General features: G+C 48.4%; 100 protein-coding genes, 3 tRNA genes and 1 riboswitch (1 of these 104 only partly in view). Of the genes, 25 read left to right on the forward strand and 78 right to left on the reverse strand.

Going from position 1 to position 115,343, the window contains the following annotated elements:
• The 11 genes from HI950_RS08090 to HI950_RS08140 form a co-directional block, all read right to left on the reverse strand.
• A protein-coding gene (locus HI950_RS08090; protein ID WP_169083341.1) for a cysteine desulfurase family protein crosses the window boundary here: on the reverse strand, positions 1 to 529 show its 5' portion. It extends 620 nt beyond the left edge of the window; 529 of the gene's 1,149 nt are visible here — the first part of the coding sequence; its start codon is at positions 527 to 529; its stop codon lies beyond the left edge, outside the window.
• A 93-nt stretch (positions 530 to 622) separates the two neighbouring features.
• Positions 623 to 1,300, reverse strand: a complete 678-nt coding sequence (locus HI950_RS08095) for a lytic transglycosylase domain-containing protein (protein WP_169083342.1) — start codon at positions 1,298 to 1,300, stop codon at positions 623 to 625.
• 77 nt (positions 1,301 to 1,377) lie between these two features.
• Positions 1,378 to 2,118 (reverse strand): HAD family hydrolase, encoded by a 741-nt coding sequence (locus tag HI950_RS08100; protein WP_169083343.1) that lies wholly within the window; start codon positions 2,116 to 2,118, stop codon positions 1,378 to 1,380.
• A gap of 191 nt (positions 2,119 to 2,309) precedes the next feature.
• A complete protein-coding gene (locus HI950_RS08105) occupies positions 2,310 to 2,912 on the reverse strand; it encodes a nitroreductase family protein (RefSeq protein ID WP_169083344.1) in 603 nt (200 codons plus the stop codon).
• A gap of 198 nt (positions 2,913 to 3,110) precedes the next feature.
• The gene (locus HI950_RS08110) at positions 3,111 to 3,857 is read right to left on the reverse strand and encodes a YwaF family protein (protein WP_169083345.1); all 747 of its coding nucleotides are present in this window, start codon (positions 3,855 to 3,857) and stop codon (positions 3,111 to 3,113) included.
• A gap of 58 nt (positions 3,858 to 3,915) precedes the next feature.
• The gene (locus HI950_RS08115) at positions 3,916 to 4,614 is read right to left on the reverse strand and encodes a response regulator transcription factor (protein ID WP_169083346.1); all 699 of its coding nucleotides are present in this window, start codon (positions 4,612 to 4,614) and stop codon (positions 3,916 to 3,918) included.
• Complete coding sequence (locus HI950_RS08120; protein ID WP_169083347.1) at positions 4,607 to 6,010, reverse strand: sensor histidine kinase; 1,404 nt, start codon at positions 6,008 to 6,010, stop codon at positions 4,607 to 4,609. The genes HI950_RS08115 and HI950_RS08120 overlap by 8 nt, the downstream gene beginning before the upstream one ends.
• Positions 6,011 to 6,032: 22 nt before the next feature.
• Positions 6,033 to 6,761: a DUF6081 family protein gene (locus HI950_RS08125; RefSeq protein ID WP_169083348.1), complete on the reverse strand. Its 729-nt coding sequence runs from the start codon at positions 6,759 to 6,761 to the stop codon at positions 6,033 to 6,035.
• Between the two features lie 28 nt (positions 6,762 to 6,789).
• The gene (locus HI950_RS08130; protein WP_169083349.1) at positions 6,790 to 7,701 is read right to left on the reverse strand and encodes a prenyltransferase; all 912 of its coding nucleotides are present in this window, start codon (positions 7,699 to 7,701) and stop codon (positions 6,790 to 6,792) included.
• 357 nt (positions 7,702 to 8,058) lie between these two features.
• The gene (locus HI950_RS08135) at positions 8,059 to 9,816 is read right to left on the reverse strand and encodes a methyl-accepting chemotaxis protein (RefSeq protein ID WP_169083350.1); all 1,758 of its coding nucleotides are present in this window, start codon (positions 9,814 to 9,816) and stop codon (positions 8,059 to 8,061) included.
• Between the two features lie 88 nt (positions 9,817 to 9,904).
• A riboswitch (cyclic di-GMP riboswitch) is annotated at positions 9,905 to 9,989 on the reverse strand.
• A 73-nt stretch (positions 9,990 to 10,062) separates the two neighbouring features.
• Entirely contained in the window at positions 10,063 to 10,833 is a 771-nt protein-coding gene (locus HI950_RS08140) for a DUF1836 domain-containing protein (protein ID WP_169083351.1), read from the reverse strand.
• Between the two features lie 255 nt (positions 10,834 to 11,088).
• Here HI950_RS08140 and HI950_RS08145 point away from each other — a divergent pair, with 255 nt between their 5' ends.
• A complete protein-coding gene (locus tag HI950_RS08145; protein ID WP_169083352.1) occupies positions 11,089 to 12,408 on the forward strand; it encodes a hemolysin family protein in 1,320 nt (439 codons plus the stop codon).
• Positions 12,409 to 12,495: 87 nt separating this feature from the next.
• Here the strand turns inward: HI950_RS08145 and HI950_RS08150 are convergent, their stop codons facing one another.
• Complete coding sequence (locus HI950_RS08150; RefSeq protein WP_169083353.1) at positions 12,496 to 13,632, reverse strand: glycerate kinase; 1,137 nt, start codon at positions 13,630 to 13,632, stop codon at positions 12,496 to 12,498.
• A gap of 93 nt (positions 13,633 to 13,725) precedes the next feature.
• Here HI950_RS08150 and HI950_RS08155 point away from each other — a divergent pair.
• Together HI950_RS08155 and HI950_RS08160 are read left to right on the forward strand one after the other, a co-directional pair.
• Positions 13,726 to 13,801 (forward strand) — tRNA-Thr (locus HI950_RS08155).
• A 7-nt stretch (positions 13,802 to 13,808) separates the two neighbouring features.
• A tRNA-Pro gene (locus HI950_RS08160) sits at positions 13,809 to 13,885 on the forward strand.
• Positions 13,886 to 13,952: 67 nt separating this feature from the next.
• On the opposite strand, the gene HI950_RS08165 is transcribed toward HI950_RS08160, so the two are convergent.
• The 4 genes from HI950_RS08165 to HI950_RS08180 all read right to left on the reverse strand — a co-directional run bounded on the left by HI950_RS08165 (position 13,953) and on the right by HI950_RS08180 (position 20,649).
• Positions 13,953 to 15,332 (reverse strand): M48 family metallopeptidase, encoded by a 1,380-nt coding sequence (locus HI950_RS08165; protein ID WP_169083354.1) that lies wholly within the window; start codon positions 15,330 to 15,332, stop codon positions 13,953 to 13,955.
• Between the two features lie 484 nt (positions 15,333 to 15,816).
• Positions 15,817 to 18,579, reverse strand: a complete 2,763-nt coding sequence (locus HI950_RS08170; protein ID WP_169083355.1) for a glycoside hydrolase family 2 protein — start codon at positions 18,577 to 18,579, stop codon at positions 15,817 to 15,819.
• Positions 18,580 to 18,925: 346 nt separating this feature from the next.
• Positions 18,926 to 19,690 carry an SDR family oxidoreductase gene (locus tag HI950_RS08175; RefSeq protein WP_169083356.1) on the reverse strand — a complete coding sequence of 255 codons (765 nt, stop codon included), beginning with the start codon at positions 19,688 to 19,690 and terminating at the stop codon, positions 18,926 to 18,928.
• Between the two features lie 143 nt (positions 19,691 to 19,833).
• Entirely contained in the window at positions 19,834 to 20,649 is an 816-nt protein-coding gene (locus HI950_RS08180; protein WP_169083357.1) for a MerR family transcriptional regulator, read from the reverse strand.
• A gap of 199 nt (positions 20,650 to 20,848) precedes the next feature.
• On the opposite strand from HI950_RS08180, the gene HI950_RS08185 reads away from it, so the two are divergent.
• The 5 genes from HI950_RS08185 (at position 20,849) to HI950_RS08205 (ending at position 26,486) form a co-directional block, all read left to right on the forward strand.
• Positions 20,849 to 21,844 carry a substrate-binding domain-containing protein gene (locus HI950_RS08185; RefSeq protein ID WP_169083358.1) on the forward strand — a complete coding sequence of 332 codons (996 nt, stop codon included), beginning with the start codon at positions 20,849 to 20,851 and terminating at the stop codon, positions 21,842 to 21,844.
• Positions 21,841 to 23,304 (forward strand): sensor histidine kinase, encoded by a 1,464-nt coding sequence (locus HI950_RS08190; RefSeq protein WP_169083359.1) that lies wholly within the window; start codon positions 21,841 to 21,843, stop codon positions 23,302 to 23,304. The genes HI950_RS08185 and HI950_RS08190 overlap by 4 nt, the downstream gene beginning before the upstream one ends.
• Positions 23,279 to 24,622 carry a response regulator gene (locus tag HI950_RS08195; protein ID WP_169083360.1) on the forward strand — a complete coding sequence of 448 codons (1,344 nt, stop codon included), beginning with the start codon at positions 23,279 to 23,281 and terminating at the stop codon, positions 24,620 to 24,622. The genes HI950_RS08190 and HI950_RS08195 overlap by 26 nt, the downstream gene beginning before the upstream one ends.
• A 198-nt stretch (positions 24,623 to 24,820) precedes the next feature.
• Positions 24,821 to 26,224 (forward strand): sugar porter family MFS transporter, encoded by a 1,404-nt coding sequence (locus HI950_RS08200; protein WP_169083361.1) that lies wholly within the window; start codon positions 24,821 to 24,823, stop codon positions 26,222 to 26,224.
• Between the two features lie 52 nt (positions 26,225 to 26,276).
• Positions 26,277 to 26,486: a YrzA family protein gene (locus HI950_RS08205; RefSeq protein ID WP_169083362.1), complete on the forward strand. Its 210-nt coding sequence runs from the start codon at positions 26,277 to 26,279 to the stop codon at positions 26,484 to 26,486.
• Between the two features lie 65 nt (positions 26,487 to 26,551).
• Here HI950_RS08205 and HI950_RS08210 read toward each other — a convergent pair whose 3' ends face one another.
• Complete coding sequence (locus HI950_RS08210; RefSeq protein WP_187768051.1) at positions 26,552 to 28,009, reverse strand: amidase family protein; 1,458 nt, start codon at positions 28,007 to 28,009, stop codon at positions 26,552 to 26,554.
• A 178-nt stretch (positions 28,010 to 28,187) separates the two neighbouring features.
• Between HI950_RS08210 and HI950_RS08215 the strand changes: the two genes are divergently transcribed.
• The 4 genes from HI950_RS08215 (at position 28,188) to HI950_RS36950 (ending at position 32,428) form a co-directional block, all read left to right on the forward strand.
• A complete protein-coding gene (locus HI950_RS08215) occupies positions 28,188 to 29,621 on the forward strand; it encodes a stalk domain-containing protein (RefSeq protein WP_169083364.1) in 1,434 nt (477 codons plus the stop codon).
• A 369-nt stretch (positions 29,622 to 29,990) separates the two neighbouring features.
• The gene (locus HI950_RS08220; RefSeq protein WP_223285163.1) at positions 29,991 to 31,007 is read left to right on the forward strand and encodes an alpha/beta hydrolase; all 1,017 of its coding nucleotides are present in this window, start codon (positions 29,991 to 29,993) and stop codon (positions 31,005 to 31,007) included.
• Positions 31,008 to 31,143: 136 nt separating this feature from the next.
• Positions 31,144 to 32,001 (forward strand): SDR family oxidoreductase, encoded by an 858-nt coding sequence (locus HI950_RS08225; protein WP_169083365.1) that lies wholly within the window; start codon positions 31,144 to 31,146, stop codon positions 31,999 to 32,001.
• A gap of 313 nt (positions 32,002 to 32,314) precedes the next feature.
• Entirely contained in the window at positions 32,315 to 32,428 is a 114-nt protein-coding gene (locus HI950_RS36950; protein ID WP_411268080.1) for a hypothetical protein, read from the forward strand.
• Between the two features lie 563 nt (positions 32,429 to 32,991).
• Here the strand turns inward: HI950_RS36950 and HI950_RS08235 are convergent.
• The 7 genes from HI950_RS08235 to HI950_RS08265 form a co-directional block, all read right to left on the reverse strand.
• Entirely contained in the window at positions 32,992 to 33,753 is a 762-nt protein-coding gene (locus tag HI950_RS08235; protein ID WP_169083366.1) for an anti-sigma factor, read from the reverse strand.
• Positions 33,754 to 34,323 carry an RNA polymerase sigma factor gene (locus tag HI950_RS08240; protein ID WP_169083367.1) on the reverse strand — a complete coding sequence of 190 codons (570 nt, stop codon included), beginning with the start codon at positions 34,321 to 34,323 and terminating at the stop codon, positions 33,754 to 33,756.
• 95 nt (positions 34,324 to 34,418) lie between these two features.
• Entirely contained in the window at positions 34,419 to 35,060 is a 642-nt protein-coding gene (locus HI950_RS08245) for a cupredoxin domain-containing protein (protein ID WP_169083368.1), read from the reverse strand.
• Positions 35,061 to 35,097: 37 nt separating this feature from the next.
• Positions 35,098 to 36,717, reverse strand: a complete 1,620-nt coding sequence (locus HI950_RS08250) for a plastocyanin/azurin family copper-binding protein (protein ID WP_169083369.1) — start codon at positions 36,715 to 36,717, stop codon at positions 35,098 to 35,100.
• Between the two features lie 246 nt (positions 36,718 to 36,963).
• Entirely contained in the window at positions 36,964 to 37,941 is a 978-nt protein-coding gene (locus HI950_RS08255; RefSeq protein WP_169083370.1) for an NAD(P)-dependent alcohol dehydrogenase, read from the reverse strand.
• Between the two features lie 120 nt (positions 37,942 to 38,061).
• On the reverse strand, positions 38,062 to 40,662 hold the full coding sequence (locus HI950_RS08260; protein WP_486187803.1) for a winged helix-turn-helix domain-containing protein: 2,601 nt from the start codon (positions 40,660 to 40,662) through the stop codon (positions 38,062 to 38,064).
• Positions 40,663 to 40,842: 180 nt separating this feature from the next.
• A complete protein-coding gene (locus tag HI950_RS08265; RefSeq protein ID WP_169083372.1) occupies positions 40,843 to 41,343 on the reverse strand; it encodes a cysteine hydrolase family protein in 501 nt (166 codons plus the stop codon).
• A 493-nt stretch (positions 41,344 to 41,836) separates the two neighbouring features.
• Between HI950_RS08265 and HI950_RS08270 the strand changes: the two genes are divergently transcribed.
• Positions 41,837 to 42,637 carry a class I SAM-dependent methyltransferase gene (locus tag HI950_RS08270; RefSeq protein ID WP_169083373.1) on the forward strand — a complete coding sequence of 267 codons (801 nt, stop codon included), beginning with the start codon at positions 41,837 to 41,839 and terminating at the stop codon, positions 42,635 to 42,637.
• Between the two features lie 179 nt (positions 42,638 to 42,816).
• On the forward strand, positions 42,817 to 42,957 hold the full coding sequence (locus HI950_RS08275; protein WP_169083374.1) for a hypothetical protein: 141 nt from the start codon (positions 42,817 to 42,819) through the stop codon (positions 42,955 to 42,957).
• A 350-nt stretch (positions 42,958 to 43,307) separates the two neighbouring features.
• On the opposite strand, the gene HI950_RS08280 is transcribed toward HI950_RS08275, so the two are convergent.
• Positions 43,308 to 43,754, reverse strand: a complete 447-nt coding sequence (locus HI950_RS08280) for a hypothetical protein (RefSeq protein ID WP_169083375.1) — start codon at positions 43,752 to 43,754, stop codon at positions 43,308 to 43,310.
• A 181-nt stretch (positions 43,755 to 43,935) separates the two neighbouring features.
• On the opposite strand from HI950_RS08280, the gene HI950_RS08285 reads away from it, so the two are divergent.
• The gene (locus tag HI950_RS08285; protein WP_169083376.1) at positions 43,936 to 44,625 is read left to right on the forward strand and encodes a response regulator transcription factor; all 690 of its coding nucleotides are present in this window, start codon (positions 43,936 to 43,938) and stop codon (positions 44,623 to 44,625) included.
• Positions 44,622 to 46,034 (forward strand): sensor histidine kinase, encoded by a 1,413-nt coding sequence (locus HI950_RS08290; protein WP_169083377.1) that lies wholly within the window; start codon positions 44,622 to 44,624, stop codon positions 46,032 to 46,034. The genes HI950_RS08285 and HI950_RS08290 overlap by 4 nt, the downstream gene beginning before the upstream one ends.
• A gap of 218 nt (positions 46,035 to 46,252) precedes the next feature.
• Here HI950_RS08290 and HI950_RS08295 read toward each other — a convergent pair whose 3' ends face one another.
• Together HI950_RS08295 and HI950_RS08300 are read right to left on the reverse strand one after the other, a co-directional pair.
• Complete coding sequence (locus tag HI950_RS08295) at positions 46,253 to 47,533, reverse strand: serine hydrolase domain-containing protein (RefSeq protein ID WP_169083378.1); 1,281 nt, start codon at positions 47,531 to 47,533, stop codon at positions 46,253 to 46,255.
• A 190-nt stretch (positions 47,534 to 47,723) separates the two neighbouring features.
• A complete protein-coding gene (locus tag HI950_RS08300; RefSeq protein WP_169083379.1) occupies positions 47,724 to 50,348 on the reverse strand; it encodes an adenosylcobalamin-dependent ribonucleoside-diphosphate reductase in 2,625 nt (874 codons plus the stop codon).
• Between the two features lie 277 nt (positions 50,349 to 50,625).
• Between HI950_RS08300 and HI950_RS08305 the strand changes: the two genes are divergently transcribed.
• The 3 genes from HI950_RS08305 (at position 50,626) to HI950_RS08315 (ending at position 54,425) form a co-directional block, all read left to right on the forward strand.
• On the forward strand, positions 50,626 to 52,449 hold the full coding sequence (locus HI950_RS08305; protein WP_169083380.1) for a DEAD/DEAH box helicase: 1,824 nt from the start codon (positions 50,626 to 50,628) through the stop codon (positions 52,447 to 52,449).
• On the forward strand, positions 52,446 to 53,405 hold the full coding sequence (locus HI950_RS08310) for a YqhG family protein (RefSeq protein WP_169083381.1): 960 nt from the start codon (positions 52,446 to 52,448) through the stop codon (positions 53,403 to 53,405). The genes HI950_RS08305 and HI950_RS08310 overlap by 4 nt, the downstream gene beginning before the upstream one ends.
• Positions 53,406 to 53,531: 126 nt before the next feature.
• Entirely contained in the window at positions 53,532 to 54,425 is an 894-nt protein-coding gene (locus HI950_RS08315; RefSeq protein ID WP_169083382.1) for a hypothetical protein, read from the forward strand.
• Here the strand turns inward: HI950_RS08315 and HI950_RS08320 are convergent.
• Positions 54,416 to 54,610 (reverse strand): YqzE family protein, encoded by a 195-nt coding sequence (locus HI950_RS08320; protein WP_169083383.1) that lies wholly within the window; start codon positions 54,608 to 54,610, stop codon positions 54,416 to 54,418. The genes HI950_RS08315 and HI950_RS08320 overlap by 10 nt on opposite strands.
• A gap of 141 nt (positions 54,611 to 54,751) precedes the next feature.
• On the opposite strand from HI950_RS08320, the gene HI950_RS08325 reads away from it, so the two are divergent.
• Complete coding sequence (locus HI950_RS08325; protein WP_169083384.1) at positions 54,752 to 55,453, forward strand: N-acetylmuramoyl-L-alanine amidase family protein; 702 nt, start codon at positions 54,752 to 54,754, stop codon at positions 55,451 to 55,453.
• Here HI950_RS08325 and HI950_RS08330 read toward each other — a convergent pair.
• The 3 genes from HI950_RS08330 to HI950_RS08340 form a co-directional block, all read right to left on the reverse strand.
• Entirely contained in the window at positions 55,418 to 56,320 is a 903-nt protein-coding gene (locus tag HI950_RS08330) for a divergent polysaccharide deacetylase family protein (protein WP_223285164.1), read from the reverse strand. The genes HI950_RS08325 and HI950_RS08330 overlap by 36 nt on opposite strands.
• 129 nt (positions 56,321 to 56,449) lie before the next feature.
• The gene (locus tag HI950_RS08335) at positions 56,450 to 56,872 is read right to left on the reverse strand and encodes an Rrf2 family transcriptional regulator (protein WP_169083385.1); all 423 of its coding nucleotides are present in this window, start codon (positions 56,870 to 56,872) and stop codon (positions 56,450 to 56,452) included.
• Positions 56,873 to 56,977: 105 nt separating this feature from the next.
• Positions 56,978 to 57,580, reverse strand: coding sequence for a xanthine phosphoribosyltransferase (locus HI950_RS08340; RefSeq protein ID WP_169083386.1), 603 nt, complete (start codon positions 57,578 to 57,580; stop codon positions 56,978 to 56,980).
• Positions 57,581 to 57,662: 82 nt separating this feature from the next.
• Between HI950_RS08340 and HI950_RS08345 the strand changes: the two genes are divergently transcribed.
• A tRNA-Leu gene (locus HI950_RS08345) sits at positions 57,663 to 57,746 on the forward strand.
• 743 nt (positions 57,747 to 58,489) lie between these two features.
• Here the strand turns inward: HI950_RS08345 and HI950_RS08350 are convergent.
• The 3 genes from HI950_RS08350 to HI950_RS08360 form a co-directional block, all read right to left on the reverse strand.
• Complete coding sequence (locus tag HI950_RS08350; protein ID WP_169083387.1) at positions 58,490 to 58,714, reverse strand: hypothetical protein; 225 nt, start codon at positions 58,712 to 58,714, stop codon at positions 58,490 to 58,492.
• 122 nt (positions 58,715 to 58,836) lie between these two features.
• Positions 58,837 to 59,157: a hypothetical protein gene (locus HI950_RS08355; RefSeq protein WP_053375411.1), complete on the reverse strand. Its 321-nt coding sequence runs from the start codon at positions 59,155 to 59,157 to the stop codon at positions 58,837 to 58,839.
• A gap of 82 nt (positions 59,158 to 59,239) precedes the next feature.
• Positions 59,240 to 59,809 carry a xanthine phosphoribosyltransferase gene (locus HI950_RS08360; protein WP_169083388.1) on the reverse strand — a complete coding sequence of 190 codons (570 nt, stop codon included), beginning with the start codon at positions 59,807 to 59,809 and terminating at the stop codon, positions 59,240 to 59,242.
• A gap of 269 nt (positions 59,810 to 60,078) precedes the next feature.
• On the opposite strand from HI950_RS08360, the gene HI950_RS08365 reads away from it, so the two are divergent.
• Positions 60,079 to 60,789: a hypothetical protein gene (locus HI950_RS08365; RefSeq protein WP_169083389.1), complete on the forward strand. Its 711-nt coding sequence runs from the start codon at positions 60,079 to 60,081 to the stop codon at positions 60,787 to 60,789.
• A 3-nt stretch (positions 60,790 to 60,792) separates the two neighbouring features.
• On the opposite strand, the gene HI950_RS08370 is transcribed toward HI950_RS08365, so the two are convergent.
• Entirely contained in the window at positions 60,793 to 62,082 is a 1,290-nt protein-coding gene (locus tag HI950_RS08370) for an ArsB/NhaD family transporter (RefSeq protein ID WP_169083390.1), read from the reverse strand.
• A gap of 115 nt (positions 62,083 to 62,197) precedes the next feature.
• Between HI950_RS08370 and HI950_RS08375 the strand changes: the two genes are divergently transcribed.
• Positions 62,198 to 63,238, forward strand: coding sequence for a YkvI family membrane protein (locus HI950_RS08375; protein WP_169083391.1), 1,041 nt, complete (start codon positions 62,198 to 62,200; stop codon positions 63,236 to 63,238).
• A gap of 28 nt (positions 63,239 to 63,266) precedes the next feature.
• On the opposite strand, the gene HI950_RS08380 is transcribed toward HI950_RS08375, so the two are convergent.
• From HI950_RS08380 to HI950_RS08390, 3 genes are read right to left on the reverse strand one after another with little or no spacing between them, the layout of a single operon-like run.
• Positions 63,267 to 66,584, reverse strand: coding sequence for an AAA family ATPase (locus HI950_RS08380; protein WP_169083392.1), 3,318 nt, complete (start codon positions 66,582 to 66,584; stop codon positions 63,267 to 63,269).
• Positions 66,585 to 66,631: 47 nt separating this feature from the next.
• Positions 66,632 to 67,918, reverse strand: a complete 1,287-nt coding sequence (locus HI950_RS08385; RefSeq protein ID WP_169083393.1) for a metallophosphoesterase family protein — start codon at positions 67,916 to 67,918, stop codon at positions 66,632 to 66,634.
• Between the two features lie 32 nt (positions 67,919 to 67,950).
• The gene (locus tag HI950_RS08390) at positions 67,951 to 69,078 is read right to left on the reverse strand and encodes a glycosyltransferase family 4 protein (protein ID WP_169083394.1); all 1,128 of its coding nucleotides are present in this window, start codon (positions 69,076 to 69,078) and stop codon (positions 67,951 to 67,953) included.
• Positions 69,079 to 69,202: 124 nt separating this feature from the next.
• Here HI950_RS08390 and HI950_RS08395 point away from each other — a divergent pair, with 124 nt between their 5' ends.
• Positions 69,203 to 70,375, forward strand: a complete 1,173-nt coding sequence (locus tag HI950_RS08395) for a GGDEF domain-containing protein (RefSeq protein ID WP_169083395.1) — start codon at positions 69,203 to 69,205, stop codon at positions 70,373 to 70,375.
• A gap of 46 nt (positions 70,376 to 70,421) precedes the next feature.
• Here HI950_RS08395 and HI950_RS08400 read toward each other — a convergent pair whose 3' ends face one another.
• The 21 genes from HI950_RS08400 to nrdI form a co-directional block, all read right to left on the reverse strand.
• A complete protein-coding gene (locus tag HI950_RS08400) occupies positions 70,422 to 71,249 on the reverse strand; it encodes a helix-turn-helix domain-containing protein (protein WP_169083396.1) in 828 nt (275 codons plus the stop codon).
• 195 nt (positions 71,250 to 71,444) lie between these two features.
• Positions 71,445 to 73,655 carry a glycoside hydrolase family 88/105 protein gene (locus tag HI950_RS08405; protein WP_169083397.1) on the reverse strand — a complete coding sequence of 737 codons (2,211 nt, stop codon included), beginning with the start codon at positions 73,653 to 73,655 and terminating at the stop codon, positions 71,445 to 71,447.
• Positions 73,656 to 73,671: 16 nt separating this feature from the next.
• Positions 73,672 to 74,937 (reverse strand): rhamnogalacturonan lyase family protein, encoded by a 1,266-nt coding sequence (locus HI950_RS08410; protein WP_169083398.1) that lies wholly within the window; start codon positions 74,935 to 74,937, stop codon positions 73,672 to 73,674.
• A gap of 11 nt (positions 74,938 to 74,948) precedes the next feature.
• Entirely contained in the window at positions 74,949 to 75,770 is an 822-nt protein-coding gene (locus HI950_RS08415) for a polysaccharide deacetylase family protein (protein ID WP_169083399.1), read from the reverse strand.
• Between the two features lie 45 nt (positions 75,771 to 75,815).
• Entirely contained in the window at positions 75,816 to 76,499 is a 684-nt protein-coding gene (locus HI950_RS08420) for a DUF1961 family protein (RefSeq protein ID WP_169083400.1), read from the reverse strand.
• Positions 76,496 to 79,084 (reverse strand): exo-rhamnogalacturonan lyase family protein, encoded by a 2,589-nt coding sequence (locus tag HI950_RS08425; protein WP_169083401.1) that lies wholly within the window; start codon positions 79,082 to 79,084, stop codon positions 76,496 to 76,498. Before HI950_RS08425 ends, HI950_RS08420 begins: the two co-directional genes overlap by 4 nt.
• A 151-nt stretch (positions 79,085 to 79,235) precedes the next feature.
• The gene (locus HI950_RS08430) at positions 79,236 to 81,644 is read right to left on the reverse strand and encodes a helix-turn-helix domain-containing protein (protein WP_223285165.1); all 2,409 of its coding nucleotides are present in this window, start codon (positions 81,642 to 81,644) and stop codon (positions 79,236 to 79,238) included.
• A 139-nt stretch (positions 81,645 to 81,783) separates the two neighbouring features.
• Positions 81,784 to 83,379 (reverse strand): extracellular solute-binding protein, encoded by a 1,596-nt coding sequence (locus HI950_RS08435; RefSeq protein ID WP_169083402.1) that lies wholly within the window; start codon positions 83,377 to 83,379, stop codon positions 81,784 to 81,786.
• 88 nt (positions 83,380 to 83,467) lie between these two features.
• Positions 83,468 to 84,352 carry a carbohydrate ABC transporter permease gene (locus tag HI950_RS08440; RefSeq protein ID WP_169083403.1) on the reverse strand — a complete coding sequence of 295 codons (885 nt, stop codon included), beginning with the start codon at positions 84,350 to 84,352 and terminating at the stop codon, positions 83,468 to 83,470.
• 29 nt (positions 84,353 to 84,381) lie between these two features.
• Complete coding sequence (locus HI950_RS08445; protein ID WP_169083404.1) at positions 84,382 to 85,332, reverse strand: ABC transporter permease; 951 nt, start codon at positions 85,330 to 85,332, stop codon at positions 84,382 to 84,384.
• A 729-nt stretch (positions 85,333 to 86,061) separates the two neighbouring features.
• Positions 86,062 to 86,316, reverse strand: a complete 255-nt coding sequence (locus tag HI950_RS08450; RefSeq protein ID WP_169083405.1) for a DUF2164 domain-containing protein — start codon at positions 86,314 to 86,316, stop codon at positions 86,062 to 86,064.
• 4 nt (positions 86,317 to 86,320) lie between these two features.
• The gene (locus HI950_RS08455; protein ID WP_169083406.1) at positions 86,321 to 87,112 is read right to left on the reverse strand and encodes a PhzF family phenazine biosynthesis protein; all 792 of its coding nucleotides are present in this window, start codon (positions 87,110 to 87,112) and stop codon (positions 86,321 to 86,323) included.
• Positions 87,109 to 87,609 (reverse strand): hypothetical protein, encoded by a 501-nt coding sequence (locus HI950_RS08460; protein WP_169083407.1) that lies wholly within the window; start codon positions 87,607 to 87,609, stop codon positions 87,109 to 87,111. The genes HI950_RS08455 and HI950_RS08460 overlap by 4 nt, the downstream gene beginning before the upstream one ends.
• Before the next feature lie 107 nt (positions 87,610 to 87,716).
• A complete protein-coding gene (locus HI950_RS08465) occupies positions 87,717 to 88,169 on the reverse strand; it encodes a GyrI-like domain-containing protein (RefSeq protein WP_169083408.1) in 453 nt (150 codons plus the stop codon).
• Between the two features lie 145 nt (positions 88,170 to 88,314).
• Positions 88,315 to 89,223, reverse strand: a complete 909-nt coding sequence (gene hprK, locus HI950_RS08470) for an HPr(Ser) kinase/phosphatase (protein WP_169083409.1) — start codon at positions 89,221 to 89,223, stop codon at positions 88,315 to 88,317.
• Positions 89,224 to 89,285: 62 nt separating this feature from the next.
• Positions 89,286 to 90,068 carry an ABC transporter permease gene (locus HI950_RS08475; RefSeq protein ID WP_169083410.1) on the reverse strand — a complete coding sequence of 261 codons (783 nt, stop codon included), beginning with the start codon at positions 90,066 to 90,068 and terminating at the stop codon, positions 89,286 to 89,288.
• A gap of 5 nt (positions 90,069 to 90,073) precedes the next feature.
• Positions 90,074 to 90,877, reverse strand: coding sequence for an ABC transporter permease (locus tag HI950_RS08480; protein WP_169083411.1), 804 nt, complete (start codon positions 90,875 to 90,877; stop codon positions 90,074 to 90,076).
• Positions 90,877 to 91,854 (reverse strand): ABC transporter ATP-binding protein, encoded by a 978-nt coding sequence (locus HI950_RS08485; RefSeq protein WP_169083412.1) that lies wholly within the window; start codon positions 91,852 to 91,854, stop codon positions 90,877 to 90,879. Before HI950_RS08485 ends, HI950_RS08480 begins: the two co-directional genes overlap by 1 nt.
• A gap of 155 nt (positions 91,855 to 92,009) precedes the next feature.
• Positions 92,010 to 92,966, reverse strand: coding sequence for a class 1b ribonucleoside-diphosphate reductase subunit beta (nrdF, locus tag HI950_RS08490; protein WP_169083413.1), 957 nt, complete (start codon positions 92,964 to 92,966; stop codon positions 92,010 to 92,012).
• A gap of 49 nt (positions 92,967 to 93,015) precedes the next feature.
• Positions 93,016 to 95,100 carry a class 1b ribonucleoside-diphosphate reductase subunit alpha gene (nrdE, locus tag HI950_RS08495; protein WP_169083414.1) on the reverse strand — a complete coding sequence of 695 codons (2,085 nt, stop codon included), beginning with the start codon at positions 95,098 to 95,100 and terminating at the stop codon, positions 93,016 to 93,018.
• Entirely contained in the window at positions 95,087 to 95,446 is a 360-nt protein-coding gene (nrdI, locus tag HI950_RS08500) for a class Ib ribonucleoside-diphosphate reductase assembly flavoprotein NrdI (RefSeq protein WP_169083415.1), read from the reverse strand. Before nrdI ends, nrdE begins: the two co-directional genes overlap by 14 nt.
• Before the next feature lie 278 nt (positions 95,447 to 95,724).
• Between nrdI and HI950_RS08505 the strand changes: the two genes are divergently transcribed.
• Entirely contained in the window at positions 95,725 to 95,946 is a 222-nt protein-coding gene (locus HI950_RS08505; protein WP_169083416.1) for a hypothetical protein, read from the forward strand.
• 376 nt (positions 95,947 to 96,322) lie between these two features.
• Here the strand turns inward: HI950_RS08505 and HI950_RS08510 are convergent, their stop codons facing one another.
• From HI950_RS08510 to HI950_RS08600, 19 genes are all read right to left on the reverse strand, one after another.
• Entirely contained in the window at positions 96,323 to 97,090 is a 768-nt protein-coding gene (locus HI950_RS08510; protein ID WP_169083417.1) for a class I SAM-dependent DNA methyltransferase, read from the reverse strand.
• Complete coding sequence (locus HI950_RS08515; RefSeq protein WP_169083418.1) at positions 97,087 to 98,043, reverse strand: CvfB family protein; 957 nt, start codon at positions 98,041 to 98,043, stop codon at positions 97,087 to 97,089. Before HI950_RS08515 ends, HI950_RS08510 begins: the two co-directional genes overlap by 4 nt.
• Positions 98,040 to 98,387 (reverse strand): ribosome silencing factor, encoded by a 348-nt coding sequence (gene rsfS / locus HI950_RS08520; protein ID WP_169083419.1) that lies wholly within the window; start codon positions 98,385 to 98,387, stop codon positions 98,040 to 98,042. The genes HI950_RS08515 and rsfS overlap by 4 nt, the downstream gene beginning before the upstream one ends.
• A 26-nt stretch (positions 98,388 to 98,413) precedes the next feature.
• On the reverse strand, positions 98,414 to 98,968 hold the full coding sequence (gene yqeK, locus HI950_RS08525) for a bis(5'-nucleosyl)-tetraphosphatase (symmetrical) YqeK (RefSeq protein ID WP_169083420.1): 555 nt from the start codon (positions 98,966 to 98,968) through the stop codon (positions 98,414 to 98,416).
• On the reverse strand, positions 98,958 to 99,530 hold the full coding sequence (gene nadD / locus HI950_RS08530; protein ID WP_169083510.1) for a nicotinate-nucleotide adenylyltransferase: 573 nt from the start codon (positions 99,528 to 99,530) through the stop codon (positions 98,958 to 98,960). The genes yqeK and nadD overlap by 11 nt, the downstream gene beginning before the upstream one ends.
• 114 nt (positions 99,531 to 99,644) lie before the next feature.
• Complete coding sequence (gene yhbY / locus HI950_RS08535) at positions 99,645 to 99,950, reverse strand: ribosome assembly RNA-binding protein YhbY (protein WP_169083421.1); 306 nt, start codon at positions 99,948 to 99,950, stop codon at positions 99,645 to 99,647.
• A gap of 63 nt (positions 99,951 to 100,013) precedes the next feature.
• Positions 100,014 to 100,874 (reverse strand): shikimate dehydrogenase, encoded by an 861-nt coding sequence (gene aroE / locus HI950_RS08540; protein ID WP_169083511.1) that lies wholly within the window; start codon positions 100,872 to 100,874, stop codon positions 100,014 to 100,016.
• A gap of 37 nt (positions 100,875 to 100,911) precedes the next feature.
• Positions 100,912 to 102,036 (reverse strand): ribosome biogenesis GTPase YqeH, encoded by a 1,125-nt coding sequence (yqeH, locus tag HI950_RS08545; protein WP_169083422.1) that lies wholly within the window; start codon positions 102,034 to 102,036, stop codon positions 100,912 to 100,914.
• On the reverse strand, positions 102,036 to 102,560 hold the full coding sequence (locus HI950_RS08550; protein ID WP_169083423.1) for a YqeG family HAD IIIA-type phosphatase: 525 nt from the start codon (positions 102,558 to 102,560) through the stop codon (positions 102,036 to 102,038). The genes yqeH and HI950_RS08550 overlap by 1 nt, the downstream gene beginning before the upstream one ends.
• Before the next feature lie 134 nt (positions 102,561 to 102,694).
• Entirely contained in the window at positions 102,695 to 104,947 is a 2,253-nt protein-coding gene (locus HI950_RS08555) for a transglutaminase TgpA family protein (protein WP_169083424.1), read from the reverse strand.
• Positions 104,944 to 106,191 (reverse strand): DUF58 domain-containing protein, encoded by a 1,248-nt coding sequence (locus HI950_RS08560; RefSeq protein WP_169083425.1) that lies wholly within the window; start codon positions 106,189 to 106,191, stop codon positions 104,944 to 104,946. The genes HI950_RS08555 and HI950_RS08560 overlap by 4 nt, the downstream gene beginning before the upstream one ends.
• Positions 106,192 to 106,195: 4 nt before the next feature.
• On the reverse strand, positions 106,196 to 107,152 hold the full coding sequence (locus HI950_RS08565; protein WP_169083426.1) for an AAA family ATPase: 957 nt from the start codon (positions 107,150 to 107,152) through the stop codon (positions 106,196 to 106,198).
• A gap of 139 nt (positions 107,153 to 107,291) precedes the next feature.
• A complete protein-coding gene (spoVAE, locus tag HI950_RS08570; protein WP_169083427.1) occupies positions 107,292 to 107,642 on the reverse strand; it encodes a stage V sporulation protein AE in 351 nt (116 codons plus the stop codon).
• 6 nt (positions 107,643 to 107,648) lie between these two features.
• A complete protein-coding gene (gene spoVAD / locus HI950_RS08575; protein ID WP_169083428.1) occupies positions 107,649 to 108,662 on the reverse strand; it encodes a stage V sporulation protein AD in 1,014 nt (337 codons plus the stop codon).
• 1 nt (position 108,663) lies between these two features.
• On the reverse strand, positions 108,664 to 109,116 hold the full coding sequence (spoVAC, locus tag HI950_RS08580; protein WP_169083512.1) for a stage V sporulation protein AC: 453 nt from the start codon (positions 109,114 to 109,116) through the stop codon (positions 108,664 to 108,666).
• Between the two features lie 392 nt (positions 109,117 to 109,508).
• Positions 109,509 to 111,533 (reverse strand): beta-galactosidase, encoded by a 2,025-nt coding sequence (locus HI950_RS08585; RefSeq protein WP_169083429.1) that lies wholly within the window; start codon positions 111,531 to 111,533, stop codon positions 109,509 to 109,511.
• Between the two features lie 92 nt (positions 111,534 to 111,625).
• A complete protein-coding gene (locus HI950_RS08590) occupies positions 111,626 to 113,335 on the reverse strand; it encodes an ABC transporter substrate-binding protein (RefSeq protein WP_169083430.1) in 1,710 nt (569 codons plus the stop codon).
• 71 nt (positions 113,336 to 113,406) lie between these two features.
• Positions 113,407 to 114,300, reverse strand: a complete 894-nt coding sequence (locus HI950_RS08595; protein ID WP_169083431.1) for a carbohydrate ABC transporter permease — start codon at positions 114,298 to 114,300, stop codon at positions 113,407 to 113,409.
• A gap of 12 nt (positions 114,301 to 114,312) precedes the next feature.
• Positions 114,313 to 115,272 carry an ABC transporter permease gene (locus HI950_RS08600; RefSeq protein WP_169083432.1) on the reverse strand — a complete coding sequence of 320 codons (960 nt, stop codon included), beginning with the start codon at positions 115,270 to 115,272 and terminating at the stop codon, positions 114,313 to 114,315.
• Positions 115,273 to 115,343: the final 71 nt, after the last annotated feature.

Genomic DNA, 115,343 nt, shown 5'->3' on the forward strand with positions numbered 1-115,343 from the left:
CGGCATCGACATGGAACAAGGTTTTCGGATATCGCTTGAGCAGCCGTCCGATTTCTTCTATGGGCTGAATCGATCCGATTTCATTGTTGGTATGCATAACGCTAACCAAAATAGTCTCGTCAGTCAGCGCCTCTTCCAATTGTTCTAGACGAATATGTCCTGACTCACTAACAGGCAAATAAGTCACTCGGTATCCCTCTTGCTCCAGCTGCGCAAAAGACTCATACACAGAAGCGTGCTCAATCTGCGTCGTAATCAAATGCTTGCCTCGGCCAGCATATTGGCGCGCAGCGCCTTTTATCGCTAAATTGTTGGATTCGGTTCCGCCTGATGTAAATACCCAATTGCCTCTTGTCGTTCGCAGCTGCTCTGCAAGGAGAGCGCGCGAGCGTTCAATTAATTTATCAGCATCAGTGCCGGCGCGGTGAAGGGATGAAGGGTTTGCAAATTGCGACTTCATGACCTCCATCATCGTCTGCACGACTTCATCATAAGGCGGCGTTGAAGCGCAATGATCAAAGTATAGCATCGTACTACTGTCTCCTTTCCAAAAAAGAAAAAGATCAGCGATCGCTCCCGCCTGTTTGGCAGAAAACCAAATCGTGATCTTATTGCTGCCGATTTACTTGGCTTGAAGCACCTTCGCAACATAGCGCTGCGTCTCTTCAGGCAGCGCCTCGAGATTTTCTATAAGCTGCTCGTTCGTTCGTATGCCTGTCCGATCAACGCGGCCAGGACCCGCATTGTAGGCTGCCAAGGCAACCTGCTCATTTCCGTTATACTTCTTCAGCAGCATTGATAAATATTTGGTTCCGCCCTCAATATTCTGTGCGGGATCAAATGAATCGGTGACGCCAAGCCCTCTTGCCGTTCCATCCATCAGCTGCATTAAGCCCTTTGCTCCGGCACCGGACTGCGCATCCGATCGGAAGCCGGATTCGGTCTTGATAACCGCTTGGATCAAGGCTGGATCTACGCCATACTTGGCGGATGCTTGCTCAATGAGCTCGTCATATTCGCTTGGCGAGCTGCTTGCTTCGCCTTGGCTGCTAAAGGAAACGTTCGGAAGACTGCTAAGCGTGGAAAGCTGAGCAAGCGCATCTGCAGGCAGTATGGGGGCAGAACGACCGCCTTTTTCAGCCGAGCTGTCAGACATATATTGTGATAATAACGTATCAAATAAGGAAGCAGAGCCATCGCCCGTCGTTGCTTGCAATGGATTGGATGCTGCTTGCAAATTCAAGCTTGGAGAAAGCTGCAGCTGCAATAATGTCTTGATAATACGAGGGTCAATACTCATGATTTCCTCCTAGCTGTACCTAATCGTGTATGCGTGCATGTTTACTTTATGTATATCGGTTTTTATTGTACATGTTTTTAGAGCAAACAGCCAGTGTCCCTATTTTTCAGCTGCGTAATCATTGGCAATACCTCATGAATGGATTGGCATTCCATATATTTTACGTCGATGTCCTCCGCATGAGGCTGCTGTTTCCTGGGGTTTAGCCATATAGGTAACCACCCGGCCCGGAAGGAAGGTGTAATATCATTATGCCATGCGTCCCCCACATACGCCATTTGATCAGGCAGATACGCTGTGCGCTGCTGAACATGATGAAATACGTGGGGGTCTGGCTTCGCGATGCCGATTCCGTCCGAAATGTATACGGCATGCTCATCAAACACGTTTAAAAGCCCAAGTGTTTTTATTTTATTCCATTGATGCAGAACGGGACCATTCGTAAGCAAACCAATATCGATGCCGCTATCCCTCAATTGCTCGAACAACTTAAGCACGCCAACTCTAAGCGTAAGACGATTTTGCTCAAGCTCGTAATTTTGTTGCAGCAGCAAAGCGTCTTCAGCCGATATTTCAATTGCCAGATCATGAAAGGCCGCGACAGCCCGCTCGACTCGCAGCTCCTCAAGCGTCATTTGACCGCTACTATGTTTCTCCCATAAGCGATCACTATGTCGCCTAATTCGTCTATATAAGTCTTCTATGGTTAAACGCTCATTGATATAATGAACCAAATTAGTGCTTTGAACCGCCAGTTGGAACGGTTGAAGCTGGTCATACAACGTATCGTCCAAGTCAAAATATACCGCTTTAATCAATTGTTTTCTCCTATCTCCACTAAGCGCGGCACTATATGTGTAAAAACCACCTCCATTATAGGCTTTGCAGCAGCATTTAACCAGCTTAATAGCAATGTCAGCACTGAATAATCCATAATGCAAAAAAAACAGCCGTCAGGACTGGAATCTCCTGTTCGACTGTTTTTGCGTATTAATCATTTTTCATGCTTTTACTTAAATACCTTCACGCGCTCATCGATCGGCTGGAATGTTTTCTCTCCAGGCTCCGCTGTCGGTTTGCCGAAAGGCATTTGTGCAATCAATTGCCAAGAATCAGGCAAAGACCATGTTGATTTAACCTCTTCGTCTATAAGCGGATTATAGTGCTGAAGCGAAGCGCCAAAGCCTTCTTTCTCAAGCGCAGTCCATACAACCAATTGATGCATGCCTGAGGATTGCTGGGACCAGATCGGGAAGTTTTGCGCGTATGACGGGTAATTTGCCATAAGGCCATCAACTACTTTTTTATCTTCGAAAAATAAGACCGTGCCGTATCCGCTTTTGAAGGAACTCATTTTTTGCTCCGTGGCCTCGAATTGATCGGCAGGAACGATCGCGCGAAGCGTATTCGTTGCAATATCCCAGAGCTTATTATGATTTTCGCCAAGCAAAACAGCTACTCGCGCGCTTTGTGAGTTAAAGGAAGACGGGGTGTGCTTTACTGCCTCATGCACCAATTCTACAATTTTTTCATCGGAGATTACTGCCTCGTTGCTAATGCCGTAATACGAGCGTCTTGCTTTGATTGCATCCAAAAATGCTTCTGATGTCATGATTTCTCCTACCTCTCAAATGTCTTGTGTCAGCCGATTTTTCGAATTAATCTAAACGTTATTATTAATTACTTTACAATAGTTACTTTATTAAATATCGTCCAAGTTGTCAAGCTAGACGATTTCATTATCTCCATCGCAAAAAGAATTATGTCCCGCTGCATGTCTGTTCCCCTATTTCCACAAAGCCCTCGTCTTTCATTCACCATTTTCATTATTTTCGAGACTCCTGTTCCTTCTATCGATATCTGTATTGCTTTTAAACCATCGGTCGAGAAGCCGTACGATGGCGTAAAGCATCGAGCAAATGGCGAAAACGATGACTTCCAGCTGCAGCAAATACCAAGGCCACGGCCCCAGCAAATCGAGCAAGGACGCTGTACCGGGCTTATGTGCCAAAAACATAAAGTTAGTCGTCCCCGTGACGGTATTCGTAATGGCTGCGGGTACTGCGAGCACATGGAGCCAAACAATGGCTTTCAGCACAGAACGAATGGTCGGACGATACCGCTCCACTGCCATAATAAACAAAGCAGCGCCAATGATTCCGATATGCGCAATAAAGAAATGAAAATAACGGAAATGTGGAAACGTTTCATCTAAATTAGGGGTCAAAAGCGCTTGAAGAGCTCCCATGCTTCCGAGAAAGAACACGACGTCATAAAGATTTTTTTTATTCGAAAATAACAATAGCGCACTAACCAGCACCATCAGGCTGCACAGCTGAAAGGGCAATGACCCAACGCCCCAACTATGATCCAGGAAGTAGGATAGCTGAAGGGAGGCTTCGCATACGATTAACAGACTCGCCAGCCCATAACGCACCTTTCGGTTCACCGCCGGCTTCCTCATAGGCTTGCGAAAAACGATAATACCGACAAATACGACAATCGCCGCGGCCAATCCGACAAAATGAGCGGCTGAAAACATCTCAAAAACCATCATTTAACCCTCCTTTCTCTTTCTATTATGTAAAAAATGGCACAAAAAAATAGTACCAACATTATCTGGTACTATCTTCGTCATTCTTCTTATGGAATAAGCCCATTTCCTTGGCTTTATTAGCCGCTTCACGTGAACCGGTCAAATTCAGCTTCTTTAGAATATGATTAACATGGTTTTTGACCGTACGGATCGATACAACCAGCTTATCGGCAATTTGCGGCTGCGTATAGCCTTGATCAATCAGGTCGAGCAGCTGCAGCTCCGATGGCGTAATCAGATCGCCCAGCTTCTTCACTTCGAATTCGCGCTCTAGCTGCTTCAATCTTCGGAATTCCTCGCGCATCCGATCTGCAACGGCTGCGTTGATCGGTGATTGGCTTCGGAAGGCTGACCTTACGGCATCAGGCAGGCTTTCAAAATCCGATTTGATCTGATAATCGATAGCTCCCGCTTGAAAGGAACGGAAGATGAGCTCCTTCTCCTCCATAGAGGTCAGCATAATGACTTTCGCCCCAGAAGATACGGCTGCCTCCTCGGCGAGCAGCACGCCCTCCGGCCTGCCATCCAGCATAATGTCCATCAATACAACATCCGCCGGTATCGATTGCTGCTTGCCTGCAAGGAATGCTTCCCTAACATCCTCCGCCCTGCTCGCTGTCCAAACGACGCTGATATCCGGCTCCTTGTTTAAATACGCAACAAGACCGCGAAGCCAATCGGCATCATCCTCAACGATCCATACCCGAATATTATCCATGAACCTCTCTCCTCTCGGCTTCTTTCACTGCTGCTCGTTCTGCTAGCACGCTTCGTTTAGGAAACGTCATATAGATGGATGTGCCTAAACCCGGCTTGCTTCGCAGCTCCAGCATACCCTTATGCTTGCGCATAACGTGGTACGCATAAGGCAGGCCTAGCCCAAAATTGGTGTCGCTTCCGCTTTTTGTCGTATAAAAAGGTTCCAGCACCTTTGTTAATTCGCTTTTGAACATGCCGGGACCCGTATCACGCACCTCGACTACGAGCTCCCGCTTCGTCTCGCTTAAATGGATGTGCAGCTCACCCTTATCCTTCATCGCCTCCAAAGCATTAGCAATGATATTGCCAAGTGCCTCGCCTACCTGCGCCGGATCAATGCGGCAGCTCCATCCTTCGATTAGCGAAGCATGAAGCTTGATATTGCCAAGAACGGGTTTGTATCCATTCATCGTTTGCTCGATTAGCGCTGCCAAATCCGTTGCTTCAACGCGCAGCACCAAATCCTCTGTTCGGCGATGAACGCGCTGGAGCATCTCTTGCATATGCCTGGAGGCGTGAAGCACCGTCTCAATATCAGCTAGCAGCTCTTTCTGATCTGTAGCGATCGCATAAGCCTTCATTTTCTCCGAAAATAGCCGCATTTTGCCCGCGTCGTTCTTAATGGCATGATTAAGGATAGCCGTACCCGACGTTACCGCTCTGAGCGTAGAATCATATCTCCGCCGATCGATGTTGACCCGCACGCCCATAAAGCCGTATGTGAATAAACCAATGACGAATACCGTTACGCCTAAACCTACAATCCACGTATTATAAACCCACATGCGCAGCATGCCAAAGCTTGGCAGCACATAATTCATCACCATGCAGAACATAACCGGGGGCAGCACGGCTGAACAGATGATCCAGTGCGTGCGCGAGAAGGATGCATGCAGCTGGCGCTTAAGCAGAATTTGTACCGCGCCATAAAGAATGTAAGGCACTGCCCACCAGGCTACTATTTTGAATGAAATGGGATACATTTCTGTGTAGAAGGGCGTAAATACAATACACAATAAGATGGGTAAAAGCAGTAAAAAGGGCAGAAGCTGCTGCAGCCGCTTAGACAGGCGAACAGGCCGATAAGCGACGGCGAACAGCGCGAAGGAATAAGGCAATCCATAATATGATGTTAATGAAGAGACCGCTTGCAAGCGGTAGAGAAGCTGCTGCGCTACCTCATTCATCCCCGATTCCGCTGCAGCAGGAAGCCATTGCAGATCCAGAACGGCAGCAAGCGCTCCCGCCCCTCCGCTAAATGCTACGGCGCCTAACCAATGATTAATGGAAGCTTGCCGATCTGAGAGCCATATAATGGCCGCAATACCCCACAATGCAACAAGAACGAATAACATAATGCAGCTCCTTCACAACAGCTTACTCATTTATTTCAATCGTAATGGGCGACCACTCTGCAATTACCGTCTGGCCATGCACCGACACGCTGCCCTCTGGCGTCAAATCCTTTTCCGTCATAATGCCAAGCGCAACTGTAAATTGATTGAACTTCACCGGTACGTTCTGCTCTCTCCGCACCTCACGTCCATTCACATAAAAAACGACGACATCAGCAGCACGGTTATACGTTATCTTATACGTATTAAACGCTCTTGCTTCAAAGTCCGTATCCTCCTTGAACACGCAAAAATAACGGGTTTTGTCCGTTTCAGGCACCTTTACTCCAGGAAAAGGAAGTACGGCGTATACGCTGGCGTATTTATCGTTGCCTGCAAAGAAATCTAGCGCACCGCCTGTAGAGAAATCAAGCAGGTTTAAAGAAACAAAACCGTCATATAAATCATCGGGTGCCGTGTTTTGGGACCTCGCGCGAATTTGAAGCTCAAAGCTGATTTCGCCTGCCTCAGGTACGGCAACCGGCTCGGCGGAATAATACATATGCTTAGCATTATCCAGAATTTGAATGTGATCATTCGATCGGCTGAGCGGCGCGCGAACATACAGCATTCCGTTGCGGACGATTACGACTGCATTCGGCTCGCGATACTGCCAGAAGGAGCCGTCCTGCAGCGGAAACCCGCCGATTTTCCACACCTCTCCTTCATTTAATATCGTATGAAAATCTCCTAATGTCCATTGTTTGCCCATCGTGATGACCTCTCTCTTTGTTGAATTATTAGACGAGTCCTTGGATAATTAAAGAAGCGATTAAGATAGCGCCGCAACGGACGGTTGCTTGCAGCGAAGCGCCCATTAGCGGCAAATACGCTGGTGATTCGTTATGTGAGCTAAGCCTTCCGTAAACGAGGTACAGCGGGATCGCCGTAGGCAGCGCAAGCAGTGCATAAATCGGCAAAGCGTCTGCCATTACGCCGATCACAAGCGTGAAATAAGCCAGTACAAGCAATACCCTTGAGAATAACAAAGCCCGTCTCTCGCCCCATACCACCACTAACGTCCGCTTGCCAGCCTGCCTATCAGCCTGCCAGTGCAAGAAATGATGATTGAACAAAATAAGCGTCGTTAAAAGCCCGATCGGGAGCGACAGCAGCAATGCCCGGTAATCAAGCTGCGACGTTTGCACAAAATAAGCACCCACAACAGGGAGCACGCCGAAGGAAAGTAAAATGGCCACTTCGCTGTATCCCTTCCCGCGGTAGCCAAACTGAATGGGCGGCGCCACGTAGAAATAGGCAATCAATGCCCCAAGAACGCCAAATACGAGCACAAGCCAGCCGCTTAACAGGCTGAGAATAACGCCGCATATCGCCGCGATGCCAAACAGCCCCCATGTGACGGCTGCAAAAGTGCGGATACTCCACGTCCCTTTGGTCAAATAACCAGAGTTCGTCGCAATCGCTCCTTCCGTCGATTGAGCAGCAGAATCGGTGCCATTATAATAATCCCACAGGTCGTTGATCATATTGGAGAACAAATGAGCCGTTCCCGCGCCCACTAGCGTTATGACAAATAATAAAGGATTGAATAAGCCATCCCAAACATAAGCCCCAAGCGCACCAAGCGCCACCGGGATAAGCATAACCGGAATGACCCTCACCCTTGCGGCTTTCATAAATTGTTTAAACATAATTGAGCACTGCCTCTCTGATGTCATAAAAGATGTTAGTTCAATTGAACCACTTCCATTTGCTTTCCGTCAACCGTATTCCGATTTAGCTGCGTCAATGTTGGAGCATCAGAAAGAATATTTATAATATCGTTGAAAACCTTGCTGGATGTGTCCCTATTGTAACATTTCACCTTTAAATCATTTAAAAGGGCTTAGATCAAGCAGCTTCAAATAACGGAAATGAGTATTCGAAACAGGCGAGCCTTGGTACGAGATTTTTTTTTTCGAAAGTAAAAAACCCAAAAGATTAACACTATTCCTAAAGTGTTTTTCTTTCGGGTTCTTCCAATTATTCAACTCACGAAATGAGCTTAATTACACAACAAATACAGAAGCCTTTTCCTTCAAATCCTGAGAAGAATGAGTTAGCTTCTCAGCAAGCGTGCGCAATTCATCGGAAATATCATTTTGCTTAACGGAGAGCTCGCTCATATGCTCCATTTTCCCATTAACGTCCGAGGAAGTAGTCAACAGCTTATCAACCGCCGTTACAATGTGGGTGATACCAGCCGTAATCTCGTTGATCGCCGTAGAGATTTCGCTCATTTGATCTGACAGCACACTGCTCTGCGATTCAAGCGCTTGGAACGTGCCGCTCGCCGTTTCCGATGCTTGGCGCGTTGAATGAATAACATTTGAGAAGCTTCCGATCGTTTTGCTGCTAAGCGCCACGTCGCTTTGAATGAGCGTTAATTCCTTTGTGATCTGCTTGGAAATTGTATCCGTCTGGCTGGACAGCTTCCGAATTTCCTCCGCGACAACTGCAAAGCCTCTTCCATGCTCACCCGCTCTTGCGGATTCAATCGACGCATTCAGAGAAAGCAGGTTAGTTTGCGTATTTAAATCCTGAATGCCATTCAAAAACTTAGACACATTGTTGTAACGGTCATTCATCGTCTCAAAAGCTTCTGTCAGCTTAGCGAATTGATCCACCGTTTCGTTCACCATCACGACAACTCCCGCCATTTGCTTCGAGCCGTTCTGGGAGGATTGCTTCATTTGGCGCATATCATTATTTATGTATTCGCTTGATGCTGCGATTTGCTGGGAGCTTGCAGAGATTTCCTCCGTTACTGCTGAAATAGAGGATGCGTCATCATATTGCGATAATAAGACCTCTCTTCCAAGATCGACCTGACCTTTCACATCCTCCGATGCCTTACGGTTGCTTCCGATCATCGTATCCATGTTGCGCGATACGTGAAGCACTGATTCACTTACCTGCAGCGTCGCTTTAATCGTTTCGCGCAAGTTATCGCCCATTTCAGCCAATGCTTGATCGATTTGTCCGAATTCATCCGTCCGCACAAGCTTTTCATGGATTGTAAAATCATTATTTGCATATGCGCGGATGCGCCTTGTAATTCCCAAAAGTCCTGTCTTGATCGATTGCGTAACGCCAAAGATCATAATAGCCGGAAGCACAGCAAGCAAAATAACGTTGATGAGCACGATAATGTTTGCGCTAGAAACATCATCATTTAAACGGCCTTGAGTTGAAGCGGTATCGGTGGTCAGCCTCTCATTCATGATATCGTTGGAGAAGCTTAAAATAACCGTGTAGACGCTAATCAAGCTGCCGATCCGAAGCGATCTTTCCTCCGCAGTCAGTCCGGAAACATCTGTATTTGTTTTCATCAAGTTGTCATAGGCAAGACGGATGACACCGACTTGATTGGCATATTTCGCACCGTTATCTGTAAGCGTCGGATATTTTTTATCCATTTCGATGAGCTGCTTCTCTAAATCATCAATTTTTGGAGGCAAAGATTCCAAGTCCTTTATGACAGCATCCAAGTCGCTATCGCCATTTTCAATGACATCGACTAGGAGCAGCATCCCGTTCAGCAATCGGTTCGAAATGTTTTGGTAATTGCGCTCGACCTTTGTCAATTCCTCTGTATCCTCAATTGAACGGGCCACGGAAAGGTTTTGAACATAAATAAAAATGCCTGATCCTAAATTAAAAATGGTAATGATTGCGGAAATAAGCAACAGTCTGCTTGTAATTTTTTTCGTATTCAACCTCTTTGTTAATTTCCCGGCTCTCTCCAGCCATTTCTTAAAAAACATTTGTTTCTCTCTCCTCTTTGTTCTGAAAAACACAAAAAAAAAGCTATCCAGCCTCAGGAGGCGGACAGCTTAAATAGCTATATATCCTTCTGACGGTCTGGCAGCCTTAGTGCATGCACCTTAGGCCCATAACTTTGCGTCCTTGCCTTTCAACAAGTTTGCCTTTTTCAGTTTCTAGTATATTGTAACTATGAAATGATAATTATAAGGCATTAATTGGAATCTGTATATCCCTTTTGAACTATTTTATTCCGGATTTAGAAATAAAGTCGCATTGCAATATCGCCTTGATAAAGAATGAAAATAGGACGTTTGTATTGAAATAACTGCGATTAGCAAAATATTCCTAATCGCTTCCCGCTGATTATCCGTTAAATTAGGCAATCTGCTTGCAAATTGATTCGCTGACGAACGTATAACATGCTCCGTCAACGAATCCTGATGGGGATGTTCCTTCAAATGACCGGAAATATCTAGCAATTGATCGTTATTTGCGTCCAGCTCCTCAAACATACTGGTGTAGGATGCATATAATTCAATAGGTCCAACTAAATCATCCGATTCATCCTCAGGCTTCTTAAATACGATCTCAAACAGCTTGCGAATCGATTCAAAATCGAGATTTGATTTTAAATCATCGATTATAAACAATAACGCCGCTTGGTTTAGAGAATATTTTTTGCCCGCTTTCGGACAATTAAAATAAGGCTTAAAATCTCGCTTTACCCAATTTTGCATGGAGGTAATCGACAGATTTGAATACTCGATCAGCTGGCCGAGAGCAGCAATTTCGTGAAGCGAAAAGCCTTTCAGCTCATTTCCCTTAATTAGCTTCTCTATGATCGGCGGCAGCAGCGTGGATAGAAATGCGGGCAGCCCCGTCCCCTTTTCCAAATCATATTGATGCGTCTTCGTCCATGCGGCCTGCAGCACCTGCAGCGGCTTCAGATTATACTTTCCATCTAAAGCAAGCAGCAGGCAAGCCATCTCTTTTCGAGTAAGCGTAAAGGACTCCATATCGCTTCCTCCTCGCGCTTTCGTCAAACATTTTGAATTTCAAGTTCATATGAACTCATCATATGCCGGAGAATGACACTTGTAAAGGCTCGAAAATCAATGAGAATAAGCTTTTCCACCTCGTAAAATCGCTCTAAAAGCGCATTTAAGGCTGTTACCGTTGCATATGGCGTTTGTCATAACCTGTAATCATTCGTTATAGTAGATCATAAGAATAAAAAAAATATAAATATAAAAGGGTAGTGAGAAACGAAAATGGGTATAGGATTCAATTTATTCATGATTGCTCTTCTTATTTTATTAACTGCTTTTTTCGTCGCAACGGAGTTCGCCATCATCAGACTTCGCTCCAGTCGGATCGATCAGTTAGTGCTTGAGGGCCGGAAGAACGCGCTTGCCGTTCAACGGGTTACGAGTAATCTGGATGCCTACTTGTCAGCCTGCCAATTAGGTATTACCATCACAGCACTCGGGCTTGGCTGGCTGGGAGAACCAACAGTTGAAAAAATGCTTTTACCCTTGTTTGAACGCTTTGCTTTAAATGATGACATCAGTCATATTCTATCCTTTTTGATTGCATTTATTTCGGTAACGTTCCTGCACGTTGTAGTCGGGGAGCTTGCACCAAAAACATGGGCGATTCAAAAAGCCGAGTTTATTAGTTTTTTAACAGCAAAACCGATTATTTTATTCCACAAAATCTTATATCCTTTCATTTGGCTGCTTAACGGCTCGGCTAACGCACTGGTTCGCCTGTTCGGTTTGAAGCCTGCCACGGAGCATGAAGAAGCGCATTCGGAAGAAGAAATTCAAATCATTCTTAATGAAAGCTACCAAAGCGGAAAGATTAACAATACAGAGTACGGATATGTGAGCCGCATCTTTGCCTTTGATGAATTGCTTGCCAAAGAAATTATGGTGCCGCGCACCGATATGATTTGCTTGTACACAAACAAATCGTTAGCCGATAACATGGAAATTATTCGTAAAGAACAATATACGCGTTTCCCGGTCGCGCTTGAAAGCAAGGACAACATCGTGGGCATGATTAATACGAAGCAGCTTTTCCTGGAATATGAAACCGATCGTGATTTAGATTTCAAGAAGCTCGTTCATCCGGTACTCAGCGTGTCCGAGGTTACGCCAGTTAAAATGCTGCTGAAACGGATGCAGCTGGAACGCGTTCATATCGCCATATTGGTCGATGAATACGGGGGCACTTCTGGCCTGATTACGATTGAAGATATTTTGGAAGAAATCGTTGGGGAAATTCGAGATGAGTTCGATGCCGACGAGCGCAAGGAAATCGAGCAGCTTGCAGATAATTGCTACCTGCTGGATGGTAAAGTATCACTCAGCGAGCTTAGCGATCTAACTGGAATGAACTTCGAGGAAGAGGATGTTGATACGGTTGGCGGCTGGTTATACAGCCAGGTTGCTGATCCGAAGCCAGGCAAGGAGCATTTCTTCGAAAATTATAAATTCATCATTCGCGAAACTAGCAAAAACCGTATTCGCAAGGTCGAAATGCTTATTCATCAAAATGAAGAGGCAGTCGAAGGCGAGACGGCATAATCTAATTGCACATCATGAACAATGAACAAGCAGCCCTTGCTAGACGCAAGGGCTGTTTTTTTGTATGAAGCTATCTGCACTCCATCCCTATCCTTTATTCGTTCTTAATAGGCTGAAAATATGGATCATTCTCTCGCGCATCCACTCATCCGTTCGGGCAATCGCCTCTTCAACAGAGCAGGGACCCGGCACGAGTGAGAAGCAGGCGCACAGGCCAAGCTTCGCCGTGTACGCCGCATTTGCTTCTACCGACCCGCATACTGCGATGACCGGGATGTGCTGCCGGGCTGCCGCCACACACACAGCCTCTACCACTTTGCCTGATCCGGTCTGCCCATCTAGCCTACCCTCGCCTGTTATAATCCAATCAGCATCACGGATATGCTCGTCAAATGAGATAGTATCCATAACAAGACGCGCGCCAGCTTGCATCGTAGCATCAAAAAAAGCCAACAAGGAAGCACCTGTTCCGCCAGCAGCGCCGCTGCCAGGAAGGCATGATACGTCAACGCCCGTATGCTTGCAAACCAAATCAGCATAATGAAGCAATGCATGGTCCAGCAGCTTTACTTCATCTTGTTTCGCTCCCTTCTGCGGTCCGTAAACGGCTGAAGCGCCATTTTCTCCGCATAAGGGGTTGCGCACATCGCTTGCTATAATAAATGTACTTTCCCGAATCCCGCTTTCAAATTCAGAGTCATCTATGTACACGAGCTTCGATAAATGGACTCCGCCTCGCTGCAGTTCGGCCCCGCCCTCATCCATCAGACTCATGCCGAGCGCTTGCAGCATACCGGCGCCGCCGTCATTGGTCGCACTTCCTCCCAGGCAAACGATAAATTGGCGATAGCCTGCTCGAATGGCATGCCGAATCAACTCGCCAGTGCCATAAGTTGAAGCAATAAGCGGCGCCTTCTCATCGCCTTGCAGCAATGCAAGACCCGATGCTTCCGCAAGCTCAATAACTGCCGTACGTCCGTCTCCAGTAATGCCATATCTGGCTTGAATGATCCGGCCTAAAGGGTCATGAACCGGTACGGTTATGAACTCGCCGCAAGTAGCCTGCACGATAATTTCCATTGTGCCTTCGCCGCCGTCTGCCATCGGAAGCTTTACGATATCGGCATCCGGATATACGATACGGATGCCCTCTTCCATCCGATTTGCGATTTGAACCGCGCTTCTGGAGCCTTTGAAGGAATCGGGAGCAAGTACAACCTTCATCGCAATCACCCTCTTCAAAAAAAATTAAAAAAACAGTTGCAATTAGTATAAGTTATGTGCAATAATACATCTTGTGTTTAACGAATTCGACGTGCCGTTGTAGCTCAACTGGTAGAGCAACTGACTTGTAATCAGTAGGTTGGGGGTTCAAGTCCTCTCGACGGCACCATTTTTTTCGGGACGTAGCTCAGCTTGGTAGAGCACCTGGTTTGGGACCAGGGGGTCGCATGTTCAAATCGTGTCGTCCCGACCATCAAGCAAATTCATAACGAATCGATATACATAGAATAAAGAAGCTTGAGCAATCAAGCTTCTTTTTTTTATATTTGATTACCTTGTTGAAGCATCAAAGCGATATCCTCAAAGCCATTCTCTAGCGCGTAATCCTCTGCCGTATATCCCATTTCATCCACCTTCATCGGATTGGCCCCGGCTTCCAGCAATAGTCTCGTCGCCTCTACGTCACCATTTGATGCAGCTGTCATTAATGGTGTCCAGCCTTCACTATCCTGCAAATCAGGGTTTGCGCCCTCTTCAAGCAGCAGCGCAACCATTTCCAGACTGCTATTGTATAAGGCAACGGTCAATGCTGTTTCTTCATAGCTCATCTCCGCCATATCCAGATCTGCTCCGGCATCTATTAATGCAGCGCCGATCGCTGTTTCATTCAATTGAGAAGCCCACATCAGCGCTGTCCAGCCCTCTTCGTCTGTTGCGTTTGGATCAACCCCAGCAGCCAGCAAAGACTGTACACGCTGAAGATCTGACTCTGAGGCCGCTCCAAGCAGCTCCTCATCCGTAGGCGTATCAGCAACAGCCGAGCTTATAAAGGTATCAATCGATTTTGAGAATGTGACCCCAATGCCAATCGATCCAGCCAACACCAGTACTGCGATTACAGCGATAATTGCGCCAAAACGCGTTGACTTAAACACAATTTCAGTTGGAATGCCGGCAAACTGCTGGATTGCATGTATCCGCTTCGGCAAGGGCGGATGCGTCGAAAGCTTCTCAGCAAGCCAAACAAAAAAACCTTTTTCATAACTGCTTTGCATCAAATATTGTTCACGGTCGACTCTCTTGTAAAGCGTTTTGCCAATGGCAAGAATCGTTAGACCGTTCATCGCGGATTCTGCATCATCGGTGAAATGGGCTGCCATGCGATCGCATGTATATTCGCAAGCGCGGGAGTACGCTTCACCGATAAACGGAAACCACAATGCGGGAATAATCAGCAGCTGCTTCGTTAAATGATTGCGTTTGATGTGAGCCAGCTCATGTGAAATGATAAACGCAAGCTCCTTCTCGCCCCCAGTCTGAAGGATTTCGCACAAGTCCGAATAAAGGACAACCATATTTCGCCCAAAGAAACGCGAGGCGAAAGCATTTAATACGCCGCTTGATTCCATGATGTATATGTCCGGAACGGTTGCAAAGCCCATTTTAGCACACTGCTCCTGCGCGATTTCAAATACCTCTGGAAATTGCCTTGGCGTAATTCGTACCCCATTTGTCCGAATGGTTGCCAGCATGATCGCCTGAGCGAAAAGCGGCAAAAGAATAAGAATAGGAATGATGGCAATAAAAATAATCGTAACAAATAGTGCCAGATAAACCGCAATACTAAAAATAAGCGCCAATACATAATAGCGTTTCTCTTTCTTATGTATGAGCGACTGAGCCTGGTCATAGGGAATCAATCAACAGCATCTCCTTCATCATTAACTTTGTCCATATTATACACGCTTTTCCAAGTTTATTAAATTACGAAAAACACATACAAAAAAACTCCTTGGCCGGTCAAGGAGCCTCATGTACAGTCGATTCAAAACGATTGATCATTCATCAGCGGCTTGCTATGTATCTGATTCATCCCATTTTTTGGAATAAGCCTTCTTTGTGATCCATAACGTCAGCCAAGTGAGCAACACGACGATAATGCCTGCAAAAATCCAAACGCCAGCAGGAACTCCCATCTATATGTACCCCCCTTCATTTTCTCCCTTTCATTTATATCATAAATCCGTTTTATTTTCATGTTAACCGTTGAATTGAGGAAATCATATCTTTTTGCCATAAAAAAAAAGCATGCTGCCTTCGCAGGACGAAAAACTTTTTTTCGAGCATAACAGAAAAGAGAGACAGCTTGCCGAAGCTGTCTCTCCTTTAACTGCAAAATTTGAATTAACCTTTATTATGAACGATAATGTCGATCGGATAACGTCCTGCATTGCGTCCGTATAGCGCCAATCCGCCATGCTCAGCTGCGAGTTGAAGCTTAAAGCAGCGACTTGCGTTTAGCTTTGCAGTCAGCGTGCTCGGCAAAACAACTTTACATAGATAGCCATATGAGCCTGCTTCCTCCAGCTTGTTCGCAGCTGCTTGATAATGCCAGGACAATACACCGCGGCTGTCAGCAGGGTTATCCGTGAGCAAAATCGACTCGATAAGCTCACCATCAATCAGCACGTTCAGCATCGATTCATGGCGATCCGTATCTGTCATGTAATAAGTGTTCATATTGAACTCTGGGTCAGCTAAAGCGCCATGCATGAAGGAGATGTCCGGCTTCTTCCATACACTTTTCTCTAAATTGCGCTTCAACAGCCGCTTCGAGCTTGCTTCAAAGAAAAGCTCAATGTCATAAATAACGGGTTGCTCCGATTCAGAAGGAAGCTGAATATCGTAAGTAAAATAACCCGAATCACCGCCATTTGCCTTCTGATCCCCAATCGCCTGCCAGCTGTAAGGCCATTCGCTTTCCGAGTAGCTCGCGACCGGAACGCTAACGATTTGCCCATCAGCTTCATATTTCCCATTTGCCTCGCTGCTGCGAACATCAAAGGTTACAAAGTTTCGCGTAATCGTTGTGCCCTGTTCGGTCAACAGACGAACCGCAAGCACAGCAACTGCGTCCTGCTTAGGCATCTGCGAGTGCAGAGAAGCAAGCGGACTAACGCCGTATCCATCCCATTCGATGGCTTCATTGCCTGAATCCAATACGACGCGCGAGCCTAAATTATCGTACCACAGCTCCCAAGCAAGCTGAAGCGATTGACCATGGTACCGATCCGCAAAGCTCGAACGGAGAAGCTCTATATTCACAAAAGCGCCTGCATCCACCGTCTGACACGGCGGAGCATCAATGACGATAAAGTCAGGCGAATGCAAATCAGCCACGCTCATGCCGGGCACAAACCATTCGTATCCAAAATGCTTATCCGTGCCGTCCAAACGGTAATAGCCGTTAAATTCATTAACGACATCGCGGAATTCGGTAAACACGAAGCCGCACATTTTATCATGACGACGGAATTCATTCATCATATAACGGTAGTGCCATGCTAGATCACTGTCGCCTGCGCCGCCTTCGATTCCCCAAACATTGCCGCACTCGCTGTTCATTAAAGGAGCATCGGTTTGCGTGTTGCCGCCTATATAGTTAAAGGCAGAGCCTACGTGGGTCTTCTCCACCACTTCCGTCACATGGCTGCGAAGCTCGTTATACCCATTAATATAGAAATGCCATGTGTTGATATCGGATTCCACGTGATCGTAATTGCATGGCGAATTGTCTTCCACAATGCGGGTTGGATCTGCCTGTTTAGCCCAGCGGTACATGGCGCGTACCCACTCCTGCGTTTGCGTCAAGTAGTTATTCGGCTGCGCAGTATCTGTCGTAAGTGACGCTGACTCGCTATTCGTCTTCAAGCCCCATGTCTCATTAAACATCACCCATGAGAATATGGACGGATGATTGTAATCCCTATCAAGGATCTCGCGCGCTTCGCTCTCATAAGAGCTCCTTGCTTGTTCGTCCGGGTCCCCCCAGAAGCAAGGCATGTCTTCCATGACGAGGATGCCCAGCTTATCAGCCCAATACAGCTTTCGCGGCTCCTCAGGCTTAATATGAATGCGGACGAAGTTTAAGCCTAACCGCTTCATGAGGAAAATTTCTTCCTGCATCTCTTGATCAGAAGGATAAGTGAAATAGCCAGTTGGATGGAACGATTGATCCAGCGTTCCGTTTAAGTAGACGGGCTTGCCGTTTAACGTGATCCAGCGATAGCTTCGATCGCCAACGATCGCCGTTCCGATCTCGCGCACGCCAAAATAGGTGCTGATCGCATCCGTCTGTCCCTCGCTAGTCAAGCTCACTTCGCCTTCATATAAATATGGATTTTCCGGGCTCCATAGCTCTGGGTCGGAAATAACGAACATCGTATGGATGGAGTTGCTGCCTTCCGTCAGTTCCGCTTCGATCTCATGCGACACCGCGCCTTGCGCAAATGAGAAGGAAAGCTGCGCCTTTCCTGCGCTATGAGCCATTACGGTTGTAATCACATCAACTGTTCCATCTATTTTCGTAGTAAACTTGGAATCACGAACATAGCTCTGCGGACGGCCTTCCAGCCATACCGGCTGCCAAATGCCGCGAATTTCACCATAGCCCTGCTTCCCGCGAGCTTGATAATTATGATCAAAATCTTCGACACGAACCGTAATCGAGTTGCACTTATCCAAGGACCATACTTCTGTTACGTCAAATTCAAATTGGCCATAGCCGCCCGAATGTGAACCGATCGAGTTGCCGTTTACCCAAATATCAGCTTTATAATCTACAGCGCCGAAGCGAAGAAATATTTTTGAATTTTCAGTTGCAGGCGCCCATTCCATCTCCCTATAATACCAAGCGATCCCTTTATCATCGCTTCCAATGCCAGACAATGGGCTTGACCATGAGAAAGGAACCGTAATTTGTGATTGAAAGTGCTGCCCCTTCGACTTATGCCAGTCCGCTTGAAGTCCTGCATTCTCGTGGTCAAACTCGAAAGACCAAATTCCGTTTAAATTCATCCATTCTGCACGCTGCCAATCGGGACGCGGATATTCGGAACGGGGAATGCTGACCTGCTCAGCTTTTACGGTATTCAAAGCCATTTTCATCACACAACCTCTCTTCTTCTCGTTTCAGCATTTTTCATTCATTGAATTAATATATAAGTTAATCATAAATCCAAAAAACAACTATTTCGTAACAAGAATACGCCTTCATCATCTTAATTGTCAATAAATACTTTAATAAAAGGATATATTCTTCATTATTCATAACTTAAAAGTTAATTTATTTATCTCCTTCTTCGATCAACCCGCTGTCGCACCGCGACAAGCTTCTTCTTTTTATGCCGTTAGACCCGTTAAGCTAACCTTATCTAAAGGATCGGCAAGTTTTTATGACGATTAAACATAAAAACAGCCCATCCTTTTTGCCTGGAAGGGCTGTTGATTGAACTTATAAATGTGATCCGCCCGTGGCATCGACCATCTGGCCGGTAATCCAACGGCCGTCCGATGACGAGAGAAAAGCTACGATGTCCGCGATATCCGATGGTTCGCCGACCCTGCCAAGGGCAGACATTTCGCCCGCATGTCGTTGGCCTTCCGGCGTATGCAGCCATTCCGCATTTACGTCCGTATCCACTATGCCAGGGAGCACGGCATTAACTGTAATCCTGCGATGCCCTAATAGTTTCGCAAGATGCAGAGTAAACGTATTTATGGCACCTTTCGTCAAGTTGTACGCCATAATATGGGGATACGCAATTCTCGTAACGCCTGAGGAGATGTTGATAATTCGCCCACCGTCACGCAGCAGCAGCAAGGTCTGCTGGACGAGGAAAAACGGCGCTTTTACATTTACTGCAAATACCGCGTCGAAATCCTCCTCCGTAGTATCCTCCAATGTTTTGGAAGTTCCTATACCGGCATTATTAACGAGAATATCGATCTGCTTCTGGCCGGTTTGGCGAAGGAGCGTTTCCTCCATCGTTTGGACCAAATCCGTTACCCCGGCAACGGTTTCGAGATTTGCTCCTATAGCCAGAGCCTGTCCTCCCTGTGCTTCAATGGCCCGGACGACTTCTTCTCCAGCAGCACGGCGGCATCCATAGTGTACGACAATTAGAGCGCCCTCTTGCGCCAGTCGCAGCGCAATTCCTTTTCCGATACCGCGGCTTCCGCCTGTGACCAATGCAATTTTACCTTCCAATCGTTTCATAGATCTCACTCCCTTATGATGTGTAAGGCTACTGTACACCTTCCCGTAAAGGGGAGAGTCAAGAGAGGGAGATGAAAATATTTTTCAGAGTAAAACTGAACTCCGGAAGGAGGAACGGAGATGAAATAGATCTTAACCAAACTCTACTCTAGGGGAATAAGCAATTCAGCCAAGCGCATTTTTCCGTAAATATCTTTGTCCGAAGTTAAATAGGTTTCGCGGATCGGCTCTTTGTAGGAACGAACATAGCCTTGAGACGAGATCCATGATTCTAACTGATCAGCAGCAAGGCATGAGTCATCGTAAGGATTGCAGAGGTGTACGAGCGAAGCGGCCGTTTTTAACTCAGGCAGAAGGCTGACGTTTACTCTATCGTTGCTTGGAATTGCTTGAGTCAGCGGTACTGAAACCTCTAGATTGGCTTGTTCCTTGTCCATGCCGCCATGTTCATGCCATAGAATCGTCAGCTCTCGTCCTTCGTCCGCCCCATACGAATTGACGTATTTTGTGAGTTCATCAAGCAGCAGACAAAGGTGCTTTCGCGGAACGATATCACGAATCGAAGCCGAAAGCTGAGGCTGTACATTACGGACGGTTATCGGTGTTTCTTGTTGGCGGTTATCCGCTTCCTCGACGCGGGCAATCCTATTATCGATCTCTCTCAACTGCTGCTGCGCTTCCAAGATGGAACGCTCAAGCTCTTTCTTCTTATCGGTTAACTTTAGTTTTACGTCGGGTATAGCATGCTTTTCTAGAAAGGGTTTAATTTGATCCAGCGTGAAGCCATGTTCCTTAAAGGCGGTAATGCGCTTAACGGTTAAAAGCTGCTCTTGGCTATAGAACCTATAGCCATTATTAGGATCTATAAAGGCGGGCTCAAGCAGCTTCACGCTATCGTAAAATCTTAACGTCTTAACGGAAACACCGCTCAGCTTGGAAAAAGCACTGATTTTTAGCACTACTTATCTGACTCCTTTTATCAAATGCCTATAATCAAAAACTATACAATGGCGTGAAAAATAAAGAAATAGCAGTCTTACCTATTTTTGTTGGCCATGTCCTTTTTTCATTTGCTTTCAGGATTCGGTCCAGCTTTTGATTGTAGGATGGTTCTTGTATAATAATCCAATAGATATGGACGTCATAAGGAGCTGTATTATGTCCAACCGAAAATGGAATATTGGAATCGCCATATTATTTATTGTGTTTTCCAGCCTTCTGCTTAGCTTTTTGTTCTCGACGCTGCGAATACGCGAGCTGCTGCAGCCTATTCTCTCTAATGAAGCCAGCGACAAAGAGCCCTACCATGTTGTTCTCCTATCTCAAGAGCTCGATAATCCTTATTGGCGGTCGATCGAACAAGGAGCAAGGGAAGCTTCAACTAAATACGGGATGCAGCTTGCTTACACAGGACCGCTTCGCATTAATCCGAATGAGCAAATCAAGCTGCTGGAGAAAGCGATAGCAGCCAAAGCAGATGCGCTGCTCGTGCAAGGGATAAACGACCCTCAATTTGTGGATCTCATTAATCAAGCTGTAAGCGAGCGTATTCCCGTCATTACAATAGATACGGATGAACCGAGCAGCCGAAGGCTTACTTATGTAGGAACGAACAATCTCGATGCCGGAAAAATAATGGGCGGGCTCGTTGCCACAGCTGCCGGACATAAGGGGCAGGTTGCCGTTCTGATAGGGAATGAGCAATCGCCTAATCAACAGCTGAGACTCGAAGGCTTCCTCTCGGTTATCGCCCAGTATCCAGAGCTGTCCCTTGTCGCTGTTCGATCCTCCAATATTTCTCGTCTTCAGGCGGCCGGGGAAGCTGAAGAGCTGCTGCTCCAATATCCGCAGCTGGATTATATGGTCGGGCTTAGCGCCTTGGATGGGATCGGCATTGCGGAGGCTGCCGAACGATCGAAGCAAAGCGGCTTGCACATTTTTGCGTTTGACGCCTTGGAAGAAACGCTAGAGCGGATCACCAGCGGTAAAATCAAAGCAACTATCGTCCAGCAGCCGTACAACATGGGCTATGACGCCATTTCGCTTCTGAATGATTATTTGCATGGCGAGACGCTTCCCGAGCGGCATTTTACGAAGATTACGGTTCAGGACGGACAAGCCTTAAATGATAAAATTGGAGCAACGAGCCCATGACCATTCGTACGAAGCTGCTTATTTTTATCCCATTGCTCGTTCTGCTAGTCAATCTTATTACCTTCTTCTTGTTTCAAAGTGGAAAAATGGTGGAGCAAGGCTATAATCAAATGATGGATCGCCTCCTCTTATACAACCAAACTTCACAGATCGCCGAGAGCGGCCTAGGAGCGCTTCACAGTTATTTACTAAATCCTGACGAGCTTAATCATGAACGGTACACAAAAAATGCAAATAAACTGATGGAGCTCCGCGCCCAGCTTCACGCTGAGTCAAAAACCTCCGTCCACTCGTCTACTATAAGAAGCTATATAAATTTGCTGGATACTTTTTTGGAGCAGCAGCAAGCTGCCTTCGCGGCCGTGTCAGCCGAAAGCGCAATTGCTTCCCTCGCCCCCTACGAAAAAGCGGAGAAAACGGCAAGCTTTATTCGGGAGGATGGACAGCAGCTTGTCGAAATGGAATTAAGCGTCTATCAACCGATATACGAGCAAATTCAAGCGGAAAATAAGCGCATGTACCTGCTCGGAGCAGCGGTATTCATCACCAACACGCTGCTGAGCATTTTGCTTGCCATATGGATATCGCGCAGCATTACCGCTCCCGTAAGCAGGCTTGTCACACGTGCAAAACAAATTTCAAAAGGTGAGCTTCAGCAAACCGCAAGCCAGAGATTGCATAACTCCAATGACGAGCTTGGCTTATTGACGGGTGCATTTGAGCAAATGTCGAGCGACCTGCTCATCTTGATCGAGAAGGACAAAGAAAGCCTTAAGAAAGACCGGCTCGTTAAGGAATTGGAGCTTCAGGCGCTGCAAAGCCAGATCAATCCGCATTTTCTGTTCAATACGCTCAATGTGCTGTCCAAGCTCGCGCTCCTCGAAGGAGCCGAGAGAACAAGCGATCTCATCGTATCGATGTCTAATTTATTAAGATACAATTTGCGCAATCTCGATCAGCCGGTTACCCTGCAGGACGAGGTGGCACATGTAAAGGAATATTTCATCATTCAGCAGGCCCGCTTTCGCGACCGCATACAGCTTGTGATGGATATCGAGCCGTCTGCGCTGCAGCAGCCCATTCCTGCGCTAACGCTCCAGCCAATCGTAGAAAATGCTTTTATGCACGGCATTGAGCATATGGAGAGCGGCGCGATCATTCGGCTTGAAATCGTACGGGACTCGGATGGCGTGCTCATCTCGGTATCAGATAATGGAAGCGGGATGACCGAAGAGATTCGCCAATCGTTGCTGCGGCTTGAATCAGAGCCTCATCACAAGCAATCAACTGGACTTGGCACAAAAAATGTGTTTAGACGACTGCAATTGTTTTATGGCGTACATGAGCTGATCGAGATACATAGCGAGCTTGGCAAAGGAACCACGGTTGCGATTCGGATACCAAACGTTAAGGAAAACGGAGGTGAACCTATTTATGTACCGACTGTTGATCGCGGATGATGAGGCGCTTGAGCGTGAAGGCTTGGAATGGATCATTGAGCGAATGCTGCCAAATACGTTTCAGATTCTCCATGCCGAAAACGGACGTATCGCGATAGAGCGGGCAGAGGAGCATCGTCCGCATATCGTATTAATGGATATCAATATGCCAGGCATTCAAGGATTAGAGGCTATACGCGAAATAAAAAATAAATTGCCGGATACCAAATTTGTCATGGTGACGGCTTATGATTATTTTGCATATGCCAAAGAGGCACTTTCTCTTGGTGTAAAGGAGTACCTTATCAAGCCAGCCAAGCGGGAGCAGGTCGTAGAAACCCTTCAGCAGCTTATAGAAGAGCTCGAGCAAGAAAAAAAGAAGCGTTCGGATGAGCTGGAGCTGCGGCAAAAGCTGTCTCAATTACTGCCCTTAGCAGAAAATGAGCTGGCGATGATGTTTATGCTTGATCATATTACGTACACCGACATTGAGCAATTGTCCGAATGGCTTAGCTTTCCTCTATCGCAAGGCTGTGCTATCGTAATCGCCTTTCCCGAGCCAATTAAAATAGACAATAAGCATAAAATTTACGATACGATCAGAGGGTTTGCCAAAACCAACGCGGCGACAAGCATTGTCAGCTCCTTAATCGAACGCCATATGGCGATCTTCATAAACAAAGCCAGCTCGCTGACAGATGCGGAATGGAAAGAGACGACTACGGCATTCGGAGAAAAATTATGTGCGATAGCAGCAAGGCAGCTGGAGTTCGAAATCTTGATCGGCATCGGACAAGCTCACGCTGGCGCGGAAGGTCTGCGCAAATCTTATTTTGAAGCGGTATTTGCCTCCAATTACTTTGAGCAATGCGGCAACGTATGTCACTTCGATGAATTGAAGCAAGGAATCGGGCAAGCCGCATCCGATCAGCCGCGCCTGCCTGCGAGTGCTGAAACGATCCCTGAGGCATACGTTCTCTCCGCTATGCAGCGTATTCGCGAGCAGCGCGAGCAGCAAACCCAAACGGTTCTTGACCGTGCCAAAGCATACATCCAGGGGAGATTTTCAGAAGACCTGTCACTTGAGGAGGCGGCGGACTTTGTGCATCTTAATCCCCACTATTTCAGCAAAATTTTCAAGCAGCAGGTAGGCACCACTTTTATCGACTACGTCACAGCCCTTCGAATCGATAAAGCGAAAGCGCTTATGGCCTCTGGAGAGCTAAGCCTGAAGGAGGTTTGCTTCGAGGTCGGCTACAACGATCCGAATTACTTCAGCCGTGTTTTCAAAAAAGTGACCGGCGTCACACCTTCCGATTATCGCGGTCAAACGAAATAAGCACGGCCATCTAGCTCCATGTCGCTAAGACATGGACTTTTTTGTGTTTGGCAGGACAATAAAATGCTAGTTTCCCTAAATAAGGGCACCTTACATCTATAGTCCAAAATTAATACAGCAACAACACTGATTTGTGAAGGTGTTTGCACGCGGAGACGTGCATTTTGCGTGATATAATGAAATTCGTTTTAACGCAGGATGGGATTGTCAGAGAGGAGAAAAACGATTGTGGGAATGGCGATGACGAGCAAAAAAGAACAAGTGAGCATGAAATTTGTAACCCTTGTTTCTATTGTATCCGCTCTTGGCGGATTATTATTTGGCTTCGATACAGCGGTCGTATCGGGTGCAGTAGGATTTATGGAGGATCGATTCGACTTAACGAAGCTCCAAGTTGGATGGGCCGTTTCAAGCTTGATCATTGGCTGTATCGTAGGAGCGGCAATGTCGGGCGTTTTAGGAGATCGCTTCGGCCGCAAAAAAGTACTGATCTCAGCGGCGATCTTGTTTATTATCAGCTCGATCGGCACTGCGATTCCGGACAGCTTCTCCGGTTTTATAATCGCGCGGATTATCGGCGGAATCGGGATAGGCATTACCTCTACCCTATGCCCGCTTTACAATGCTGAGATTGCTCCAGCAAAATATCGGGGCAGGCTTGTTGCACTCAACCAGCTTGCTATTGTAACTGGAATCTTTCTTACCTATTTTGTTAATCTGTGGATTTCAGGCTCGGGCGATGAAGCTTGGGCTGTAGCCTCCGCTTGGCGCTGGATGTTCGGCGTTGGCGCAATACCCGGCTTGCTCTTTTTGATTTTGCTGTTCTTCGTGCCTGAGAGCCCTAGATGGCTGATCAAGCAAGGACGAGCAGCGGCAGCACTGCCTATTTTATTGCGAATTCACGGCGAAGAGCTTGCTAAACAAGAGGTGCTTGACATTAAGCAATCGTTCGAGCAAGAAAGCGGTTCGATCCGTCAGCTGTTCAGCCCTTCACTGCGAATAGCTCTTATCGTAGGAGTAGGACTCGCAGTTCTTCAGCAGATTACAGGAATTAATGCGGTCATGTATTATGCCCCGGAAATTTTTAAAGCGACAGGTGCCGGTACGAATGCTTCTCTGATTCAAACGATTCTGGTCGGCTTTATTAACTTCTTATTCACCATCGTCGCCTTATGGCTTATTGATAAAGTCGGACGCAAAGCGCTGCTTCTCGTCGGCTCGGCTTCAATGGCTATTTGCTTGCTCGTTATAGGCATTGCCTTCCAAACCGGACATGCTGATGGCCCGCTCGTGCTTATCTTCATCTTGCTGTACGTAGCCTCCTTCGCGATTTCGCTTGGGCCTGTCGTATGGGTCATCATGTCCGAAATATTTCCGAATCGTATCCGCGGCAAAGCGACCGCAATTGCGGCTATGGCGCTCTGGGCAGCGGATTACATCGTATCGCAATCATTTCCGCCATTGCTAAGCTCCGCAGGTCCTGCAGCCACGTTCTGGATTTATGGCAGCATGGCGCTGCTCGCCTTCTTGTTCACCTGGCGCGTTGTACCGGAGACGAAAGGAAAATCGCTCGAGGAAATTGAATCTTTGTGGGCGAAGTAGTATAGCTGTATAATAGATTTAGGTAATAAATCTATGTTTAGGAGATACTCGAATGGACTTCCGGTTAGATTTAATTGAAAACAAGATTGAGTTTTTTGAAGCCTATGATTTGAAAACGCTGGAGCAAAAGATCGATCAGCAAATTGAAAATAATAAAGGCTTGCTGCTAGAGGTGTTCCACGTCAGCCATCATGCCGTATTTAATCCTAAAATCGAAAAAATGCTCTATAGCGCGGTCGTTCATTTCAAAGCCAAAAAATAAACGTCTAACGAAAAAAATCCTCCCGACATGCTATTGTCTGGAGGATTTTTATGATGTAAAGCTGCCTAAATAAAGCTCTTTAAGGAAGGCGGCCTGCGAACCCGGCTATGCTGCTCATAGGCATAAGCAAGCTTGATGAGCATCGGTTCCTCGTACGCTCTCGCTGCGAAAGTGACGCCAAATGGAACTCCCTTGGCGGTATAGCCCGCCGGAACAACAATAGACGGATAGCCGGCGCGCGACGTAATTCTGGCTCCAAAATCAGCTGGAAACAGCAGTGCATCCAGCTGATGCTCTTTCATCGTTGCATCCAGCCCTTCGTCCTTGCACAATTTGAGATCGGCAGCACGGTCTCGAAGGTATGGTACATCGGTCTGTGTGCCCGATGTTGTAGTTTCGGCAGAAAGCAGCGTCGATTGCCCGTACTTGAGCGTCTCGATTGGATGCTCATTATTAAAAGCGATAATGTCCTTCAGCGTACGAATTTGAGAGCCGGGCGGCAGCTTGGACAAGTAAGCATTCAGCGAGGTTTTGAACTCGTTGAGCACGACCGAGGAATACTTGATTTGGCGAGCGGTCCGTACATCTGCCGGGTCTACAATAATCGCGCCGCATTCTCTCATCAGCTCCACTGCCCCGTTAAAGATCGCTAACTGCTCGTCCGTCAATTCTTCAAAGAAATAGTCTCTCGGAATACCGATTCGAGCGCCTTCGAGACCAAGCGGATCAAGAAATACGCAATAATCCTCTTGCTTGCGCCAATATCCCGCTCCCATTGCAGCGTCACTCGCATCATGCGCTACAATATCGTTTAGAACATGCACAGCATCCGTTACCGTCCTTGCCATTGGACCTGCTGTATCCTGACTGTTTGATAGCGGCAAAATGCCCGTTCGGCTCACCAGCCCGACCGTCGGCTTAATGCCGACAGTTGAGCTTAAGTTGCCCGGATTCAATATCGAGCCCGAGGTTTCCGTACCGATTGAAGCCATGCAAAAATTACATGCAACCGCGACGCCCGAGCCAGCGCTCGACCCGCCTGTCGGCGTAGAAATATTGTACGGGTTTAAAACCTGCCCGCCGCGCGAGCTATATCCGGACGGCATTCCATCTGTCATAAAGTTGGCAAACTCCGTCATATTCGCTTTTCCGAGTATAATAGCCCCTGCTTCGCGGAGCCGCTTCACAATAAAGGCATCCTCTCCCGCATAGCTGTTGGCAAGTGCAAGCGAGCCTGCGCTCGTATGCATCAAATCACCCGTATTTATATTGTCCTTGAGCAGAATCGGAATGCCATGAAGCGGCCCTCTTGGCCCCTGAGTTGCTCGTTCACTATCTAAGGCAGCAGCAATAAATAAAGCGTCGGGATTAAGCTCAAGCACCGAATTGATCGTAAGGCCTTCTTTATCATGGGACGCGATTCGGTCAAAATAAAACAGGACCAGCTCACGAGAAGTAAGCTCCCCTGCTTCCAAAGCTGCTTGAATGGACGAAATGGTTGCTTCTACGATTTCCATGCCCATATGACCCCTTATACGACCCGAATAAATGCTGAACAAGCCTAGTATAAACTATTTTTTGGCAAACAACATCTTTAAAACTTTGTCTCTGTCTATTTTTAATGATATAAATAACTTTTCAGCTACTTATTGCGTCTAACCTTTTATACCTTATTATCACATGAGAAGGAGAGCCAACAGGATGAGACTGCAAAAGAAATGGACAGGACTGACGTTTCTGCTTCTCTGTATGTGCTTCATGCAGGTTCATACGGCATTTGCCGAACAGGAGATTGTGCGCAAAGGCTCCGAGCTAACCGGCATAATCGACATCGATTCGTCGTTAGAATCGCATATGGCGCTTCAAAAGGACGGTACAATTTGGACATGGGAAGGCAATGAACAAGCAAAGCGAGGCCCTAAAATTGCGGGAGCGATAGCGGCCGAAGTTGGCAATATTGCACTGAAGGCGGACGGCACCGTATGGACCTGGGGTTCAAATGAATCGGGGCAGCTCGGGAATGGCATGATCGATAAGCCAAAAGCAAGCGCGAACCATGAGCCTGAGCAGGTCAAAGGGTTAAAAAACGTAGTCGCCATTGCAAGCGGCCGCTCCTTTCATGTTGCTCTTACAAAAGATCACACGGCATGGATCTGGGGAAATTCGTGCATCGTGTCGATGACACGCTCAGACTTTACATTTAATGAAAACTATTGCATCGCCTATGAAGAGCGGCCTCAAGAAGAAAAAGCCTACGTTCCCGGCTTGATTAAGAGGGAGAACATTAAAGCGATTGCGGCTTCTCAAAACAATATATCAATCGTCAAAGAAGATGGCAGCGTCAATCGCTGGGGCTATTGGAACAATGTACGTATGGGCGAGGATACATTGCCCTGGGCAACGAAGGATATCATGGCCGTCTCGGAAATGTTCAATGACTACATGGGCAACCTTTTATTGCTCCGGAAAGACGGAACGGTTGGCTACTATGAGCCACCGGCTGTAAAGCCTAAAGGCGGCTTCACAAAAATATCTGCAGCCCCATACAGTGCTAATTACAACCTGGCCTTGCATCAGGATGGCTCGGTCTGGAATAGCGAGGAAAATGGCTCATTGATTCAAATAAAAGGCTTGAGCAATATGGTAGATATTGAAGCTAGAGCAGCGAATAGCGGGCTAGCCTTGGACGACAAAGGGACGGTGTGGTCCTGGGGCGAGGCTAAATATGGGGCTCTTAATCAAGGATCAGCATCACCAAAAACATTATCCGTCGTCAAGCCAGCTGCTGTGTTCAAAAGCTTCTCCATTCAACTAAATGATGCCTACATTCCGCTAAGCGCTGCTCCGGTTATCATAAACGGGACAACCTTCGTCCCGCTGCGCGACGTGTTCGAGGCTCTGGGCGCGAAGGTGAGCTACAGCTCTGGCAAAATTGCGATCAGCAAAGGAAAAACGAGCATACAGCTTGAGGTATATAAACATCAAACAATCGTTAACGGTATGAAGAAGCAAATCGCTGAAGCGCCTCGTTACTACCAAACCAGGACGATTGTCCCGCTCCGCTTCGTAACGGAAGCGCTTGGCGCCAGCGTCAAGTGGAACACAGTTAACGATACGATAATGATCGAGAGTTAACATCATGTCGGAAAAGCTAAACGAAAAAGGAGAAGGCCCCTACTCGCCTTCTCCTTTTTATTTTTAGCAGCTATCTTCAATCGATAGGAAGGATTACTCTTTGATTTTTTCAAAGGAAGCATCGTAAAGCCGAAACATCGTTTTATAGCCGGACTCATCAATTTTAACACCGACATCCAGCCTCCCGGGAATTTTCAGAGGACCGGTATGATGCCTCGTTTGTATAGCTGGACATTTGATAATATTACATTATGGTCACGGTCGCAATCTACGATCCTCTGAAAGGAGGAAGAATTGCATCACTGAGGCAACACTGCTATTTTAAAAAGGTAATGTTGTTCTCTAGAAAAACACTAAGGAGTAAGCGCAATGATGCTATTTGTTCGCCCGATATGGATTGGGACAGGCAGCCTGCTTGTCCTGCTGCTACTCATTTTGATTGCTGCTAGCTTTTATTTCTATCATGTTGCCATTAAGCGCAATTCCAAGCAATTTTTGAGCGACAACGCAGATTTAGCCCAAATCCAGAGCAGCAAGAGTAATGAAGATTCTATCGACCCTGCTATTACCGAAAAGGTGCAGCCTACTCCAGTAGACGTGATGGGAGTGGATTGGGTAGAAAGCCAAGACTACGAAACTTGGCGCATTACGTCCGATGACGGCTTGGCACTCGTCGGTTATTACCTTGCAGCCAAGGTGCCAACTACTCGAGCAGTCATACTCGCTCATGGCTATTCCTCGCAAGGGAAAGATATGGGCAGCTTCGCTAAGTTTTATTATGAGAAGCTTGGCTACAATGTGCTCATGCCTGATGACCGTGGTCATGGCAATAGCGAAGGCGATTATATCGGCTTCGGCTGGCCCGATCGGAAGGATTATCTGCTTTGGATTCGCAGGGTGGTAGAGGCTGTTGGCGATTCTGCGCAAATTGTTCTGCATGGCATCTCCATGGGAGGCGCAACCGTCATGATGATAAGCGGCGAGGATGTCCCTAGCCAAGTCAAAGCGATTGTTGAGGATTGCGGCTATACTTCCGCGCATGATCAGCTCCTTTACCAGCTAAAAAGGATCTATAAGCTTCCCGCCTTCCCTATTATGCCTGCAACGAGCTTGGTTACCCGGTTGAAAGCAGGCTACCATTTTCATGAGGCATCAGCATTATCCCAACTGAAAAAAAACAAGCTGCCTATGTTTTTTATTCATGGAGCAGCAGATACTTTTGTTCCCACCGAAATGGCTTGGAAACTGTATGAGGCCTGCACGGCGGAGAAAGAAATTTATATTGTAGCAGAAGCGGGGCATGGTATGGCTTACGCTACCGACAGACGGACCTACGAGCAGAAAGTGGCTGCCTTTATTGGAAAATATTTAAACAACGACGGCTAATACGGCCTGCTCATGAGGCGTATTGCATTCCTCGACAGAAATTGTACGGTTTCCTATTGTATATGGACATAACCTTTAGCTATCGCTGATATGATTAAACGAACGATGCGATGCTGATTCAAAGGGAGGTGTGTATATGGAGCCTTTTTCCACTGATCTATTGAAAGGAAAGGTCGTGCTGATTACTGGCGGAGCGACAGGTCTTGGCCGTGCTATGGGAGAGAGGTTTGTTGCGCTTGGCGCCAATCTGGCTATTGCCAGTCGCCGCGAAGCCGTGCTCGCAAAGGCTGCAGAGGAAATGAGCCTAGCGGCAACCCCCGTATATTACAAAAGCTGTGATGTCCGTGACCCCGCTCAAGTGAGTGAACTGATAACGGCCGTTGAGAACCATTTTGGGCACATCGATGTACTCGTTAACAATGCTGCCGGCAATTTCGTCAGCCCTACTGAACGGCTCTCGCCTAGAGCGGTAGACACTGTCTTGAATATCGTACTGCACGGCACCTTTTATACGACACTTGAGGTTGGGAAGCGTTGGATTGAACAAGGAATCGCCGGCACTATGCTGAACATCGTTACCACCTATGCCACGACAGGCTCGGGCTATGTCGTACCCTCTGCGGCGGCAAAAGCTGGCGTACTGGCGCTTACAAGATCGCTGGCCGTGGAATGGGCGGCTTATGGAATCCGGCAGGTTGCTATTGCGCCAGGGCCATTCCCTACAGAGGGAGCATGGTCACGCCTTGCTCCTACTCCAGAGCTGGAAGAAAAAATGATCGGCCGGGTTCCCTTAAAACGGGTAGGCAATAAAGAGGAGCTTGCAAATCTGGCTGCTTATCTCATTTCTGACTATGCAGCTTATATGAACGGTGAAGTCGTGACGATTGACGGCGGCGAATGGCTGCAAGGAGCAGGCCAATTCAACAGCTTATCCGAGCTGACGGCCAAGCAATGGGATGATTTAGCGGATTTGACCCGCAAAGGGAAAGGATAAGCAAGCTAGCTCAGCGTGGAATTCAAAGAAAAAGCAGCTCATACACCCGAGGAGGAATGAACTGCTTTTTTTACGCTATTCTTTTTCTTGTGCGCCCTCTACTTGATTTAAAGTCCGAAAGCCAGGTCTCTTCCTCCTGATCTATTTCCTGAGCGGTTGCCGCCTGTACGATTGCCTCCAGTACGGTTTCCGCCTGTACGATTGCCTCCAGTACGGTTTCCTCCGGTACGGTTGCCACCTGTGCGGTTACCTCCTGTACGGTTTCCGCCTGTGCGGTTACCTCCTGTACGGTTGCCACCTGTGCGGTTGCCGCCTGTACGGTTGCCGCCTGTACGGTTGCCGCCTGTACGGTTGCCGCCTGTACGGTTGCCACCAGTACGATTTCCATTGTTTTTTGCATTTTTCTTTTCTTTTGGCATATGCGTAATACCTCCTCATAGAAGCTACTTACAACATATGTAGCAAATCTATCATTCGCAACTAGTCATCTGATTGTTTTATAGAATAATAGATTCATATCCCTGCCACAAACAATGAGCTATCCCAAAAGTGGCATCGTCTAAAATAGGTCTACTTTCTAGACCTATTTCATCGAATCGCCCCGTTTAAGAGGAATAGATCTAGTTTCTAGATCTATTTCCGCTGGCGGAGCGTCAAAATGCCCATTAGGCAGCTTTCACGACTAAAATAGGTCTACTTTCTAGACCTATTTCCTCGAATCGCCCCCCTTTAAGAGGAATAGATCTAGTTTCTAGATCTATTTCCGCTGGCGGAGCGTCAAAATGAACATTGGGCTGCTTGCGAGCCTATAATAGGTCTACTTTCTAGACCTATTTCCTCAAATCGCCCTCCTTTAAGAGGAATAGATCTAGTTTCTAGATCTATTTCCGCTGGCGGAGCACCTCTTACACAGTTAACGTGTGATGCGCATAAATAAAGAAGCTGTCCTCAGGGGTGATAACCCTTTGAGACAGCTCCTCTATTCTAAAGCTATAATGTATTAGCCGAATAGGAACCGGTATCCGTTCCGAATGCTTTCGTCCCGCGCGGCTGATCGCCCTTCTCATCAGGCTCCAACGTTATGCCGATGCTATCATAGGTTAATTGTTCTGACTCTATCCCCATAGCAAGCAGCCCGACTCCTTTCTCGTCAACGCGGAACGTGCCTGCGCTCGTTCGAATACCTTCTCGGAGAAGCCACACTTGATAAGCCTCCTCGTTTTTTGTTTCTTGGGCTCCGAACACATAGACTACAAACTGCTTGCTCTTTCCATTGTCAACAATGCATGCTACACCATACGCATGCTCCTTCTCCGTGGATTCCGCCTTCAGCATCGTGATCTGAACAATCTCGGAGGCTGGAGCAAATAAAGCATTTTCAATGGATTCTAGTCGCGAATCCTGTTTTTTAACGAAAGGATTTTCCCATAACGAGCCGCCGACAAAAATAAGCGCTGCCGCCGCTACCGCTATTGCGGGCTTCCATAGCTTTCTTCCAATCCGTGCTTTATGGCGCCTTGGTACTGCTTTGGCAGCAGCCATAATCTGCTCCTTTAAATCCTCTGGCGGTTCAATTCGATTCATATCCAAGGGAAGCTCCTCCCATACGATTTGCAATTCGGCCAGCTCTTGCTTGCAAGAATCACAATAAGTCAAATGACGCTCGAAAGCTTCCCTTTCCTCATTTGAACCAGTACCAGATAAATAATCGAGTATGAAATCGCAATCGCGGCTATATGCTTCGTCATTCATTTAAAGTTCCCCCTTTGCCGCAAGATGCCTTCGCAATATTTTCAAAGTCTGATGAAGTCTGTTCTTGACTGTTCCGAGAGGCTGATCATACAGCTGTGCCAGCTCTCTCAAGCTATAGCCTTGCCAATAAAAATGCTCGAGAAGCGTTTTCTGTGATAGAGATAAATGCTTGCACGCCTGCTGAATTTGCTCCCTTATGGAATGTCTTTCAACATGCTCCTCGGGCGACAGACCCAGTTGATCAGGCAATTCATTAAATCGTTCATCCGTAATTTGTACAAGGCCGGAAGCTTCTCTTCTTTGTTTACGAATATGATCCATCGTTATATTACGGGTAATGGTAAGGAGCCAGCTTGTAAAACGTCCCTTATCTGGGTCGTATTCCGATTCTGTCGTCCATAAACGCATAAATACCGCCTGCGAAATGTCTCTTGCGGTTGACTCATCCCGAACCGCCTTGATGGCAAAGGAATACACCAAAGAGCCATACCGGTCATAAAGAACGGACAGCGCTTTATTTTTACCGTTTCTAATATGCTGCATGAGTTCTTGATCGGTAAGATTAAGCATTGATTAGCGCCTCCACGACAGGCTTTTTTTCTTCATGTTATCAGAAACAGGAGCAGCCATAAACAGCTGCTCCTAATCTTTTAATAAATGATAAATTATTTTTCCTTTACTACAATTGACCCTCTCATGCCTGGATGAGGAATACAATAGTAGCCGAACTCGCCTGCTTCTGAAAAAGTAACCTTCTTGCTTTCATTTTGGGCAAGCAACTCCGTATCGAATTGTCCATTATCATCTGTTGCAGAATGCTTTACCTCATCCTTATTGATAAAAGTGACGATATCGCCCTGCGAAATTTCGAGCTTATCCGGTGAGAAGGCGAAGTTCGTAATCTCAACCGTATGAACGGTTACCTCGTCGGAAGGCTGTTCTTTGTCTTTAATCGGCTCCTCCGTTTTGACCGGTGCCTTTGGCGTAGACTTAGGCTGGACTGGAGTAGCCTTCGGCTTCGTTTCTGTCGTCTTCACTGTTGCAGCAGGCTTCTCAGTAGCTTCAAGCTTTTCCGTTACTTTCGGCTTCTCCGTTTCAACCGGCTCCTGCACCGGGGAGGCTGCATCGGATGGGCTTGGGGTTGGAGTATTTTCCGATCCAGAACCATCATCATCTGCATGCTCATCAGCAGCTTCAGAGCTTATCGGAGCAGCTGTCATATCCATTTTCGTATTGTGGGCAGCAGTCTCGTTAGATTCCTGAGCGCCGCCGCAGCCCGATAAGAAGAGGAGCAACAAAGTCAGCATTAAACATCCAAAAGTTATTTTTCGCATGTCCTCACACTCACTTTACGATGATTTGACCGGTCATAAATGATTTGTGCGGCTCGCAAAAATAATTATAAGTGCCTGGTTTTTCAAAAGTTACTGTATAGGTTTCGCCTTTAGCGAGCAATGGAGTCGAGAAGGAACCGTCCAAAGCAACCGCATTATGCTTCATCTCATCGTAATTCGTGAAGATAACCTTGGAGCCTGCTTCCACAGTAAGTGCTTCCTTGCCGAAGGAGTACTCTTTAATGTCAACGTTGTACGTCTTAACCGTCGCGACAGGTGTGGTTGGTGTAGTGTTTGGTGTAGTTGATGCAGTTGTTCCATTAAATTGGGCTGGATCGACGATATACCAGACATCATTAACGCCCTGCCCATTCAAATCTCCATGCGCCTTGTCATTTAAAAAATAATAGAGCGGGAACCCTTTATATGATGCTTGCTTGCTTCCATCCGAGCGGGTAATCGTTCCGATATCGCTTCCATTGATCGTAGATGGGACACTAGCGCTTGATGATGAATATGCAGGCCAATTGACGAGGCAATTGCCTTCGCAAACGCTTTTTCCGGATGTATCCTTGTCAAAATAATAAAGGGCTCTGCCGTAATCGTCAGTCAAATAGTTGCCCGCTTCCTTTGAGGTGCCAAGCATAATCGCGTAATCCGACTTCGCCGCAAACCACACGCCGCCTACGCCCTCACCGGTTACATCGCCAGGCTTGCTATCCTTTGCAAAATAATAGAGCGGCCAATTTTTGTATGTTAGCTGCTTCGCGCCGTCTGTGCGTGTAATAACGGCGAAGTCAGCTTTATTCAGCCAAGCCGGTATTTGAAGATTCGCATCGTAATAGATCGGCCAGTTTTTCAAGCAATCGCCTTGACAGGCATTAACATTTTCCGCGTCCTTCGTGAAGAAATAGAGCGCACGCCCGTTTTTATCTGTAAAATAGTTGCCGAGCTTATCGTTTTGCCCAATGCCGATCCGCTCGCCTTGCGGCAATGCTGCCCCGGAGGCAATGACTCCGCTCGCTTGGAGCGTGTCAAAGAACGGCGTGCCATTTTTCGTATGGGCAGACAGCGCCTCAACAAGAGAGGTTGCTAGATGTGCATTCAGCAGCGACGACTTGCCGGCAATCTCTTTCAAGCCATGCGAAGCTGCGAATGTTTCCGATTGTTGGTATGTAAAGTCTGATCCGGATTTATAACCGAGGTTCTCCAATATGACCTTGTAAAATTGCTGGGAGCTGATCGCTGCGCTTGGTTCAAAACGATTGTTACCCGCGCCCTGCCAGCCTAGCTCCGGTTTGCTCTTCAGATAAGCCAGCACGGACTGATTGGCTTTGCCTACCTGTGCAGCGTCAGAAAAATTAGTTTCGCCTGTAAAAGCTAGTGCGTCCTTCAGTTTTCCATTAAGGCGAAGCGAGATAATAGCAGCTTGCAAGCGCGTTGACGCTTTACTCAAATAGGCCGTATCCACACCGTTGCCGTCTCCAATTAGAAGCCCAAGCTCAAACGCCGTATCGGCATCAGACTTGACCCCGGACGATGATTCTGCAGACGCCGTACCAAGCGGAGCGGCAATCATTGTCGTGCACATTGCAGTTACCAAAAACAGTTTCTTTAATCGTGTAAGCATAAATAATTCCTCCTTTATGGTCTTTTCATGTAGAGATAACGCTGCGGAGGAAGGATAGGTTTGATAAAAATATAAATATTTTTTTGCCGCATTCATCGTTTGCGAGGATATGTAGGCGCTTGCATCTTGCTGTGTTGATAACAAAAGACCTTGATTATCAAGAACTTCACTTTTTTGAGAAAACTACAAAAAAGAACCCAGATGCGTATGCACCGAGTTCAATTTTTTATTAAGCATATGTTGGTGTTACCTCGTATTAGATTCCAGCGTGATGACTACATTTCCCTTTTTATGTCCTGTTTCAACGTACCTGTGAGCCTCGGCAATCTGTTCCAGCGGATAGCGTCTATCAATGACTGATTTTATGTTTCCCGCTTCAAAAAGCTCTTTGATAAAGGTTAAATTTTCTTTGCTCTGCTGTAAGCCCGAAGCCGTGAAAACAGCTTTCTTGCCGCCGATTTTTGAAGTCCATAACATTTGAAACATAATGGCTAGCGTAGGGATCGTTAAGAGATAGACCCCTCCTTGCTCCAGCGAGCCTTTACAACGTGAAAATGAGCTTTTGCCTACCGCATCGAAAATGATGTCATAGGTTTGGCCGCTTTTGGTAAAGTCAACTTTGGTATAATCAATAACCTTATCGGCTCCAAGCGATTTCACTAATTCTAAGTTCGAGGCACCGCATACTCCGGTAACTTCTGCCCCGTAGTACTTGGCAAGCTGCACCGCATATGCGCCTACCGATCCAGAAGCGCCATTGATAAGTACTTTTTGTCCGCTCTGAATTTTCGCCTTATCTCTAAGGAAAGTTAATGCAGTGGTTGCTCCATCACAGACGCCGACAGCTTCTTCATAGCTTGCATTGCCCGGTTTTACTACGACCTGTTTATCTTCGGGCAGACACAGGTACTCGGCATGAGCGCCAAAGTGATTTGGACTTATTCCAAGCACCTGATCACCCTTCTTAAATAACTTCACATCTTTGCCGATAGCTTCAATTTCCCCAGCAAACTCGACGCCTAGCTTAGTATTTCTTGGTTTAGTAAAGCCATAGATGAGTCTAATCATAAACGGGTCGGCCTTACGAAATGCGCAGTCCGACGGTGTTACGACTGCCGCATAGATCTTAATAAGCACTTCATTGTCCTTTGCTGTAGGTTTTTCAACCTCTTTGAGCTGGAGAACATCCGGTGATCCGTATTTTGGGCATACAATTGCTTTCATGGGTTTCCTCCAAGCTGCTTTGTACGGGTCCACTCGCTCCGTATACAGGTAGTATATTTGCAAGCCGATATTATCGTATAGACACTTTGGTGTTGCTTAGAGATATTTCTGTACCCAAAATTACAACAATCCCAGCTCGCGAGCCCGGGCTACAGCCTCCGTGCGTCTTTGAACTTGAAGTTTCCCAAAAATTCTGCGGTTGTGCCCTTTAACCGTATCTAGGGCAATGAAGAGTCTATCGCTAATCTCATGATTCGAGAGTCCTTGGGCAATAAGCTGCAACACTATTAACTCGCGTTGGCTCAAAGGCTCGATAAGCGGCTGGACAGCCGGTACATAATCATCGCCCCTCTGCCCTTTAGCTTCAAAAACAGCCTTCAACTTGACTATGTAGTCCTTCATTATCCCGCGAGCAGCCGCATCAGATAATAGTCCAGCCATCGGAATACCTTCGTCGATAAAGATTCGAATGAATCCGCCGGACTCTGCTAGTGCCAAGGCATCACGTAGCAATTGTATTGCCTTATCCTTTTCGCCATGCTCCTGTAGAGCGACTGACAGCAGCACCATAATCCTGAGCCGCTCATCCTCCCATCCCTTTGCCTCCATCTGCCGGAGCAGCGGAACGAGAACATCCAGCACAGCCGCTGTGTCTCCCTTAGCCAGATGTACCCGAGCTTGAACGAGGGGGATTTCGTGTTTCTGAACCAGCTTCGCCGCTGCTGCCAGATGGCCCTGACGAAGCAGTACAAGCGCTTGGACGGCAGCAATCTCAGACACCCGATGCACAAAATGATGCTGGCGAACGAACTGAGCCGCTTTTGACACAATAGCGGCTGCGCCCCCCAGATCACCCTGGGCAAGCTTTAAGCGGGCGAGAATCAGCTCGCAAGCTACCAATCTATCTGTATCTTCTAATTGAATCGCAAGTTGGACGCTCTTTTGGCCGTGCTGCCCGGCAGCATCCATGTCGTTCCATTCATAACCTATACGAGCCAGGCCAAGATGAGCTTCGCAGACAACTAGCAGCGGCAAATCACCCGCCAATTGCAGAACACGGCGGTAGCTCTTAGCTGCCATATCGAGCCGATTGTCTGCTTCCTGCATGTTGCCGAGGCCAATAGTAGCCATTATGGTAATAATGAAATGGCCAATCGCCTCGCTGATCGATATCGCTTCGGTATAGGCTTTTGTAGCCGAGACACGGTCTCCCTGAAGATGGTAGGCATACCCCAGCGTCCAGATAGTTGCTGTGCGGACAGGCAGGTTGCCTGGGTGCAAATATTCCAGGGCGCGTCGCGACTGGACAAGAATAGTTTCTGCCTCGTGCTGAGTAACAGCCAGCGTTGCGCGAATAGCAGCAATATGCCCCATAAGGTCATCGGTTTTCTCGTTTGGCTCGGCCCCTTGCAGAGCTGCTTCTGCTGCTTTCAGTTTTTGTTCGACGCCAGCCATTTGGCTGCCAAACAATAAAACCGAAGCATAGATCACCCACAACGAGGGCCGCTCATCCAGTATCGCGGATGGAAGCGACTCCAGCCAGTTCCGCACAGGGGCGACTGCGCCACGAAAGTGCAGGGGCATCCCGTTCCCTTCGATCAGGCGCGCAGCACGTTCAATATCATTAGCGGCAGCCGCATGCTGGAAAGCTTCTATTTCCAGTCCGTTCTCTTCATACCACCGGCTCGCCCGTACATGTAATTCGGCTGCACTGCTTCCCGCATCCCCTTTAGGCGATTGGGCACTCAGCTGCAATCGCTGCCGGAGCAAATCTGCAAAAAGATGGTGATAACGGTACCAGCGCCGTTCGTTATCCAATGGGACGATGAAAAGGTTAGCGTGCTCGAGCGCTAGCAAGGTTTCTTGACCGGTTGAAAAGGCTCCCTGGTGTAAGGAAGATTTGGAAAATACACCTGCGTCCGTCTGTTCCCCTTCTGCTCTGCTAAGAACGGCATCACAAAGAGGGCCGCACATGCGATCGAGGATAGAAGTGCACAGCAAAAAAGTCTGAACGCTTTCGGGCTGCTGCTGCAACACTTCTTCAATCAAATAATCGAGCACAAAATGATGGCTGCCAGTGAAGGACTTGATAAAACTTGTGGTGTCCTTAAGTCCCTTCATGGAGATCGCGGCTAATTGCAAGCCTGCAATCCAGCCTTCTGTGCGGGCTTCAAGCAGGGCGATGTCTTCGGTTAAAAGGTTTAGACCCATCATCTGGTTTAGAAATCCGGCTGCTTCAGAATGAGTGAAACGCAAGTCTGCGACACGCAGCTCAGTCAGTTGGTCCCGGACGCGCAACCGAGCAAGAGGTAGATGTGGATCCTCACGGCTTATGATGACCATATGCATCTGCGGCGGCATATGCTCGATAATTAAGCTTAGCGCTTTCTCAACCGGCTTGGCGTCTATGACGTGATAATCGTCAAGGACAAGGATAAAATGGTCAGGAATAGCTGTGAGTTGATTGATCAGAGTAGTTAGAATGGATTCAATCGGCGGGCCATGGGGGGAATGGAGCATGCCAAATACGCTCTCTCCAATATTCGCAGCAATCTTTTGCAATGCTGCGATAAGGTAAGACAGAAAGCGTATTGGGTCATTATCCCCTTCGTCGAGCGATAGCCAAGCGAACGGTCGTTCACAACCGACGAGCCATTCGCTGACCAGCGTTGTTTTACCGTAGCCGGCGGAGGCAGATATAAGGGTCAGTCTACGGCTCAAACCTTCGTTCAACCGCTCAAAAAGTCGAGGGCGAAATACCGCATTAGGCCGAGGCGGGGGAATATATAGTTTAGTTGATATAATTGGCGTAGACATAGATCAATTATAATAACGATAGCTTAAAGCCGTCAATAACAGCTTCTACACGCGTTAGGCGGGGTCAAACCGCCCGTGGAGGTCTTATTTGAGAATATTCGTCATGAATTCGATCACCGAGTAGGATACGACCTGCCGATCACGGTAAATGGAGCTAATTGCATCCTGCTTCGTACTCAGGATTCCCTTTTGTAAAATCACTGAACGGAACCCTCTCTCCACCGCGCCGTTTAAAGTAAACGTAACGCATTGTTCAGCGGCAAAGCCAGATACTACAACCAATTCAACACCTTGATCTCGAAGGATCTGTTCCAAATCCGTTTTCCAAAATGCATTCGAAAACTCTTTCTCAAGCACAATATCCTTTGGTCCAATGGACACTTGAGAAATTATTTTTCTAGCCTCCGGATCACTCTCATCATTTGCACCTTCCATGTCCTGTATGTGAATAACGGTTTGCTCTGCTGCCCTCAATAAACCTGAAACATGATTAATATACTCACAAGCGGATTCCAATTGATGTTTGTCCGCTAACTCATTCATGAATATATTTTGCATGTCCACAATTAGTAAGCCGATTTTCATAGCTATCCCCTTCCCGGAATTATGTTTCAATGTAGATCAAAACATGTCTGGATTCATAAGTAGATTATAGATGAAGTTTATCTAACTAATCTCTAGCATGTTTAATTATAATTAAACAATACCAATCGATAATTAACAAGCTTAGTGGGCCTCGATCTGCGTTGTCAGGTTTCCCTCAGCGCCACCGATCTCCGCGTCTCTTCATTCTGGCAGCTCCTCTCGGTTGGAAGTGAAGCAATCATACCCCAGTGCCATTCTTTAATTGTACTTTTTTAAGAACAGAAACCGTATATTAAGCCTCTCCTTTTATTTAAACTCGACCATTTCATTACTGGAATGGCAAACTACATCCTTATATCAACAAAACAAATTTTCAAAAAATGTTGTTCCCAATAAAGAACAATGTTACTATTAATGACTGTGAGACAAGCTCGATTTAACGACTAGCTAGTTTTCACGATTTAAAAATAATAATTAGAATGGACACGTGTATATGAATTCAAAATTAGGTATGCAAATTATTGGAACTGCAAAGCAGCGGATTAAGGAACACCAATCTTCAAATCATCCAATTTTAAAACTGTTAGTGCCGGCTTTATATGTTTTGTGGAATACAATGGTGACCACGAATCGCATATTTGTCGATAGAAACTTTCGATCCATCTTTCTTATGCGGTTGCTAAACGCTAAAAATGTTCACCAAACGACTTCCCTCACCTACTTGGATCGTTACCCAACCATTTTTTCAGCTTGCAGCGACTATTTCGATGGTAAACAAGATTTAAAAATACTTTCATACGGCTGCTCCACAGGCGAAGAGGTTTTAACGCTTCGTCGGTATTTCCCAAATGCTCAAATCATTGGTGCAGACATCAACAAACAAAGCTTAGATATATGCAGAAAACTCCCCGTAGACGAGAAAATTAACTTTATATATTCATCACTTAATGAAATCCGCAAGCAAGGTCCATTCGATGTCATTTTCTGTATGGCTGTCTTGCAGCGGAAGCCGCATGACACAGAAGCAAAAGGAATCACGAGCCTTAAAAAAATTTATCCTTTTGAAAAATTTGAATTACAAATTATCGAGTTCGATGAGCTAATTAATCCACAAGGACTACTAGTTGTTCACTTTACGCAATATTCAATCTGGGATACTCAAATCGCATCTAAATACGAGGCGCTAGGCGATCATAACCAAGATGATTATTTATCCCCTGTCTTTGATAAAAATAGTGATTTGATAATAGATCCGCCCACTCAAAATACCATTTTTATTAAGTCGCGTAAGTAAAGCTATGATTCAATTTATCGGGTATAGGTAATTTCTACCACATAAAAAAGAAACCTCAATAATTTGAGGGTATAAAGTATTGGTCTATTTAGCACTAGTAAAATATTACCATTCTCTGTTAAAATATGTCTTTCAAAGATTTTCGCTTAATAAACACACCATAAAGGAGACAAATATTGATGAGAAAATTAAGATTAGGTTTTATTACTGGTTTTTTAGTAGTCTGTATGTTACTAACATTTTCGGGAGCAACCAGTGCAAGTGCATATCCAGGTCCAGTGATTTATGGGGAAGATTGGCCTGAAAGAGGTTGGTGCTAAAATTTAGCCCAAAGATGGTTGTGATTTCTTTGGATAATTCTAATTTCTAAATTCTAAAATAATAAAAAAAACGAGCCTCTAGAATCGAATCTAAGGCTCGTTTTGCATGTAGGGAGACATATTTCAATGCGTGGTTATGTAAGACTGCATGTTTTGTATTCCGATAAGAGGTTTGATATTCCAGAAATAATTAGATAACGGAGCCCGCAAAACCGCGCAGCTCCGTTATTGTTGTTTCAGGACTCATTAGAATTTGAAGACCGGCGTTAAAGTCGATTTGTTGCAGAATTCGATCCAAAAAAGGATCAGCGCCTTGATTCAGGGCGCGTGTTCCTTTCTATCACTGCTGATTATTCTTTTTCATAGATATCGGTAATAAAAAGTGTATCGTCATCCCTGATATAGATGGCCTTTTTAGTGGCAGCCGCAGAAACATTGCCTGGAATGACATTAGCATCTTCAAACGGATCAGGCGGATTTATCGGATCTGGCGGATTTGACGGATATTTGTAATAATAATATTGATCCTTCGAATCATTGTACCAGAAAGAATAGACGCATTTATCAACAGCTCCAACGTTTTCATTAAATTCCATATGATGTTTGAGGAAATACTCTTTATCGCTGCAATCAGGTATGTCGCATCCTGCACCGTGCTGTCCCGATGTGAGATTAATGCTTGGCAAGTTAGAGGAGGCGTATGGTTCGATCTCCATCTTGTCTTGATCGCATTCTTTGTTTACAAATTCGAACTTCCTACCGGTTTGATTTACAACAATTAACAGTTTTTTCTCCAAGAATCCTACCTCCGAATCGATTGGTTTTTCATGCAAACCTGTAGCAAGCAGACCCGTAAGATGAACCACTACCTCCTTTTTCCTCTACTATGTACTGCATTATTATTTTATCAATAGCCCCCGAACTTTTTCTTAATGAAATCTTAACGGGCTGGTACCTTTAGCGGAGAGAGGTCGAGACATGAGTAAAGTTCTAATTGTCGATGACGAGCCTGACATTCGTGCGCTGATCCGCATTCACATGGAGCGGGCAGGATTGCAAATCATCGAGGCCGAGTCAGGGCGACAGGCGATCGAGCAGATGCAGAAGCATCCCATTGAATTAATGATTTTGGATATCATGATGGACGACGGAAATGGCTTCGAGGTCCTTCGCTATTTGGGTCAAAACCGTTCAAATACGCTCGTTATCGCGCTTAGCGCCAGAAGAGAAGTACAGGATAAAGTGGATACGCTCGGCTTGGGAGCGGACGATTATGTCACGAAGCCGTTTAGTCCGATGGAACTCCTCGCGCGGGTACAAGCTCAATTAAGGAGGCATCGTTCCCATACGCCACATCAATCCGAGGTCATACGATTAAACAACCTGGTGCTCGAAGTAGACGATTTGGTTCTGCAAAATGGCGAGCAACGGCACTTTTTAACCCCATATGAATGTGAGCTGCTGCAATTGTTTATGAAAAATCCCGATCGCGTGCTGACCAGAAGATACATCTACCAGCATGTCTGGAAGCACGAGAATTACGATGACAACAACTTGAGCGTTTTTATTAACCGGCTCCGCGCTATGCTGGATGACGCTCCCGATTCTCTGCGCCATATTCATACTGTTCGAGGCATCGGATATCGATTTTCAGGAGATGGTTTATGAAGAATCGTACAAAGCTATGGCTCATCATGCTGATCAGCGCAGTGAGCAGTTTCATTCTGTTTGTTTTGCTTTCCTTGGTTGTAGGAGAGGTTTGGAACAAGGGTTACAATTTGGAAAAGCTGAATTCGATTTCGCATGAAACCCTTAGTTTCATCGAGCGGCAAGGCGCTTTCGGCAAGGATAACATTCAGCCGCTGCTGGATTCGGTTCAAAGCCGGAATCCGGCTATGCGCCTGCAATGGGTCGCTTCGGACGGGTCGGTGATCTACGATACTTCCGACGGAACGCAACAATACGACTTCAAGCAATTGGCGAATCGCATGGTGAACATGCCGACCAACCTTTGGGGTGAACACGAACCGGTAACGCTCATTTATTCCCTTAGCCAAAACGGGCAATCCTATTATTTGCTCTTGAGTGTGCCAAGCGAAGCGATGAAAGGAGGACAGTTCTTCTTCTATGCGCGCACGTTCAAGGTCCTGTATACGTTAACCTTGCCCTTGCTATTGTCCGCCTTAGTGCCCTACTTTCTATCTCTATGGTTTTTCTCCTCGATCAATCGGCGCATCGGCAAGCTGAACAAAGCGCTGGGTCAAGTCAGTTTGCGAAGCGATGTTATCGTTCTCGAGGATAAGTCGAAGGATGAAATCGGCCAGCTTACCCGGCATTACAATGCGATGGCGCACCGGATTCAAAGCCAATCCGCTCAAATCGAGCAATTCGACAACCGGCGAAAGCTTCTGCTGTCCAATCTTTCCCATGATTTGAGAACACCGCTGACGATGATACTGGGTTATGCCGAAACGATTCGCACAAGTTCGTATAAAGACGAGAACGAGCTTCAGACCGGCGCGAAAATCATTTTGCAGCGATCCCGCTATATGGATACACTGCTGGATCAACTATTGGACGTCTCACGGCGGGATACGGACGCGCATAAGCTTCATTTCGCCCTGACCAACTTGTCCGAATTGATGCGGAAAATAGTGGCCGACTACCTGTTGTTTTTGGATGGGCAACATTTCACGGTTGAAGCGGACATTCCCGATGAGGAGGTAGAGGCGTTTATAGATGCGTCTCTTGTGGAACGCGCCATTCGCAATTTGTTGGACAATGCGATTAGTTACGGGAGTGAGGGCCGTTTTCTGGGAATAGGACTTGTTGAAGAAAATGGGGATGTTTGCATTACAGTAAAGGACAAGGGAAAAGGAATCGCTTCCGAGAATCATGAACGCATCTTCGAACGGTTCTATCGGGCTGACGGGGGAAGGAAAGGCGATGGACTAGGCATCGGACTTTCGATCGTCAAGGAAATCGCCGAAGCGCATCATGGCCATATTCATTTGATGAGTACTCCCTATGTGGAGACGATATTCCTGGTATGGCTCCCAAAAAACCAAGCGGCATAATGCAGAAACTCCAAACACATAACGAGATCCGGTACCTGTGCTGAGCCTGGTCTCGTTATTATAGCACGCGCAAAAACAAACTCCGATCGATCCCTCCGTTTGTTACAAAATGGATTAGTTTTCATAATTTTCATAATCTTGAATGTACTGGTTAGGTAACAATTTCGAAATTCATACTCTCTTTTCAAAAAAATGGGGCGGGAAATTGACATCATTGCCTAACTTCGTTCCGACTCAGAGCTATCCTTGATATACCCGAAAAACGTCATTTTGCCATTTTCGTTTTCAGCAATGCTGTAGGGATGGATCTGGTCAGAATATCTGCGAGCAAATCTACTGTCACCTACCGGATAGATTTCTATATGAAGATTGCCGGAAAATCTCGTGAAATATAATTTTCCATTAAAATATTCAACTTGGATCTTATCTTTCAAGTATGTTCCGCAATACTCTTTAAGTCTGCTTTCGTTGATGGGAAGCTCTTCATGTTTTTTTGGAGCACCTACATCTACTTGATGCAAAATATCTGAGCTTGCATTGCCCAACCTGTACTGATTGATAGCTTCATTATTTGAAAGAATGATGATACAAATATCTTCATCGAAATAATTTTGCATATAAGTGCTTATGCCGAGGTGATCTCCGCCATGGGAATACCTGTCTGTGCCATAAACATACTGACGTTCAAGTCCATAACAATAGTTGTTTTCGTTTTCGTTAAAAAACCTGGCATACGTTTTCTGCGACAGTATTTTCCGATCCCTCAAACAGATATACCATTTGTACAAATCATGACAATTTGAAATGATAGCGCCTGCACCGATGCTAAATTTCTCGTTAAAATACGGGCTTTTGATGGTTGCATCAAAATCTTTTACATAATTACATGATCTGTTTTTAATAGGTTTGCAGCCATCATCAACATCGCTGTTCATCATATTTAAAGGCAGAAAAATATGGTTTCGAATATAATCTTCATACTTCTCTCCTGAAACATTTTCAATCATCCATGCGAGCAAATTATAGTTTGAGTTATTGTAATCATATGTCGTACCCGGTGGCTTTGTTGGCTTTTTATTAATATAGCGCCGGAAGAAATCGTTTCGCGAATAATCCATTCTGTTGTATCCAGCAAAAAAATCATTTTCAAAATTATAAAAATTATATAAGCCAGAGGTATGCGATAATAAATGATGTACCGTGATTGATTTGTCAATCTTCATATCATCAGGAAGGTATAATCGTGCAGATTTATCGATGTCGAGCAGTTTCCCTTCATATAGGAGCATTATTGCGAAAGCAGTAAACTGTTTGGATAGGGAGGCGATTGAGAAGCACGAATTTATATCGTTTTTTAATCCAAATTCTATACTTGCATAACCATATGCGTTTTCAAAAAGCACTTTGCCTTCTCGTATGACTTGAATAACGCCGTAAAAGTCCCACAATTCCATATATTTGTTAATATATTCTTCTAGTTTCAATTTTTCTGCGTGCATCAAATCTCACTCCTCATAATCCCGCTCCTAATCCTTTAATGATATCATTCTAAGTTCATTGAATCTAGAATTTCCCAATTAACTCACGTACCTTTAGCTTAAAAAATACAAGAAGCAGCTGCCGAGGCAAACTGCTCCTTTGTTCCGTTGAACTACACGCACAGGTGTTACATTCCCCTCAATCCACCTATCAATTACATTTGCTATACCCGCAAACGCTGCACTGCTTGCAGCCTTCAATATTAATTAATGACGCGGAGCCGCAGGATGGACATAAATCTCTTGATGTTATTTCCTCATGAAGATGATGGTCGCTTGCCCCTATGTCACCTTTAGCTGTTTCTCCATTAGAAAGGAAATGTGATTCAGACTGTGCTTCAATCGAAACAACCTGCTCCTCTCCGCTCGCCAGATGCAGCTCCAACGATTTGGCTACAGCGTCTGCAATCGACTCCACCCGATTCACGCCAAATCCAATCGCCCCTGAGCCGCCGATCCCCTTTAGATGCTTAATGAGCAGCTTCACCTTGTTTCCATGATCGCCATAACGCAGAAATAGCGAACAGACGCGTCCTAATGCTTCAGCCATCGCAAAAACATCCGAGCCCGCTTTGCCTACGTTCAAAAATATTTCGGCTGGCGTACCGTTCAAGTCGTTAATTGTAATATAAGCCATGCCAAATGGCGTATTTACCTTATAGGTCGCACCTCGAAGCACCTGCGGCCGGCGTTTGTATTGCTTATCGACAACCAGCTCCGTTGGAATAGCGGGCACAGCAGCCTCAACTAAATCGGCATCAAAATATTCGTCACCGCCCTCATCAGGCGAAGAAGCGGAAATCGACTGCACTTCGTCTATTTCTGTTTTAGCCTCAGTGAAATCTTCCTTCTTCGTTGAAAGCACCTGTACATCACGGCTGCCATCCCGGTAAATCGTTACGCCCTTGCAGCCGAGCTCGAATGCAAGCTCATAAAGCCGGCCCGTCTCTTCTACCGTGAAGTCAGCCGGACAGTTGGCCGTTTTCGAGATCGAGCTGTCAACCCAGCGCTGAATCGCTGCCTGTACGCGAATATGATCCTCCGCCGACAAGCTCATTGACGTCACAAAGTAATCGGGAAGCTCCTCACCCGGATGCTTTTCCTTCCACTCCGCAGCAATGGGAACATCTTGCTTGTCAAATCCGAGCCGGCTCTGACGGAAGTATTCAAATGCAAAATAAGGCTCAATCCCTGTGGAGGTTCCGACCATTGTCCCCGTACTTCCGGTAGGCGCCTGAGTAATGACGGTCACATTGCGCATGCCTCTCTTCGCAACAGCTTCCCCTATCTCCGGAAACTCGGCGAACATGTGCTTCATAAACCCGCTTTGCACATACTTTTCAGCATCGAATGCTTGAAATGAGCCCTTCTCTTCAGCAATTTCGGTTGATGCCAAATAAGCTTCACGAGCCATAAACGCATATAGCCTATCTAAAAAAATCAACGATTCCGCGCTGCCATAACGAACGCCTAGCTTAATCATTAGTTCTGCAAGCCCCATCGTTCCAAGTCCGATGCGGCGCTCAAGCTTCTGATTGCGCTCATTTTCCTCAAAATGATACGGCGTCTTATCGATCACATTATCAAGAAACCTTACGGACCAACGCGTAACCTTGGCAAGTTCATCCCATGCGACATCATGCTTTTCCTCATCATAGAACTTAGATAGGTTCACAGCTGATAAATTGCATACGCCCCAGCCAGGCAATCCTTGTTCACCACACGGATTTGTACTAATAATTGGATTAAAATACCAGCTGTTAGACATTTGGTTGTAATACTCCATAAAGACGACGCCGGGCTCTGCGGATTTCCATGCCGATTCGATGATCGCATGCCATATCTCACGAGCGCGCACGGTTTTGTATGGAATGATCCTCTTGCCTAACCGCCGCCACTCTTCGATATCTCCCGTCCATAAATCGTCATAGCCTGCTTCCTTCGTATCCGGGAACACAAGCTCCCAATCCAAATCTTCTTTAACAGCCTGCATGAACGCATTGCTTACGCAAACCGACAAATTCGCATTCGTCACTTGGCCCATCGTTTGCTTGACTGTGATGAACTCCAGCACATCCGGATGCCAATCATTCAGCATAAGCATCAAGGCTCCACGGCGGCTTCCTCCCTGCTCAATTAATCCAGTCGTGTAGCTGAACAAGCCTCCCCACGAGACGGCGCCGCTGGATGACCCGTTTACCCCTGCGACTATCGCTCGGCGAGGCCGCAGCGAAGAGAGGTTCATTCCCACACCTCCGCCGCGCGCCATAATCTCAGTCATCTCGCTAAGCGTCGTCATAATGCCGCCCCTGCTATCTTTGGGCGAAGGAATAACGTAACAGTTGAACAACGTAAGCTCCTCGCTCGCACCTGCCCCCGCAGCGATTCGTCCCCCGGGCACTAGCTTCCAATCGTCCAAAATATAGTTGAATTTCTGCTGCCATTCCGCTTGCTTCTCCCTATCAGCCTCAACGGAAGCCATCGCTCCCGCAAGACGATCCCACATTTGCTCAGGAGTCTTCTCAATCGTAAGCGTCAGCTTCTCGACGCTCGACTCGATTAGCTCCCCGCTTCTAAGCTTAACCGTAACGCTATTTCCTTCACGCGCGATCACTTCCCCTACTTCCTTCGCCGGAAATTTCGGATCATCCTTCGTCAGGACGAGTACGATATCCCCGATCGACGTTTTGCTCGTATCTGCATTTTTCCAAGCATATCGATCCAAAAAAATTTTCTCGCTTAATCCTTCAAGTCGCTTGCCGTTAGCCGTCTCCATCTCTGCCACTTCCTCCTTCGAACCTCTGCGCTGCAAGCATATTTAAGATATTATATGCATTCAGTACAATATATTGTGTGTTAAAACCATTATACACTACTACATATTGATATTCATGCTTGTTAATGGCTAAATATTGCAGCATTCCCCGCTTACATGGCCTCTCTCACTCTTTTGCTTGTCCATTCTCTTTTTTAATCGCCTTCTTATTATTATTGGATGAAAAGGCAATACTGATTACAACTTATCCCTTTTACTGCGGAAGGAGCTGCTCAAAATGACTATCCCGACAACGCCGCAGGCTGCCTCAGCCGAAGCAGGCACAGCAATCGTTACGCGCAAGCTTCATCCTTTAGTCGATTTGCAGTGTGACCGCACCTGGTTTGAGGAGCTGCAAAATCGTCTCTCCAAAAACGGACCATGGGATGATTGGACGTTATATCAGCTTGCTATTGAGGCTGAACAAGCGAAGCGAATTGAAAGCTTCGAGGAACTGCTATGTTTGCGATCGCTGCCATCCTTCGAGCCGATGCCGCATCAAATTAGCACTGCGCGCAAGGTTGTCCATGAAATGGGCGGCCGTGCCATACTTGCCGATGAGGTCGGCCTTGGCAAAACGATAGAAGCAGGGCTCGTTCTCAAAGAATATATTGTGCGAGGACTAGCAAAGCGCGTCTTAATTCTCGTCCCTGCCTCCCTTGTTCTTCAATGGGTGCGCGAGCTTAACCAGAAATTTGGCATTTCCGCTGTAGCCCAAAAGAAGGAGCATACCTGGGGTTATGATGTTGTCGTAGCTTCTATCGATACCGCTAAGCGTGATCCCCATCGCGAGCTTGTCCTTGGGACCGACTACGACTTAATTATTATCGACGAGGCTCATAAACTAAAAAACAAGAAAACGACGAACTACCAGTTTGCAAATCTTTTGCGCAAAAAATATTGCTTGCTTCTTACGGCTACTCCGATTCAAAACGATATGGACGAGCTGTTCAATCTCATTACGCTGTTAAAGCCTGGACAGCTAGGCGGGCAAAGCGATTTCGCCGCGAACTTTGTTGTCGACAAGCGGCTTCCAAAAAATGAGGATCAACTGCAGGAAGCATTGTCGGGCGTCATGATTCGCAATCGGCGCGGAGACGGCGGTATCCATTTCACGAAACGGTTTGTCAAAAATATACCTCTTACGCTGTCCGAGGAAGAAAAGGCGCTTTACGATGCGGTTACAGGCTTCGTGAAGGAGCGCTATGAAGAGAGCGGCGGCGATTTATCTAGCATGCTCTCCCTCGTCACGCTGCAGCGCGAAGTATGCAGCAGCCGCGATGCTGTATTTTTGACGCTGGTCAACCTGTTTAAGAAAACGTCTGAGGATTCTCCGATGCGTCCAAAAATATGGGAGCTCGTTGAGAAAATACGCGATATCAAAGCCAATACGAAAGCGGAAAAAGCGATGGAGCTTGTCAAAGAAATGAATGACAAGGTTATCATCTTCACCGAGTACCGGGCAACGCAGGAATATTTGCTGCAGTTTTTCCGCGCGCAAAATATGATTGCCGTTCCGTATCGAGGCGGCATGAACCGCGGCAAAAAGGACTGGATGATGGATTTGTTCCGCGGCCGCGCTCAAATTTTGATCGCTACAGAAGCAGGCGGCGAAGGTATAAATCTGCAGTTTTGCCACCATATGATCAATTTCGATTTGCCTTGGAATCCGATGCGTGTGGAACAGCGCATTGGGCGCGTCCATCGCCTTGGGCAGAAAGAAGACGTCAAAATTTACAATCTATGCACCATCGGCACGATCGAGGAGCATATCGTCAATCTTTTGCATGAAAAAATCAATCTGTTCGAGCTTGTCATCGGAGAGCTGGATCATATATTGGAGCGCTTTGAGAAGGGGGACGGCTCGCTTGAGCAGCGCCTCGCACGAATGCTGCTTGAAGCCGGCAATGAAGCGGAATTGAAAAATAAAATCAATCATTTGGGCTCCTCGCTTAGCCGGATTCGCGAAGAGGTGATGATCGGTGAAAATCCGCTGCCAGCAAGTCCCGATCTGCTTGTAAATTTGGATTCGCTTGGACAAACCGTGGAGGTGCAGCCTTGAACGAGAAGCAAGTGCACAAATTCGTAAATCGTTACTTAGAAGCGACAGAATGCTCCATATTAGAGAAATCGCCCAACCATTTTACGGTCAAGCTCTCTCCTCACGCCGATCGCGAGCTTACGAACCGGCCCTATTATTGGAGCTTCGTGGACCGAGTCGGCGCTGAACCTGAGACGATGACGTTCCTCTTTGTGACGGATAAAAACAAATATGACGCTGCCGAGGAATTGAAAAAAAATGAAGCTGCTGCCATTCCGCAAGATCCAGCCATCACGTCTCAAGATGCCGCAGCAAATGCCGCGCTTGGACGCTCACTTGGCTTCGTGCATGGCAGCTTGGCCGCGCCTGCCCGCGTTCCCCGCGAAGATTTGTACTTTGGCGCGCGCAAGCTGGATATGCTGTTTGACGCAGCCAAAGCGAAGGGCAGCTTCGTGTATCTATTTCAGGAGCCGGATAAGCGCAGCAGCAATCCTTTCAGCTCTACGCCGTATACCGCATGGCTGGGCGTCAATATGCGAGTTGAGTTCGCATGCGATCGCAAGCGCGAGGAGATTCATTGCTACGGGGTTTCACTGGCAACTGGCCAGTGCGTGGAGCTTTTTTACGATCGACTGCTCAATCACAAGCTTACACCGCGCCTGCCTGCCAATATCCATATCACCAAAAATGGCATCTCCTTCAACAAGGCGCTTGGCATCGTCGAGCAAGCGCTTGAGCGAAAGCTACGCAGCTATGATTACAGCTGGGCAGAAAGTGCCTCCGCTAGGCTTGAGGAGGAGCTCGAGCGGATCAGCGGCTATTATGAGCCGCTCATAAAGAATGGGCTTGAAGAAAATAAGCCGGCGATTCGCGAGCAATTCGAACAACGGCAGTCCGAAATTAGATGGCAATACGAGCCCCGTGTGACTGCGTCCGCCATTAACTGCGGCATCTTTCATCTCGAGGGCATCGATTGACGGTAATTAGACGTTTTCCCCATGAATGCGTCAAAAAAAGGCGGTCGCAAGGCCGCCATCTCACGACAGGTTGCAACAGCCTTCTTAAAGCATGTCCCTTACAATAGCTTAGAGGTGATAAAATTGATGCAAAAAAAGTTGATTAAGCTTACAGCTGCTTGTGTGTTAACCGCTATTGTATTATATGCAAGCGGATTGCAGCCGCAGCCTGCGACAGCAATTGCAAATCGTGCGACGGCGTATGAGCCGCTTGAGCAGCAAGCGCAGCGCTGGGTGGACGAGCTTGCGGACGCGCCATCTTTTGCAGCATGGAAGAAGTCTTCGCTCGTTATTTCACCGATTGGGCCGGGCACGCATAGCTGGCTTGTCCTTGTGAAGCAAAACAATGAAACGGTAGGCTACCTCGTTGTCCATGCCGTTGAGGCAGGCGGATTTCAACTTGGCGAATATGGTACAAGCCAAAACCCGCTATTCGATGAGCATACGCTTTCTAAATCGATCAAGCAGCTGGAGCTTATTCAGCCCGCCTCCAATACCGAAGCACTTTATATTCATCCTCTCCTGGCAGCCTGGAAGATAACGGCGGATAAGGATACCTATTATACAGATGCCGCAAGCGGCGAGGTGCTTCCCGTTCAGCCTAGTGATTGGCTAGCTGCATCAACAACGAAACTGTCCAATGGAGAGCAGATGCAAGTAGCTGATAACGCGGCCCTACTGAAGCATGTTACACTTCCCTCCTTTAATGCATTTGCGAGGATGCCATGGCTCACGAAGCAGCCCCTTCCATTAAGCACCAGCTCTTATTCCTCCTTGTTTGCCAAAATCAACAACAAAGAACAACTCCGCTATACCGCTGAGCTGTTCGATGGCCAAATGCTGTATGTGTGGTCGGTTGTCGGTTATAACAAATGGACTACCGGACCTATTTACGTTGCGCTCGAAGCAGATGAGAATGGCTCAGACCGCCGTTATATCCCATTACCGCTGCTGATCGAGCTTGGCCATTTTTACCGATGACGATCAGCTCTGCCCCGCCACCATAACATAATACTCATCGGTCCATATCCGAACCACTTCGTCAGCCAAGGCTCTCTTCGCGCTTTGGCTGACGTTCTTTGTTGTTTTCTTTCTTCCCTCGGCGTCTCCATGTAGTTTACGAAACGCTCAGTCACATACTTTACGTACTCATCGCCCTTTGCCATTTGCCCAGCTCCTCTCTCCATATCCGGATGAAATGATATTATAAAGTTTGCCCTGCAGCAATCGAATGTAAACATGCATGAGTTTTCCTTCAAACAGCCACGCTATACCGTAAGTCAAAGTGATCTGGAGGAAAACTTATTATGCTTCGTAAAATAGCCCTAGGCTTTATCGTGCTGTGGCTTGCAGCTCTTAACAGCTCATCCAGCGCTCAAGCTTGGCCCCTTCTACCGGTCGGTACCGATCAGGATTGGGCATTGCCGTCTACTGTCGTGATCATTGACGTTGGGCATGGCGGCATCGACGGAGGGGCATCCTCTGCCGATATTCTCGAGAAGGACATCAATTTAGCGGTCGCCCGCAAGCTTTATTTTATTTTAAAAAGCCAAAATATTCCCGCCGTTCTAAATCGTACCGGCGACTACGCGTTAAGTGATGAAAATCGCTGGCATATTACACGTTCCAGACATCGCAAGGACTTATCGCAGCGTCGGCAGCTTACCGAGGAGATTGAGAGCGAGCTGCTTGTTAGCCTTCATGTGAATTGGTCGAAAAAAAGCTCCCAGCAAGGTCCTCTCGTTCTGCATCAGAACAGCGGAGAAAGCTCCCTGCTTGCTTTTTGCATTCAGGATGCCCTTAATCGGCAGCAAAATACAGCCTTCCTCCCGAGGGAGGGAAAGCCGTTTTATTTGCTCAATCGCGTTCAGCAGCCTGCCGTTATCGTAGAAATGGGCTTTATCAGCAGTGTTAAAGACCGAACTATGCTTACCGATCCGCAGCGTCAGCAAGAAGTTGCAGCAGCTATCGCCTCAGGAATTAGGCAATACAAGTGGATCGTTCATTGAACCTCCGCTAATCAGCTCGGTCAGCTTCACAAATTGCACCCTTTGCTGCATCGCTGGAATGGACTGCTGCAGAACGGCTGCTGTCTTGAGTCCCGCAGGCCCAACATGTCCAATGGTGATGCAGCTCGCGTGCAATTCCAGATGCTTGCGCAGCTCGTTAATTTGCTTTGATATATGCTGAACCGTGTAGACATCATCGAGAAAAACATCATTGGAAACAAGCGGGACACCGAGCTCCGCCGCTATTTTGGGTACAACCGTTTTGTAGGTCGTTCGGCTATCGAGAAAAAACAAACCCCGCTCCTTGCATACGCCTAGCACGATTCGCATCATTCTCTCATCAGCCGTCACCTTCGAGCCCATATGGTTATTCATGCCAATCGCATACGGCACATTGTTAATCGCATCCTCCACACGCTTGCGAACGTCTGCATCGCTCAAATCCGTGGTGATCGCACCTGGACCAAGCCACTTCTTCAGCCCCTTATTCGGCTCCATCGGCATATGGACGATCACATCGTGACCAAGCCTATGCGCTTCCTCCGCATCCTGCTTTGTTGTCGGCATAAAGGGCATAATCGCTGCGGTAATCTTCACAGGAAGCTTAAACATTTCCACAGTACCGTCCATCCCATTGCCAAAATCGTCAATAACGATTGCGACAGTCCGATGCGCCTTTTCCTCTGCAGCAGCTGACGACTGCCCTGGCGCTGGTTGAGCGGATACTCGATCATAACCAGCAGTGCTTCCAGCAGCAACTAAGCTGCACATACACATCACAGCAGCAGCCGTCTTAATAAGGAAGTTCCTCTTTCTGCATCTCTTTTTCTCGATCATTTTTTTATACCATCCTTCCTGACTGATCATAGCTGCATACACCCCTCATCTTTTACTATCATTGTTTGTGAATAGGCTGGAAAATATTCTTAAAATCAACAATGGGGCAAAAGAAAGAGGCCTAGCTAGAGCTGGCCTCTTGTTCTTGCATCGATTCGATTAAAATTTGCTTACGACATCCATGGTGACTGCCTTCAACGTAATGTTGGCAAGTTTATTCTCCATCGCCTGCTGCGCTTCGTTGAAAGCCGCTTCGAGTGAGGACTGAATATTCCGGCCAACCGGGCATGCCGGATTCGGCTTCTCATGTATAGCAAACAGCTCATCTTGACCATTGTTATGGACAGCATTGTATATGTCGAATAGCGTAATTTCGCTGGCCGGTCTGGTCAGTACGGCTCCCGCCACGCCAGCGCTTGTCGTAACGAGGCCAGCTTTATTTAATAATCCAATAATTCTGCGAATGACGACGGGGTTCGTATTCACGCTGCCAGCCATATAGTCTGAAGTCAGTCGTGCCTCCTTATTTGTCTCCAATAACGTTAAGATATGAACCGCTACCGCAAATCGATTGCTAGTCAACGCATTCACCGCCTGTCAAAAAATTAGGATGATAACAGCCTGCCACAATACTGACTGTCCAGCCGATTACCATGTAAGGATTATAGTTACACGGTGCATCGATTGTCAATCTTTTGACGAGGTTTGCGCAACAGGCTCAGCGGCGAACGTTACTTTCCCATCTGCCAAGGATGCGACTCGCGCCAAGGAGTGCACGCTATAGCCTAGCTCAATAAGCTTTTCGCGTCCTGGCTGGAATGCCTTCTCAATGACGATGCCGATGCCTGCCACCGTACCACCCGCCTGCTCAACGATACGAGACAAGCCAAGCGCCGCATCGCCGTTAGCTAGAAAATCATCAATAATAAGAACGCGATCTTCCGCTGACATAAATTTGCGCGACACCGTAACCTCGCTCTCCTCCTGCTTCGTGAAGGAGTAAATCTTCTCGGTATAAAGGTCATCCTTGAGCGTTAGCGACTTGCGCTTGCGAGCAAATAGCAGCGGTACATTCATCGTTAATGCAGCCATGACAGCCGGCGCAATGCCGGACGATTCAAGCGTAAGCACCTTCGTAATAGCTTCTGCTTCAAAAAATGATGCAAAGGCTTGACCAATGCTGAGCATGAGCTGCGGATCAACCTGATGATTCAGGAAGGAATCCACTTTCAGTACATTCCCGTTTAGGACAATGCCTTCCTCTAAAATCTTTTGCTCTAATTGCTTCACTGCATTTTTCCCCATTTCTATAAAATATTGTTGACAATTCCACCTAATTAATGATACGATATTTTCTGTTGAAACAAAATATGCGGTCGTGGCGGAATTGGCAGACGCGCTAGATTCAGGTTCTAGTGGTGTAACAGCCGTGGAGGTTCGAGTCCTCTCGACCGCATCCTAAAAAACTTTATAGACTATTTTAGACGATATTTCATCTAATGGTCAATGTTTGTAAATTCAAACCACTGATTAGCAAAATAATTAGTGGTTTTTTTGTTGTTTAAATTTGCTATTCAAAATTTCATGTGTTAACTGCTTAATTTGTCTGCTTCTATTATGCCGTTGGGCTGAGATCATTTCTGCCCCCTTTTGGGACAGCCCTTTTTCGCTGGCACAGCGCTTTGGTGCTGATTAGCGTGTACGCTCCTATAATAGGTCCACTTTCTAGACCTATTTCAGTGAATCGAGATGGTTTGTGAGGTATAGATCTAATTTCTAGATCTATTTCCGCTGGCGCAGCACCCAACTGCCCATTTGGCGGGTTGCTCGCCTAGGATAGGTCTACTTTCTAGATCTATTTCAGAGAATCGAGCTGGTTTGTGAGGAATAGATCTAGTATTTAGATCTATTTCCGCTGGCGATGCTCCCAGCTGCCCATTTGGCGGGTTGCTCGTCTAGGATAGGTCTACTTTCTAGATCTATTTTAGAGAATCGAGCTAATTTGTCTAGAATAGATCTAGTATTTAGATCTATTTCCGCTGGCGCAGCATTCTGCAAGCCCATTAGGGCAGGACTCGCAAAAAAAGCTGTCCTTAAAGGTTAAAACCTTTAGAGACAGCTCCTTTTTTGATTTATGGATATGACTATTCATGTTTTAGAAGAAATACGAATGTCGAATCGTCTTCCCAATCCCTCATGCTATGTAGCATCCTCAAAAGGCTTTGCACGTTCCTCCGATGCTGGCGCATAGCTGTAAATGCGGCTCAGCTTCACTACCCGTCGATTTGGACGACGAATGACGACAGAGGACTCGTCCCATGCCACTACGATCCCGAGCACATCATTTACTTCCATCTCATCTCTTACGACTCTAACGGTCTCGCCGCTAACGCGGAATTGATCCAATTGCTCTTCGCTAATCACTGAATTCCCTCCTTAGTCTTGATTGTTGCTTGTGTATTGAAAAACCTCAATGCATGCTCTCGCATCACATTGAGGTTCCATTCAACCTATAAAAAAATGATCACTTAACCTTGCACATGCCATTAACCCGCATGCTCTTTGGCATCGTTGGTTTCATACCACTCATCCAGCACGCGTGAAGACATTACACGTTTACCGATATATTCGCTCTGACGGTCTGTAAATTGATCCCGCCATTCAATTGACAATTCGTCACACAGCTTCACAATCGTTAGCAGCTCCGACCACGCCACATAGCGTTTGTACCAGAAAAACTGCGGATGCTCAATCATATAAGGATACAAATCATCAAATTCCGTATGTTTGCAATCTAGTGCGCGCTCAAAGTGGACTTTCGCATCGCTAAGCTTCGCATACATAAACTCTGCCGACATTTCCCCCATAACTTGTGCCTCCCCTCAATCACTTCTGTTTTAGTATAAGCGATAATGCTGGATGGGAAAAGAGCATTTGTACTGGAACATGTTACTCAAATGTAATTTCACCGTTATCCAGCGATGAAATACGAACGAGCGGCTCCACTCGAATGCCCTGTTCCCGTAAGGTTTTCCCACCGGCTTGGAATGATTTCTCGACAACCACGCCAAGACCGATTAAGGTTGCGCCCGAACGCTGAATAATTTTGATAAGACCGCGCGCAGCATCGCCATTCGCGATAATATCATCAATGAATAATACCCGATCCTCTGCGGTTAGAAACTGTTTTGACACCATAATATCGGTAACCATTCCCTTTGTAAAGGAAGGTACTCTTTCCAAATATGCGTCCGGATCAGCAATCAACGTCTTCTTGCGACGAGCGAATACAAGCGGTACGCCAAGCGTGTACGCCGTTGCAAAAGCAGCGGGTATGCCCGAAGACTCAACCGTAATGACTTTCGTAATATGCTCTTCTGCGAAGCGTCTTGCGAATTCTTGTCCCATTTCCATCGTCAATGCAGGGTCGACCTGGTGGTTGATCAAAGCATCCATCCGCAGCACGTTGCTCGACAATACGGATGACTCTGCTAAAATACGTTGTTTTAAGCTTTCCATCTTTCATTACCTCCACCAAAATCCTTTTCGTTAACGTACCATAGGTCAGGCAAAAAGTGCAACCCTCTTGATGGCGTTAGCTCGAAACCAAAAAAGAATCCGAGTATATCTAAGGAATAATTTCAAATCTTCGGAAAAAAAGAGCAACTTTTCCCACCATTTTACGTCTAAATCAGGAGAGCTATTCTTATTCATACAGAAGACAATTTATTCAAACCATTTTTAATGCAGATGCCGATTATATGATTATAACGAAAGGAAGTGAGCTCATGTTTCCTAAGAAAAAAGAAAAAACAAAAGCAGCGATGCTTGCGGCTACCTCTGCCCTTATCCTATTGTTCGCAGGCTGTCAGAGCGCAGTGACGACTCCGCCCGATTCCTATACTGGCAGCGCTACTCCGATTCAAAATGAGGAGGACGAGCTAAACAGCCCCCAGAAGACTTACGTTGAGCAGGTTGAAAATGATTTCCAAACGGATGAGCCGCATTCAAACTTTGTCGATACGACTAGCGATACAAGCGCAAAAACATCAACGGTCCGGAAGAATGACGATACGAAAGCAACGGTCAAAACGGCTAGCCAAGACGCCGAATGGAGCGCTGATAAGCCGATGCTAAATGGCATTACGATCGGCAGCAGTGATGCGACTGTCAACAAGCTATTTGGCAAGCCTGTAGACAGCTACCAGCTTGATGACGAGAATGAAGCAATCAAGGTGCTTGAATACAAAGGCTTCGCCATCGGCATCAACGCTAACAAGAAAGTGCAATATATCGAGGTTTATGACAAAAGCATCTCAGCTGGCTTAAGTGGACTACGCATTGGAGACGACCCGGAGACTGCGCTGAAAGCGCTTGGAAAGCCAGATAAGCAGACAACGTATTTGTTGACCTACAAAGCAGAAGGAGCGCTTCTTAAGCTTGACCTAGACCCTGTACATAACGAAATCGTTTCCATTAAGCTGCTTGCACTTCATTAAAGGCTATGACCAGCTTTGCAGCCATAAACCAAACAATGCGAGCAGCAAGATCGGAAAGGTGAACAGCAGGCCATATTTGGTGTACTCTCGCCAAGTGATAGAGATACCTCCCTGCCGAACGAGCTGAATCCAAAGCAGCGTGGCAAGCGAGCCGATAGGCGTAAGCTTTGCCCCAACAGAAGTTCCGAGCAAGCTTGCAAACGGCAAATAATCCGGACCGTTCACCTGCTCGATCGCAAGGGATGAAACGAGCACCGCAGGCAAGTTATTTATGGCGGCTGCAAGCAAAGCAAATAATAGGCCGGAGCCAAAGATGCCGATCCATTCGCTTTTCTCGGCTGCTGGCTCAATAACTGCAGGAAACCATGCCGTCGCCCCATGCACATGCAAGCTGTAAACGATTAGATTCATCGATAAAGCAAATACGATAATGAGCCAAGGAGCTCGTCCTATCGTTTCCTTGAATGGCGCTTTTCCTGCCAACGCTGATGCGATCCACTGCACCGCCGCGCATCCTAGCGCAACTGCCGCCACCGGTACCCCAACCCTCTCCGAGCCTAAATATCCTATCATCATAAGCACGATGTTAAACCATGATAAGTAAAACAGTCGTTTATCCTTAATAGCTGAGGTTGGCAAAGGGAATAAGTCAGGCGCGAGCGCTCTTGTTTCCTCTCGCTTGATCGACTGACTGAAGAAAGCAACTGTCACCGCAACGGTCGCAGCAATAGCAATTAAACCGGGCAGCAGCATGCGGGAAGCATATTCTCCAAATGTAATGTGAAAGAAGTCCGCTGTTAAAATATTCGTCAGATTGCTCATCATAAGCGGCGCGCTCGCTGTATCCGCCATAAAGCCTACGCCTAATAGGAAGAGTAGCCTTCCGCTGCGAGAGAGACCGAGCAGCGCCGTCACTTCAAGCACAATCGGTACCATGATCAGAATAGTCCCGTCATTATTGAAAAATACGGTAATAAGAGCAGCCATCAATGACAATCCAATGAATAAGACAAGCTGACGGTGATGAAAGCGTTGTACGATATGCAGCGCAGCCCAGCGAAAAAAGCCGTTATGATCAAGCAGCGATGTAAATAACATAATGCCGATAAGCGAAAATGTCGCATTCCAGACAAAGCCCCATATGTAGGCGGCATCCTCCGGCTTTAAGAGCTGAGCCGCAAACAGTAAAATGGTGCCCGCTAATGCAATAAACGCTTCGTTAATCCCCTTCGGCTTCACTAATATGAATACTAATGCTGTAATAAACACAGCAGTGGTAATGAGCATGGACATGATTTGACTCCTCTTGATGTCATTCTAGTTTCCTAAAATTTTGAAAAAAGTCATGCCTGTCCCTTGTTTGACATACCTTATTATATAGAGGGTATCGAACGGAGGACGGTAGACGATGTGGAAACGTACAGGTAAGGTGCTGCAAATCGCTTCAACCTATATGGGTACGATAGTAGGAGCTGGCTTTGCCACCGGTCAAGAAATATTGCAATTTTTTACCCGTTTCGGATATTGGGGAACGATTACGATTGCTCTCTCAACTGTATTGTTCATATGGCTGGGCACCAAAATGATGCTTATTGCCAGCGAAATTAGAGCAAAATCGTACGAGGATTTAAACAAGGCCTTGTTTGGCGACAAATACGGGCGGCTCATCAGCCATTTTATGCTCGTCGTGCTCCTTGGCGTAACAGCCGTTATGCTCGCTGGGGCCGGTACGATCTTTTATGAGCATTGGAATATTTCCTACCAATCAGGGCTGCTTATTACGATGGCCGCCTGCTATTTTTTGCTGCGCAAAGGGATGAATGCCATTCTGACGGTTAATGCTATTGTCGTCCCTGTCATGCTGCTGTTCACCGTTCTAATTATGATCAACACTTTTCAAACACCGGGCGCAGACAAGTTCATTACGCTAGCGAGCGACCATTCGATATGGGCGGCATGGGCATCGCCGTTTCTGTATACCGCATTTAATCTCTCCATGTCGCAGGCCGTGCTCGTACCGCTTGGCGCGGAGATTAACGATCGCAAGGTCATCGTTGCCGGCTCCTGGGTCGGCGGGATCGGCATTGGCTTCATGCTGCTGGCCGGGCATATCGCCCTATCCGTTCATATGCCGGGCATTCAGCAATTTGCCATTCCGATGGGCGGCATCGCAAGGCAGCTTGGGCCAAGCGTTCAATTCATCTATATTTTTATTATTTTCGCGGAGATCTTCACAACGCTTATCGCTGACATTTACGGGCTCACCCTTCAGCTTCATGAGCGTTTGAAGTGGGCGCGCAGCTTAATTGTCCTTCTCATCCTTGCCATCTGTTATGTAGCCAGCCAAATCGGATTTGGCATGCTGCTGTCGACGCTTTATCCATTGTTCGGACTGATCAGCTTTGGCTGGCTTATCTTGATTATCCGCAAGCGTGTAACCCATACTTAAGTGATGCAGGCATATGAAAAAGGAAAAATCAGATTTGTACGAGCACTGCATCGTTGCAATGCTCCAGCATGGCATCCCTGACGTGTTCATGACAGGTCATCACAATCATCTGCCTATCGCCGGAGAGCTCTGCAAGCAGCCCCGTTACGGCATGCAGCCTCCCGCGGTCAAAATTAACGAACACGTCGTCCAGCATAAGAGGAAGCTTAGTCCCCAGTGAAGCTTCCTCTGCTAATGCGAAGCGCATCGCTAAGTACACCTGTTCCGCAGTCCCTCTGCTAAGCAGCGCACTGTCTATAAGCCGGTTGTCCGACGTTTCAAGTCTTATTCCAGGCTCGCCAGGCGTTGTCAGCACCCGGATATATTTGCCGTCCGTCAGCTTCGCGATCAATCGGGACGCATTACGAAGCACGACAGGCTGTCGCTCTTCCTCGTAAATCCGCTTCGTTCGGCTAATTAATGCAGCGCTTATCGAAAGCACAGCGTAACGCTCCGCATCGGCTTCCAGCTTCGCAATCGTCATTTCCTTGTCGGATAGCAGCTTTTGATGCTCTTCTTCCTTCAGCAAATGCTCCAAAGACTGCCGCAAGCTTCCGCGCTGCTCAAGCTGCTCCCGCTTCCGCTTCTCAAGGTCTTCAAGCTCGCAGCTTGAATCAGTCTGCATCGCTTGCAGCTGCTCTTCATCGTATAATCTAAACAGCTCCTCCAGCTCGGCGATTCGCTCTTCTGACAGCCCGGCCGTCATCTCAAGCGTAAGCTTGGATAGCTCCAGCTCAAGCTCCTGCAAATCGCGGCGATGCTGGGCTGCCAGCTCATATTGCGCTTCGCTAGCAAGCCCTGCCTCCTTTATTTGCGCTGCGATTAGAGCTTGCAGCTCCTGCAAACGGGAATCGGCCGCTTGCATGGCCATATGCAGCTCATCGCGGCGAGCGAGTATTCCGCGCGCCTCCTGCTTTGCTGCTGTATGCCGGCGTATCTCGGCATGCAGCAGCCGAAGTGCGAGCGCGGGATCAGCGGCGAGCTGCGCTTTCGCTTCCTCGAGCTGCCCGCACAGATCGGCCGCTTGCTTAGCGAAAGCGGCCAGTTGTTTCCCTGCGGCGGCCTGCTTTGCCGCCAGCCGGTCGTATTGCTGCAGCCGCTGCAAAGCTTGCTCGGCAAGGTCGAAGGCTTCGAGCGCGGCTGCCGGAGACATGCCGGCCGGCAGCGAGCGTGCTGCAAGCCAGCCGGCCCATTGCCGGGCGAGGGCTTGTCTGGTTTGAGCAGCGGCGGCTGCTGCCTCGCTGCGACCTGCGGCGTGCGCGCGCAGCCGCTCCAGGCGGCGGGCGAGCTCGCTGCTGTTGTCGATGAGGCGCTCGCTCGTTTGGATCGCCTCGAGACGGGCTTCGACTGCGGCGCGCAGCTGTGTGCGCGCCTGTTCGGCTGCCAGCATATGCTCAGCCGAGCTGTGATGCTTTGCTGCAAGCAGCGCTGCCGCGGCTTCCTGCGGCTCGCGTACCATGGTCTCCAGCGCTTGATAGATCCGCTGCTCCCGTTCGCTTAACGCAAGATGATCCGCTCTGTCTCCAGGTGCGGCATTTCTTCCAAGTCCACGGCCGCGCAATCCATCGTTGTTGCTGGCCGCACGACCCGCGCTGCGGCTCCGCAGCACCGCAGCCGCAGCAAGCACAAGCGCCGCGACTGCCAGTGCCAGCGCAGCCAACACCGTTCCGCCGGCCGTCTTATCCGCCGCCGCAAACCACAGCGCAAGCGCAGCTCCGCCCGCGCCAGCCGCTGCAGCCCAGAGCGGGCCGGCTCCGCCTCGACCCGCACCAGCTGCCGCGCCGCGGCCTCCCGCCCCGCTATCGCTCGCGGCTCCGGCGGCGCCGGCAGTGCGCGCCCGCTCGAGCTCCCACTCGCGGAGCGCGCTATCGAGGGCGTTCCACGCCCCCTTCAGCGCATCTCGCGTCCGCGGCAGCACCTCAAACCCGGTGCCGCCACCCTGCTCGCGCCTAGCAGCGTCTCGCTCAACGGCTGACCTCGCTTCCTCCAAGGCGCTGACCGCTTCCCGCTCCTGCTGCTTCAGCGTCTCAAGCTCCGCTGCGAACCGTTCCTCCGTCCGCGACTGCTCAAGCTCCTGCTGCCGTGCCTCTCTTACATAGTCTCGATCGGCTACCGTTACTTGAAGCTCCCTAAGCTGCCGCTCCGTCCACTCCGGCGCAATGCTAGTGACGAGTCTCGCGATCATTTCATCATGCTCCCGAAGCTCTGCCTCCCGTTCGGCGCTATCCTGCGCAAGCTTGCGCATGCTCTCCGATGATTGCAGCAAAGCTTCCGTTTCATCCCCGAGCCGGATTAGCTGTTCATCATAACTGATCGCCTCCAGCTGAAGCTCCAGCAGCAGTGCTTTCTGACGGTGCTTCTCCATTTCCTCGCGATACTCCGCCCGCTGCCGAAGCAGCTCCTCCCAGCTTTTCTCCGCATGCACGGAAAGCCGCGCTGCATATGCGATTTGCTCGCGCTCCAGCAGCAGCTGCTCCTTGCGAATCCATAGCGGCCTTGCCGAGCAAGCCTTGTTCAGCAGCTTTTGACGCGATTCCATCGCAGGCAGTTGCTTATCCAGCGAGCGGATTGATTCATCCAGCCTCGCCGTCTGCTGCACCAAATCATTGTACGAAGCGATAGCGTCTGTTCTTTTCCGCAGCGCAGCTTCAAGCTGCTCCAGCGTTTTGAGCTGCTGGTTGATTTGCTGATTCGTGCCGCGCGGCTTAAAAAGCGCTTCCATCTCCTGCGCCAGCCGTTTCTCTGCTGCCGCAATCGTCTTGCCGTCATCCCAGCCCGCTTGATACAAATACCGTCCTAGCTCATCGCTTGGCAAAGTACCCACCTCTTGCAGCTCGGTAAGGGTGACCGCGAATAATTGACGGTACAGCCTTTCACTGATTCCTCCAAGAAATTGCCGCTCCCAATCCGATTGCGAGAGCCAGGCGCCTTCTGCAAATATCGCTTCAGCGCCATCCGAAAGGCTCTGTTTGTCTTCGGGCTGTTGGGCAGCATCTGCCAAATGCCCGATTTCACGTAATTTCAGCTTGCCTGATCCGTCCGCCGCATAGCGTTCAAGCACATATTGACTGCCTCTCGCATCGCAAAAAAACAATCGTCCTCCATGCCTGCCGCCATTTACCGGTTCCTGCCGCTCGCTAGGCTGCCCACGTTTGGCGAAGCCGTAAAGCATCGAGCGCACGAAGCCGAAGACGGTGCTTTTGCCCGCTTCATTCGGGCCATAAACGATGATCACCGGCGCATCGAGCGGCACCTGCCGCCGATGCAGCTGTCCGAAACCGTCAATCTCAGCCTTCATAAGCTTCATGCATCGTCAACTCCTAAAGGTTATCGTATCCGTCTACTGCCATAGAATCATACATCCCGATCATTTCCACGGATTGCTCCAACGGTCAGCTCCTGCGCTTGCGCAAGCCAGCGCCTTGGCAGCTCGTCCCATTTGGCTTGCATAAGCCTGCCCAGCTTCGCGTGGCTTGCGACCTGACCCACGGCTTCCTTTGCAAATTCACGCCATAGCGTTTCGTCCTCTGCCAGCTTCGCGCTTAATCGGTACAATTCACCAGCGAAGCTGTCCTCCACCGCCAGCTCCTGTAAGTTCAGCACAGCTCCCGTGTTCACCTCTAGCCCATGCACGAGCACCCAAGCTTCGCCAGAGAGAATCTGCCTGCCCTCCTGCAGCTGCTCAAGAAGCGTACTTACGACCGCAGGGTCTGACAGCTTCTGATGCAGCGGGCCACGGTCGGTCAAAATAAGCCGGAGCATGACAGAGCGCCCCTCTGCCTCGGCCAAAACTTGGTCAATTACACCATCCAGCTGCTGCAGCAGCTCTTGTTCCGAGCTTACCGCTGCGATTGAAAAGCTTTGCTCATGCCAGCGTACCCGATCAAGCGGCAAAAACTTCAGCTCGATGGCTCTCGAAGCCGAAACATCGACGATGTAGCAGCCTTTCGCACCAATCTCGCGAGGATTTCTCCCCTGTGTATTGCCCGAATAAACGACATGCGGATAGGTATGCAGCACGCTGCGGTGATGGATATGCCCAAGCGCCCAATAATCAAAGCCTTTGCCGCCAGTAAGCTCGCCTAGCGTGCATGGCGCATAAGGGTCATGCGATCCGTCCCCATTGACGTTGCCGTGCAGCAGCGCGATATGAAACGGCGCTTCTGGCTGAATGCGGTAGCCGGCTGCCATATTTTCCGTCATCACTCGCGTGCCATATGATCTGCCGTAAATAAAAGCAGCCAGCTCACCGCTCCTGCGATAAGCCGGCATATATTCCATCTGTTCCGCTCCAAAAACATATACATTAGGCGGCAGCTTCAAGGCAGCTCGAGCGCCATTCAGAGGATCATGATTTCCATGAATGATAAATACTCCGATCCCATGCTCCTCCAGCTTCTCCCATTCTCGAACGAGCATGAGCTGCGCACGCAGCGAGCGATCCGCCTCATCGAACAAATCGCCTGCCAAAACGATAAAATCAGCGTGCTCGCGAATTGCGGCAACCGTCAATTGCCGCAGCGCCGCGAAGGTCGAGTCGGCCAATGCTTCTCTTACTCGGCCCGGCGCCTTCGCGAGTCCGCGGAACGGGCTATCCAAATGCAAATCAGCTGCATGAATAAATCGAAAAGATACAGACATCCCATTACCGCCTATTCTATTAATGTGAATGGTTACTCCGGCTTCATATTGAGATAAACCTTCTTCAGCTGAGCAATGACGCGTTGCAGCGAATAAACCTTCTTCGCCTTATCCCAACCTGCTCTAGCTAGATTATACCGATAGGTAGGATCGGTCACGACCTTCTCTAGCGCGTCTGCTAACGCGGCTGGATCCTCCGGCGGCACAAGCAAGCCGTTGACTCCGTCATCGATCTGCTCGGCTATACCGCCCACGTTCGTTCCAACCAGCGCGAGCCAGCATAACGCGGCTTCTGCGAATACAGAGCCGAACGCCTCCGCTCTAGATGGCAATACGAACACATCGAAGAAGGGCATGAACTCCTCTGGATGAAGCATGTAACCATAAAAGATAATATCGTCGTACAGATCGAGCTTTACCGCTAAAGCCTCCAGCTCCTCGCGAATCGGTCCGTCTCCGATAATATGCAGGACGAACGGATGGCCTTTCTTCTTAAGCTCCGCGCACGCATGAAGCAGCACGTCAAGGCCTTTCGCAGGGACAAGCCTGCATACGGTAATGAGCTGCGTTACCGCATTTTCATGGGCGATCGGCTTAAAGCGTTTTTCATCAAACCCGTTCGGAATGACTTTAATTTTCTCCGGATGCTTGATATGTGGTGATATATAGGTACGGAACGACTCGGAAACCGTCAGCAAATGATCCGCCTTTGCCTCAAGCTCGCCATATAAACTCATTAGAAATTGATGCTCTGGTCCGCCTTCTTTAATTTTCCCGTTCAAAATAAGCTCGCGTTCGTAGCTGGAGTGAATCGTTACCGCGAGAGGCGTGTCCGGGAATAGCTGCTTCATAACGAGCGCAGCAATCGGATGGTGGGCATGTATAATATCGTATGGCTTTTTAATGCGCATTTTGGTCCACCATACATAGTCTTTATAGGTTTGAATATATTTGTCTACCATTACGTTTCCGCTATAAATCGTATGATCGAAGGTCTCGAACACAACCTCTTCCTGGCCCTTGCTTCTTACTCGCTTCGGCAAGGAGAACAATTCCATCTGCCAGCCTATCTTAATAAATCTATCCTGAATGTACGGGATCATCGATGAAACTCCGCCCGGCTGCTCCGGTGGAAAAAACAATGCTTGTAAAATATTCATGTGTCCCATCCTTTCAACATAAAACGTCTGCCCTTAACTATTCGTTCACCGTAAAACATGATATATTAGAACATATGTTTCTGTAAAGCTGTCGCAAACAATACTAGATAATGGTGGTTAATTCATGTCAATTACACAATGGCTTTCAGGTCCAAACGGTCAGCTGCTCTCTTCATCGGCAGTCATCGTCATTCTCGTTCTCATGTTCTTCATGTCGGTTAGGCTATTTGCCAGCTATCGCAATAAACGAATTTACCGCTTGCTCATTACAGCTATACCGCTTATTATCGTCAAGCATGGCTTGCTCGTCGTTCTCGCCTATCCGAGCTGGTCAATATCCCCGTGGCTTCATTTAGCATTTACGATTATGCAAATCATTTCTTTTATTATTATAAACTTTGTTTTCATGAAATTATATACTCAACGTTCGGCTCAGCTGAAAGTCATCCCCTTTATCATTATGAGTATGATGACTTTCGTCATTGCAGGTATACAATTTGCGATTACGCCCTTTACTGCGGATACGGTTGTCGAGGCGCAAGCCTTTACTTTTCCTGCGCTCGACTTCTATGGATTAATTGTCATTTTTATGGTCATGCTCGACACCCGAAGCGCGGATATGAGCTCTAAATATTATGCCAGCCTTATCGTGTTTTTTGCGAGCGAGCTTGCTAGGCTCGCCAATGCCTATGTGTTCCACGGCTCGCTCATCTGGTTGATTTCGTTCACCCAGCTGCTGCCGATTATCTATTACACGCTTTTATTTATTTTGCTCTTTGAATGGGTAATCGAGCGTCTTATGTATACCTATCAATCGTCTATTATGGATGGCTTGACCGGCTTATATAACCGCCGTCATTTCTATTCTAAGGCCGAGCAGCTGCTCCAAAAGAACAAGCCGATGGCGATTCTTTTTTGCGACATTGATAACTTTAAGAAATTAAATGATACGCATGGCCATCATAAAGCTGACGGAGTGCTGAAGCAGGTCGCCGAAATCATTAAGGAGGAATCCAGCGGCATAGGCTCGGCTGGACGTTATGGCGGGGAAGAGCTGCTGAGCTGCATTAGTACAGAGCGTGTGAAGCCAGAGATTGTAGCTGAATCGATCCGGTCCAGAGTGGAGAAAGAGACGATGGTTACGATAAGCGTCGGCTTTAGCACAACCAAAGAAAGCAAGGTTGTTCAAGATATGATCAAGCAAGCCGACGAAGCGATGTACCATTCGAAAACGACCGGCAAAAATAAAGTAACACCTTTCAAATCTACCGATTCGCACAGAAAATCACGTGCATAAAGCCGATTTTTCGCTTGTCCCTCATGCTTTAAGCGTGATGGGCAAGCTATTTTTTATTGCGCACCAAATGGTCATGGCTTTTTACTGTTATGGGGGCTACTTGTTTGAGAAAATTGTTCATCAGCAAAGGCAAGGAAATGAGAATAGGCGGATCGTCCGGTCGAGGCGTATAGAGCATAACCTGTTGATGTGGAACAGAGAGGCAGCCTGTGACGGTGATTGGCTCTTTGGATCTCGTGCGCAGCGTATTTTGCGGAAGCAGAACATCACTTGCTTGCATTCCCCAAGAAACCGATGTAGCCATTAGATAATAGGTGCCCGGCTTGACGCCCGTCAAGCAAAAATGGCCGAGCGAGGAAAGCAGCGTTCCGTATAACGGCAGACCTTCAGGAATTGGTTTGGCGAACAAGCCGATCAGAATGACTCCCTTAAAAGGAATCTCGGCATCAATGGTTCCTTCAATCCGGTCGTACTTGTTCGTAGAAATCTCAAGCTTCCTCCAAACGTCCAGCTCCTGCAGAGAACGCATTTGATCGTCCACTTGAAGGGCTGAATGGCGAAATTCAGACGGCGTCACGCCCACTCGCTCGGTAAATCTGGAGGTAAAGGTTCCAAGGCTCTGCTGCCCGATCTCGAGTCCAACATCGCGAATGCTCATATTCGTATGCAGCAGCAAATCCTTCGCTTTTTGCAAGCGATGGGAGGAAGCATAATACAAGGGAGAGAGACCGATTCTCTCTTTAAAAATACGCGTGAAATGAAAGCTGCTGTAGCCGGCATGCTGTGCCAATCGAGAAAGTGGAAGCGGCTCATAAATATTTTCATGAATGTAAGCGATTACCTCATCAATTTCAGAATACCGATCTGTCACCATTGCGATCCCTTCCCTCCGCCTATGCTCTGCCTTGGTAGCTTGTCAGCATAAAAAAACAGAACTAGTGTTCTCATAAATAATATCATATCTTTCTAATATATGGAACCCCTCCTATGCAAAAAGTAAAAAAAACACCGTCTGCTGCGGTGTTTTTTTCATGGATCGGTATTTTTTTCATGGATCGGTTATCTGCCTTTATTCCTCTGTTTGCGACAAACCATGCGCTCGCAGCTGCATCGCTTCAATACCGGCAAGCAGCACGATGCCTATGCCATGGGTATCATTGAGCTGCCAGGTCAACTCGTTCTTATAATACGAAGCTGAATACGAATAGCCTGAGCCTCTGCAAACGCCGTACACGTTGCCGAGCTTGTCGATGCACTCGTTCTTCAAGCCTTCCCAGCCTTTATGAACAGAGCGGACATAACGGTCAGTGTCCTCCTTAAGCCAGCCATAGCGAACACCGCGCGCGAAGGCGTAGAGGAACATGGAGGTGCATGAGGCTTCCCCGTAAGAATCCGGATCGGTCAGCACTTGATGCCATAAGCCCGATTCCCCCTGCAGCCTTTCATAGCCTAGGCAAAGCTCTCGAAAGAAGCCTAAGAGCTGCTCATAGCGTTTGTGGCTGACTGGCATCACCGCTAACAATTCAGACAATGAAAACAGCACCCAGCCGTTTCCTCTCCCCCATGGCACGCCGTTTGGCTTATTAAACTTAAAATCATAAACATGATGCATGATTTGCAGCTCCGGGATAAACAACTTTGATCGGTATAGCAAAAATTGCTCTGCCGCATCGTCCAAATAGGTGGTTTGTCCCGTCAATTCGTAATACTTCGCTAAAAATGGCGTGCTCATATACAAATCGTCGCACCATATCGTATCCTTCATGAAATCGGTCGTTCCTCTTGCCCTATACAAAGTGCCTTCAGGCAGTCGATCCTGCTTCTCCGTTATATAGCCCGCTATTCGCTCGGCAGCCTGTTCAGCCCCTATGAGCTTCCGTGCTTTATTTGCTTCCAGCATTGCCGCCCCGAATGAGCCGCAGTCATCCAAGCTGTCAATGAGCGTCAGCTGGTGGTTTATTCCCGGTGAGCCGAATCTAGCACTATCCCAAACGCTATACGTATGCATAGAGCTGCATTGTTCTATATGTTCAGTCGCATAATTTGTAAAATGCGAATCGGACAACGCGGCGCCAGTCTTGAGGATGCCATATAGCGTAACGCCTAGCGGGTAATTCCACTTGCCGAACATTGCGTTTTCCAAATAAGGCCTTATCCACGTGTCCGGCCTGTCCGCACGCCAGCATAAGGGCTCTCCAGCCGCATCAGCTGCGGGATGGATATGCGTAATCGCATTAACTTCAGGCACGTTATCCCCTGCGAATAGACCAACGTAGTACCAATGATCGTTTATACCCGCTACGGGGAAAGGCTTCGATAGCTTCACCATCTCATTATCGGATGCATGCCCTTGAGTCTGCTCCAACATTAGCTCAAAGCCCCAGTTGCCATCCGCGCATTCCGATTGGACGACTAAATCATGCGAACCATGCCTCAGCTGCAGCATGATGTCCAGATTGCCCGCTCTCTCTTCCCCATAGTAGACCATCGTTCCATCCAAATAGATTTTACAGCGTCCACGATACTGTCCTTTAAGCTTCATATTTTGCTTACGAAGACTTAAATTGCCGAGCTTCGTCCAAGCAAACGCGCTGCTGCCTGGATTTATGCCAAAGATCCGGGCAAAGCAGCCCTTCTCTGCTTCATCTGGCAGCCAATCAAGCTTGGGATACCATTCATTGGTTGATGAAAAATCGCCGTCCCCGCCTGGAAGAGTCAGCCACTTCTCCTTTTGCGGACTGCTGTACGCCCAGCCTTCCTGGCCTTCATATTCGGCTATCGGGGACAGAATGTGCGTCGGAAAGCCTTTCACGCTGCCTGTGCCAAAGCTAGCGCCGCAGCCGGTACCGGTTTTGACAAGCTCCAGCACGATATGGTTCCAGCCCTTGCGGAGCATCGCACGAAAATGGATTTTCCGATCAGGAAATACATCATCATTTAGATTGGATTTGAACGACTGGCTTTCATTCACAAATACCGTTGCCGGCCCGAAGCAGCTTATGCAAAACGGGCTGTCCGCCTCCTGGTCGCTCCATAGCTTTCCCCAAACATACAGGAATTGCCCGTCCTTAAGCTCCGGCCACCGCTCTTCCAGGTTCATCTCGTAACGGTAGTCGCTGCCTCGCTGGAAACCCCTCGTCGTGTAGGTCCGATACATCGGCGGAAGCTTCGGATGGGAACCGATAAAGCGATTCGCAATTGCGGCGAGCACAAGCTCATCGTTTTCAAGCGTAAACTTGCCCATTGCTTCATGCGGATCTAAATACGCGTTTACACTCATACACTCTTCCCCTTCCTTAGATTTCTCCTCCCGGATACAGCGTCGAGCTGTATAGGCGCTTCGGCTGCGGCAGCTGCTTCCCGTCGCCAAACGTCTCGCTAATATCGGCATACCGGCTTGAATAGATCGATGCCGTAAGGTCATTGTAAATAACGACCTGCTCCGTCCCCATTCCGAGCAAATCCGCATGTACGGCATAACCGTCTGATGGAAAGCGCACGACCTCGTTCATCCTGCCATCATATAGGGTCGGGTACACGCCTCCGCCGCGACGGTAGGCCAGAATATAATCGGGCGCATCCTGCTCCCAGCCTCGCAGCGTCTCGATAATCGTCAACCAGCCATCCGTCTTGCGATCCTCCTTCCATACCTCTCTTCCTTCTGAATCGAGGAGGAACAAGGCGTCCTTGCCTTTCAAGCCTTTTCCGTCATCCTCACGTACGAGACGATCCAGACCGGCAATCTGCATGCCAGGCAAGTCGCTTCGAAATTGCCCAAGCGCGATATGCTGCGATTCGACCGACCCCTCATGCCTCCACAATTCCTTGCCGCTTCGGTCATACATGACTGTCACGCTGCCGCCGATAACGAGCTCAGGCAAGCCGTCCCCGTTCACGTCCCCAACCCAAATACAGTCCGCGTGATCTTCTAGATCCTTGCAGCTCCAAAGCAGCCTTCCTTGCGAGTCGAGCAAATCATAGCCCGCCATCACCTCATCCTTGCCGTCTCCGTTCAAATCGTAGACCCATGGAAAATGTCCCGGATTGCCCTCATGGGTCCATAGCAGCCGAAACTCACGATCCAGCGCCCACATTTTATGATAGCGATCCTTCAAAATAATATCGGTCGCACGGTCGCCGCCAGACAAATTCGCAATCATGATGCAGTCATGGGCATGCGGATCAGGCAGCTCGTACGTTTCCTTCTTCTCGCCGGTCGCGCCGTCAATGATCTGAAACCGGTCATCCATGACGCATAAAACTTCCAGCCTGCCATCGCCGTCCAAGTCGTAAATTTGGGCTGGATAGTCCGAGCCATGGCTGCCTGCCTCCGGATTCGGCGTTCCTCTTTGCCACAGCAAACGGCCTTCTAGATCGAAGGCGGTCAAGCACTGTACCTGATGAGGAATATATCGAACATCCTGCCGATTATCGGGCTGAACAAACAGCAGCTCCATTTTGCCATCACCGTTCAAATCGCCGAGCAGCAGCTTGCACCTAGGCCCCGCCGCGCTAATATCGATCTCCGCTAATTTTATGGCATCCAAAGCCTGTTGCTCCATTGTTTCCCCTCCTAAACGTTAATGTTGCTGTTTGATGCGAGGCTCGTTTGGCTCCCGCCTTTTACTTCTACGATGTTGCCGTCGACACTAAGCCAAATGCTTGCAGCCGTTGGGTTATAAACGAAATCAAGCCCGGCTGAAAACTTCAGCTGGCTGTAGGCACCCATATAGTCCATGATCTGCAGGTTCGTTGCATACCAAATGTTTTCCTGGCCGGACACCCGCTCGCAAAACTGTTCCATAAGCTCCCAATTGCTGTCGTTATCAAACTCATAGCTATGTCCCCATACATACATCAAATACAAATACTGTGTTTTGTGGAGACCAACAAACGTCTCCGCGCGCTCCAGCAGCCTGTCATTATGATGGCAGGTGGGCTTCCATTCATGCCAGTCGTCCGGCATAGAGAAGGCTCCTGTCGTTTGCACGACTCTAGCGTATTCGATTCCAAGCAGGGGGAGCATTCGCTTTATTTCTGCGTTAAATGAACCGTTCGGGTAGGACATCCCGCGAACCGTACATCCAATAAGTCGCTCGAGCCTTTTTCGGTCCTCAATCACCTCATGCACAATTTGCTCTTTGGGGCAGCGTGCAATCGTTGGATGTGTCAGCGTATGCGCGGATACCTCATGCCCAGCGTATAATGCCGGCGCCTCCCCTTCCGTCAACCGATTTCCCGTACCGAACAGGCCGGCGTTCAAATGAAAGGTTCCCTTTATGCCATATCGATTAAAGATCGACACGAGCCTTCGGTCGGCTGTCGTGCCATCGTCGTAGCTCATCGTCAATGCCTTGTGCTTGCCTTCCGGGAAACATACTAATATTTTTGGCATAAGCTGCTTCTCCTTCTCTTAATAAACTTGTTATCCGCTCTTTTCTTAATCCGGCTTCGCCAGCCCATATACCTTAAAGTTCGCATACTCCGCTATGAATGGCGACATTTGCCGAAAGCCGATCTTCCCCGCTTCGTGCGCCTGCCCAAACGCTGTTCCATCATCATCCCAATCCAGCACTGGAAGCTCGTTTATTGAAAAGACGATGCGCGAGCCCCGCTTCTCAAGCAGCATGCGATAGAAGCCGTTGCAATCCGCAACTCCGGGCAGGGGGTCGGCTCCCTGGGCAACTAAATGAAAGCCGTAGCTCTTTCGCAAATTGCAGGTGTGAAAATGCCGTTCCTCCGGCCATCGCCTGCGATAATAAGAAAGATGGTACGCGTCCATCTCTCCATGATGGTATTGCTCGTATTCGCCCGTGCGCGGCGCAAGCGACGAGTCGAACAGATCAACGCCGTTTGCTCCGCTAGCCGAGAAAAACAAAATCGCGAGGCCCGGCTCCCGAATAGGCCTAAACTCCCATGCAACCGCTATGTCAGCTGGAAAAGTCTCCGGGCACCAAAGCACAAAATTCGCTTGCTGCCCGCCCTCTGGCTCCTGTGCGCTCTCCATGCGCATCCGCCCCTTCGGGAACGTGATGACCGCATCTCCTTCCGCTCGAAAATGGCTAATCTCCTCGGGTGACTGCAGACTATTGCTGTAAATCAGCTCCCACCCTGGCGATATCATGGTTGAGCCTCTACCCACTGTTCTGGCAGCCAATCGTCAATCAATTCCAGGCTGATGATCGTATTCAGTGACCACTGCGCCGCTTCGTTCGTATTGATCCAATCAATTTCCTTCAAATCGCCGACATACGTAACCTGCTCCGCTGCCTCCTGAAGCCGCACTTGCGCAAAAGGATTTTCCATAAGAATCTGCCAAGCTCGCCTCGCCGCGGCAGCGTCTTGTTTATAAAAGGCGCCAAAGGCCGCAATCGCAATGCTGAGCACAGGATGAGCAAAATGATTATTGCTGATCTCGCCGCCTGTTACCAGATCCTTCTCTTCTTGCGTCATGTTGTAATAAACGCCGAATTCGGCCATCATCGCTTCCCATTCCGGATCCTTAAGCATGGCCGCCAGCTCGAACCAAACCTGCGGCGCGCCCATGCAGATCGCCAAATGGCGCCCCCAGTTATCGTCGCCAAGCGAGGTCAGTATTCCGGTCTCGGGGTCATAGCCGTAGGTCGGACCGGAAATCAGGCCATATTTGGCCTGCTTGACGCAATCGATGCCTACTATTATTTTGTCGCGGTATGACTGATCTTCAAACCGTTCCCATCTGGTCATCCAATTCGAGCTGAAGGCTGCCCAATCCGGTCCGATCCGTATATGCGTCTTATGCTCGTCCTTCGGAAAATAAGCGCGCATCGGGTCTAAGCTGACAGTCGAGAAGTCCGCATCCTTAACCTCATCCATCAAGTCGCCTATTCGCTCATCTGCGGTCAAATAATAATAGTAGCGGTGAAGGCCGGCCATGGCGATTCGCGCCTCCTTGCAGCCACAGCCCCAATGAACGACATTATGTCTGGAGCCGAGTCCCGCATATTCGCCAAAATGATAAACATCCACCTCGCTTGTATGCCGCGTCATCGCTTCGGCAAGCCGGAATACGTCCTCACGGCCCGACCGCAAAAACATGACCCACAGCCACATATTCGGGGCGAGCTCTGTATTTTGCCAAGCGCAGCCGCCTAAATCATAATTCCATACATGCCGAACCGGGTCATAGCTGTGCATGAAATCGCCATAATCCCAAAATCCGTACCATTTCCGCTGCTCGACCTCCGCCTGATAAAAAGCGACAATCCCATTGAGCTGATCCTCCAAATGCGCTTTCAATGGCGTGCTGCGATCCGGCAATCCCCATAAGCCGAATGCGCGCGTCTCATGCAGGTAACCCGGCTCGCAAACAAGCATCGCCGGCGATGCGATCTGCTCCTGCATCGCTTGCAGCCGCTGTGGATTAGGTGTCTCCGAGGTGCACCAGAGCGTCAGCTCACTCGTATTCGCGATTCCGTACGGGGTTGCACGCAGCTCATCCGCTCCTTCATAGGAAGATTCCACATGCGTCTCCATATCGTAATGCCGAAGATCCATGGCATCGCCATCCGGCGACCAGAACCAAACGGTAAGCTTCGCCTCCCGTGAAGCCGTACCGCCCATTTCAAGGCCGGAGGGATGCTTCTCCCAGAAGCTCCGCAAGCCGGCTGCCAGCCCACCGCCCTCGCTGCCGACATAACCGAGCCCGCCCGCTCTGCGCCCCTCGGCGCCCTTGATCCAGCAGCAATCCGCCTTCGTTCGCTTCCACACCGCGTAATGATCGGCTGAACGCTGCACCAGCTTGAAATCATCCCATACGGCAGAATCATCCAGCAATCCAAGGAAATAACGGTCAGCCTCCTCATCAAAGCGGACTGAATCGCCCTTCGTCTGCTGCTCGAACAGCTCCCTGTATTTGCCCTTTGTTCTGCGGGTATGCAGCGTCTTCGGTGATTCGCTAAAAAAACCGCTGTCCCCTGCGAATCGAACATGGCGATTATATAACGGCCCTCTCATCGGAACCGCAAATTGGATGCCTAAAGCTTTAATGAAATCCGAATTCGGATTTCCGTCATAATGGAAGCTGTGTACGATACGAATGGTCTCAAGTCCGGCATAAACATATAAGCGCAGTGAAATCGGCAGCCATTCCCTCGTACCTGATTCGGAGCGATGCTTCCCTTCCAGCTTGATGACAGCTCTGACCGGACCGCTTTGCTCTAGCGTAGCCTTATGGATCTTGCAGGCGAAGTCTTCCTCGCGAATAGTCTTGACCCCAGACACCGAGCTGTGGCTTTCCTTGATCGACACTAGCCCGCCTCCGCTACAAAGCAAAACGCCGTTTCGATATATTTGATCAATTACCTTATTGCCTTTCTTGGGTACGACTAGCGTAATAACGCCCGTATTCAGCTCAATGGATTCATCTGTTTGCTTGACCGTGACGGAGCAAGCTGATTCGGCGCCTTTCCCTTTGACGATCTCGTAGCCATTTGGCGCGGATGTTAGAGAAGCCGCAGCATGCGCGGACCACTTGACGCTTCCGTCTGGCCAATAAGCGGTGGGCCAGCTTTGCATAGCTGCTTTTTCTGCACTGCCTGCATGCTGCAAGGCCAGTGCATCCTCCCGCAGCAGCTCCCCTTCCTTCCACGGAATGCCAAAGGTTAGCCCAACAGGGTGTGCTCCTGTGTGCTTCAACCAACGCAGCTTAACGGATTTTGGTAATGACAATGTTGAAAAGCCTCCTTTTGAACAACAGGTTTGCTTCACGCATACCTTCATCGTAAAGAGGCTTTCATTTGCATACAATTAGACATTTTTGATTAGGGCCAGCACTAGACTTGCACATTTTTAGTCGGTTAGCACTTTATTGCTTAGCCGTTTATTCCGCTTGGCTCAGCTCCCGGTAACGGCTGGGGGTCATCCCCTCCAGCTTCTTGAAGATCCGGTTGAAGTAGCTGTGCTGGTAGCCGACGTGCTCGGCAACATCATTAATTTTCAGGGCGGATTCCCTGAGCAGCTCCTTCGCTTTATCCATGCGCAGCCCGGTTAAATAATCGATAAAGTTTTTGCCTGTCACCTGCTTGAACGATTTGCTCAAGAAAAACGGATTCGTGCCGATATGGTCCGCGCAATTGTCGAGCGAAATATCGTTCATGTAATTTTGCTGCAAATAAATCATCGCATGCTCGATCAGCCGCTTCACCTGGGAATCGGAGCGCCCGCCAAGCTCCTTCAAAAACGGAACGCATACGCGGTCTTGGAACCAAGTCAATATAAGCTGCGGCTCCCGTATTTGCGATAGCTGCTCATACATATTCACGCAGTTGAACAGACGCGTCGGCTGAATGCCGGAAACCATGATGGCATGCTGAACGCTGCCGAGCAAATGGAGCATCCCCTGCTGCACATCAACCGCCTTCGCTCCCTTGCAGGACAACGCTGCAAGAAACGCGCGAAGCAGCTCAAAGGCATCCGCGTCCTGTCCGGTTCGCAGCGCCTGAATGAATTCCCGCTCCAGCGTAAAGGGATATTGCTGCTCCTCGCTTCCTTCTCCGCGAGCATGCAGCTGTCCGATATCGATGAGCTGATTCTCGTTATCGAAATTCCGCTGGCTGGCCGCATGCTTCGCCCCCTCGAACGATAAAGGGATATTCGATATCGCATCCGCCGGCTCGCTGATGGCAATGGTGAGGCGCATGTTCAAAATATGGTTGATTGCATGCGTCAGCTCCTCGCCAAAGGCGCGAAGCTCCACAGCATAGGAGTGATCCTTCGGCACAATTAGCAGCAGACCTGCCGCAAGATCATGGAAATTGATCGTCTTGCTCTGCTCGAAATGCTGGGCGGCGAACTCCTCGATCATATTAACCGCAGCAAACGTGACAAGCCCCTCGTCCCCGTATTTGAATTTTCCCTCAAGGCTCGCAATGCCTGTCAGCTGCATATAAATGACGATAAAGCGGTGGTTGTCCACCTTCCACTTGTAGCGCTCCATCCTCTCGAGCAAATCCTCCTCCGAATACGCGTACAAATAGCCTTGAAGCAGCTGGTGAAGGAAGCTTTCCTTCACATAAGGGAGCTGTTCTGAGAGCTTGGAATGAAGCTCCGTGCTTTCCCGGTTCAGGTTATGCCATTGCCGTTCGATGAGCGAGAACTCGTCCCCATTTTCCTGGGACAACGATTTGCCGGCCATAAGCATGTTCAATAGCCGGTTGACCGGGGAGTAAATGGTTCGCGAAGCAAGCCATGCGAGCAGTGCAGCCAGCAGCAAAGCGCTTATGCTTACTGCAAAAATAATTTTCGATACGAGCATGACAGGTGCCGTAATGCTTGTGATTGGAGAAGCGGAGACGTATGTCCAGCTGTCCGCGATTCTCGAAAACTTCCCGTACGTAACGGTAAAGGTAGCATCCTCCCAATCGAAGAAAAAGGAGCCCTCGTCTTGGCCCTTAGCTGCTATTTCCTCTCTTAGGGCGGCAACGAATGGCGATTCTATCCCGTTCCCTCCTGTAGAAGCAAAAAGCTTGCCGTTGTCCTGCAGAAAAAAAGTGGCTCCGCCGTCGTAAGGCGTCATGGTTTGAAGCATATCCCCGACCTTCTCGTTATCCAGCCGAATGAGAAGCGCGCCGAACGGTTTTAAGCTTCCGCCGGGAATGTGGTGCACCAGCGTCAACTCCTTTTCTTGAGGGCGCTTCGCATCAAACGCCAATTCGGTCCAATAGGTTACTTTATCCGATTGAAGCAAGCCCGCGTAAAGGTCTTGCTCCGGCTTTGCCGTAAGCGGCGCATATTCAGGATCAAAGAGTACAGGCTGCTCGTCCCCTCCAAGATAAAGCCCAACCAGCTTGTTTATTGTATTCGAGCCCTGCATCACGAGCAGTGTTTTCGTAATGTCCCGTGCCTTCTCGAAGTTTTGGATGAAATTGCGGCTTTCGAGGCTGTAATCAAATTTGGAATCAAACGCCCAATGGGATAACGTCAGCTCTAAATTCGTTAATTGCGTGTCAATGTTTCGAGCTCTCTGCTCGATTTGCTTATTGTTCAAATGCAGCAGCTCGCTTTCCAGACGCCCCCCTGCAATCCCGTAAACGAGTGCGCCGGTAATCAGCCCAGGAATGCTGGCTACGATAAGAATCATAATTAAGCTTTTCCGGTAAAAGTGTCTTTTGGCTCCGCTTTTCCCTTTTTTGCTGCGCATTAGCCTCGTTTTCATTTCCTTCAGCATTTTCTCACCAACCGAATCAGAATGATATTTCCATAAATCAACCTTAAATGTAAACGCATTCATTTCTATTGACCAAGAATATAACGCATTAAAGAAATGAACAAGACCTTTTTTTCAGTATGACTATCGTTCTTATGAACTACAACAAAAGACAAGAGACCCGCTCTATCGTAAGCGGGCCCTTGCCTCGTAAGCTTCTGATTTACTTGCTGGCTGCGTAAAGCTCATTCATTTCTTTGATCAGATCATCGCCGCCGCTTTTTTTCCACAGCTCAAGAGCCGCTGCAAAGCCTGCTTCGTCAACCTGTCCGACGATAAATTTAATGCGAGCGTCATTCAAAATGTTATCGAGCTGCGCGCCCTTCTCGGTATATACCTTTGAAATGAATGGCTCCGCAGGATTGGTTACGATATACTTCTCATTCTCCTTCTGCAGCTCCGTTTGCTTCAGCCTCAGTGGCGTTTGCTTCACTTTTTTGGCGCGATCCTCTGGGATGAAGGTCAGCATTTGGTTGAGACCCTCCACCTCCGATTCCAACAGCACCGTATCCTTGCTTATAACGACTGAATCCTCTTCAATCGTATGATGCTTGCCTTCAAGGCCATAGCCGAGCATCGTTTGCAATTCCGGCGCATTAAGCTGATCGATGAACGTGAGTACGCGCTTCAGCTCCTCCTCGGTCTTTACCGCAGATTTCGGAACGGCCAGCATGCCTGCAAATCCAGAGGTCGGCAGCGTATGCAGCGCGCCGGCAGCATCCTTCACACCGCTGAACACGTCCATGTAGTGCACATCCGGCTGATCCTTCCCTTCAGCGGCAAGAGCAGCGTGGATTTTGTCATCGACGCGGGCCGCGCCATCCACGACGTCAATAATGACGCCAGCCTGATTGTTCACTAGCGGATCGGTCCATTTCGCGGAATCCATAATGGCAAAATCCTGATTAATAAGCTTCTCGTCATACAGCTTTTTCATAAATTTTAAAGCTTCAAGGTATTCCGGCGTCAGATGATCAGGGACGAGCTTCCCATCCTTTTCTCCCCATTTATTCGGCGCGCCGAACCATAATTTAATGTTGTCAAAGCCGCTGGACCAGCCTCCGGTCCATTTTACGAGCACCATCCCGTAGGTATCTTGCTTGCCGTTTTTGTCCGGGTCCTTCTCTTTAAACGCTTTCAACATATTGTAGAAATCATCGATAGTCTCCGGTACGGGAAGGCCTACGTTGTCGAGCCAATCCTTCCTGTAATAAACGCCGTTTCGTCCAAGGGCGCGACCGCGATAAATGCCATAGTTTTTGCCTTCGACAGAGGAGTTGCTTAGGATGACCGGGTTAGCTCCGCTAAGGTTCGGATAATCCTTCAAATAGCTGCCAAGCTCCCAAAACGCGCCTGATTTGGCGGCATTCACGAAGCTGGGAGACTTCACGTCCGGTACATACATTATCGTCGGGAGCTTGCCGGAAGCAAGCGTAATATTAAACTTATCCACATAGGAAGCATTCGGTACCCACTCGAAATGGATATCCGAATTGGTGCTCTTCTCAAGCTCTGCCGCAACCGGGCTGTCGTCCTTCGGATAGTTCGTCTTGAAAATCGGCAGCATGATGCTGAGCTTGAGGGGAGTCTCTGCCTTGTCGCCTGCATTCGTCGGCGCCGCATCTGGCGATGCCGCGCCTGGCGCTTCGTTATCCGCACCGTTATTTTGCTGCGAGCAGCCGATAAGCGTACCTGCGGCAAGCGTGCCGACAACCAGCAGCGAAGCCCATTTATTCGCTTTGTTTCGATTTCCTTTCATGCATGTACCTCCCTTAGATATTTGTATTATATCGTAAAACCTTCTGCCGTAGGTCTTGCAAACCTGCGGCAAACGGACGTTACCGTGATTAGCCCTTAATCGATCCAATCAGCACGCCTTTGGCAAAATGCTTTTGGAGAAACGGGTAAACAAGCAAAATCGGAACGGTTCCTACGACGATAACGGCCATCTTGATCGATTGGTCCGGCGGCTTCACGAAGTTGGGGTCCATCGAATTCAAGTCCCCAGCCGCAGCCTGCGACAGCAGCACAATTTGACGGAGCAGCACTTGGAGCGGCCATTTTTCCGGATTGTTAATGTAGAGCAGCGCGGCAAAGAAATCGTTCCAATGCCCTACCGCATAAAACAGCGTAAAGGTAGCAAGCACGGGCTTCGAGAGCGGAAGAACGATCCGCCAAAGCAAGCCAAGCTCCGTGCAGCCATCGATTTTTGCCGCTTCCTCCAAGCCTGGCGGAAGCTCCTGAAAAAAGTTTTTGACGATAATCAGGTTAAATGCGCTTATCGCTCCGGGCAAAATAAGCGCCCAATAGGAATCCAGCAGCGACAGCTCGCGAATAACGAGATAGGTCGGAATCATCCCGCCTCCGAACAGCATCGAGAAGACGACAAGGTTAAGCACCGTATTGCGTCCCATCAAGCTGCGCCGGGCGAGCGGATATGCCATCGTTACGGTAAAGAATAGATTGACTGCCGTCCCGATGATCGTGACGTACATCGATACCCCGATGCTTTTCATAATCGTATTGGTTGAAAATATAAATTCATATGCCGCCAGCGAGAACGTTTCCGGAATTAGAAACACCGCTCGCTTCGTCAGCTCCGCATCGGTCGCGAACGAGCCCGATATGACATAGATAAACGGAAGAATCGCTGCGATCGCGAATGCGCCCAAAAAGATGTAGTTGGCCACGTCAAAAATCGTCCCTGGAACCGATCTGTATGTTTTCGCCAAATTGTTGCTCCCCTCTCTCGCGAATCCGTTTAATAGAGTCCGGATTGTCCGAATTTTTTCGCCAAGTAATTGCTTCCCAGCACGAGAATGACGCCTATAATGGCTTTGAATAATCCGACTGCCGTACTGTAGCTGAATGCCCCTTGCGTAATCCCCATCATATAGACGTAAGTATCGAATACTTCGGCTACCTCGCGGTTGAGCGGGTTAAGGAGCAGGTAAATTTGCTCAAAGCCATTCTCGAGCACGTTCCCCATGCGCAAAATGAGCAAAATGATAATGGTGCTGCTGATGGAAGGAAGCGTAATATGCCAAATTTGCTTCCAGCGATTGGCGCCGTCCATGATGGCCGCTTCATACTGCTCGACGTCGACTGCCGCAAGCGCCGCGAGAAAAATAATCGTCCCCCAGCCGCATTCCTTCCAAATCGTTTGCAAAATAATGATGGTTCGGAACCATTCGGGACTTGCTAGAAACTCGATTTTTTGCCCCGTATAAGCATAGATCAGCTCGTTGACCGGTCCGCCAGCCGTCGTCAAAAACACGTACGTCATACTGGCAACGATAACCATCGAAATAAAATGCGGCACATAAATCATCGTCTGAATCGATCGTTTGAAGATGGCGATCCGCACCTCGTTGAGTAAAATCGCTAAAATGATGGGCGCCGGAAAGAAAAACAATAAATTATAAAAGGATAGGAGGAGCGTATTGCGCAGCAGCATGAAAAACTCAGGATTGGAGAAAAACAATCTGAAATGCTCCACGCCCACCCATTCGCTGTTCCAGAAGCCCGTATAGGGCTGATAGTTTTTGAAGGCGAGCAGAACGCCCCACATCGGAACATATTTGAATAATAAGAAATACAGCAAGCCAGGCAAGAGCAGGAAATAAAGCCACTTGTCCTTTTGCAGCCTGCGCAGCACGCTGGGCCGGTAATCGGAAGGCTTTTTTAGCCTAGGAGCTGTAACCTGCTTCATTAGCGTTCACCTCCGGATGTCGTTCATCGCCTCGGCGGCGGTGTAGCCCTATTATGCGAGCAGCGCTCGTTTTCCAGCAATTAGACATTTTTGTGCCCGGTACAGCTGCGCTTTTGTGGTGCCTGGCAAGAAAGTGCAAAGCGCGCAAAACTATCGCAATGCTAGTTGCGGCGCGCCAAAAAAGTCCGTTTGCAACCGGTTTCCCTCTGCTTTTTTTTATAAAAACACGCTTCTTTGGGGAAAGCCTTTGATCGGATACCGGAGTGTGCTGGAGGTGTGGCAAGTGCTAAGCAAGCTGGATGATCAGAGAATTATTGACTGATTATTGTACACGGCTGCTGAATCTGTATGGGCATCCATCGAGATTTGTTGCTGGGAGGGGTAAACTTGGAAAGCTTGGAAGGCTTGGAAGGCGTCCAAGAGCGATTTGGGAGAATCAGGCTTTCGTTCGTGAGAAGTGGCGGAACCTGAATCGTAGGGCCGCTTTCAAGTGGACGTACATAGCAGCACAACATTTTATCAAATGTCGCTCTAGGGGATTTGGGCAAGAGGCTGGCGTGAGACCATCTAGATGTATCCGAACGTCGACAATACGGGAGCGATTGGTCATGCTGGAAATGCTCAACGATCACGGCACCAATGCCGCTGGCGTAACGCTGCGAACCGAGGTTACGCCGGCAACGATCGTAGTGCTTCATATATCCCGCTTAGCAAGCGTAATTTTATGGTTTAACGTTTTGTTACAATCGGCTTCTCCAGCGCATAAAGCTCGTCCTCAAGCGTTTGCATTCGCTCGAGTACGGCTTTGCGTGCATCATTAATCGCGTGATTATACAAATGTGGACCTATCTCTTGAATCATAAATTCGAGCAGCTGCTCCGCTGCGATCGATCCGAGCGTCTCTGAACGCTCCAGCTCGAAATACTGCTGAATCCGGCCGGTTAGCTGCTCTTTTTGTTCCTTTGGTAGCTTCATCATTAACATCGTATTACCCCTCCAAATGTCCTTTTAGTACCGTTACCGCTTGTCCCGACAAATAAACGCGATCCCCATCCGGCTTCACCTTTACGATTCCGCCACGCTTGGATGCCTGGTAGCCGACGAGCCTGTCCTTGCGAAGCCGCTTCGCCCAATATGGCGCAAGCGCGCAGTGGGCCGAGCCTGTAACAGGATCCTCATCGATTCCTGTTCCTGGATAGAAAGCCCTTGACACGAAGTCATATGCTGAGCCAGTCGATCGGCTCGTTACGATAACGCCTCGAGCTTCCAGCCTCGCGAGCATCGCAAAATCCGGCCGCAGCGTGCGAACCGTATCCTCGCTATCCACCTCAACAAAATAATCCATCCGATTGCGGCCGACATATCTCGGTATAAGTCCCAAGCCTTGAACAAGCTCCTCAGGCGCTATTGCAGCTTCTGGCGGCTCGGCTGGGAAATCCATCTCGATCCAAGCACCATCAAGCTTAGCCGTTAATATGCCGCTTCTCGTCATAAAACGAGCCATTTCCTGTTCAGGCAATTTGCCGGTCTCCCATAATACATGTGCGGTCGCAAGCGTCGCATGACCACATAAATCAACCTCTGCTACAGGCGTAAACCAGCGCAGGTCAAAGCTCTTCTCTCCCGGCACAATAAATGCCGTTTCTGGAAGATTCATTTCAGCGGCTACCTGCTGCAGCCAGCTTTCAGGCTGCGGCTGCTCCAATAAACAGATGGCTGCCGGATTTCCTTTGAACCGTTCATTCGTGAAAGCATCTACGATATACAATTCATAGCTCATATTTTAATCCTTCCTCTCTTCACCCACAGCATTCCAAAAACCGCTAATACGGCGCCATATACAAGATGGCCGATCAACCACCATAGCAGCGCTTGTACATCATTAATTAAAGGAGGACGCTCCGACAGCTGCGTCAGCGGTATCCATGTACAGCAAGCGACCGCAAGGCTCATGCCGAGGCTTAGCCTAGCAGGAGATCGCCAAAGCGGCAAAAGCGACAAATATAAAATGCCTAGCGGGAGGGAAACGGCCATATGCAGCGCAAATTCCACCTGTTCGCTCATTTGGTCCGGCAGCCACGATATAAAATCAACATTAAGCAGCAGCACATAGACAGCTGAACCCGTAAGCCGCTCCAAAAGCTTCATCGTAAGTCCCAGCACTATTCCGCTGAGCGCGCCTGCTGCGAGGCCAGCGGTGATCAGCCCTGTGAAGCTCCCCCGCGGCATGCTACTTTCCGCTCTTTCACTTGCTTCCACAGCGTTTCCTCTCTTCATTCTTCTTTGAGTCTCCAAACAAAAAAGAGCCTGCCTTCGCAAAACGAGCCGGAGTGAATGTCATCCATTCGATCTCCGTCCGTTTGCGCGCAAGCACTTCATATAAATTATCCTTTGAGCGGAATAAGCAATTCTACCGGCTCTTCCTCCAAATGATGCTCGTCGATATAAAAAAGTTCCAGCGATACGGCATTTTCCTGCTTCTCTAGCTGCATCTCGTTGATCCAAGTATGAAGCTGCTCATACCCCTCGCCGATTCTTTTGTTCGAACAGGCTACCATCGCGTAACGATGCTCGGGAATCGTGAACTGCACCATGCCGGGAGGAACCTCCTCGAGATGCTGGACCTCATAACAAGCCCAATACGTAGCAAAAACTTCATTTCCGAAATAGGGACTATACAGCACCGTAGATTTTACAGCGTCGTTCAACTCGTGTTTGCGTGTCAAAAACTCGGTTTGCAGCCGAATAGCTTCATCCGGAAAGGATGAATAGGGACCGCAGTAGCTAATACCCGCCAAATGGAGCGCAGGCTTTGTGACGATTGAGCAGTTTTCCACGCGATTTCCTCCTTCGAATCTGTCAGGACTTGTGCGCTAGGATGAGCTTTCTCTGCACATAGTGTATCATGCTTTACTAGTAAATGGATAGTCGTTTCGCCTTTAATCCTTCCAAGTACAGAATATACTTAATGCGCGGCGAATGCTACTCCATTTCAAGCCGCTTCATAAACTCTTCTACCGCGCTGTACCCTTGCTGCCTAAGGTACCAGTTGTTTGCAGCCGCCTCGATCAAGCCCGCGATATCTCTTCCCGGCTGAACCTGAATTTCGATATGCGGAATTTGCACGCCCATATATTCCGTAAATTTTGGCACAAGCTCCAAATCATTGTTCAGCTCATTGTCCCGCCATTTGGTCAGCTCGATATCCAGTACAATACGCGTCTCATCCTGGAAGGCCTGCCTGCCGTAAAGTCTGACGACATTAATTAGACCGATGCTCCGCAGCGCCAAAAACTCCTTCGTTTTCCCGTTGTGGGTGCCAAGCAGCGTTTGCGAGCTCAGCTTTTTCAATACGACGATATCGTCTGCCACCAGCCTAGAGCCGCGTTTGATCAGCGTATGGGCGGTTTCGCTCTTGCCGATGCCTGATTTGCCGCGCAGCAAAATGCCAATGCCCGATACGTTCAAAATAATGCCGTGTATTGAAATTTCCGGTGCAAGCGTGTTGAGCAGATAAGCATCCAGCATGCCCAGAAATTGTGCCGTTGGCACCTTTGTGCGCAGCAGAGGAATGCCCTCTTGATCGCAATATTTAGTCAAATACTTCAAACCTTCTTGACCTGCTGTAACAACGAAGCATGGCGGATGATATTTGACGATATTCCCGATATGATGATTTCGTTCGTCCTCGGTTAAGGTATGCAAATAGGTAATTTCTTTTTTACCTAATATTTGGACATGCTCCTGCGGGAAAAATTCAAAGTACCCAACAAACTCCAGTCCCGGGCGATAGGCCCTTGCTTTCATGATTTGCCGATCCAGCTTATCTTCTCCTGCAAGCACTTCTAATGAAAATCGCTCCGCAAGCTCTCGTATCGCTATCGATTTCAAAGCGAAAATCCCCCTTTGCTGTCATTTATGATCATATTCCACAACGTTCTTCTTATCCCTGCTTACGATCCTGTAGAGCGGTAATGGCGAACGCCAAAGCGCCAAATGAGCAGACACGGCAAAATAAAGATAATACCCGCGATTGGCGCCAGCATGTACGGCAAATCATTGCCTGATGTTTTGTCCAGCAGATAGAGCAAGGGCAAGTAGTTGACGCAGCCAAATGGAATAATAAATGTAAAAAAGCGCGTTACCCATTTCTGATAAATATTAAGCGGATACTGGGCCATTTCTCTGCCGCCGTCTGTAAAAATATTCGCGATTTCAAGCCCCTGAATCGTCCAAAAGCACATCGTCGCCGCCAGCATAAAAATGCCGGTAAAAATAAAAACGCCGCTCGCTATCATAAATACGAGAGTGAGGATCTTGAGCAGCGTCCAATCCAAGGATAGCTGGCTGACCGACCAAGTGAGCACCATGGCGCTTTGCAAGAGCCGTCCTACCCTCGTAAATTCGAATTTCGAGCCTAGCACCTGAAGAACGGTGCTGCGCGGACGCACCAGCAAGCGGTCAAAGTCGCCATTTGCGACCAAGCTGGAAAACGAATCAAATCCGCGCGCAAAACATTCGCTGATCGCAAACGCCATATGAATGATAGAGAAACAAAGCGCTACCTCTTGAAAATCCCAGCCCTTGATCTGTCCGAATCGATCGAACAGGAAATACAAGCCTGCAAATATGGAAAACGGTACGAGGAATTGTCCGAAAGAAAGCAGCCAAAACGATGTACGATACTGCATTTGCGACTTAAACAGGATCAACATATATTTTACATACAATTTCATTTTCGTTACCCTCCATTTACGACTACTCTGCGCAGTGCTTTTGCCATCGCTGCTCTCCCAAGCGCCACCAATACGATGAACCATACGAGTTGGATAGCGATGCCGATAAGCGCTTCTTCCTTCGGAATATGCCCGGAATAGACGCGAAATGGAAAATCGGCAGTCCAGCGAAACGGAAGCACATATACGATGCTTTGCAGCCATGAGGGCATAAGCGGAACAGGAATGACCATGCCCGCCAAAAACTCGCCGATCACGCCGAACATAAGCAGCGAGCCCGCCGGTGATAACGTGACGAAGACTGATATGTACATCAGCATTGAAAGCGAGACAATCATGCATAGCCCAAGGACGAGCGCCACGATAAACAATAATAAAGCAAGCGGATCTGACGGAGCCGGCATTCGATAAGGCTCCGGCAGAAAAAAAGCAACGGCCAGAATAGGCAGGCTTCTGAGAATCGCGCTTGCCAGACGTTGTGCGATCAGCTTGGCATACCATAACCCATAGATGCCGCTAGGCCTGCAAAGCTCATATGCGATATTGCCCGTCGTAATGAGCTGGAATAGCTCATTGTCACGGAACCAAAGCATAATAAAAGCTAAAAACGCTTGCTGCAGCCACACGTAGGTGATGAGCTGCTTTAATGAAATGGGAGGCTGTGTAACAGCCCCGCTATAAAATGCTTCAAATACCATAATGATAATGAAGCCCCAGAAAAACTGGGTAGCGATTCCTGCAAGCGCTGCTGTGCGGTATTGCAATCCATTCGTCAGGCGCAGCTTAAAAACCGATAGATACGCCTTCATTATATTTGGTGCTCCTTGTACAATTGTACAATCATATCCTCGATTGGCAGCGTGTCAATCGTCATATCAAGAAGATCTACCTGTGCGGATATGCCGATCAACAGCTCCGAAATGTTGACCTCTGCCGTATCGACGCTAAGAACCGTCCGCTCGGGAGACCATGATTCAATGATCGCCCCTGGTACCTGAAGCGGCTTCTCCTGATGGCTGTATAAGACGGTGATCGTCTTCCGTGTTCCGAACTGGTTCCGAATGGCGTTTACACTTCCGTCGTATAGAAGGCTCCCTTTTCCGATCAAAATGATCCGGTTCGCCAGCGCCTCAATGTCATTCATATCATGCGTGGTCAAAATAATCGTAACGCCCTTCTCCTCATTAATGGTGCGTATAAATCGACGTACCGCAATTTTGGATACCGCGTCAAGGCCAATCGTCGGCTCGTCCAGAAAGAGGACGCTCGGGCTGTGAAGCAGCGAAGCTGCAATCTCGCAGCGCATCCGCTGCCCTAAGCTAAGCTGCCTGACGGGCATTTGAATAATTTCCTGAAGCTCCAGCGTTTCCGTGAGCAAAGCTAGCGTGCTCCTATACTCCTGCTCAGGCACTTTGTAAATATCTCGAAGCAGATCGAAGGAATCGATGACAGGCACATCCCACCACAGTTGTGATCGCTGTCCAAAAACAACGCCGATATGCTTCACATAAGCAACCCGATCCTTCCAAGGCGTGTATCCCATTACCGTGCAGGTGCCGCTGTCTGGGACGAGTATGCCGCTCATTACTTTAATAGTCGTAGATTTGCCGGCACCATTGGGCCCGATGTAACCTACGATCTCGCCAGGCTCAATCGAGAAAGAAATATCGTTAAGCGCTTCCACAATCTTATAATCCCTTTTAAATAAAGCCTTCACTGCCTGTCTGACACCAGACGAGCGCTTCGCAACCTGATACGATTTGCTTAATCCATGAACTGTTATCACGCTTGTTACCTCCGTACAAGATTTGAGAGGAAGATATTAACATCCTCGCTATTAGGTGTCAATCATTTTCTTATTTTAAAAAATCAAAATCGCTCTTCTTCTGCCATAAGGCGGAATGAAGAGCGATTCATAGGTGGAAAAACGATTAAGTTATATTAAAAATTGAAAACGAAGTCATCGTCATTCAATGGCTCAACGTGAATCGTACGTACGTACCCATTACCTTTTTTGGAGAAGAAGTCATGCTGCTTCGTGTGCGTGCTGATGCCGTTGAACACGATTGGGTTAACCGGCTCCTCAGGGAAATGAGGCTCCATGCCTAGGTTCATAAGCGCTTTGTTCGCATTGTAGCGGACATAGACATTTACTTCTTCAGCCAAGCCGAGCGGTGCATACAGATGCTCGGTATACACGATCTCATTCTCGTACAGCTCGTTCAGCAAAGCATAAATCTCGATCTGCAGCTGGGCTTGCTCCTCAGGGCTGAACGTTTGGAACAGCTCCTGTGCTAGAACGCCAACGTACAAACCATGGATGCTCTCGTCACGTAAAATCAAATCGATAATTTCGCCGCTGCTCGTCATTTTGCCTTGGCCAGCCAAGTAGAGCGGATAGAAGAATCCGCTGTAGAACAAGTAGCTTTCTAGAAATACGGAAGCTGCCATCGCTTTATACAGCTCTTTCGGTCCCGTAATATTCGAATACCACGAAGAAATCAGATTCGCTTTCTTTTGCAGCTGCTCATTTTGCTCCACCCATTGGAAAATTTCGTCGATCTCTTCCCCCGATGCGAGCGTTGTAAAGATACTGCTGTACGATTTAGCGTGGATTTGCTCCATCATGGACATAAACGACAGCACCGCTTTGCGCTGCAAGCCATCTACATGCTCCAAAATTTTCGGCATGCCGATGCCGCCTTGAATCGTATCAAGCAAGGTCAGACCGCCGAGCACGTTTTTGTAGAGTGTGCGCTCCGCGTCGGTCATTTCCATCCAATCCATTTTATCGTCAGATAACGGAATCTCTTCATCCGTCCAAAATTGCATCACGTTTTGCTGCCAGAATGTTAATGTGAAATCGTCATCCGGGCGGTTCCAGTTTACTGCTTTCATTTGGTGAGCTCCTTCTTTGCTACGTAAGCGTCGATTAAAATTGAACTACTTAAACTGCGCAGCTCGTGCATTCCTCAACAGAAAGCCGCTTCGTTCTGGTGTAATAGAGCGATTTAAGCCCTTTTTGCGCAGCATAGACATAGAACCGCGCCAGCTCGCGTGTCGTTACATTGCTATTTACATGCAGGACGGACGAAATACCTTGGTCAACGTGCTGCTGAATTTCTGCAATTAGGTCAATCAGCTTGAACTGATCAATATTGTAAGCCGATTTGTAATAGAAGTAGTTGTCTTGCGACAAGTACGGCATTGGGTAATATGTTGTTGAGTTCGCGTATGTGCGCGTCTCGATATGCTCAACGATCGGCATAACGCTCGAAGTCGCATTTTGGATGTACGAAATACTTTGTGTCGGCGCAATCGCCAGACGGTATGCGTGGTATAGGCCGTGCTTTTGCACTTTCGCTTTCAGCTCTGCCCAATCCTCAGGCGATGGAATTTCCATGCCTTCGAACAATTCTTTCACTCTGTCCGTTTTTGGACGGAAGTCGTTCTCTACATAACGAGTGAAATAAGTACCTTTAGCATATTCGGAACGATCAAAATCTTTGAATGTAATGCCGCGTTCTTTCGCGATCTCCATACTTTGCTCAATGGAGTAGTAGTTCATCATCATGAAAAATACGCCGGCAAAATCCTTCGCTTCTTCACTTTCGTAAGCGATTTTGTTTTTGGCTAGGTAGCCGTTCAGGTTCATCGCGCCAAGTCCGACAGAGTGAAGCTCTTCATTCGCTTTGCGAACGCCCGGAGCATTGTCGATATTGGACAAATCGCTGACAGTCGTCAAGGCTTCGATTCCAACGTGAACCGATTCCTTCACTTTTTTGTGCTCCATCACGTTAACGATGTTAAGTGAAGCGAGGTTGCAGCTAATATCGCGCTGAATAACATCCTCGTAGCCATAATCTTTAATTTCCGAAGTCTCCTGCAGCTGGAAGATTTCTGTGCACAGGTTGGACATTTTAATAGAGCCAATATCCTTCAAAGCATGAATGCTGTTGGCATTGGATTTATTCATGATGTATGGGTAGCCGGATTCTAGCTGAATCGAGGCGATCTTTGTCAGCATGTCGCGTGCGTTCATAACTTTCTTCTTCGTTACGAGCTCGTTAGCGAGCAATTCCTCGTACATCTCATCCATATCCATATCATCGAGATGCTTGCCGTAAGCTTTTTGAACCGAATGCGGTCCAAATACGAAGAGCGGCTTGTTTTGAGCAGCTAGCTCATAAAATTTATTTGGAATTATAAGCCCGATGGACAACGTTTTGATACGTGCCTTCTCGTCGGCGTTAATTTTTTTGCAATCAAGGAACTCGATAATGTCCCAGCCGAAAATATTGTAATAGCCGGCTCCCGAGCCTTTGCGTTGTCCCATTTGATCTGCGTAGGAGAAAGCATCCTCCATCAGCTTCAGCACGGGCATAATGCCTTTTGCTGCGCCTTCAACGCCTTTGATCGGTTCACCGCGTCCACGAAGCTTCGATAGGTTAACAGCAACGCCGCCGCCGATTTTGGAAAGCTGCATGCATGTGCCTAATACGTAGTTAATCGAATTAAGAGAGTCGTCCATTTCGAGCAGGAAGCATGAAACCATTTCGCCGCGGCGGCTCTTGCCCGCGTTCAGGAAGGTTGGTGTAGCTGGCTGCAAGCGTTGGTCGATCATCGCTTCGGCTATACGGAGTGCTTTGGCTGCATCTCCTTCGCCAAGATGCAACGCTACAATGGATACCCGATCGGAGTATTGCTCCAAGTATTGCGCTTTGTTGTTAGTTTTCATCGCATAGTCCTTATAGAACTTCGATGCTGCCATATACGATTGGAATTCAAAGCCACTGTTCGCCGTTAGCGTGAATACAGCCTCAACCTGCTCGTATGTATACTTTTCGAATACATTATCGTAATAATCGTTCTCGATTAAGTAATCTAGCTTGTGACGAAGGGAGTCGAACTTTACGCTCTTCTCAGCTACTTCTTCCATAAATGCGGCAACAGCCTCTTTATCTTTATCTAGCTGGTAAAATCCGTCTGCTCCGCGCTGCATTAACTCGTTATTTAGTTCAATATGCTTCAATGGTTCGCACCCTTTCGACAAAATGTTGCGTATCTTGATTCGTACCTGATAACTCAAACTTCAAAATAACGGGAACATCGTACTTCTGCGAGATCGTGTCCGCGCTTTTTGCGAAGCCGGCACCCCAGTTGCGGTTGCCGCTTGCGGAAACGCCGCGGAGCATTTCGGAGTTGGTTTCTAGAAACGAAGATACCTTCTCCGGAACTTGTCCGAACCCCGTTGTGTACGTGACCAGCACGAACGGCTCGTCCACTTCATCCTTCTCATCGATAGGCACTGCCCGCATATTCAGTTTTTTGATGAAACGCTTGACATTGCCTGTTTTGGAATCATAGACGACTAGCATAACACGTTCGCTCCCCTACTGAAATTAAGCAATTAAAAAGTGCGTCTGACTAGTATTTTCGTCAGCTGCGCATGTTCATGATTTACAAAGGTCTAATCATTAAAGGCACTCTTCTACATCAATATGTAGTTTGTGTTTTTGATTCTACATCAATATATAGGAGTAGTCAATGAAAATTATGGAGAAAATATTAATCTATTTTTTTGACGCACTCGACTATTTTAACAGATGAGGATATGATGGGATAGTGACATTTTATTGCTATTTTGGAGGCCCAGATGAACCCAAAAACTACCGCAGAACAAATGCGAGAATCCATCGAAAAACTGTTCGAAGATGCCGGATATACGGTGCCTGAGCTGCTAATCTACATCGAAAAATTAGAAAAAGACCAGGAACAAATGAGCCAAACGATCAAAAAAATGAAGCTCGAATCCATCCGTAAAGCGTCAGCTGAAGCAGGAATGAACAGCCGATTGAAGGATGCCCTTCGCGAATAAATAAGGCTGCGAGACACAACATCTAGACATTTGCAAGCAGCTGCACCCCCTGAATCAATAGCACTTCTCGTTCACCAAAGCTCCGCTGATAAAATATTACAATCAGATCATGAATCGACACCATTCGACTCTAGCACCACATATAGAAGCGAGCGATCATGTTGCTTCTAGCGCACATTCGCCTCTTATACCACAAGATTTAGTTACCATAGCTGAACAAATACGCCGCACAACAGCTTTTGGGCTTCACTCATGCGCCGTTTCTACTCTGTAAGCACATATAGGTGCTTACAGACCACTAAGCCGTACCACCAAAAAAGGGCGCCCCCTAAAGTCTTATCAGACCTTATTTGACACCCTTTACTATTCATTTTTGTTATTTGACAGCTGCGAAGAACAGACGCTCCGATTCGCTGTTTGGCGGCTGCAGCTCGAAATCGGCGTAGCGGTCGACCGTTTGAAAGCCTGCTCGGCGCAGCGCGGACTCGATCCATCCTGGATCGTATGCGCGCTGCACATGCGATTCCTCAAAACGGTAAAACTTCGAATCGAGATCGCGAGAGAAAATCGTTAGATGATGCTCGATCTCGCAGCGCTCCTCCTCGAAATCGCATGTCCAAATATAAGCGACATCCCGTTCATCAAGCACGAATGGCTGCTCCTCCGCATATCGGATCAGCTGCTTGGGAGGATGCATGTCGAACAGAAATGTCCCTCCGTTTCGAAGGCCTGCGAAGGTGGCACGGAAGGCAGCTTCAATATCAGCTTCCTCCGTCAAGTAGTTCAAGCAATCGCAAAATGAAATGACCGCATCCACGGGCTCCTGGAGCTCCCACTCGCGCATGTCCTGTTGCAGCCACCGGATGGAGCCCGAACGCGGTCTTGTGACCAGCTGAGGCGTCTCATCCCACTTGCTGCGGGCGACGGTAAGCATGTCTGAGGAAAGGTCGATCCCATAGACCTGAAAGCCTGAGCGGGCAAGCGGAATAGATATGCTCCCGGTACCGCAGCCAAGATCAACGACCGTCGATGGCATGCCGTAACGCGACCAGCTTGCTCTAGCAAAGCCAAGCCACTCCGCATAGGGCATGTCCTCCATAAGCTGATCGTAGACCGTTGCAAACTGTCCGTATGAGCGTGTCATTGCTGATCAGCTCCTTCAGAATCGGAGCCTTGCGCCTGCGTCTCAGCAGATTGCCCTGCTGCATCCGCAGCCGGCTCTACAGCCAAATACGTCCAGCTGCCCTTCTGAGTAACTAGCCTTTCTCTCATCAGCTTGCCCAGAGCACGTTTGAATGCGCCCTTGCTTATGCCGAATTTTTGTTTAATAATGTCGGCATCCGTCTGATCAGAGTATGGCATTCCTCCGCCTGGTCTTTCCTTAATAAAGGCAAGAATGCGATCGGCATCCTCTACTCTTCCAATTTCCTTGCGCTGCGCCATCGAGAGATTGGCTCTGCCGTCTTCCCGAATGAACGTTACGCGTGCGCTCACGCGTTCGCCAAGCCGCAGCGGTCTGATCCGTTCGGCGCTTGGAATAAGCCCGTAAACGCCAAACCCTACAACGCCTCCGTCAATGATGACGAATGAGCCAAGCTGGAGCGTTTTCGTTACCCAGCCCTCGACCCATTGGTTGTTCCAGCTCTCTGGCGCTGGGAATACGAGCTCCGAGAGCTCTTCCTTAAAGGCGATTTTGGCGACTAGTCTTCCGATTTTGTCATGCTTCATCACGACAAACACTTCGTCTCCTGGAAGCGGTCTGTATTCAATGCTCTCGGGCAGCTCTGAAAGCGGCAGCAGCAATTGTCTGCCTAAGCCCATTTCCAGAAAGCATCCAAGCCTTGGGTGAACGTCCGCAACCTTCAACCGGGCGAGCTCGCCAAGCTGAAGAAGCGGTTTCTTCATCGTAGCGGCCAAGCGGTCCTCCGAGTCATAGAATAGAAAAGCTTCCACATCGTCGCCGATTTTTGGCTTGGAGCCCACAAGCTCGGTATAATGCATAAGCACATCCGATTCCCCATCGCTAAGGAAATAGCCGTAGGGCGACACTTCGCGTGCCACCCTTAACATTTGTGTTGTTCCAGCTACAAAGCTCATGCGAACTCCACAACCTTCGCATCGGACCATAGACGCTCAATGTTATAGTATTCACGCTCATCGCGGTGGAATACGTGAACGATAACATCACCAAGATCGATTAACACCCATCTTGCTGAATCCATGCCTTCAATACCGCGAATCCGATTGCCGTTTTTTTCTGCTTGCTTGCGAATTTCAGTTGCGATTGCCTGCACCTGCGTGTCCGAGTTACCGCTGCAGATAACGAAATAATCCGCCACCAAGGAAATTTCCTTTAAATTCAAAGCAACGACCCTTACCGCTTTTTTGTCTTCCGCTGCTGCGACCGTAATTTGTAGCAATTCATCCGAATGTAACGCCATAGCTCAGCCTCCTGTTATTTTCTATATTATTCCAATAATCCGTTCCGTGCTTCTATCGTTAGCGGAAATATACGTTTTCCCTTTTCTAATAAGAAAGTAATAGTAGAGTTGAATCCTGCTACCAAAGCTTTATTCAAATCCTGCTCGCTTAACTCGCGAATGACTGCTACTCCGGGAAAATCCCGTCCAGGCTCCATATAGTCAGCCAGACAAACGATTTTCTCAAGCTTCGACATTCCGCGGCGCCCAGAGGTATGGTAGCGAATCGCATCCAGCACCTCTGCATCCGTTACGCCATATTCATGCTCGGTCACCCAAGCTCCGACAGGCGCATGCCATAGCTCTTTATCATAATCGAGCAGCACGGACGGCAATTGCTGATCGCGAATGACCTGCTCCATCCGTTCGACTTTCCAATATTTAGCCACATCATGCAAAATGGCAGCCAGCTCAGAGCGAACCGGGTCCTCGCCGTATCTATTGGCCAAAATGACCGCAGTTTCCATAACGCCTTGCGTATGAAGCCATCTCCGCTCTGGCATTTCCGCCTTCACCTTAGCGATCATTTGCTCACGATTCATACAGGTTGTACCTCCTCATGTAGCTGTTCACCGAATCCGGCACTAAATATTGAACGGACTGCCCAGCATTCGCCATGCTTCTAATCGCAGTAGACGAAATATCGATTCCAGGCATTTGAATCAGCGTCATTCGCTCCTTCAAAAAGCCTGGCAGCGCATCAATCGCGATGGGTTCGCCTGGACGCTCTAATCCGATAAATGTGATTTGGGCCGCGAGCTGCTCAATCTGATACCATTGCGGGAGATCATTAACCCGGTCTGAACCAATGATGTAGCAAAATGAATCGCTCGGATAGAGCCTCCGCAGCTCCATCACCGTATCATAGGAATAGCTTACTCCGCCGCGCAGCAATTCAATGTCGAGCGCGCGGAACGAAGCATTGCTTTCGATTGCCCCGCATACCATCTCGAAACGCCGCTGTCCGCTAACGCCCGGTTCATTCGCTTTGAGCGGAGGACCGTAAGACGGAATGAACCATACCTCATGCAGGCCGCATTGCTCGCGCGCCGTTTCCGCCGCGATCAAATGACCGATATGGATGGGATCGAAGGTTCCGCCCATAATACCAATCTTACTCACTAGTCGAACTCCTCCTTACATCAACCATAAAAAGGCAAACCTGAAGCCGCTCCGAAAGATAGTATGCCCTTTTTCCCATCCTTTGATTGTTAACGATTATCTGCGTGCTGCGCTAGGAAGCTCGATTTGCTTGTTGTCCTTGGATTCCTTGTAGAGGACAATTGTCTTGCCGATTACTTGTACCAGTTCTGCACCGGCTGCTGCTGCGACCTCTGCGCCGATTTCCCTCGGATCGTCCAAGCAATTGTTGAGCACGGAAACTTTAATAAGCTCCCGCGATTCGATTGCCTCTTCGATATGACGGACGAGGTGATCGTTCGTGCCGCCTTTGCCCACTTGAAAAATAGGCGTCAAATGGTGCGCGAGCGATCTTAAATAACGTTTTTGTTTACCTGTAAGCATGTATGTGTTCCTTCTTTCATCTCAATAATTCGTCTGTTTTTTTTGCCATTATGAATAAGCTTGTCAGCTTTGCAGCGCGGCCAGTACAGTATCACGCATCGCGGTGGCCGGAGCAGGCTGTCCGGTCCAATATTCAAAGGCGTATGCACCCTGATAGATGAACATGCCTAAGCCGCCGTGAATACGGCAGCCGCGCTGCTCCGCTTGCTCTAAAAACGTTGTTTTTAGAGGATTATAAATTAAATCGCTTGCAACCGCACCTGGCCTCAGCCAGGCTGCATCGATCGGCGTCTCGCCCGTTTTCGGGAACATTCCCACGGATGTCGTGTTTATGACGATGTCCGCCTGCCCGCAGGCAGCTTGCAGCTGTTCATTCGAGATGGCTTCGATATCCGCGATGTCTTGGAAGGCCAAAGCGAGCTCACGGGCACGATCTACGGAACGATTGGCGATTGTGATGCGCGAAGGACTCTCGCTCGTTAAGGCATACACAATTCCACGAGCCGCGCCGCCTGCGCCAATGACGACGATTCGCTTCCCTGCAAGCTCATGCTCCGCTTCTTCCTTCAGCGAGCGCACATAGCCGATGCCATCCGTATTGTAGCCGATGAGCCGTCCAGCATCGTTCACAATCGTATTGACTGCACCGATCGCGAGCGCCCCTTCGTCAATTTCGTCCAAAACGGACATAATGTCAAGCTTGTGCGGAATCGTAACGTTGACGCCGCGAATGCCCATAGCGCGCACGCCTGCGGCAAAATCCGCTATACGATCGCTCGTTACGTGAAAAGCCGCATACACGCCGTTAATTCCCGTTTCCCGAAAGGCACGGTTCATCATGATCGGCGACTTTGAATGGCGAATCGGGTCGCCGATTACGCCATACAAAACGGTATTGCTGTCAATCCGGTTTCCTGCGCCCATACTCGTCACAGCGAATTCCCCTTCCAAAGCCAAATCTTTAGATCATCGAGTCGCGAAGCATAACCTTAACGCCCTTCGGCGCATAAATATCGATTACAGCTCCGCCGGTACCGTTCACTTGAATCCAGCCAAGACCGGATATGAAAACATCCTTATTCAAACCGCGCTTCACGCGAAGGGAATGTCTAGTCCACGCCGGGATAGTCTCCAGCTCCTCGAGGCTTGGCCCGCCAAGCAACTGGCCGCGATGATCCGCATAGAGCTCGTCTGCACGCTCAAGCTTCGTACGGTGCATGTTAAGCGCATTCGAAACGTAGAACGTAAAGGATTGGCGGTCTCCCTCGACAAAATCGAACCTCACAAGGCTGCCAATAAACAGCGACTGGCCCGAGTTCAATTGATAGACGAGCGGTTTAATCGGCTTGTCCGGCAATAGAGAGCCAAGAAAGCTGCGCGGCACAACCTCCGTCATCCTCGTTGTATAGACAATACCAGGCGTATCGATAATCGCTTTGCCGTCCTCAAGCGGAATATGAACGGCGTCAAGCGTCGTTCCCGGATAGCGCGACGTCGTGAGCTCACGCTCCATATCGCTGTAATCGCGAATAAGTCGGTTGATTAGCGTGGACTTGCCGACATTCGTTGCTCCGACCACATAGACATCACGGCCGTTCCGATACTGCTCAAGCGCTTCAATAACGCGCTCAAAGCCCATATTGCGCTTTGCGCTGCACAATACGACGTCGACCGTCCGCAGTCCTTCTTCCTTCGCTTGCTTCTGAACCCAGTTCCGAAGTCGATTCACATTCATCGCTTTCGGGAGCAGATCAATTTTGTTGACGACAAGCAGCACCGGGTTATTGCCGACGAAGCGCTGCAAGCCTGAGATTAAGCTTCCTTCAAAATCGTACAAATCGACAATATGTACGACGAGACTGTCCGTATTGCCAATGCTGCCAAGCAGTTTCAAGAAATCATCTTGATCAACCGCAACGGAAGATGCTTCATTATAGTTACGAATACGGAAGCATCTCTGGCAAATAACCGGATCGCGCCCATTTGCCGCTTCCGGCAAATAACCTGGCAATTCAGGATTTTTTGTCTGCAGCGCAACGCCGCAGCCTGCACATGAGCCAGATGTCTGACTTAGTTGTTGTTCCATTACTTTGTTTCCCCCTCATACCATAACCCTTTTTTCCTCAAACGCACTAATGCAAACCGTTCAATCCGGCGATTTACCCGTGTCATAACCCCTTCGTCTAAAGGGGCAATCGGCGTAACAAGAATGGTGTATAACCCCATTCGGTTACCTCCTAGCACGTCCGTCAGCATTTGGTCTCCGATAACGACAGTATGCTCAGCACCTAGCCCGAGTACACTAAGCGCTCTCCGGAACGATTTGCCTGCCGGCTTGCGCGCAGCGTGAATATAAGGAATATTCAGCGGCGAAGCAAATTTCCCGACGCGCGTTTCATTGTTATTAGAAACGATAACGACCTGAAAGCCACGTGAGCGAACGTAATCAAGCCACTGCACAAGCTCAGGCGTTGCTAGCGCCTCCTTCGCACCGACGAGCGTATTATCTAGATCCGTAATGATGCCGCGTACGCCTCTTGCGTGCAGCTCATCTAAATTAATTTCGTACACTGTATTGACGCGCATATGCGGCAACAGCCGTTCAAACATAATGGATATCCCTCTGCTTTCTGCCTGCTATCTTACGAAACTATACCATACAAACCAAATTTGTTGCAAAAAAATACCGCTGCCAATTTCACTGGCGAGCGGTATTCATTCAAATGATGGCGAATCATGGCAAGTTACCTTAACTGATCAATTAATGACTTCACCTTAAGAACAAAACGATCTGCGTCCTCGTTAGTTGCCATGATTGGGCTGTATTTGGCTTGCTCGAAACGATCCAGCACCGTCTTAAAGTCATCGCGCAGACGCTTCTGGCTCTGAGACCAGCGCATGACAGCCTCTCGCAGCGTCTCATGCTCCTCCCGCTCCATCCCGCGTTTCTTGCAAATGCGAAGCAGCTTCTGCGTCTCAAGTACAATTCGGTCGTTTGATGTGTACGAGCCATGACGCAGCTTGCGTATAAATGCAATAAGCTTGTCACGATTAACGAAAAGCCACGCTGCCGCAACTACAGCAAGAAATCCAACAGAAATCCATGCCCAAATCCTCGCGTTTGATTTGCTCTCTGTTTTTACCGATTCGGTCGCTTCCTCCGAATCTGTACCCGTTTCAGGCAGTGCCTCCATCTCTTCCTCAGCAAACGTATAAGGGAATGAGAAGCCAGACGTCGCTTCAAAGGGCAGCCAGCCGAAGCCCTCAAAGTAGATCTCCACCCAAGAGTGGGCATCGGAATTGCGTACCGTATAGGTACCGGCACCGCTAGGATTAATATCCTCCCTAAATTCGGTTGGAGGCCCAAAGTCGTTAGCCGGTAGCACACCCGGAGCAAAGCCCTTAACCCATCTTGTGGGCAGCCCAAGGCTTCGCGCCATTACCGCCATCGAGGTGGAGAAATAATCGCAATAGCCTTCCTTTAGCTCAAATAGGAACTGATCGACAAAATCAGCTGTCGAGCCTGTAAGCTTCGATTCATCCGGCTTGTTGTTGTAATTAAAATTGAGTCTTAAATACGTTTCCAGCAATTTTGCCTTGTCATAGTCGTTGGTTGCCTCGGCTGTCACTTCCTTGGCTAATTGCTTCACACGATTAGGCAGTGTATCCGGCAATTGCAAATAGTGGCTATTGCGTTCTGCCGCTCCTTGGTCCGTCCAGCCTGCTTTCGCTTTCTTCAGCAGCTCCTCATCCAGAACAGGCACGGATGAGGTTACCGAGTAGGTTTTTGGATATATACGATTTTTAATCGACCAATTCAGCACACGCAGTTCACTTACGTTCGGCACCCAAACTATTCCTGTCGGCATAGGCGCCTCTTCATTCTCAATCCAGTTCACTCTGGAGAGGGGAGTGGCAGCGAACAGCACAGGATAAGCATCCTTACGAATCATCGTAACGATTTGATTAATATCTGTCGTTCCAGCCAAAGGCGGCGCTTCTAACGAAGACAGCGGCTCGCCCTTGCGCACAAGCATGTTACCCTCGTCAGCTTGCTCTACCTTGACTTCTACCCAGCCCGTGCCCGTATAAAAGTTTTTTGATTCACCGCGCCAATAGCTCCGGTGCGAGGTGGTAACCGTCATCATCGGCGAATAGTCGTACTCAAATCCGCCGCCAAGTTCTTCATCACTTCTGCTGTAGCCCGAGCTTGCATTGCCCGTGCTTCCGGGAGTAACCGAATCGGCTCCTTTATCGCCAAGAAACACTTGTACCTGCTCGCCTTTCGCTTCCTTCCAGATCGTGTATGGATCCTGCAAAATCGGAGATATAGACGGCATATTCAGCCCGACCGTCATAAGCACCGCAAGTACAAGTGCGATTGGCATTATTAATTGAAGCGGATATTCAATGAGCTCCTTCCAGCTGTTTGGATGCTCGCGTTTAAGCCTCGACATATGGCTTGCGACTAACCATAGCAGCCCTATGAATACGACCATGCCTACTTCATCCCAAAGCCAAATCGGCGTAAAGGAGTCAGCTATCGTCAGCACCAGAATGCTCACGCCGACAAACCCGACCATGCGGGTCCGCGTGGTCGTCCATATGCCGAACAATACATGAAGCAAAAGCATCGCAGCACTAATCCAAATATACGGGTTTAGCTGTACGAAATGCGCTTGCAGCCACCAAATCCATTCCTCCCAGCGCTGCGGGCTCGCTACAAGCCAATCCATTCTAGCTAGCTGTGTTGTAATAAGTATAGCCGCGCATAGTTGAAGAATAAGCTTGAAATAGCGGTTGCGGAGCGGCAGAAGCACGTCGATCGCTGCTGCAGCAAATAACGTATAGTAGACGATGGCGTACGTTTCTTCCCACCAGTAGCCTTCAAAAATAGAAATTGTATTCACAAGAATGATAGCTATAAAAATAAATCTAAGCTTCTCATACCAATCAGCCGTAAAATATCGACCCAGCGATTTGAAAGCTTGTTTCATGCAATACCACTCCCTTCTAAAGCGGCTGGGAGCTCTTGCAGCTGACGAATTTCAAATACGGGCCATCCGCGTTCACGCATCATATGTTTCCATGAAGTATTATGGCTCAGCATATCAACCGAGGATGATATATGCAGCATGCAAGGCGTAATGCCTTTTCGAGACAGCCACTCCATGCTCCGAATGATATCAGCGCCTACTTCAGGCGTGATTACGACGGCGAAGCTTCCGGGCTCCAGCATGGAATCCGCCCGCTGCAGCGACGCATAAAGCGGCCGTGCCGCATCCGCATCAACGTAGGTTAAATGCTTCATAAGCAAATTCCGTTGATCCAGGCCTGCTTTAGGCGGAAGCACCGTCATCGTCTCGCCTACCGAGAGCAAGCCCATCGCCGTATCATCCTTCAATCCGTTCTCGAGCAGAGAGGCTGCGGCAGACACGGCTAGTTCAAAGCGTGTCGCAAGCTCGCCCCCATAGCCTCCCGGATGGCGGTCAAGGATGACGACCGTACGCGGAAGAGATTCGCGCTCAAATGCCTTTGATTTCCACTCGCCGGTCTTCGCCGTCGCATTCCAATGCACGCGAGACAAGCGGTCGCCGTACAAATATTCGCGAACACCGTTAATTTGCGTCGTTTCCTTCGCGGAGCGTGAAGCAATAGCATGTGAATAAGGGCCGCGAATACCTCGCTGTATGCCGTTCCACTGCCTAAGCGGTACCGTCTGAGGCTGTACGCTAAAAATGGTTTCATTGCCGAATCGGCCTGCGTGTTCAAATAGTCCGAACACATCGTATGATAAGCATTGCGTATGCGTAAACCGATATTCCCCGCGCTGCAAAGGAGGCGTTTGATAGGCGACCTGGCCGCTGCGCTTCCAATTGGGAACAAAGGATGTCTCGAACGCAAGCTTTTGCCCGTTATGGCGCTGCAGCTGATCTCTAACGATGACATAAGGCAGCGGATAAAAGCCTGGAATTTTCACTTGAAGGCTGACATCAAGCACGCTGCCTGCAGATAAGGAGTGATCAAGCCCTGAGGCGCCCGGGGCTTGGTAGGTTCTGCTGCCCACTACTTTATTAATGCCGCTCCAACGGCCAAGCACCAAATAAATAAGCAATAAATTTAATATCATAAAGAGCATCATGGCGGTTTTGCCGCCTTGAAACAAAAAATAAAAAAGACTGGTCAAATAAATAACTGCGACAAGCTGCCAACGCAGCCTCGTGGATTTAGTCGCTGTCATCGGACTAACGCTCTAGCCGAACCGGCACTTTCGTGGACTGAATCACCTGCGAGATGATATCCTCCGCTTTCAGCCCGTTCATTCTAGCTTCCGTACGGAGAAGAAGTCTGTGCGATAGAACGTATGGCGCAAGCTCCTTCACATCGTCGGGCGTAACGAACTGACGCTGCTGGATATAGGCGCTCGCCTTGGCTGCTCTCGTAAGCGCAAGCGCTGCACGTGGACTTGCGCCTAGCATGACGCTCCCATGCTCTCTAGTTCCTCTAATTAGGCCGACCAAATATTTGCCTACCGCCTCATCGATATGAACCTGCTGGACTTGATCCTGAATATGGATCATATCATTTATGTTGATCATAGGCTCGATCCGATCGGACGGATGTATTCCTTCATTAGATAGCACCATTCGCTGTTCGTCAGATTCACTTGGATAGCCGAGCGACAGCTTCATCATGAAGCGGTCAAGCTGTGCCTCAGGAAGCGTATAGGTGCCTTCAAACTCAATCGGATTTTGGGTAGCAAGCAGGACGAATGGGCGCGGCAGCTCGTAAGTATCTCCGTCAACCGTTACATGCCCTTCCTCCATGGCCTCCAGCAAAGCGGATTGCGTCTTCGTTGTCGCTCGATTGATTTCATCTGCGAGCAATATATTAGCCATTACGGGACCTGGACGAAATAAAAAAGCTTCCTGCTTGGGATGGTAAATAGAAACGCCTGTAATATCGGTGGGAAGCAAGTCCGGGTTGCATTGAATACGCCGGAATTGACCGCCGATTGATTTTGCCAGCGCTTTCACTAATTGCGTCTTGCCAGTGCCTGGCACGTCTTCTAAAAGTACATGACCGCCTGCAATAACGGCGATGAGCAATCTCTGGATCTCTTCCTGTTTGCCAAGGATACAAGTTTCTAAGTTTCGAAGTATAGTAGCGCATAATTGCATGTCTGCAGGACGGATATCCATTTCATTACCTCCCAAAATAACGCCTATGTTCGTTTTCAATACTACTATTTTACAGTACTTTCTTAAGTGTGCACAAATTTTTTCGCTCCAAAAAAAATTGGAAGATCCCACAGGATCCTCCAGTTTCAAAATCATATTTTTATCCTTTCGGCCTGACCACGAGCGCTGCCAGAAAGGAGAAAATAATAGCCGCCGATATGCCCGCGCTTGTTACTTTAAAGATACCGGATATTACTCCGATCCAGCCTTGATTATGCAGCTCGGTAAGCGCCCCATGAACGAGCGCATTACCGAAGCTTGTAATCGGAACCGTAGCTCCCGCTCCTGCGAACTTTACCAATGGTTCGTATAAATCGAAGCCGTCAACGATGGCTCCGATTACAACTAATGTGGACATCGTATGCGCCGGTGTCAGCTTAAGCACGTCGAACATAAGCTGACCGAGTACGCAAATTGCTCCGCCGACTAGAAACGCCCATAAGAAAATCATACCGTTTCAACCCCCTTTTGCACTTATTGCCACCGCATGTGCAATGCATGGAATACTCTCGCCTTGCTGGAACGAGAGCGGAGATAACAGTGCCCCGGTAGCAACGACCAAAATCCGTTTCAATTCGCCCTTCTTAATCCGTTTAAGCAAATGCCCGTAAGTGACGACCGCGGAACAACCGCAGCCGCTGCCGCCCGCTTGAACCTTTTGCTTCTGAACGTCATACACCATGAGCCCGCAATCGTCAAACACCGTATCGTCCATCGGTACGCCGTTTTGGATCAGCAGCTTCTTCGCAATCGGATGCCCAACTCCGGCTAAATCGCCCGTTACGATTAAGTCATAATCTTTAGGCTGCCGTCCCGTATCGTTAAAATGGGCCTGGATCGTATCGACCGCTGCAGGTGCCATTGCAGCTCCCATATTAAAAGGATCGGTAATGCCCAAATCGATGACTTTGCCGATGGTCGCGCACTCTACGACCGGACCGTCGCCTTTATCGGCAATGATGGCTGCGCCCGCTCCCGTGACTGTATATTGCGCCGTTGGCGGCTTTTGAGAGCCGTATTCCGTCGGATAGCGGAACTGCTTCTCCGCTGTACAGTTGTGGCTGCACGTACCGGCAAGCACATGGCTGCCTCCGCCCGCATTCACGACAAACGATGCGAGCGCCAGCGACTCCATGGAGGTCGAGCATGCGCCGAACAATCCAATATAAGGAACGCCGAGCGACCGTGCAGCAAAGCTGCTGCTAATGATCTGATTCATCAAATCGCCGCCAAAATAAAATTGAAGTTGATCACGCTGGATGCCGGCATTTTGAATGGCGAATTCAGACGCTTGCTCAAGCAAGAGCCGCTCCGCCTTCTCCCAGCTTTTCTGCTGCATATCAAGCTCGGGGTGGACCAGATCAAACTCTGCTGCCAGCGGACCTTGTCCCTCGTCAGGACCAACCACAGTCGCTTCGCCAATAATAACCGGCCGTTTCTCGAACCACCATGTCTGTTTCCCGCGCAGCATATTATTGACCTCCAGTGCCAAGTATGAGATGGGCAATACCGACGAAGAAAGCCGCGACCGTACCGAACACAATAACGGAGCCAGCGAGCTTGAACATATTTCCGCCAACGCCTAGCACAAGACCTTCGCTGCGATGCTCCAGAGCCGCGGAGCACATGGAATTCGCGAATCCTGTTACAGGGACGGCGGAGCCAGCACCGGCCCATTGTGCGATTTTGTCATACACGCCGAGGCTTGTTAAAATAACAGAGATCAGAATAAGCGTCGCAACTGTAGGGTTGCTTGCCGCTTCCTCGCTCATTCCCATCCCATGAACAAAAAGCTCTTGAATGCATTGTCCCACTACGCATATCGCACCGCCAAAAAGAAATGCCTTCAAGCAATTCCCGAGAATCGACCGCGGAGGCTCCATGGTTTTTGCGAAGGACTGGTATTCCTTAGGCGACATCGACATTTTTTTGTAATTGTTTTTGCTTTTGCTTTTTACAGCCACTGCAGCATCCTCCTATTCCGCTACGGCTTCTCCATATGCGCGAACTCGAAGCTCCGTAACCGTTTTGCTTTCTTCTCATTCATTATTTGTAATAGCAGGAAGCAATATTCCAGCAAAAAAAGGATTGCCCTCGGACTAATATCTAGTCGTGGACAATCCTTCCTTTAAAAGCACATCGCAAACAATAAAAGAACGAGTAAAACGTACAATACGAGCACAAGTATGCTCATTATATATCGTCGCCGCCGCTTCATGGACACAAGCGCTGCTCCCCTCATACCGGGCATTTAACTATAGCATATGCTTAAAACCCGGAGTAAGAGCCTATCCCTTGCGATTAAGCTCGGTAATGTTTAGCCCTCGATAATCATAATGTCTTTGGCCGCCAAGCTGTAAGTCCCGCTTACAAGCTCTCCAGTCAATAGCTCATTGCGTGGCTGCGCTCCAAGCTGCAGCTCGGCAGCTTCTGAATTATGGTTCAAAATAAACGTATATGAATTGCCGTCTTTGTTACGGCGGGTAACCTCTACCCCAGTAGGAGCAGCAAGCAATGGCTCGATCCCTTTTTCCTTGCAAAGGTTCGTGAGAAGCGACTGCAGGAAATGCTGGTCAGGACTTGAAGCAATATACCATGCCTCGCCTTTGCCGAACTTATTGACTGTTACAGCAGGCATGCCTTTGTAGAAATCAGAACCGTATTCGGCAACGACTTCAGCGCCTTCTGCATGGATAAGGTCACACAGCAGACTGCAAGTGTATGTTCCGCTAAGCGCGCCGTCTACTTTTGTCATCACCATTTGATTTTGCTGGCCGGGCAGCAGCGCGTCGATTTCCTCGGCCCAAATGCCAAGCACTTTGCGAAGCTTGCCAGGGTAACCGCCCGTTGTGACAAGGTCATTCTCATTTACGATTCCACTGAAGAAAGTCGTGATAAAGGTACCGCCGCGCGCGACGAATGCTTCTACCTTCTCAGCAAAGCCAGGTTTAATCATGTACATAACTGGCGCTATAACGAGATCGTACTGATCAAGACTTTCTTCCACGCTGATCATATCGGTCTGAACGTTCAGCTCGAAAAGGGCATCGTAATATTTATGAACCTCGTCCACATATTTAAGCGCGATGCTTGGACCGCTCGATAATTCGACAGCCCAGCGATTTTCCCAATCGAATACAATTGCCGCTTTTGCATCAATTCGCGAATCGAGCAGCTTATCCGAAAGCTCGGTAAGCTCATGGCCAAGCTCTGCGCATTCGCGGAATACGCGGGTATGCTCATGGCCGACATGCTCAATGACCGCGCCATGATATTTCTCGCATGCTCCGATCGAGCGGCGCAGCTGAAAGAACATAACGGTGTCAGCGCCATGCGCCACAGCCTGGTAGCTCCACAGACGCATAACGCCTGGACGCTTCAGCGCGTTATAAGCTTGCCAGTTTTGCTGGCTTGGCGTTTGCTCCATGAGCATAAAGGGCTGACCGCTCTTCAGGCCGCGCATCAATGCATGCGTCATTGCTGTATAGCTGACTGGCGTGTCAATGGAAGGATAGTTGTCCCACGACACCACATCCATATGCTTCGCCCATTTGAAATAATCAAGCTCTGGATAGGTCCCCATCAGGTTCGTCGTAATTTGTATGTTAGGCGAATGCTTGCGAATCTCATCGTATTCGATTAAATAGCAATCCAGCAGCGCATCCGATTGAAATCTGCGGTAATCCAGCGAAATGCTTTGGAAGTTCGTGCGATTTCCGCCCCACTCCTCGCTTAGCGCGTTCGGAGGAACAATCTCCTCCCAATCATAGAACGTATGACCCCAGAAGCTCGTATACCAAGCTTTGTTTAATTGCTCAATCGTACCGTATCGTTTTTGCAGCCATGCTTGGAAAGCCTCGGCGCAGTTGTCGCAATAGCAATAGCCGCCGTATTCATTGGAAATATGCCAAGCAACAAGCGCTGGGTGATCCTTATAGCGCTCAGCTAATTTACCTGCAATCAGCTTCGAATATTTGCGGTATGCCGGGCTGCTTGGGCAGGAATTGTGACGTCCGCCGAATTTGCGCTTGCGGCCTTCATAATCGACACGCGTAACATCTGGGTATCTTTTGGCCATCCATGCAGGATGAGCGCCCGTGCTCGTTGCCAAACAGACTGAAATATTGTCCTGATGCAATCTATTTATTATGTTGTCCAACTCTTCAAAATGATACGTATCTTCATTTGGCTGTATGCGCGCCCATGAGAACACATTCACTGTCGCCACATCAATATCCGCAAGCTTGAACATGCGAATATCCTCTTTCATCGTTTCCTCATCCCACTGCTCAGGATTATAGTCGCCGCCATACCATATTTTTGGAAGTTTATGATTGATCATGAATTTGTCGTTCTCCCTTCTAATTTCAACGATTGACAACGAGGGAAGAGAGCTCATGAAATGAGCCCTCTCCCTCGCTGCCTATTTTAAACTTATTTGGACCAAAGCGCCACGCGATCCTGTACCATTTTTGTAAATTCAGCATTCAGTTTGGCTACGCCCGCATCCTCAAGATCTTTAAGGAAAGCATCGTAGATTTTATCAAAGTCTGCCGGTTTAGCAAGAATGGCTTCAGGAATCCGTTTTTTCATAATGTCCTGCGTTTTTTGGAAAATAACGTTTGCTTGGGAGCCCGTCTCGAACGGAAGCGTCCAAGCCGCGCCGTATTTGCGCTCTGGGAACGCATCGTCGGCCGGCCACAAATCTCTGTAAGTTTTCGCGTTGTATTTCGCAAGCGTCTTCTTGTCTTCCTCCGAATACGCCGTTTGAATTTGCTCAGGGAACGTCGTCGTGTAGTAGTTGCCGGAAGGGTCCTTCACGCCATCGCCATAACGAGCCGACAGCAAGTAGTTGCCGATACCCGTCGTTTTCTTAAATGTATTGTTGTCGTTCGACTTCTGAGCTTGAACATCGGCAGGAATAACGCGTTTGCCGTCTTCGATGTTGTAATGCTTGCCTTCAATACCCCAGTTCACGAGTACTTGGCCTTCATCGGAAGCCAGGTAATCAAGGAATTTGATGAGACGAACAGGATCTTTAGCATTCTTTGTGATCCCTATTCCGTAGCCGGAAAGGTAGCCTGTGCCTTGGAAAGAGTGATCTTGGAACGTGTCATTCAATGTAACAGGGAAACGAGCGTAAGTTGCTTTGAATTTACCTTCTGCTTTCAATGCGTTTTCCGCATCGGCGTAATCCCAGTTTTGGTCGATTAAGCCCAGAACCCGTCCAGATGCCACTTTAGCTTTGTATTGGTCGTACTTTTGAACGAAGCTTTCTTTGTCAAGCAAGCCGATATCGTTCATGTGGTTCAACCAGCGGAAATATTCTCTTTCTTCCGGACGTTGATAGTGCATGATCGCTTCATGCGTTTCTTGGTTAACGTAGAACTCGCCATCATCCGGTGCCCCTGTTGCGTAGAAAGCAGGGTTCGTAACTGAAATCAGAATTTGCCATTCGCCGCCGTTAAGCGACATGCCGATTGTCGGCTGGCCGTCTGCCGTTTTAGGGTTTTTCTCGATATAAGCTTTGATTGCCGCTTCGTAATCTTGTACGGTTTTGATTTCCGGATAACCGGCTGCTTCAAGCACTTGATGCTGCAGCTGGAAGCCGCCGCCCGCTTCAAAGTACGTTTGGCCTACGCCGTCTTGTGGAAGCATGTAAATCGCATCGTCGTCCTCGCTCCAGCGAAGGCGGTTGAAGTATTCGCCATAAACCTTTTTCAGGTTCGGCGCGTGCTCCTCGATCAAAGGACGAAGGTCGATCATTGCGCCAGCATCAACCAATTTGCCTGCGCTGCCTTTTGGCATAACAAGGTCCGGATAATCGTCGCTTGCTACCATTAGGGCGAACATATCGGAATCGGTACCGCCAACAGGAAATTCCTGTTTAATCGTAATACCTGTTTTTTCTTGAATCGCTTTACCTACGTCGGATTGCATATCATCCCAGTTCGCGTTGTTGTCTCCCGATGCTATGCGAATGGTAATCGGTTCAGCTGCTGCGCCTTCGTTCGTCGAATTCGTTGCTTCATTCGTCGTTCCGTTGCCCGTGCCGCTTTCATTATTCGAATTGCCGCAAGCTGTTACGAATACAAATACAAGTGCCAACATCAAGCTCAGAGCCATTTGCATCTTTCTTTTCATTGCTGGAAAGCCTCCCTTTTTTCTTGTGCGTAATGTACATGTATATAACAGGAAACCTGCTATTACCAAAATTAGCTTTTTACAGCTCCAAGCGTCATACCCTTCACGAAATACTTCTGGAGGAAAGGATACACCATTAGGATAGGAACGGTAACAACAATCGTAATCGCCATCTTAATGGATTCAGGTGAAACCGATGCGATCGCTTGCTGCGCATTCGGATCACGGTAATTGCTTCCCGTTTGCGTGGACAGCAGCACCTTCATCAGCTCGTACTGCAGCGTCGTATTTTCGGGACTCCTGTTGTTGAACAGGTAAGTGTCAAACCAGGAATTCCAGTGACCGACCGCAATAAACAAGGCAATGGTTGCTAGTACAGGCTGGCAAAGGGGAAGGATAACCTTCCAAAATATCGTCCAGTCGTTCGCGCCGTCGATTTTGGCCGATTCTTGAAGCGCGTACGGCAGTCCGTCAATGTAGGAGCGGACTACGAACACGTTCCAAACGCTGAGGAGTGCAGGAATGATATAAACTGAGAAAGTGCCGATCAAGCCAAGGTTTTTCATGAGCAGGAAGCCCGGGATCAGGCCGCCCGTGAAATACATCGTCAAGGCGAATACGACTGACATCCATCTTCTTGCCTGAAAGTCAGGACGGCTTAACGTGTAAGCCATCATGGAAGCTGATAGTACACCGATTGCAGTACCTAATACCGTACGGATGACGGAGTTTTTAAAGCCGACCAGCAAGCCGTCGAAGCCAAAAATCGTCTCGTAGTTTTTCAAAGTAAATTCCCGAGGATATATGGTCAAACCGCCTCTGACGGTGTCCACTGAATCATTAAACGAAATCGCAAGTACGTTTAAGAATGGATATAACGTTACAATAGCAACGATTGCCATGAATACATACACGAATGTGTCGAAAATTTTATCGCCGGTAGCTCTTCTAGCCGTTCCTTGCATATGCGCTGCCTCCTATATGATTGATTCTTTGGTGACTCGTTTGTATATCCCGTTCGCAATAAACACGAGCAGAATGCTGACTACGGAGTTGAATATACCGATTGCCGTACCATACGAATATCGGCTCATTTGAATACCGTACTTGAGCGCATACAGATCGAGTACCTCTGAAAAATCGGATACGAGAGGATTGCCCAGCAAAAACTGTTTTTCAAAGCCGATGCTAACTAAATGACCGATGGATAGAATGAACAATACCATGAAGGTTGTCCGTATGCCCGGCAGCGTGATATGCCACATTTTGCGGAAACGGCCTGCTCCATCTACGGTTGATGCTTCGTATAGCTCCGGATCGATACCCGCCATCGCTGCTAAGAATATGATCGAGTTCCAGCCCATTTCCTTCCACAGATCCGATAGGGTTACGATGCCCCAGAACCATTCGCCCTTAGCCATGAACTGAATCGGCGCATCAATGATATTTAAGTACATGAGCAATTGATTGACGGCGCCGCCGTCTGTCGACAGCATCTTTGATACGAGTCCGGCAACGACAACCCAAGATACAAAGTGAGGCAAATAGGAAATCGTTTGAACAGAACGTTTGAAGAACTGCCCTCTCATTTCATTCAGCAGCAGAGCGAAGATGACTGGAATCGTAAAGCCAACAACCAGTCCCATCGTACTCATAGCAAGCGTATTTCGCAAAACGATATAAAATCGCTCGTCCTGGAACAACTCTATGAAATTATCGAGTCCAACCCACTTTTGATCCAGTATGGAGTTTTTGGGTTTGTAATTTTGAAATGCGGTTAACCAGCCCCAGACAGGCACATAGCTGAATATGAATATCCAGATAACGAATGGCAATGACATCATATACAAGTAACGCTGCTGGAAAGCTTTGAACCAGAATCGGTTCTTTTTGTTTGTGGTCCCTGCTTTAAGGGCACCTTCTGTTAGCGGTTTCATCGCTGCTCCTCCTTATGTTTTTGCTTCCGGCAAAAACGGCTTCGTAAGCTTCCTTTGTGTCTCTCGTAGCT

Source organism: Paenibacillus sp. PL91 (assembly GCF_012935325.2).
In the GTDB taxonomy this organism is placed as follows: domain Bacteria; phylum Bacillota; class Bacilli; order Paenibacillales; family Paenibacillaceae; genus Pristimantibacillus.

Bases quoted from the DNA above. Each gene is read 5' to 3' on its own strand.
- HI950_RS08095 (WP_169083342.1), bottom strand. From the start codon at position 1,300: ATGAGTATTGACCCTCGTATTATCAAGACATTATTGCAGCTGCAGCTT.
- HI950_RS08105 (WP_169083344.1), bottom strand. From the start codon at position 2,912: ATGACATCAGAAGCATTTTTGGATGCAATCAAAGCAAGACGCTCGTAT.
- HI950_RS08110 (WP_169083345.1), bottom strand. From the start codon at position 3,857: ATGATGGTTTTTGAGATGTTTTCAGCCGCTCATTTTGTCGGATTGGCC.
- HI950_RS08115 (WP_169083346.1), bottom strand. From the start codon at position 4,614: ATGGATAATATTCGGGTATGGATCGTTGAGGATGATGCCGATTGGCTT.
- HI950_RS08120 (WP_169083347.1), bottom strand. From the start codon at position 6,010: ATGTTATTCGTTCTTGTTGCATTGTGGGGTATTGCGGCCATTATATGG.
- HI950_RS08125 (WP_169083348.1), bottom strand. From the start codon at position 6,761: ATGGGCAAACAATGGACATTAGGAGATTTTCATACGATATTAAATGAA.
- HI950_RS08130 (WP_169083349.1), bottom strand. From the start codon at position 7,701: ATGTTTAAACAATTTATGAAAGCCGCAAGGGTGAGGGTCATTCCGGTT.
- HI950_RS08135 (WP_169083350.1), bottom strand. From the start codon at position 9,816: ATGTTTTTTAAGAAATGGCTGGAGAGAGCCGGGAAATTAACAAAGAGG.
- HI950_RS08140 (WP_169083351.1), bottom strand. From the start codon at position 10,833: ATGGAGTCCTTTACGCTTACTCGAAAAGAGATGGCTTGCCTGCTGCTT.
- HI950_RS08145 (WP_169083352.1), top strand. From the start codon at position 11,089: ATGGGTATAGGATTCAATTTATTCATGATTGCTCTTCTTATTTTATTA.
- HI950_RS08150 (WP_169083353.1), bottom strand. From the start codon at position 13,632: ATGAAGGTTGTACTTGCTCCCGATTCCTTCAAAGGCTCCAGAAGCGCG.
- HI950_RS08170 (WP_169083355.1), bottom strand. From the start codon at position 18,579: ATGAAAATGGCTTTGAATACCGTAAAAGCTGAGCAGGTCAGCATTCCC.
- HI950_RS08175 (WP_169083356.1), bottom strand. From the start codon at position 19,690: ATGAAACGATTGGAAGGTAAAATTGCATTGGTCACAGGCGGAAGCCGC.
- HI950_RS08185 (WP_169083358.1), top strand. From the start codon at position 20,849: ATGTCCAACCGAAAATGGAATATTGGAATCGCCATATTATTTATTGTG.
- HI950_RS08190 (WP_169083359.1), top strand. From the start codon at position 21,841: ATGACCATTCGTACGAAGCTGCTTATTTTTATCCCATTGCTCGTTCTG.
- HI950_RS08195 (WP_169083360.1), top strand. From the start codon at position 23,279: ATGTACCGACTGTTGATCGCGGATGATGAGGCGCTTGAGCGTGAAGGC.
- HI950_RS08200 (WP_169083361.1), top strand. From the start codon at position 24,821: ATGGGATTGTCAGAGAGGAGAAAAACGATTGTGGGAATGGCGATGACG.
- HI950_RS08205 (WP_169083362.1), top strand. From the start codon at position 26,277: ATGGACTTCCGGTTAGATTTAATTGAAAACAAGATTGAGTTTTTTGAA.
- HI950_RS08210 (WP_187768051.1), bottom strand. From the start codon at position 28,009: ATGGGCATGGAAATCGTAGAAGCAACCATTTCGTCCATTCAAGCAGCT.
- HI950_RS08215 (WP_169083364.1), top strand. From the start codon at position 28,188: ATGAGACTGCAAAAGAAATGGACAGGACTGACGTTTCTGCTTCTCTGT.
- HI950_RS08220 (WP_223285163.1), top strand. From the start codon at position 29,991: ATGATGCTATTTGTTCGCCCGATATGGATTGGGACAGGCAGCCTGCTT.
- HI950_RS08225 (WP_169083365.1), top strand. From the start codon at position 31,144: ATGGAGCCTTTTTCCACTGATCTATTGAAAGGAAAGGTCGTGCTGATT.
- HI950_RS08235 (WP_169083366.1), bottom strand. From the start codon at position 33,753: ATGAATGACGAAGCATATAGCCGCGATTGCGATTTCATACTCGATTAT.
- HI950_RS08240 (WP_169083367.1), bottom strand. From the start codon at position 34,323: ATGCTTAATCTTACCGATCAAGAACTCATGCAGCATATTAGAAACGGT.
- HI950_RS08245 (WP_169083368.1), bottom strand. From the start codon at position 35,060: ATGCTGACTTTGTTGCTCCTCTTCTTATCGGGCTGCGGCGGCGCTCAG.
- HI950_RS08250 (WP_169083369.1), bottom strand. From the start codon at position 36,717: ATGCTTACACGATTAAAGAAACTGTTTTTGGTAACTGCAATGTGCACG.
- HI950_RS08255 (WP_169083370.1), bottom strand. From the start codon at position 37,941: ATGAAAGCAATTGTATGCCCAAAATACGGATCACCGGATGTTCTCCAG.
- HI950_RS08265 (WP_169083372.1), bottom strand. From the start codon at position 41,343: ATGAAAATCGGCTTACTAATTGTGGACATGCAAAATATATTCATGAAT.
- HI950_RS08270 (WP_169083373.1), top strand. From the start codon at position 41,837: ATGAATTCAAAATTAGGTATGCAAATTATTGGAACTGCAAAGCAGCGG.
- HI950_RS08275 (WP_169083374.1), top strand. From the start codon at position 42,817: ATGAGAAAATTAAGATTAGGTTTTATTACTGGTTTTTTAGTAGTCTGT.
- HI950_RS08285 (WP_169083376.1), top strand. From the start codon at position 43,936: ATGAGTAAAGTTCTAATTGTCGATGACGAGCCTGACATTCGTGCGCTG.
- HI950_RS08290 (WP_169083377.1), top strand. From the start codon at position 44,622: ATGAAGAATCGTACAAAGCTATGGCTCATCATGCTGATCAGCGCAGTG.
- HI950_RS08295 (WP_169083378.1), bottom strand. From the start codon at position 47,533: ATGCACGCAGAAAAATTGAAACTAGAAGAATATATTAACAAATATATG.
- HI950_RS08300 (WP_169083379.1), bottom strand. From the start codon at position 50,348: ATGGAGACGGCTAACGGCAAGCGACTTGAAGGATTAAGCGAGAAAATT.
- HI950_RS08305 (WP_169083380.1), top strand. From the start codon at position 50,626: ATGACTATCCCGACAACGCCGCAGGCTGCCTCAGCCGAAGCAGGCACA.
- HI950_RS08315 (WP_169083382.1), top strand. From the start codon at position 53,532: ATGCAAAAAAAGTTGATTAAGCTTACAGCTGCTTGTGTGTTAACCGCT.
- HI950_RS08320 (WP_169083383.1), bottom strand. From the start codon at position 54,610: ATGGCAAAGGGCGATGAGTACGTAAAGTATGTGACTGAGCGTTTCGTA.
- HI950_RS08325 (WP_169083384.1), top strand. From the start codon at position 54,752: ATGCTTCGTAAAATAGCCCTAGGCTTTATCGTGCTGTGGCTTGCAGCT.
- HI950_RS08330 (WP_223285164.1), bottom strand. From the start codon at position 56,320: ATGATCAGTCAGGAAGGATGGTATAAAAAAATGATCGAGAAAAAGAGA.
- HI950_RS08355 (WP_053375411.1), bottom strand. From the start codon at position 59,157: ATGGGGGAAATGTCGGCAGAGTTTATGTATGCGAAGCTTAGCGATGCG.
- HI950_RS08360 (WP_169083388.1), bottom strand. From the start codon at position 59,809: ATGGAAAGCTTAAAACAACGTATTTTAGCAGAGTCATCCGTATTGTCG.
- HI950_RS08365 (WP_169083389.1), top strand. From the start codon at position 60,079: ATGTTTCCTAAGAAAAAAGAAAAAACAAAAGCAGCGATGCTTGCGGCT.
- HI950_RS08370 (WP_169083390.1), bottom strand. From the start codon at position 62,082: ATGTCCATGCTCATTACCACTGCTGTGTTTATTACAGCATTAGTATTC.
- HI950_RS08375 (WP_169083391.1), top strand. From the start codon at position 62,198: ATGTGGAAACGTACAGGTAAGGTGCTGCAAATCGCTTCAACCTATATG.
- HI950_RS08380 (WP_169083392.1), bottom strand. From the start codon at position 66,584: ATGAAGCTTATGAAGGCTGAGATTGACGGTTTCGGACAGCTGCATCGG.
- HI950_RS08385 (WP_169083393.1), bottom strand. From the start codon at position 67,918: ATGTCTGTATCTTTTCGATTTATTCATGCAGCTGATTTGCATTTGGAT.
- HI950_RS08390 (WP_169083394.1), bottom strand. From the start codon at position 69,078: ATGAATATTTTACAAGCATTGTTTTTTCCACCGGAGCAGCCGGGCGGA.
- HI950_RS08395 (WP_169083395.1), top strand. From the start codon at position 69,203: ATGTCAATTACACAATGGCTTTCAGGTCCAAACGGTCAGCTGCTCTCT.
- HI950_RS08400 (WP_169083396.1), bottom strand. From the start codon at position 71,249: ATGGTGACAGATCGGTATTCTGAAATTGATGAGGTAATCGCTTACATT.
- HI950_RS08405 (WP_169083397.1), bottom strand. From the start codon at position 73,655: ATGAGTGTAAACGCGTATTTAGATCCGCATGAAGCAATGGGCAAGTTT.
- HI950_RS08410 (WP_169083398.1), bottom strand. From the start codon at position 74,937: ATGGAGCAACAGGCTTTGGATGCCATAAAATTAGCGGAGATCGATATT.
- HI950_RS08415 (WP_169083399.1), bottom strand. From the start codon at position 75,770: ATGCCAAAAATATTAGTATGTTTCCCGGAAGGCAAGCACAAGGCATTG.
- HI950_RS08420 (WP_169083400.1), bottom strand. From the start codon at position 76,499: ATGATATCGCCAGGGTGGGAGCTGATTTACAGCAATAGTCTGCAGTCA.
- HI950_RS08430 (WP_223285165.1), bottom strand. From the start codon at position 81,644: ATGAATGCGTTTACATTTAAGGTTGATTTATGGAAATATCATTCTGAT.
- HI950_RS08435 (WP_169083402.1), bottom strand. From the start codon at position 83,379: ATGAAAGGAAATCGAAACAAAGCGAATAAATGGGCTTCGCTGCTGGTT.
- HI950_RS08445 (WP_169083404.1), bottom strand. From the start codon at position 85,332: ATGAAGCAGGTTACAGCTCCTAGGCTAAAAAAGCCTTCCGATTACCGG.
- HI950_RS08450 (WP_169083405.1), bottom strand. From the start codon at position 86,316: ATGTTAATGATGAAGCTACCAAAGGAACAAAAAGAGCAGCTAACCGGC.
- HI950_RS08455 (WP_169083406.1), bottom strand. From the start codon at position 87,112: ATGAGCTATGAATTGTATATCGTAGATGCTTTCACGAATGAACGGTTC.
- HI950_RS08460 (WP_169083407.1), bottom strand. From the start codon at position 87,609: ATGAAGAGAGGAAACGCTGTGGAAGCAAGTGAAAGAGCGGAAAGTAGC.
- HI950_RS08475 (WP_169083410.1), bottom strand. From the start codon at position 90,068: ATGAAATTGTATGTAAAATATATGTTGATCCTGTTTAAGTCGCAAATG.
- HI950_RS08480 (WP_169083411.1), bottom strand. From the start codon at position 90,877: ATGAAGGCGTATCTATCGGTTTTTAAGCTGCGCCTGACGAATGGATTG.
- nrdF (WP_169083413.1), bottom strand. From the start codon at position 92,966: ATGAAAGCAGTAAACTGGAACCGCCCGGATGACGATTTCACATTAACA.
- nrdI (WP_169083415.1), bottom strand. From the start codon at position 95,446: ATGCTAGTCGTCTATGATTCCAAAACAGGCAATGTCAAGCGTTTCATC.
- HI950_RS08505 (WP_169083416.1), top strand. From the start codon at position 95,725: ATGAACCCAAAAACTACCGCAGAACAAATGCGAGAATCCATCGAAAAA.
- HI950_RS08510 (WP_169083417.1), bottom strand. From the start codon at position 97,090: ATGACACGCTCATACGGACAGTTTGCAACGGTCTACGATCAGCTTATG.
- HI950_RS08515 (WP_169083418.1), bottom strand. From the start codon at position 98,043: ATGAGCTTTGTAGCTGGAACAACACAAATGTTAAGGGTGGCACGCGAA.
- rsfS (WP_169083419.1), bottom strand. From the start codon at position 98,387: ATGGCGTTACATTCGGATGAATTGCTACAAATTACGGTCGCAGCAGCG.
- yqeK (WP_169083420.1), bottom strand. From the start codon at position 98,968: ATGAATCGTGAGCAAATGATCGCTAAGGTGAAGGCGGAAATGCCAGAG.
- nadD (WP_169083510.1), bottom strand. From the start codon at position 99,530: ATGGGCGGAACCTTCGATCCCATCCATATCGGTCATTTGATCGCGGCG.
- yhbY (WP_169083421.1), bottom strand. From the start codon at position 99,950: ATGCTTACAGGTAAACAAAAACGTTATTTAAGATCGCTCGCGCACCAT.
- aroE (WP_169083511.1), bottom strand. From the start codon at position 100,874: ATGGGCGCAGGAAACCGGATTGACAGCAATACCGTTTTGTATGGCGTA.
- yqeH (WP_169083422.1), bottom strand. From the start codon at position 102,036: ATGGAACAACAACTAAGTCAGACATCTGGCTCATGTGCAGGCTGCGGC.
- HI950_RS08550 (WP_169083423.1), bottom strand. From the start codon at position 102,560: ATGTTTGAACGGCTGTTGCCGCATATGCGCGTCAATACAGTGTACGAA.
- HI950_RS08555 (WP_169083424.1), bottom strand. From the start codon at position 104,947: ATGAAACAAGCTTTCAAATCGCTGGGTCGATATTTTACGGCTGATTGG.
- HI950_RS08560 (WP_169083425.1), bottom strand. From the start codon at position 106,191: ATGACAGCGACTAAATCCACGAGGCTGCGTTGGCAGCTTGTCGCAGTT.
- HI950_RS08565 (WP_169083426.1), bottom strand. From the start codon at position 107,152: ATGGATATCCGTCCTGCAGACATGCAATTATGCGCTACTATACTTCGA.
- spoVAE (WP_169083427.1), bottom strand. From the start codon at position 107,642: ATGATTTTCTTATGGGCGTTTCTAGTCGGCGGAGCAATTTGCGTACTC.
- spoVAD (WP_169083428.1), bottom strand. From the start codon at position 108,662: ATGCTGCGCGGGAAACAGACATGGTGGTTCGAGAAACGGCCGGTTATT.
- spoVAC (WP_169083512.1), bottom strand. From the start codon at position 109,116: ATGTCGATGTCGCCTAAGGAATACCAGTCCTTCGCAAAAACCATGGAG.
- HI950_RS08585 (WP_169083429.1), bottom strand. From the start codon at position 111,533: ATGATCAATCATAAACTTCCAAAAATATGGTATGGCGGCGACTATAAT.
- HI950_RS08590 (WP_169083430.1), bottom strand. From the start codon at position 113,335: ATGAAAAGAAAGATGCAAATGGCTCTGAGCTTGATGTTGGCACTTGTA.
- HI950_RS08595 (WP_169083431.1), bottom strand. From the start codon at position 114,300: ATGCAAGGAACGGCTAGAAGAGCTACCGGCGATAAAATTTTCGACACA.
- HI950_RS08600 (WP_169083432.1), bottom strand. From the start codon at position 115,272: ATGAAACCGCTAACAGAAGGTGCCCTTAAAGCAGGGACCACAAACAAA.